Below are 114,840 nucleotides of genomic sequence, written 5' to 3' on the forward strand. Positions count from 1 at the left end.
GAATCGGACGGCCTGCAGAAGCTGGTGGTCCATTGCGCCAACCCCGACAAGGCGCGCGCTGCCTACGCGCACTATGCGGCGCTGGCCAACGGCATCGTGACTGCGCGCGATCTTGTCAACGAACCCGCCAACGCGCTGGGTCCGGTTGAATTCGCCGATCGCGTCAAGGCGCTTGAAGCTTCCGGCCTTGAAGTTGAGATTCTCGATAACGATCAGATTACCGAGCTGAAGATGGGCGCGCTGCTTGCGGTGGCGCAGGGCAGTGTGCGTCCGGCACGCGTCGCCATCATGCAATGGAACGGCGCCAAGTCGAAGCGCACCAAGCCGGTTTGCTTCGTCGGCAAGGGCGTTGTGTTCGACACCGGTGGCATTTCCATCAAGCCGGCCGGCGGCATGGAAGACATGAAGGGCGACATGGGCGGCGCTGCTGCCGTTGTCGGCACCATGCAGGCGCTGGCCGAACGCAAGGCCAACGTGAACGCCATCGGCATCATCGGCCTGGTCGAAAACATGCCATCGGGCACGGCGACGCGCCCCGGTGACATCGTGCGCGCGCATTCGGGCCACACGGTTGAAGTGCTCAACACCGACGCCGAGGGCCGTCTCGTGCTGGCCGATCTCATCTCGTATGTGCAGGAGCGCTACAAGCCGCGCCTGATGATCGACCTCGCAACGCTGACCGGCGCCATCATGGTTGCGCTGGGCAAGGAATACGCGGGCCTCTTCGCTTCCGACGACAAGCTGGCCGCCGACCTGCTCGAAGCTTCAGCCGAAACGGGCGAGAAGCTGTGGCGCATGCCGCTCGATAAAGCGTACGACAAGATGCTTGAATCGAAGAATTGCGACATCAAGAACATCGGCGGCCGTTATGCCGGTTCGTGCACCGCCGCCGCGTTCATCAAGTACTTCGTCGACAAGGACATCCCCTGGGCCCACATCGATCTCGCGGGCACCGCCATGGATGCGCCGAAGAACGAAATCAGCCCGAGCTGGGGCGCTGGCTGGGGCGTGCGTCTGCTCGACCGGTTCGTCGCTGACAACTACGAAAAGAACGAGAAGTAATCACGGGGCCGTCTGGCCCGCGTGAGCATTGTGCGCGCTGTGCAGTGACCTTGAGGGTGCTGCACGGCGCGTTTTTGTTTCAGGGCCGTGCTTATATCAGCGCGTCTGTGTGGGCTTGCTTGTTCGCTGTGCGCCGTTACAACTTCTGCGCCCACGCGAGTGCCTGCTCAAGACGGTCGTCGCCCCAGAACAGCTCGCCATCCTCGGTGGTAAAACTTGGCGCGCCAAAGATGCCACGCGCCTGTGCTTCTTCCGTCGTCAATCGAAGCTGATCCTTCGCAGCATGCAGACCGGCGGCGGCGAAGGCTGCTTCGCGGTCGACGCCAACATTCGCCAGCAACGACGCCAATACATCGGCATCCGATATATCCTTGCCATCGGCGAACTGCGCCTGAAACACGGCTTTGGTGAATGGTGCGCACCAGCCATCAGCGCGCCCTGCCGTCGCGATGCGGGCAGCATGCAGACCATTGGCGGGGAAGGGATCGGGCATCTGAAACCGCAAGCCCCGCGTCGTGGCGATGCGCTCGACATCGCGCACCATGTAACGCCCCTTGGCCGGGAACAGGTTGAACGGCGATGACGTCCACCCTTGTGCTTTGAAAACCGGCCCGAGCAGGAACGGCTTCCATTCAACCTCGACGTCTGCGCGCTGAGCCGCCTCATCGATACGCATCGCCGTGAGATACGAATAGGTGGATGCAAACTCGTACCAGAATGCGATCTTGCCCATTGGTCTCCCGATCCAGCAGCGCGAAGGCGATCGGTCTCGCCAGCGCGATCTGTAATGGTTTGCGCCTGATTAACCGCAGCTCACACCCGGAATGCAGGCCGACATCAGCATGGGCCATGCAGCAGCTTTAGGCCCCGCGTCACGTCATCGCCATCGCCAACCGTTTCTTGCAATTGCCCGGTCTGCGTGCCATATGGCAGCCATCGTAGGGGATGCTCCCCTGCGGCCATCGGTGCTCCAGCCGCGTGAACGGACGATTCTTCAAGGCCCTCGGCGCAACTGCCGTCGGCGGTACTTTCGTCTTCCTGTAGAGCGCCTCTGACTTCTCCTGAAATTCGATAGCCCAGGCCACGCGGGGCTTTCTTGGTACCGCTGCATTTGCGCGGCCGAAGCCCGTGCGCGTTCATTCGCGCACCGGGGAACCCGCGCGTTGGCCTCCTATGAAAGATAATATTTTGACTACGCAAAACACTGAAACAACGACGCCTGCTTTCTCGGAGCTTGGCCTCAATCCCGTGCTGCTGAAGGCACTGGATGCTGAAGGCTATGTGCGTCCCACACCAATTCAATCGCAGGCGATTCCCGGCGTGATGGCCGGGCGCGACCTGATGGGCATTGCCCAGACCGGCACCGGCAAGACGGCGGCATTCGCGCTGCCCATCCTGCACCGTTTGCTGGAACAGCCCCGCGCGCCTCAGCGTGGCGGTGCCCGTGCGCTCATCCTGTCGCCGACGCGCGAACTGGCTACGCAGATCGCCGACAGCTTCCGCGCCTACGGCAAGCATACCGGTCTCACCGTTACGGTGATGTTCGGCGGCATGCCGATCCGTCCGCAGGTCTCGGCGATGTCCAAGGGTGTCGACATTCTCGTCGCCACGCCTGGCCGTCTGCTGGACCATGTCGATCAGCGCACCGTCAACCTTTCCGGCACCGAGATTCTCGTGCTGGACGAGGCCGACCAGATGCTCGACATGGGCTTCATCGCGCCGATCCGTAAGATCCTGTCGAAGCTTTCGCAGCGCCGCCAGAGCCTGTTCTTCTCGGCCACCATGCCGCGTGAGATCAACGCGCTGGCCAGCGAGATGCTGACCGATCCGCTGCGCGTCGCTGTGGCAGCCGTTTCCAAAACGGCCGATCGCGTTGCGCAGAGCGTCATCCACGTTGAACAGCAGAAGAAGCAGTCGCTGCTTGCCGAGCTGTTCCGCGACGAGAACATGAAGCGCACGATCGTGTTCACCCGCACCAAGCGCGGCGCTGACCGGGTGGCGCGCCATCTGGAAACAGCCGGCGTTCAGGTTGCTGCCATTCATGGCAACAAGAGCCAGCGTCAGCGTGAAGTTGCACTGGAGCAGTTCCGCAAGGGCCGCATCCGGGCGCTGATCGCAACCGACATCGCCGCTCGCGGTATCGACATCGACGAAGTTTCTCACGTCGTGAACTATGAGCTGCCGAACATCCCGGAAAGCTACGTGCACCGCATCGGCCGCACGGCGCGCGCCGGAGCGGAAGGCATCGCCATTTCGCTGTGTGCCGGCGACGAGCGCGCATATCTGCGTGACATCGAAAAGCTGACGCGGCAGCAGATTCCGGCGAGCGACCGCACGGGCGATACAACGCTTGAAGCCGTCAGCGTTTCGGCCGCGGCGCGCCGTGGTGGCGATCGCAATCAACCGCGTAACGGTGGCCGCCGTGGCGATGGTGACCGCAACGGTAGCCGCGATGGTTCGGGTGCGCGGAAGCCCCAGCGCCATGGCGCCAGCGGAACAGCAACCGGCAATGGTTCGCCAGCGCGTCCGCAGAAGCCGAGAGGCGAAGCTGTCGCTGCCCGTGGCGAGCGCCAGGGTGACGATCGCCGCCAGGCTTCAAACGGTGGCAATAACGGTGCTGGCGGCGCAGGCCGTCACCAGGAAAATCGCGGCTCCGGCAACGGTCGTCGTGCGGAAGGCTTCGGCAATCCGGATGCAAGACCGGCCCGTAACGATGGCGGTCCGTCGCGCCGTAGCGGAGCGGCACGCCCGTCTGGCAACCGTCAGGGCGGCCGTGGTCAGAACGGCCGCAGCATGGAAGGCCGTGGTTCCGACCGCAGCGGATCAAGCGCACGCCATTGATCGCTTAGATCACTGATCGCAAGATCGGGCGCGTTCGCCATCGGCTAACCGGGTTTCCGACAAGAAGATTGAAGCGCCGCTCTCCATCAGGGGAGCGGCGCTTCTGCGTTTCTGTACACGTGCGGGTTGCCTCACTGCTGCCCAGCGTTCAAACTTCCCCGTGCAGATCGGGGAGGGCGTATGCAACAGAACCAGGCCAACACGGATCAGCCGCAACAGGCTTCATCGGGCAAATCCGAGGAGCCCTCGCTCGTCCGCGTGATGGGGCCATGGCTGCTGTTGCTGTTCATTGTCGGCGATGTGCTGGGCACCGGCATCTATGCGCTCACCGGCAAGGTTGCGAACCATGTTGGCGGAGCAGTGTGGCTGCCGTTCCTGACCGCCTTCGTCGTCGCGCTGCTGACGGCGTTCAGCTATCTCGAACTCGTCACCAAGTATCCGCGCGCTGCGGGCGCTGCGCTCTATGTGCACCGTGCATTCGGCGTGCACTTCCTCACCTTCATCGTCACGTTTGCCGTCATGAGTTCCGGCATCACGTCGGCAGCTACGGCGTCGCGCGCGTTTGCGGCCAACCTTGTCGATTCTGTAGGGCTCAGTTTCGGCGATGGCGCGGGCATCACGCTGATCGGTCTGGCATTCATGGCGTTGATCGCCATCGTGAACTTTCGCGGTGTCGGCGAAAGCGTGAAAATCAATGTGCTGCTGACGTGCATCGAACTCACCGGCCTCCTGATCATCATCACTATCGGGTTTTGGGCGATTGCCGGCGGCACGGGCGACATCTCACGCGCATTCACGTTCAAGACGGACATTGACGGTGGCATCATGTGGGCGGTGATCGGCGGCACGACGCTGGCATTCTTCGCGATGGTCGGCTTCGAAGATTCCGTCAACATGGCCGAGGAAACCAAGGACCCCAGCCGCATCTTTCCGAAAGTGCTGCTGGCCGGTCTGGCAATCACCGGCGTAATTTACGTGCTCGTTTCCATATCTGCCGTCGCCATCGTGCCGCCCAACGAACTGGGTGAGGGCGAGACGCCATTGCTGAAGGTGGTGGAACGCGGCGCGCCCGGCTTCCCGGTCGGCGTGTTCGGCTTCATCACCATGTTTGCCGTCGCCAACAGCGCCCTGATCAACATGCTGATGGCGAGCCGGCTGATCTACGGCATGAGCCGCGAGCATGTGCTGCCGCCGCTGTTGGGCCGCGTCCACGCTGGCCGACGCACGCCCTACATCGCGATCCTTTTTACTACGCTGCTGGCTTTCGGACTGATCACGTTCGTCGGCGAAGTGCCCGCGCTTGGTGGCACTACGGCGCTGCTACTGCTCGCTGTGTTTGCGATAGTCAATGTCGCGGTGCTGGTGTTGCGTTCCGATACCGTCGAGCACAAGCACTTCCGCACGCCCACCTTCGTTGCGGTGTTGGGCGTCCTGAGCTGCGGTTTTCTTGTCGGTCCGTGGACAGGCCGCGATCCGCAGCAATACGTGATCGCGGCTGTGCTGCTGGCGATCGGCGCGGCGCTGTGGGTAGTGACGATGCTCATCAATCGCGCAACGGGTGAGCACGTGCAGGGGCCTGATCTCAGCGGCGAGGAATCCCGCTCGGACGGCTGAACTGCCCCTGCGTGAGTCCCATACAACTCGCGTCGACCGTTGACGCACACAAGCGCTGCCAACGACCCGGTGGCGCGGTGGCACACTGTGCTGGCGGGATCGCAGCTGCCTTAATCGGCCTTGGCTGACGCCGCCTTTTCCGCTGCCTTCGCTGCGTTCCAGAGTTTATCCATCTCAGCGAGCGTCGAGTCCGCAGGCGCGGAGCCGCGCTTTGCCAACTCGTCCTCGATGAAACGGAAGCGGCGCGTGAACTTATCGTTGGCGGCGCGCAATGCCGTTTCGGGATCGATCTTCAGGTGACGCGCAACATTCGCCATCACGAACATCAGGTCGCCGAATTCCTCTTCAACGTGCGGGTCGGCGGTCTTGCAGTCGTCGCGGCGCTGATCGGCTGCGCCATCGGATGACGCCGCAGCCATCGCCGCTTCAAGCTCCGCGATCTCCTCGTGCACCTTGGCGAACACCGGCTCCAGCGACGGCCAGTCGAAGCCGACGCGGGCGGCCTTGTTCTGCAGCTTGATGGCGCGGGTGAGGGCAGGCAGGCCGAGCGGCACGTTGTCGAGCGTGCGCTTTGGCGCTGCGCCTTTCTCCTTCGCCTTCATCTGTTCCCAGAAACCCGACTGCACGCCCGCTGCACGTTCCGCCTCGGTGCCGAACACATGCGGGTGGCGGCGGATCATCTTCTCGGTGCTGGCTTGTACGACATCGCCGAACGCGAAAGCGCCTCGCTCCTCCGCCATGCGGGAATGATAGACAACCTGAAACAGCAGGTCGCCGAGCTCATCCTTGAGGTCGTTGAGGTCAGCGCGCGCGATGGCATCGGCCACCTCGTAGCCTTCCTCGATGGTGTACGGCGCGATGGTCTCGAAGGTCTGCTCCTGGTCCCAGGGGCAGCCGGTGACGGGATCGCGCAAGGCCGCCATGATCTCGATCAGGCGCGTGATATCTTTGGATGGCTTCATGGCGTTTGCAGATCTGATGGTGTTGGCTGGAGTGGGCCATAGAACGACCGCATCGCCGCGCGCATGTCAAATCGCCAAAGTGTGACGCTTCTGCGAGAGGCGGCAGCGCGTGAAAGCGGTTTCCTGTTCGGGTGAAGGCAACTAGCATCCGGATTGAAGCCAGCCGAGCCGCCTGTCGGCCGGGCGAGAACGTCGGACAGTTCGTGAATGGTCATTCTGCGCATTCTCACCAACGCCGTCATCATGGTCGCCGAGGCGGCTGCCGTTGTCGGCATCGCCGCATTCGCCATCCGGTATCCGTTCATTTTCGCGGGCGTCACCGCCGCCATCAGCCTGCTGTTCGGCATGTGGCTGGAAGTTTCGCGGCTGCGCTATGAATACGGCTTCTATTTCGGTTCGACAGTGCCGCGCAGCGCATTCCTTACTGCCGGGGTTGGCTTCATCGAGGCAGCGTTCAAGGCGCTGCTGACGGGCGTCGCCTGCCTGCTGACGTTCTCCGGCACAGACAATGAGCGCCTGTTCTGGGTCGCAGTGGTTTTCGGCGCCTGCATCTATGTCGGCGCCAGCGTGCTGCGGCTCATATCCATCAGGGCCGATGGCAACACGCTGCGGTGGGGCTATTTCCGTCTCGCCACCGTTCTCGGGCTGTTGTTCTCGATGGGGGTTACGGCGGCCAGCGTGCTCGACTTGCTGCCGCACGTTGATGTCTCGAAACTCGGCTGGCAGATCCTGGTGGAGACGCCGGAACGCCCCAGCGTGGCGCAGATCAGCGAGCTGCTATTTCAGATCAAGGCAACGTTCGATCAGTTCGTGCTGCACAGCCTCAGTCAGGTGATGTCGGTGGACTGGGCGCGGGTTGTCGCCATCGTCATCAGCGTCAACATGCTGTCCGGCTTCGTCAGCGCGCTTTATGCGGCGCTCGTCGCCACGGCGGTGCGCAAGGCCGAAGACACCCTCCTTTGATGGGAGCCAGGACGGCCGGCTATGCAACGCATACTTGTCATCGGTAGTCCGGGAGCAGGGAAGTCCACCGCCTCGCGACGCGTTGCCAGGATGCTTGATCTGCCGCTGGTGCATCTCGACCGGCATTACTGGCAGGCGGATTGGGAGCCGACATCGCCGGAGCAGTGGCGCGAGAAGGTCCGCCAGCTTGTCGCCGCGCCACGCTGGGTCATCGACGGCAACTACACCAGCACCCTCGACCTGCGGCTGGCGTCGGCCGATACGGTGATCTATCTCGATTTCTCGACGGCGCTCTGCCTCACTCGCGTGCTGCGCCGAACGCTGCGCAACCTGGGGCGGGAACGGCCAGATGAACTGCCGCCCGGTTGTCCGGAACGGCTTGACCCGGCATTCCTGCGCTACGTCATCCGGTTCCGGCGCGACGTCAGAATGAAAATCATCGATCATCTGGCTGGGTTCAGCGGCAGGACATATCGCTTTGCGTCACCCGGTGAGCTGGAGCGGTTTCTGACAGCCTTGCAACGGGAGAACCGGCCAGCGCGCTGACGTTGGCCCATCAAGCGTCGCGCAAAACCCGACAGCCAACCGATCCGCTAACTCACACCCATCGTTCGCATAATATATATTATGGAAAATAACGACATGTTGATGGCCAATTAACAGGCCGTTATGAACCCGATGCCAGTTGCGATTAACGCTCTCTAAACCTGATTGCTGACCCGCCGCACATCCACAGCCTCAACGCCAGAGCGTCGCGCATTGGCCAGCAGCCGTTCCTTCTTCTCAGCCGCCACACGCACCCGGACGCGAACTCCGCCGCTATCCAGCGTCTCGCGCGCGAGCACCTCGGCTTCTTCATAGAGCCAGTTGAGCAAGCGCCCACCCTCCGGCGGAATGTCAAGTTGCAGCTCAGCATCGCCGCTGCCAAGCCGCGCATCGATCGCACCGAGAAGAGCGTCGATGCCGTCGCCGGTGACAGCCGACACCAACACCGGCGGCCGCTCCGACGACCAGCGCGCCTGACTTTCGATTTCCTCACGCTTCGGCTGCTCCAGCAGATCGGTCTTGTTCCAGACCTCAATGATCGGCGCATCAACGGCCAGCGTATCGATGCCGAGATCACGCAGCACCGCTTCAACGTCCTGCGCCTGGCTCTCAGTCTCGTCATGCGAGATATCGCGCACATGCAAGATGAGATCGGCCTCGATCACTTCTTCCAGCGTGGCGCGGAATGCAGCGACCAGCATCGTTGGCAGATCGGAAATGAAACCGACCGTGTCGGAGAGGATGATGCGGCGGCCACTTTGCAGCCGCACCTCGCGCATCGTCGGATCGAGCGTGGCAAACAGCTGATGCTTGGCGAACACCGACGCGCCGGTGATGCGGTTGAACAACGTGGACTTGCCCGCGTTCGTATAGCCGACGATCGCCACGACCGGATACGGCACGCGCCGACGGCCCTGCCGGTGCAGGTCGCGCGTGCGCACGACAACTTCAAGCTCCTTGCGGATGGCCATGATCCGCTCATCGATCATGCGCCGGTCGAGTTCTATCTGCGCCTCACCGGGACCGCCAAGGAAGCCATAACCGCCGCGCTGGCGCTCAAGGTGGGTCCAGGTGCGAACAAGCCGGCTCTTCTGATACGACAGATGCGCAAGCTCGACCTGCAAGCGTCCCTCACGGGTGCGCGCACGGCGGCCGAAGATTTCAAGAATGAGCCCGGTGCGATCCAGCACCTTGGTTTTCCAGGCGCGCTCCAGGTTGCGCTGCTGGATCGGCGACACCGGATGATCGATGATCACCAGCCCGATTTCATCCGCCTCGATATGCGCGCCAAGGCTCTCGACCTTGCCGGATCCAAACAGCGTTGATGGCCTGGGACTGGATACCGGCACCAGCATGGCATCACGCACGTCGAGATCTATGGCCTCGGAAAGCCCACGGGCTTCCTCGAGGCGATCATGCGGCGAATGCAGCGGAGCAGTGCGACCGGCGCCGGTGGCGGCATCGGAAAGCGGGCGAGCGGAGCGTTTGAGGTCGGGCACAAGAACGAGGGCGCGCGTCGGAACCCGGCGCCGCTCGTTGTCCCCTGCCCTTTGCCCGGCCTTGTCGTTATTGTCGTCTATGTTAGCCGTCCGGGAAATTAGGCGTCGGTCTCGGTCTCCATCAGGTGGACCGGTTGACCGGGCATGATTGTTGATATCGCGTGCTTATATACGAGCTGCGAGTGGCCGTCGCGCCGCAACAGCACGCAGAAGTTATCGAACCAGCTCACGATCCCCTGCAGTTTGACGCCATTGATCAGAAATATGGTCAAGGGCGTTTTGTTTTTCCGCACATGATTGAGGAATGTGTCCTGAAGGTTCTGGACTCTTTCAGCGCCCATTTTTTATCCGCCTGTTCTAGGTCTACTGGGTTATATGCGGCCGCCTACGTTAGATTACCCCGGCCTTAATATAGTTACATTATTTCGCAGTGCAGTATAAAAGGTATAACAAGTTCGGCACCAAAAAGAAGCTGACTCACGTGCCTGAAATAGCGGCAAACTGGTGAAATTTATTGCGCAGACGCTGTGCAATTGGCCCAGGTCTGCCATCGCCGACAGTATTTCCGTCAATGCGAACAACTGGCATCACGGTCTGAGTCGCAGACGTGATGAACGCTTCGCGCGCCGCATAAGCTTCGCTCAACCGGAACGGGCGCTCAACAGGCACCATACCCTCTTCGTGCAACACGTCGAGTAGCGTTGTGCGCGTAACCCCCGGGAGAATCGCGGAGCTAAGCTGACGGGTGACCAGCGTGCCGTCCTCCGCCACGATCCAGGCGTTGCTGGAGGCGCCTTCGGTCACGAAGCCATCACCGTCGACGAACCATGCTTCCTTGGCGCCATCGGCGCGCGCGGCTTCCTTGGCCAGACACGCGGGCAGCAGCATCACCGTTTTGATATCGCACCGCTGCCAACGGATATCGGGCATCGATTTGATGGCGATGCCCTTCAGCGCATTGGCGGCCGGCACAGCGCGTGACATCGGGCGCGCCAGACAGACTACCGTCGGCAGCACATCGGGTCCCGGGAAATAGAAATCTCGCGGCGCGGCGCCGCGGCTGACTTGCAGATAAACCAGACCATCGCGCACGCGATTGCGCTTGATGACCTGGCGCATCACATGGGCCAGTGCCAGTTGCGACATCGGCTGCGGGATCTGCAGCTCATTCAACGAGCGTTCGAGACGGGCCATGTGGCGTGGCTCATCGATCAGTCGCCCGTCGATGACTTCGCACACCTCGTAGATGGCGTCGCCGAACTGGAACCCCCTGTCCTCGACATGCACCGCCGCCTCTCCGTAGGGAAGATACCGGCCGTTGACGTAGACAATGCGGGTCATTTGGGTGCTCGCTTGGATGCGATGTTTTTGTCGGGATGGAATCCCGACGCGAACGGCGCGCGGGCGTTCAGTTTCGTATCAGAATGCCACGGACAGCGGCACGTGCAAAAGCGCCGCTGGATTTATGAAGCTTCGATGACAAATCGCCCCTGTACCCTGCTCCGCTGTAACTCGTGACTATCGGGGCAATGAATAAATTGCCGCCGAATGATCAGATCGGCCGCGTATCCAGCCCGCGATGCTCCGACGAAACACCCAGCGCGCGCAGCTTGCGATGCAGTGCCGAGCGTTCCATGCCGACAAATTCGGCGGTGCGCGAAATGTTGCCGCCGAAACGGTTGATCTGCGCCAGCAGATACTCGCGCTCGAAGATTTCGCGCGCCTCGCGCAGCGGCAGGCTCATCAGATGCTCCGCGCCGCCATTGACCGGCAGCGGCACGTTCGAGCCGATTTCCTCCGGCAGCATCTCAGCGGTGATGATGGTTGCTGCATCGCCACCGGCCAAAATCATCAGGCGCTCGATGTTATTGCGCAGCTCGCGCACGTTGCCTGGCCAGTCGTGGGCCTGCAGCACGGCAATCGCATCCTCGCCAATCCGGCGCGGCGCCAGACCCGACGCACTCGCCAGCTGCGAAACGAAGAACTGGATCAGCTCGGGAATGTCCTCGCGCCGCTCGGCCAGACCGGGCACGCGCAGCGGCACCACGTTGAGGCGGTGATAGAGATCTTCGCGGAAACGGCCCTCGGCGATCTCACGCTCCAGATCGCGGCTGGTTGACGAAATGATGCGTACATCCACGGCCACCTTCTGGTTGCCGCCGATACGCAGAAACTTCTGCTCCACCAGCACCCGCAGAATTTTGCCCTGGGTCTCGACCGGCATGTCCGCCACTTCGTCGATATACAGCGTGCCACCGTGCGACTCTTCAAGAGCGCCGACCTTACGCGGACCACCGCCGGTGCGATCCTCAGTGCCGAACAGCTCCTCCTCGACCCGATCAGGCGCCATGGAGGCGGCGTTCAACACCACGAACGGCGCTTCGGCACGGGCGGATTTCATATGGATGACGCGCGCCGCCAGCTCCTTGCCTGCGCCGGAGGCACCGCGGATGAGAATGCGGCTGTTGGTCGGCGCCACGCGGTCGATGGCATTGCGGAGCTGATTGATGGCGGGCGACTTGCCAACCATGTCAGCGGAGAATGTCGAGCGTTCGCGCAGCTCCTTCACCTCACGCTTCAACTGCGAAGCTTCAAGCGCGCGCAGCGTGACGAGGATGAGGCGATCCGCCTTGAACGGTTTTTCGATGTAGTCGTAGGCACCGCGCTTGATAGCCGTGACCGCCGTTTCGATGTTGCCGTGGCCGGAGATAATGACCACCGGCAGATCGGGATAGGTGCGCTTGATATATGAGAGCACCTCAAGACCATCGAGCCGGCTGCCCTGCAGCCAGATATCGAGCACGACCAGATGCGGCCGCCGCTCCTCGATGGCCTTCAAAGCCTCGTCGCTGTCTCGCGCCAGACGCGCGCTATGCCCCTCGTCTTCGAGGATGCCGGCGACGAGATCGCGGATGTCAGCCTCGTCATCGACGATCAGGATGTCTGCAGCCATCAGTCAAAGCTCCTACGTCAAAAATCTGGCCTAGTGGGCCGCGGCCCGTGCGGCGGGCGTGATGGATTGTTCGGATTGCGTATCGGTGGCGCCCTGCCCTTCGGGCAACGGCAACGTGATGCGTACAAGCGCGCCCTGCGGGCGTCCGGGTGCGGGCGGCGCGTCTTCCATGGAAAGCGTGCCACCGTGCTGCTCGGTAATCTTCTGCACCATGGCGAGCCCGAGCCCGGTGCCTTTGTGTCCCTTGGTCGTCACGTAGGGCTCGATCAGGCGCCCGCGGTTCTGCTTCGGCAGGCCGGTGCCATTGTCGATCACCTCGATGGTGACGCGATCAGGCAGCACGCTGAGGATGGTTTCAACGCGGCCCTTCCATTCGGGATCTTCCTTGAGTGCCGTCTCGCGCTGTGAATCCACCGCCTCGCTGGCGTTCTTCACCAGGTTCGTGACCGCACGTGTGATCAGCCGCCGATCGATCGACATGTGCAGCGGCTTTTCCGGCAGCACCAGCACATACTCGATGTCGCGATGCGCCTCGCGGAACAGCACGACCGGCTCCTGCACCGACTGGCGCATATCGCTGGACGCCATTTCGGGCTTCGGCATGCGGGCGAATTCGGCGAACTCATCAACCATAGTCTTGAGGTCGGCGACCTGCCGTTCGATCGTCATCGTCAGACGATCGAAGGTTTCGCGATCATTCTCGATGGTCTTGGAATATTTGCGGCGCAGCCGCTCGGCCGCGAGTTGTATCGGCGTGAGCGGATTCTTGATTTCGTGCGCGATGCGCCGCGCAACATCGGCCCAGGCGGCGGTGCGCTGCGCCACCACAAGGTCGGTAACATCGTCAAACGTGACCACCGATCCGACATCGCCATCGCTGGCGCGCTCGCGCGTGACCATCACCGCAAAGGTGCGCTCATCGCCGTCGACCATGTGGCGAACTTCTTCCTGCGAGCGCTGCCGCAGCGTGTCCTGCTTGTCGAGGATTTCACCGAACACCGGCAAGGCGTCGCGCAGTTTCTGCCCCACCAGCTCGGAGCCGTCGCCCGCGCCCAGCAACTCGCACGCCGCACGGCTGACCAGCGTAATGCGATCCTGACTGTCGAGACCGATGACGCCCGCAGATACGCCTGAAAGCACCGCCTCCATGAAGTGACGGCGCTCCACCAACTGCTCGTTGGCGGTGACCAGCGCATCGCGTTGTGTTTTCAACTCACGCGTCATGGTGTTGAAGGTCTGCGACAGGCGTCGCAGATCGCCCTCGCCGCGCTTCTCCGGTAGCTCCACATTGAGGTTGCCGGTCGAAACCTCCTGCGCAGCGCCGATCAGGCGTCTGATGGGGGCAACAAACCGGCCCGCGAACCACAGGCCGGCCCATATCGCCGCCAGCATCGCCGTCATCGAAATCGTCAGATACATCAACCCGTGGGCGATCTTCAGTCCGCCGCGCGCCTTGCGCAGTCGATTGAACTGATCGGCATTCTGCGCGGTCAGCTTCAGATGTTCGATGACCTGCGGATTCACGCCCCGCATCACGTAGAGATAGTTGCCGGGATAGCGCTCCAGCCGCGTGACGGCGCCAACGCGATAGCTGCGCGCGCTCGGCATCAGCAGCGCCACCTGCCCTTCATAGGCCTGCTCCATCGCGCTTTGCGGTGGGCTGACATACGGCAAGCGGCTGTCGACGGCCGTCTCAACCACGGGCCGGCCATTACCATCGATGATGTAAGCCGCCGGCAGATCGCGCAAACCGGCCTGCACCATCACCAGCCGCTGCAGCCGCACGGGATCGCCCGCGACCGAAGCGGCCGCCATATCCAGATCTCGCGCCATGTTGACGATGTCGGTGCGGATCACCTGACCGTGCTCGTCCAGATAGGCGTTGGCCACATCGGCCGAACTCGCCACGATGGCGCGCGTGCTGGAGGCGAACCAGCCATCCAGCGAACGCGAGAAGGTGATCGTTGCGCCCAGCGCCAGCAACAGCGTCGGCAGCGCGGCGATGACTGAGAACAGCGCCACGATGCGGATGTGCAGGCGCGCACCGGGTATGCGCCGCTTCCAAGCTTTTGCCAGCCCCGCCACCTGCCAGGTCAGCAGCCCGATCATCAAAATGATCAGCAGGACGTTGATCGCCAGCACGACCAGCACAACGTCGTTGCGCGGCCTGATCGGCGTCAGATCGGTGAGGATGAGATAGGTTGCGAGCGCGGACACGAGCGACAGCAGAACGATGCTGAACCCGATCCAAAAGGCACGGTTTCCCGGATTGAGAGACGATGGTCCCTCTTCCAGACTCTGGCCTCGCTGTGACGCAACCTCTGCGGCCGACATCAGCGTGCTTTCATGTGAACGGCCCGGGGGAGAGCCTGTTGCATTTATCCGTCGCGGAAACAGCCACCGGATGCGAGACCACAGGGAAACAACAGACTGTGACATTTTCGCGACGTGGCGAATAGGTAACGCCAGGCGTGCGAGAACGCAAGGCGAAGGGGCCATTCCGCCTTAATATTCAAGGGGACACGGATGATCCGGGGGTGGTGTCGCCCGATTTAGCTCTGCGGATGGCGGAAAATCGGGATGTCCAGCGCCCGGATGCGAGACCGCAGCGTGTTCCGATTGAGCCCAAGCAGTTCCGCGGCGCGGATCTGGTTGCCGCGGGTTGCGGCCAGCGCCGCCGTCAGCAGCGGCAGTTCGACCTGCCGGATGATTCGGTCGTAGAGACCGGGCGGCGGCAGATCCTTGCCGAAGCCGGCGAAGTAGCGGTTGAGGTAGCGCTCCACCTGCTCGGACAAATCCTTCGGGTCGGCCTCGTCGCGTGCGGAGGGCTTGGCCGCCAGCGCTTCTGCCAGCTCGGTTTCAATGATCTGCCGGGTGAGCGTGTCCTGCGGATAGAGCGCTGCCAGCCGCCGAACGAAGTTTTCCAGCTCGCGGACGTTGCCCGGCCACGGGTGCGCCTTCAGGCGGTCGATTGCAGCGGTTTCGATCGACTTCTGGCCTAGCCCCTCGCGGGCCGCCTGACGCAGGAAGTGACGCACAAGGTCGCCCACATCTTCCATGCGTTCGCGCAGCGGCGGGATGCGGATGGGCACGACATTGAGGCGGTAATAGAGATCCTCACGGAACAGACCCTGCGTGATCTGCGCTTTCAGATCGCGGTGGGTGGCGGCGATGATGCGCACGTTGGTCTTGATCGGCGTGCGGCCGCCAACAGTTGTATACTCGCCTTCCTGCAGCACGCGCAGCAAACGCGTCTGCGCCTCAAGCGGCATGTCGCCGATCTCGTCGAGGAACAGCGTGCCACCCTCGGCCTGCTCGAAGCGGCCCTGAGTGCGGGTCTGCGCACCGGTGAACGCGCCCTTCTCGTGGCCGAACAGTTCGCTCTCGATCAGCTCGCGCGGGATAGCCGCCATGTTGATCGGCACGAACGGCCCCTGACGGCGACGGCCATGGTCGTGCAGCACGCGCGCGACCAGTTCCTTGCCGGTGCCGCTCTCGCCGTTGATCATCACGGTCAGGTCGGTCTGCGTCAGCCGCGCCAGCACGCGGTAGATTTCCTGCATCGCCGGCGAGCGCCCGATCAGCGGCAGCTCTTCGGTGTCCATGTCAGGGGAGGAACGCTGCAGCGGCCGACCCGGCTGGGTCAGAGCGCGACCGACAACCGCAACCACCTCGTTGAGGTCAAACGGCTTGGGCAGATATTCGTAGGCGCCTTTTTCCGCCGCGGTCAGCGCCGTCATCAGCGTGTTCTGCGCGCTCATCACAATGATCGGCAGATCGGGGCGCATCTTCTTGATGCGTGGAATGAGATCGAACGCGTTTTCGTCCGGCATCACCACATCGGTGAGCACAACGTCACCTTCGCCTTGCGACACCCAGCGCCACAGCGTTGTCGCGTTGCTGGTTGCGCGAGGCGCATAGCCCGCACGCGCCAACGCCTGATTCAACACCGTGCGTATTGCGGTGTCATCGTCGGCTATGAGAACGGTCCCGCGGGCCATGGATTACCTCTCACTTGGGTGTGTCGCCGGAACGATCGCGCGCCTGCATCGGCAGCAGCACGCGGAAGATGGTGCGGTTCGGCTCGTTGTCGAGCTCGATCACACCGCCGTGGTCGTTGATGATCTTCGCAACCAGTGCCAGACCCAGTCCGGTTCCGTTGAGTTTGGTGGTCACGAACGGATCGAACAGATGTTCCTTGATGTCGTCAGGCACGCCGCCGCCGTTATCTTCGATCTGGATCATCAGCGGCAGACTAATGCGCATATCGGAGCCGGGCACAGAAAGGCGCACGCCAGGACGGAACGACGTCTGGATGATGATGCGGCCCTGGGTGCGGTTGTCGCCAATCGCTTCAACCGCATTCTTCACCAGGTTGAGCATCGCCTGCACGAGCTTGTCGCGGTTGCCGGGAACGGGCGGCAGCGAAGGATCGTAATCGGCCACAAAGCGAACGCCGCGACCGAAGCCGGATTCGCACAGCCTGCGGACGTGATCGAGAACGTCATGGATGTTCACCGGGTCCTTGGCGAGCGGGCGTTCGTCGCCGAACACCTCCATGCGATCGACCAGGTTGCGGATGCGATCCGTTTCCGAGCAGATGAGCTGTGACAGCGCGCGATCTTCATCGCTCAGCCCTTGCTCAAGCAACTGGGCGGCACCACGAATGCCGGAAAGGGGGTTCTTGATTTCATGTGCCAGCACCGATGCCAGCCCGGAAACCGAACGGGCCGCTGCACGGTGCGTCAGCTGCCGTTCAATCATCTGTGCCATGTTGCGTTGCTGGAACATCAGCACGACGTAGCCGGGGCTCTCCGGCATCGGGCCGCCATACACGTCCACTAGCTTCGGGATCTGAAATTTCGGGCTGGCAACCTCGACGCCATACTCATTCAGCGTGACGCCCGACGTGCGCACCTGATCCACCAACTGCAGCAGCGGACAACCGAACGCCACCACTTCGTCCAGCTTCGCGCGCTTCAGCAACGCAACGCCAATCGACAGAAATGCTTCGGCGGCGGCATTGGCGAACACAATGCGATTGTCGTCCGCCAGCACAAGGATGGGATGCGGCAGTGCGCTGAGCAGCAGATCGTGCTCAATCGGGCGGCGGGTATTCACGTTGGCGGCAACGCGCGTCGCCGCAGTCGTGGCACGTCGGCTCATGCTGCAGCCTCCTGCGCGCTGGCGTAGAAGTCAGCAAGCCCGCTCAAAATCTGCGACGGGTTTTCTTCCGTGCATAGCTTGCGTCGCCACGCCTTCACCTGCTCGGGCGAGCTTCCGCTCTGTTCCAGATACCAACCGATGTGCTTGCGGGCGTTGCGCAGTCCAAGGTCGGCGCCGTAATGGCTCAGCATCGCTTCGACGTGCTCGCGCGCGATTGCTGATTGCTCGGCCAGCGATGGCGCCGATTGCGATTGCTGCGAACCGTCATCGAGAAACGCCGCAACACGGCCCGGCAACCACGGCGCACCATAAGCGCCGCGCCCGATCATTACGCCGTCGGCACCTGATGCTTCGAGCGCCTGCGCTGCATCGCCGGCACTGGTGATGTCGCCATTGACGATGACCGGAACAGATACAGCCTCGCTCACTTCGCGGACCGCGTGCCAGTTGGCCTCGCCTTTGAAAAACTGATTGCGCGTGCGGCCGTGCACCGTGATCATCCGCACGCCTGCTTCAACCGCGCGCTTTGCAAGCGCGGGTGCGTTGCGTGTCTTCTCACACCAGCCAAGACGCATCTTCAGCGTAACGGGAACGCGCACCGCGCCGACAACAGCTTCGATCAGCGACAGCGCGTGATCGAGGTCGCGCATCAGGGCGCTGCCGGAAAGTTTGCCGGTCACTTCACGCGCCGGGCAGCCCATATTGATGTCGATGATGTCGGCGCCGAGATCCTCGACGACGCGCGCGCCCTCGGCCATCCAGTTTGCCTCGCGGCCGACAAGTTGTATCGAACGCAGCGCGATGTCGGAGCCTTCGGCGCGGCGCAGCACATCGGCGCGCTGGCGCACGACTTCCTCGCTTGCAACCATCTCCGATACGACCAGCCCCGCGCCTAACTTATTGGCCAGCCTGCGAAAAGGCAGGTCAGTGACCCCGGACATGGGTGCCAGCACAACCCGGTTTGCCGTGCGGACATCGCCGATGGCGAGAACCTTGGCGTCCGGCTTCGTGTCGGCGTCCTGCATGCTCATGAATTGGGCATTCATTTGTTTTGCTGTTGATTTGGGCACGATATGCGGCTGCTGCGCTGTGTGCAAGCGCGAAAAACGCACATGCAGGCGCGCCCGGCCGCGGTTTTATGGCTAATCGGGCGTGGTACAACGCGCCCAGAGGCGGCAGCACGGGCAATTGGCAAGATGAAAGGCAACGTCAGTTTTGCCTGTTTTTCAGCCTCGTTTAGAGCCTGACGTTTATCCGGGCAGCCAGTTAACCAATCCAACGCGATTTGCCCTCGCCCGGGGATATGGCTAAGGAGGGCGCGCAACGAGGCGGCGGGTGCGACAATGACAACAACGGCGGTAGTGGTCGTGGCGGCGGGCCGGGGGACGCGGGTCGAAGCCAGCACCGGCGGCAGCGCAAGCGCGCGCCCGAAGCAGTATCGCCTGCTGGCTGGCCGCCCGGTGCTGAGCCATTCGCTGGCGGTGCTGTCGCGCCATCCCGCAATTACAGCGGTGGTGGTGGTGCGCCACCCCGATGACCATGCGCTCTATGAGGAAGCTGCGGCACCCTACGCCGGCAAGTTGGTGGCGCCCGTCGCTGGTGGCGCAACGCGACAGGCGTCGGTGCTGGCGGGCCTTGAGGCGCTGAGCGCCCTGCCCGGTGGCGCCCCCGACCGCGTGCTGATCCACGATGCCGCCCGTCCGCTTCTCTCGGCCGCGCTGATCGATGACCTGATCGCGGCGCTGGATGCTTCGCCCGGTGCGATCGCCGCCGAACCGGTGGCCGACACGCTCAAGCGCGCCGACGCCAATGGGCGCATCGCGGCGACGGTTGATCGCTCAGCGTTGTGGCGCGCGCAGACACCGCAAGGCTTCCATTTCGACGCAATCCGCGACGCCCACCGCAAGGCGGCCGATGCGAACCGCCATGACTTCACCGACGACGCTGCGCTGGCCGAGTGGATCGGACTGCCGGTGCAGCTTGTCGCCTCCTCCGGAACCAACATGAAGCTGACAACCGCCGCCGACATGGATCTTGCCGAACGCATTCTCGGCTCCGCCAATTCCAGCGCCGCTACCGCGTGGGAAACGCGCGTTGGATCGGGCTTCGATGTGCACAGGGTGGCTGAGGGCGATCATGTCTGGTTATGCGGCGTGAAAATCCCGCACACCCATCGCCTCGATGGACATTCCGATGCCGATGTCGGGTTGCATGCGCTAACCGACGCGCTGCTCGGCGCGATTGGCGACGGTGACATCGGCTACCACTTCCCGCCCAGCGATGAGCAGTGGCGCGGCGCGGCGTCGCGTATTTTTCTGGCGCATGCCGTCGATCTGGTGCGCCGCCGCGGCGGACGCATCACAAACGTGGACGTGACGCTGCTGTGCGAGGCGCCGAAGGTTGGCCCGCATCGCCCGGCGATGAGCGCCACAATCGCGGAAATACTGGGCATTGGCGCCGATCGCGTGGGCATCAAGGCGACAACGATGGAGCGCCTTGGCTTCATCGGCCGCGGCGAAGGAATTGCCGCCATGGCGAGCGCTACGGTGCAGCTACCAACGGCGGCGAGCTGACGCGCCATAAAAATGCCTTTGGTCATTTGACCCCTGCGACAGAATCGCGGCATCAACACCTCAAGGTGGTTGTATGACCACGAACTCGGGGGCCGACATGAACGTGATGACCAACACGCTGGAACGCAAGCCGGTCGAAACCGCCAGCATTGCCGACATCGCCGAGACCACTGCGAACGCATGTCTTGCGACGCGGGTGCGTCAGCTTTCTCGCATCGTGACGCGCGTCTACGACGACGCAATGCGTCCGCTGGGGATCACTGCAAGCCAGTACACTCTGCTGGCGCAGCTTGCCGCGCGTGATGCCATCACGGCGGTGGAGATCGGACACGAACTCGATATCGAGAAGTCGACGCTGTCTCGTAACCTCAAGCGCCTTCTGGCGCTGGGCCACATCAACATGGATCCGCCCGCCGGACGCCGTGGTCGTGGTCTGCACCTGACGCCGAAAGGCCAGGCAGTGCTGAAGGAAGCATTCCCCATCTGGCAGGACGCACAAAAGCGCGCCTACTCGGTGATGGGTGCTGAGAGCCGCAACGTGCTCGATAATCTTCTGGATCAGGCCGAGAAGCTTGCGCCCGTGTGAGCGCAATCGCAGGCACTTGACTGATCGTTGCGAAATCGACGGGCGGCGCCACTGGTGTCGCCCGTTTTTCGTGCTGGTGTTAGCCTGCATCGATGCAGCATTGCGGGAACGCAGACCGTCAGCGCATCATTGTGCCGGTACATTGCCGGTTTCACTGTGAGGTCACCCATGGGTTCGCTGTTTCCGTCCGATCTTTATGAGACCGCGCGCGCCATGCTTGCGGCCTATGAAAAGCGCGGCCTGCGCATCGTTACGGCGGAGAGTTGCACCGGCGGCCTGATTGCCGGATTGCTGACGGAAGTGCCCGGCAGTTCCGCGGCTGTCGAGCGCGGCTATGTCACCTACTCGAATGTTGCCAAGAGCGACGTGCTGGGCGTGCCGGAAGAGATGCTGGAGCGCGTCGGCGCGGTGAGCGAGGAAGTTGCGCGCGCGATGGCGGAAGGCGCGCTGAATCACTCCCGCGCGCATGTTGCAGTTTCCGTCACCGGCATTGCCGGACCGGACGGCGGCTCGGCCGACAAACCGGTGGGCCTCGTTTATTTTGGTCTGGCAGTGCGCGACCAGCCGACGAGAACGCGCGAATGCCGGTTCGGCAATCCGGGGCGACAGGAGGTGCGGATTGCCAGTGTGCGCACGGCTGTCGAGTTGCTGAGCGAAGCGTTGCAGGACAGCGACTGACACGCAGGCGCACGCGACATGCCCGTGAGGCATGAACAGTAGTGGTTCATCGACTCGTCGATGTCAGCGATGTTTCGATCCACGCGCCCGCGAGGGCGCGACTGGGCTTACGGCCACGCGCTCGCCGTAGACGCCGGTTTCCATCCACGCGCCTGTCAGGGCGCGCCTGAGTCAGTGGCCGGGTGCGCAGATAACAGGGGTGTTTCAACCCGCACGCCCGCGAGGGCGCGACGCCAGCCCATGAGTTCTGCGCCCGTGAGAAAACGTTTCGATCCACGCGCCCGTTGGGGCGCGACCGCGTTGCGTTCCTGTCGCGCCGCCAGCGCATCGTTTCCATCCGCACGCCCGTGAGGGCGCGACAGACGCAGCAGACGAGATCGACCGTCTCACACGTGTTTCAATCCGCACGCCCGCGAGGGCGCGACACGCAGGCAGCTGTCGGCGCGTTGATCTCACGCATGTTTCGATCCACGCGCCCGTGAGGCGCGACTCCAGGCGATGCACGCGTTGACGCGATCATCGTCGTTTCGATCCGCACGCCCGTGAGGGCGCGACACGGCAGCATCGTCCCGCGTTGGCCGGCAGAGAGTTTCGATCCACGCGCCCTGAGGGCGCGACATCCCGCAACCTGCTGACGGGACTATCCGGCGGCGTGTTTCGATCCGCATGCCCGTGAGGGCGCGACAACGATAGCTAGTCCGACCGACACCGCTGGCATTCAGTTTCGATCCGCACGCCCGCGAGGGCGCGACGCGTCCTCGGCATCGGTGTTCGCCACCATCATAGTGTTTGGCGTGGCGGGATAAAGCGTGCGTGCCCGCGCCTCGAACGCATCGGTATATTTGCGCACCGCCTTATCGAACACCGCCCCCATCAGCAGCGACAGCATTTTGGATGCGAACGCGTAGTCGATGAAGAAGTGCACTTCGCAGCCGCCCGGAACATCGCGAAACCGCCAGCGATTGGTGAGACGCTGAAACGGGCCGTCGATCTTGACGACATCGATCTCGCGCGCGTCGGGGCGCAGCGTCACGCGGCTGGTAAACTTCTCGCTGATCTTTTGATAGCCCACCGCCATGATCGCGGTGATGACCTGCTCGGCACCGTTGTCCTGCCGCGCAGTTATCTCCAGCCGTTCGCACAGCGGCACGAACAGCGGATAGTGCTGCACGTCGGCGACGACAGCGAACATCTGATCGGCCGTGAACGGCATGCGCCGGGTGGTCTCGAACGTGGGCAAGAGAGGTCAGCTCCTTGAACTTAACTTCGCCGCCGCTTCAAAGGCGTGCCGTTGCTGCCCGGCGCGCCGCCTGCAACTTCGCGAAATCATCGCCCGCATGATACGACGAGCGCGTGAACGGGCTGGACGCCACCAGCGCAAATCCCTTGGCCATGCCGATCTGGCGCAACGACTGGAATTCAGCCGGCGGCACGAAGCGCACGACCGGTGCGTGGCGCGGACTGGGTTGCAGATACTGACCGATTGTCAGGAAGTCTACCCCGGCCGAGCGCATGTCATCCATGACCTGCATGATTTCTTCGCGCGTTTCGCCCAGCCCAACCATGATGCCGGACTTGGTGAAGACGTTGGGATCGATCTCCTTGGCCCGCTGCAGCAGCCGCAGCGAATGGAAATAACGCGCGCCGGGCCGTATCGAAAGATACAGACGCGGCACCGTCTCAAGGTTGTGATTGAAGACATCCGGTGCTGAGGCCAGCACGGTCTCCAGCGCACGATCCTTGCGCAGAAAATCCGGCGTCAGAATTTCAACGGTGGTTTGTGGTGAAGACACGCGCAGCGCCGAGATGACCCTGGCGAAATGCGCCGCGCCGCCATCGGCAAGGTCGTCGCGATCAACCGAGGTGATGACAATGTGGGTGAGGCCGAGATCCCCTGCCGCCTTCGCCACCCGCTCCGGTTCGAGCGGATCGAGCGGGCGCGGCATGCCGGTGCGCACGTTGCAGAAGGCGCAGGCGCGCGTGCAGGTGTCGCCCAGGATCATGAAGGTGGCGTGGCGCTTGGACCAGCATTCGCCGATGTTGGGACAGCCCGCCTCCTCGCACACGGTGGTGAGGCCATGGCGGCGCACGATATCGACGGTTTCGGCGTGGGCCCCCGGCCCCGGTGCGCGCACACGAATCCAGTCCGGCTTCGGAAGGCGCGCTCGCACCACACCGCCGCTGTCGGCGCTGGGCCGCGCGGGTGACATCTGCTCCGTGTTGGCGGTGGCGCTCAATGGACGATGCTCCGGCCTCAATCAACCCATGTTAGATTGGCACGGCGGCGATGCAAACCAACCCTCGATGCCTCAGCGGCCGATGATACGGGCCAGAACGATGATGAGAAGAGCGCCGATAGTCGATATCGCGATGAGATGCAGCCACGGGCTGTCGGTGAAATAGGGCAGGTTGAGCCATCCGGCCTGCACCAGTGCGCCGCCCACGAACGAACCCAGGATGCCGACGAATACATCGCGGATGATGCCGCCACGGCCGCCAAGCAGCAACGAGGCGATGAAGCCAGCGACAAAGCCGTTCAGCACCATCATGATCCATGGCGCATAGGCTGCGTATTGATCCATCACCTGTTCCCTCGCCCGTGCGTTGGGCCGTTGCTGATGCCGTAGCACTCAGGCCAGTCTAGAGCACAATCGTCCAGAGCGATCATGGGCCTTTTGGTGGTGCCGATGATTCACGCTTCGGACTGATAAGGTCCGAAACGATCATGGTCTAGGCAATAAGCCGCGCCAGCAGCACCACGATGACGGCACCGGCCGTGGCTGTCACGACCTCGGACAGAAACCGATTGTCGATGCCGAGATTGATTTTCAACGCATCGAACAGATAGCCGCCAACAAACGCGCCGACGATGCCGGTGATGAGATAGCGCAGGATGCCGCCGCCGCCACCCAGCAGAATGGAGGCGAGAAAGCCGGCGATGATGCCGACGATGGCAAAGACGATCAGCGCTCGTGTGTCGACGTTCATGTGTTTCTCCCTATTCCGGTTCGGCGGCGCAGGTGGTTGCGGACGGTGCCTCTACTTTTCCGGTGCTGGTCGGCCCGATGCAGGCCGCGATGGCGGAAGATGCAGCGCATGGCCATAGGCGTCCAGCACGCTCTCGCCCATCATCTCCGAAAGGGTCGGATGCGGGAAGACGGTGCGCATCAGATCTTCTTCGGTGGCTTCGAGCTGCATGGCAATGACGAAACCCTGGATGAGTTCCGTCACTTCATCGCCAACCATGTGCGCGCCGATAAGTTCTCCGGTTTCAGCATCGAAGATGGTTTTGACCAACCCCTCGCGGGCGCCCATTGCCAGCGCCTTGCCGTTGGCCCTAAACGGAAAGCGGCCGATCTTCAGCTTGCGGCCTGACGCTTGCGCTTTGGCCTCAGACATCCCGACGGATGCGATCTGCGGATGGCTGTAGGTGCAGCCGGGAATGCGCGCGCGGTCGAGCGGCTCGACCTTCAGCCCAGCGATTGCCTCGACGCAGATGACGCCTTCGTGCTCGGCCTTGTGGGCCAGCATAGGAGCGCCGGCGACGTCGCCGATGGCGTAGACGCCTTCGACATCGGTGCGGCTCAACGCGTCGGTGACGATGTGGCCGCGCTCCAGCTTTACGCCCAGCGCTTCAAGGCCCAGCCCTTCGACATTGCCGACAACACCGACGGCGGAGATAAGGCGGTCGGCGGTGATGTCCTCACGCTTGCCGTCACCGTGTTCGATGGTGGCGGTGATAGCGTCCTTGCCCTTGGCAACGGCTGCAACCTTCGCGCCAGTGATGATGCGGATGCCGGCCTTCTCGAACGCCTTGCGGGCGATTGCGGCGATCTCGGCATCCTCGGCGGGCAGGATCTGATCCAGCACCTCGACCACCGTCACGTCGCAGCCCAGCGCGCGATAGAACGATGCGAACTCGATGCCGATAGCACCCGATCCGGCGATCAGCAGCGAGCGCGGCACCTCGCGCGGCAGCATGGCCTCGAAGTAGCTCCAGATGCGGTCGCCATCCGGCTCCAGCCCCGGCAGCGCGCGCGGGCGGGCGCCGGTGGCGATGATGATGTTGCGAGCCTTGTAGGTGCCGGCGCCGAGCACGTCCTTGGGTGGCGGCGTTTCCGGCCGCCCCGTGGCGCTGGGGGGCGAAACTTCGATGCGGCCTGAGCCCAGCAGTTTGGCGTTGCCCCAGATGACATCGACGCCGTTCTTTTTCAGCAGAAAGCCGACGCCGGTATTCAACTCGCGCGAGACCTGACGCGACCGCTCAACCATGGCGGCGATGTCGATGCGCGGCTTGGCGTCGATGACGATGCCGAAAGCCTCAGCCTCGCGCACATCATGCAGGATGCCAGCGGAGCGGAGCAACGCCTTGGTGGGAATGCAGCCCCAGTTGAGGCAGATGCCGCCCAGGTGTGCCCGTTCTATGACAGCGGTGCGAAGGCCAAGCTGCGCAGCGCGGATGGCAGCCACATAGCCGCCGGGACCGGCCCCGATGACGATGACGTCATAGGTTGCGCCATCACCCGCTGCCTTATGCTCAGTGCTGCTCTGGCTGCTGCTGGCCATGGGGCGGGCGCCTTTCGCTATGTCGTCGAGCTACGGTACCGCAGTGTATGGCCACGGTCCGTTGCTGAAAACATTACGCCGCCGTGGGCAAGCCATGTGCGCGAGACAAACCGGCCGCGCGTGTCATCAAACGTGGCAGCGCGCGCCGAGGTATTTGTTGAGCAGACGGTTGTAGAGATCCGCCTTGTCTTTCTGGGCGCCAGACAGCTTCTGACCCGAGCTCTGACGCTCAACGAGGGCAGGCACGCCCTCCTTATCCAGCCGATTGAGATCGGCCCGGACGGACTGGCACGTATCGCCACCGCTCAATGCTTGAGGCCCTGGGTCTCCACCGGTTCCGGTATTACCCGCACAACCGGCCAGAACAACAAAGAGAATGCCCGCAGAGGCTCTCTTACAGGACCGCGCGCGCCGACCGTTACCTGACACCATGCCCTCCATCCCAAGGTTGGGAAGCTTCGGCGTTTTCACCACAGCCCAAACCCGCGTGCAAGCCCCCTGATTGCTGCCAGCATAAACAACCGTTGCGCCGTCTGCCATGCGACAGGACCGGCGCCCGGAAGTTAATCAGATGCAAATCATTACGGCGTTGAAGCAGCGGCGCTTTCACCCGGAACCTGTGTCCCGGTAGCCGCAGCCGTGCGCGCTGGCGATGCATCCGCCGATGCACTCTTGTCAGCTTGTGCATCCGACTTCTGCGTCGGCAGCGGCGGCGTTGCAGCGGCCTTTGTCGTGGCAGCCGCATCGGCCTTGGGCTCGATCTCCGCTACGTTGCGCGGCGGATAGCTGGAGCACTTAGCCTGGAATTCGGTATTGGCCTTGTTGAGTTCGTCGGCCTTGGCGAGGTCGCCGGACTTCAATTTGTATTTCTTGGCCGCCGCCTTGGAGACCTTCTCAGAGATGCCTTCGCTGTTCAGCGCCTCGATCTGGGAGGTCAGCGTAAGACAGAGGGCTTCTTTCGAGCGCGCCTCGGCCTGCTTGGTCTCATTGGCGGGGTTGATTGATCCGGTTGTGAAGCCGGAACCTAGGCTGCCGTCAGCGCAGCCAGATAGAAGACAGGCGAGCGCCGTCGCGACTAGGGCAGTTGAGCGCGCCATCATTTTGGGTTCACTCCAAAGGCTAGAGCCATCACCAAGGTACGCCCACACTGGTTTTTCGCTTCTAGTCCTCGCCTCGTACAGCGGCAAGCAACTGCCTTATTCTTATCGCGAATGACCGTTCACGGAATGGTCTTAGCTGGGGAAAGTCGCCAATGCGTGCTCTGGCGGCCACAGGTTGTAGCGCCCGCGATGGTGTCATCGGCGATCTGTGGCGTGTGTTTTGGCCGACTCACCCTAGCCGCCCGTCATGATTAGGACTGGCGTGGATCCCGACCGTCGGCGGGATGACGTGCAGAGGCGAATAGCCGGCTGTGCTCCGCAACGGCGCTGCGGACAGGTGATGGCACGGCGATAGTGCTGGCAGTGGCGCTAGACCAGCATGCGCACCGGGTCTTCCACGAAGGCCTTGAATGCCCGCAGCAGCTCCGCCCCGATTGCTCCATCGACGGCGCGATGATCGCACGACAGCGTGACATCCATCACCGTCGCCACTTCAACCGAATCACCCACGACGACCGGACGGCGATCGGCAGCACCCACCGCCAGGATGGTGGCGTGGGGTGGGTTGATGACGGCATCGAAGTTCTTGATGCCATACATGCCAAGGTTTGAGATCGACGTGGTGCCGCCCTGATATTCATGCGGCGCCAGCCGGCGCTTGCGCGCCCGCTCCGCCAGATCACGCATCTCGTTGGAGATCTCGGACAGCGACTTCATCTCGGCATGGCGGATGACGGGCGTGAACAGACCGCCCTCAACGGCGACGGCCACGCCGATGTCAGAATACTTGTGGCGCAGCATGCCCTCCTCCGTCCACGTGACGTTGGCATCGGGCACATGCTGCAGCGCGAGCGCCAGCGCCTTGATGAGGAAGTCGTTCACCGACAGCTTGTAGGCGCGCGGCCCTTCCGGCGGCGAGGATGCATTCATGCGCTCGCGGGCACGCATCAGTTCGTCGATGCGGCAGTCGATGGAAAGATAGAAATGCGGGATGGTGCGCTTGGCAAGCGTCAGCCGCTCGGCGATCACGCGCCGCATCTTGTCGTGCGGCTGGACTTCGTAGCTGCCCTTGTCATACAGCGCGAGCACGCTTTCATCGGGCATGCCCGATGGCGATGGCGGCTGTGGTTTCAGCTCTGCGGCCGTTGCGGATGGCGTCATCGCGCGGCTGGCAGTTGTATCAGGCGCCTGCTGTGCGGCCTGCGACTGCGATGCAGATGTCTGCGCCCCGCCCGCAAGCGCCTTCTCGATGTCGCGCTTGATGATGCGACCATGCGGCCCTGAACCGGCGATGGCATCCAGCGACAACGCGGCATCCTTGGCCAGCCGGCGCGCGAGCGGAGAAATTCTGCGGCGCGGTGCAGCGCTGTCGTTCGTTGTCGTGTTCGCAGCAGCGCCCATTGGCTTCTCCCTGCATGCGCCCTGCGCGCGTTAAAGATAAAGCACCGACTTGACCGCGGCGACCACCTGCTCCGCCGTCGGCAGCGCAAGCTTTTCAAGGTTGGCTGCATACGGCATCGGCACATCGGCACCGGACACCTTCGCCGGCGGCGCGTCGAGATCATCAAACGCCTGCATCGCAACCTGCGCGCAGATCTCCGATCCGATCGAACACACCGGCCAGGCTTCCTCGACCGTGACGATGCGATTGGTTTTGCGCACCGAGGCCAGCACCGTTTCCATATCGAGCGGGCGCAGCGTGCGCAGGTCGATGACCTCCACGTCGATGCCGTCCTTGGCCAGCATGTCGGCGGCGGCGAGCGCGTAAGTCATGCCACGTGCGAACGAGACGACGGTTGCATCCTTGCCGGCGCGGGCGATGCGCGCCTTGCCGATGGGCAGCACGAAGTCATCGCCCTTCGGCACATCGCCATGGGTGCCGTAGAGCATTTCGTTTTCAAGGAACACAATCGGATTGGGATCGCGGATGGCCGCTTTCAGCAGCCCCTTCGCATCGGCGGGCGTTGATGGCGCGATGACCTTGAGGCCGGGCACATGCGCATACCACGCCGAAAAGCACTGGCTGTGCTGGGCCGCAACACGGGCCGCCGCGCCATTGGGGCCGCGGAACACAATCGGTGAGCGCACCGTGCCACCCGACATGTAATGCGTCTTGGCGGCTGAATTGATGATGTGGTCAATCGCCTGCATGGCGAAGTTCCACGTCATGAATTCGACAATGGGTTTGAGGCCGGTGAACGCCGCGCCGACGCCGACGCCGGTGAAGCCATATTCAGTGATCGGCGTATCGATCACCCGGCGTTCGCCAAACTCTTCCAGCAGGCCCTGACTGATCTTGTAGGCGCCCTGATACTGGCCGACTTCCTCGCCCATCAGAAACACATCCGGGTCGCGGCGCATTTCCTCGGCCATGGCATCGCGCAGCGCTTCGCGCATCGTCTGCGAAACCATTTCAGTGCCGGGCGCGATTTCGGACGCATTCTGCGGCTCTGGGGCATGGGTCGCAGGGGCTTCGTCACGCGCAGGCGCTGTATTCTGCTGTGGCGCCTCCGTCGATGCGGATTGCTCTGGCTTTGACTGTGGTGGTTCCTGCGGCTGCTGTACGGACGGCGCGGCTTTAGCTGTGGGCTGAGCGCTGTCCGTTGCTGCTTCGTCCTCGCCTTCGATCAGCGCGATCGGCGTGTTGACCTTCACGCCTTCGGTGCCAGCGGGCACAAGGATCTTCGCCAGCCGACCGTCGTCGATCGCCTCCACTTCCATGGTGGCCTTGTCGGTCTCGATCTCCGCGATCACATCGCCGGACTTAACGCTCGCACCCTCGCTCACCAGCCACTTGGCCAGCGTGCCCTCCTCCATGGTGGGCGACAGGGCAGGCATCAGAACTTCAATCGGCATAGTGCGAGGCCCTGGGATCTGACGAAATCTGAAAAGCGGAACGGATGGTCATGCGCTCAGATGAGCACTTCGGTGGTCAACTGTGATGCGTCGGGTTCAGGATCGGACAGCGCGAAATCGGCCGCAGCGTTCACCTCATCGCGCACCTTGCGGTCGATTGCCTTCAGGTCGTCCTCGCTGACGCCATCGCCAAGCAGGCGCGCGCGGATCATCTCGATCGGATCGTGGGTTTCGCGCATGTGCTGCACTTCCTCACGCGTGCGATACTTGGCCGGATCGGACATGGAGTGGCCGCGATAACGGTAGGTCATCATCTCAAGGATGGTCGGGCCTTTGCCCTCGCGCGCGAACTGGATGGCGCGTGATCCGGCGGCCCGCACCTGCTCGACATCCATGCCGTCGACATGCTCGCCGGGAATGGCGAACGACAGGCCGCGCTGGGAAAGATTGGTGGTGGAAGAAGCACGCTCAATCGAGGTGCCCATCGCGTACTTGTTGTTCTCGACGATGAACACGACCGGCAGCTTCCACAGCTCCGCCATGTTGAACGCTTCGTACACCTGGCCCTGATTGGCGGCACCATCGCCAAAGTAGGCGACGCAGACGCGGTCGTTGCCGCGATACTTGTTGGCGAACGCAATGCCAGCACCGAGCGGCGCCGTGGCGCCGACGATGCCGTGGCCGCCGTAAAAGCCTTTGTCGGGCGCGAACATGTGCATCGATCCGCCCTTGCCCTGTGAGCAGCCGTTGCGCCGTCCGGTAAGCTCCGCCATCACGGACTTCAGCTCCATGCCGGTTGCGATGGTGTGGCCGTGGTCACGATAGGCGGTGATGACCTGATCGCCCGGCTGCTGCGCCATCTGCATGCCGACGACGACAGCTTCCTGACCGATGTAGAGATGACAGAAACCGCCGATGTGGCCCATGCCGTAAAGCTGGCCGGCTTTTTCCTCAAAGCGGCGGATCAGCAGCATCTGGCGATAGGCATCGAGGCGCTCATCGCGGGTGAAAGCTGCGGCAACGCCAGTAGCGGCGGCAGGCTGAGCAGCATCGCCGCCCTTCGCGGGCTTGGCGGATCGGGAGCGGGTGGCTTTTTCAGCGGCCATTTTGCAAGCAGCCCGTTGTTCAGCAGCCGGAGGTGGACCGGAATGGCCCATATGTTTGCGTTCGGATTCGGAGCCTACTAGAGGCACAGCGCAAACGCCAGAAGCGGCGCATCGCACCGCATCGATCCATGCAAAATCCGGATGATCGAATTGTATGCATCGCGCTGCATGCGATGCAGCAAGCATCAGCGCTGCGTTACGACCTGATCGTCCGGGCGCACGAAACCAAGCACCTCGCGGGCGATTTCTTCAACCAGATCGGGATCGGGTTTTTTAGCGCCCAGCAGAGCGACATCGCGCTCAAGGCGGGCTCGCACAGCTTCGAGGCTTTTGATCTCAAACTCCAACAAAGCTGATCGTTCAATCAGCCGAGATCGCGCCTCGAAGCCGTGCCTGCCATTGATCGCATGATGGGCGAAGTAGGCCGTTAAACCCAAGCAGAGAAGCAACACCGTCGCCTGCCGTGGCCTAGACCGTCGATCATGTTTTTTTGGCTGACGCAGCACTGGATTTTTTACGCTGCACTGAAATTGTGGACACCGCTGTTATGCCATGTGGTGCTTAATGGCTGGTAAAGCGCTGTGTCGATCGCGATGGCATTTGCTGATTTTTTCGTCGCCCGCAAAACAGCGCGCGAAAGTGCAGCGCTGCACACCGCATTTTTGAAGCGGCAAATCACTGCTCAAGCAGGCAAAATAAAACGCCGCTCCGGATGGTCTCCGAAGCGGCGCTGATGTTGTGAAGTGAAATGCGTCGCCCGATCAGGCGCCGGTGTAACCGCGAATGACGCTGCGGCCAGCGTACTTTGCGGTGTCGCCCAATTCACCCTCGATGCGGATGAGCTGATTGTACTTCGCCAGACGGTCCGAACGGCACAGCGAGCCGGTCTTGATCTGGCCAGCGTTGGTGGCGACGGCGAGGTCGGCGATGGTGGAATCTTCGGTCTCGCCCGAACGGTGCGAGATGACAGCGGTATAGGCGGCGCGCTGCGCCATCGACACGGCGTCAAGCGTTTCCGAAAGCGAACCGATCTGGTTGACCTTCACCAGGATCGAGTTGGCGACGCCAGCCTTGATGCCCTGCTCCAGACGCTCGGTGTTGGTGACGAACAGATCGTCGCCCACCAGCTGGCAGCGATCGCCGATGGCTTCGGTCAGTGCCTTCCAGCCGTCCCAGTCGTCCTCAGCCATGCCGTCTTCGATCGAGATGATCGGGAAGCGCGACACGAGGCTTTCCAGATACTGCACCATGGCGCCGGCATCGAGCGTCTTGCCCTCGCCTTCCAGCACGTACTTGCCGTTCTTGTAGTATTCGGTCGAAGCGCAATCGAGCGCCAGCATCACATCCTCGCCCGGTCGATAGCCGGCGGCTTCAATCGACTTCATGATGAAGCCCAGCGCGTCGTCGGCCGACTTGAGGTTCGGCGCGAAGCCGCCTTCGTCGCCGACCGAAGTCGAGTGACCGGCTTCCTGCAGCTTCTTCTTCAGGGTGTGGAACACTTCCGCGCCCACCCGCACAGCGTCGGCGATCGAATCCGCCGCCACAGGCATGATCATGAATTCCTGGATGTCGATCGGGTTGTTGGCGTGCGCGCCACCGTTGACGATGTTCATCATCGGCACCGGCAGCACATGTGCGCCAGCGCCGCCCAGATAACGGTACAGCGACAGACCGCGTGCAAGCGAGGCGGCACGGGCAGCGGCCAGCGACACACCAAGGATTGCGTTGGCGCCAAGGCGGCTCTTGTTGCTGGTGCCATCGAGATCGATCAACGCGGCGTCAATACCGCGCTGGTCCTCGGCGTCCATGCCGGCGAGCGCGTCATAAATCTCGGAGTTGACCGCAGCGACCGCGTTCTCAACGCCCTTGCCCTGATAGCGGGCAGGATCGCCGTCACGCAGCTCAACCGCCTCGTGCGCGCCCGTCGATGCACCGGACGGAACAGCGGCACGGCCCAGCGAGCCGTCTTCCAGCACAACATCCACCTCAACCGTGGGATTGCCGCGGCTGTCGAGAATTTCACGGCCGATGATATCGATAATGGCGGTCATGGTCGTTACCTTATTAGTTGCAGGCCGCAGTCGGGCATGGTGAGGTTCCGGCGCCTTTTAGCCCCTCTTTGGTAGATGCGCAAAGACCCGTTGCTGCCGCTTTGTTAAAGGGCGGCCTGCGGCGGGTTAGCCCAGGGAGCCGTCCACGCATGTCCGACACGAAAACCTACGCCGGAAGCTGCCATTGCGGCCAGGTTGCCTATGAGGTTGAAGCCGACCTCAGCCGGGTGATCTCGTGCAACTGTTCTATTTGCCGCAAGCGGGGGCTGCTGCTGGCCTTTGTTCCGGAAGGAAATTTCCACCTCGCGCAAGGCGCCGATGCCTTGACCGACTACACCTTCAACAAAGGCGTGGTGCATCACCTGTTTTGCAGCCGCTGTGGCGTCGGCGCATTTGGACGCGGCACGCGGCCCGACGGTGTGACAACCGTTGCCATCAATGTGCGCTGCCTCGACGGCGTCGACCTCGATGCACTCAACCTGCGCAAATTTGACGGCGCGAGCCTTTGATCCGGTGCAAGTCGAGGTTTCCATGACCGATCGCGATAACGCCGCACTGGTGCTGTTCTCCGGCGGGCAGGATTCAGCCGTCTGCCTTGCATGGGCACTGGAGCGGTACGACCGCGTCGAAACGCTTGGCTTCAATTACGGACAGCGGCATGTGGCGGAGTTGGCCCAGCGCGAAACGCTGCGCCTCGCGATGGCGGCTCTGAAACCTGCATGGCGCAAACGGCTTGGCGAAGACCACATGCTGGCGTTGCCGGAGCTGGGCCGCCTGAGCGACACCGCACTGACACGCGAGGCGGAAATAGAGATTTCAGCAGCTGGTCTGCCATCGACGTTCGTGCCGGGCCGCAACCTGATGTTCTTCACCTATGCCGCCGCCCTCGCCTATCGGCGTGGCATCCGCACGCTGGTGGGCGGCATGTGCGAGACGGACTTCTCCGGCTATCCCGACTGCCGCAACGACACGCTGCAGACTTTAGCCCAGGCACTCGCGCTGGGCATGGACGCGCCGTTCGTGATCGAGACGCCGCTGATGTGGATCGACAAGGCTGAGACCTGGGCGCTTACCGAAACCCTCGGCGGACAGCCGCTGATCGATCTGATCGTCGAGGAAAGCCACACCTGCTATCTCGGCGTGCGCACCCGACGTTACGAATGGGGATATGGCTGCAACCACTGCCCGGCTTGCGCCCTGCGCCGCAAGGGCTGGGAAGAATGGCGCAATCGGTAAAGCGCTTTCCGACGAGTGGCCCTTTGATGAGACCGATGATTCACGCTTCGGACGGATAGGGTCCGAAGCGATCATGGTCTAAAATCGCAGACGTCAGGTTGTCTGTCCTTTAATCGAAATAGGCATAAGTGAATGGGATATCCTGATCAGGAATACGCCCATGCAGCTCAGCTTCAATTTTCGCTCCGTCACGCCGCTCGCCCTCGCCGCGTTTGCCGCTCTGGCTCCCGTTGGCACGCTATCGGCGGAAGATCACGCCCACTGGTCCTATGAGGGCCACGGCGGACCAACGCACTGGGGTGAACTCAGCCACGAGTTCGCCGCCTGCGCCAAGGGCGCGCAACAGTCTCCCATCGACATCAAGACCGCCGAGCCTTCCAGCGCCCACGCGCCGACAGTGAACTGGAAGCCGTTCGTGCCGGGCGTCGTCAACAACGGACATACCATTCAGGCGAACGCTGCGGGCGATCAGACAACGACGCTTGGCGATGAGACGTTCAAGCTTGTGCAGATGCACTTCCACCATGACAGCGAGCACACGTTCGACGGCCATCACACCCCGCTGGAGGCGCATTTCGTCAATCGCAGCGCGAACGGCAAACTGCTGGTGCTGGGCGTGATGATCAATGAAGGCGCCGCCAACAGTGAGATCGAAAAAGTCTGGCAGGTGATGCCGAAGGCTGAAGGCGAAGCGAACGCCAGAGAGGCGATTGATTTCGCGCAGCTGATCCCCGCTGGCGGCAAGTTCTATCGCTATGCCGGATCGCTGACGACGCCGCCATGCAGCGAGATCGTGGAATGGGTTGTGTATGCCGACCCGATCGAGGCATCGGCGGAGCAGATCAAGGCCTTCGCCGCGCTTTATCCGCACAACAACCGGCCGGTGCAGGCGCTGGGCGATCGCACGGTCGTGCTGGGGCGGTAGAGTCTTTGTTTGGCACCGGCGACACCGCTGCGGGCCGCCGGCCGCCGGTGCTGAAAGCGCAGTCGCCAGCGCCAAGTAAGAAACACCGACGGCCGTCTCCCCGGAGGGGTTCCGCCGGTGCAAAATTAAAGCTTTTTGCATCAATGCGATCGCGCAAAGGCCGCATGTCAACACTCCGTTAGGCGGGTCGTAAGGCTGCCGCGGTATTCCCATATGCGAAGCGCGTATTATTTCCCTCGCATCACGGCCAAGGAGATTTTCCATGGGTACGGTGACCAAGAAGACAGCCGAGCGTCGCAAGGCTCCGCTGCAGACTCCAAGCGTCTATAATTCGAATGCCATCCGCGATCTTTCGGGCGCGCTCAACGCCCTGCTCGCCGATACGTTCGCGCTCTATCTCAAGACAAAGAATTTCCACTGGCATGTCAGCGGTCCGCACTTCCGCGACTATCACCTGCTGTTCGATGAGCACGCCGACCAGATCTTCGCGATGACCGACCCAATCGCCGAGCGCGTGCGCAAGATCGGCGGCACGACGCTACGCTCCATCGGCCAGGTTTCGCGCCAGCAGCGCATCGAAGACAACGACGCGGAATTCGTAACGCCGGAAGACATGCTGGCCGAGCTGCGCGAAGACAACAAGGACATGGTGGAGCGGCTGCGCGAAGTGCACGACCTGTGCGATGAGCACGGCGACGTTGCCACCGCGAGCCTGATCGAGAACTGGATCGACGAAACCGAACGCCGCGTCTGGTTCCTGTTTGAATCGACCCGTTCGGCACACGCGCCATAACCGGTACGCGGAATCTTCTCGCGAACTGTCGGCGGCGAACGCAAATCGCCGCCGATCATTCCTAGCCTCGCAGCCTTGTCGCCATTAGCCAGCAGCAGCCAAGGATTCAGCCATGAGCATCAAAGCCCCCCTACCAAGGCATCGGCTTGGCCGCACGGACATGTTCATCACGCCGGTTGGATTGGGCGCCTGGGCCATCGGCGGCGGCGACTGGGCTGTCGGTTGGGGCAAGCAGGATGATCGTCAGTCGGTGGAAGCCATTCGCCATGCTGTCGCCTGCGGCATCAACTGGATCGACACCGCAGCGATTTATGGCCTGGGGCATTCGGAAGAGATTGTGCGCGAAGCACTGAGCAACATTCCGAAGTCGACGCGGCCTTACGTTTTTACGAAGTGTGGCCTGCGCTGGGATGAGGCCGACCGCATGGCGCCGCCGCAGCAGGTGGGCGACCCGGCCAGCATCCGCTTTGAGCTTGAAGCTTCGCTCCGCCGTCTGGGCGTCGAGCGCATCGACCTTTATCAGATGCACTGGCCGTCCAAGGACGGTACGCCGATCGAGGAGTATTGGCAGACGCTGCTGGACCTGAAAAAGGAAGGCAAGGTGCGCGCCGTCGGCCTATCGAACCACAATCTGGCGCAACTGGAAGCGGCCGAGCGGCTTGGCCATGTCGATACGCTGCAGCCGCCGTTCTCCGCCATCCGGCGCGACTTCGCCGCCACCGAACTGCCGTGGTGCATCACGCACGACACCGGTGTGATCGTGTACAGCCCGATGCAGGCGGGTTTGCTGTCGGGCGCGTTCACCGGCGAGCGAGCGGCAAAGCTCAACGCCGATGACTGGCGTTCGCGCAATGCCGAGTTCTCCGGCGTCAAGCTGAAGGCCAATCTCGAACTGGCCGAAACCATGCGCAAGATCGGCGAGAAGCGCTGTGTCACGGCCGGCGCGGTGGCGATTGCGTGGACGCTGGCCTGGCCGGGCGTGACGGGTGCCATCGTTGGCGCGCGCGCTCCTGAGCAGGTGGATGGCTGGCTGGCGGCCGCGAACCTCATTCTTTCCGGTGCCGAACGCCAGCAGATTGCCGACACCATCGAACGCACCGGCGCTGGGTCCGGCCCCGCCCTGCCCTACGATGCGGTGGCCTGATTCAGTGCCGGATTTTTGGGCCGGATTTTGGGCCGGATTTTCGGGCGTTGCGACGTCGCGGCAGCATCAACCGGCAGCGGCAGCCTTGAACGCACCCGTGCGGAGCTTTACGGATCGCCCGCATGTACGCGGTGAAAGAGATTTTCTATACGTTGCAGGGCGAAGGCGCGAACGCCGGTCGCCCCGCCGTCTTTTGCCGTTTTGCGGGCTGCAACCTGTGGTCCGGGCGCGAACGGGACCGGCATAAGGCCGACTGCCAGTTCTGCGACACCGATTTCGTCGGCACCGATGGCCCCGGTGGCGGCAAGTTCGCCACCGCTGAGGCGCTGGCGGATGCCTGTGTTGCATCAACAGGCGATGCGGGCGCCAGCTTCATAGTGCTGACCGGCGGCGAGCCGATGCTGCAGGTTGATACCGCGCTGATCGACGCCCTGCACGGGGCCGGATTTACCATCGCCATCGAGACCAACGGCACCCTGCCGGTGCCGCGCGCCATTGACTGGATCTGCGTCAGCCCCAAGGCTGGCACCGACCTCCGCCAGCGGACGGGCGACGAATTGAAGCTTGTCTACCCGCAGGCGGGACTCGATCCCGCTACCCTCAATGGGGTAGATTTCAGCCACTGCTATTTGCAGCCAATGGATGGGCCGCAGCAGGCAGCAAATACCGCGCGTGCCATTGCCTATTGCAAGGCGAACCCGCGCTGGCGGCTTTCGGTCCAGACCCACAAGCTGCTCGGTATTCCGTAACAGTCGCCCGCAGCCCCACCGAGGGACGGACGGCGTGGGATGCTCCCTCGGCGGAGAGCATTTGCGCAAGGCGACTGGAATTAAACGAGAAAATCCCTTAGAGACGCCCCATGCGCATCTACAAAGAATTTCTGTTCGAAGCCGCCCACTACCTGCCGACCGCTCCGCCAGGGCACCCCAACTCGCGCGTGCACGGACATTCGTTCCGCGCGCGGATCACGGTTGAGGGCGCGCCGGGGTCCGACACCGGCTACGTGTTCCACTTCGATGAGCTGTCGCAAATGATGGCCGAGGCGCAGGACGCGCTCGACCATCGGCTGCTGAACGAGATCGAAGGGCTGGAGGCGCCGACGCTGGAGCGCATAGCCATCTGGCTGTGGAACCGGCTGCAGAACCGCGTGCCCGGCCTCTCTCAGATCGAGATCGCCCGCGATAGCTGCCGCGAAGGCGCAATCTATTGCGGACCGGCACCGCAAACCCGGATCGCGGCGGAGTAAGCCAGATGGCCGACGAGAAAATTGCCGTTACGCAACTGGGGCAAATGACTGCCCTGCCGGAAAGTCCGGAAACCGCCGTGCTGGAGCGGGTGCCGAACCCGCATCCCGATGCCCGCTATGTCGCCCGCTTCACCGCGCCGGAGTTCACCTCGCTGTGTCCGGTGACCGGCCAGCCGGATTTCGCGCATATCGTGATCGACTACGTGCCCGGCGACTGGCTGGTGGAATCGAAGTCGCTGAAGCTTTATCTCGGCGCGTTCCGCAATCACGGCGCGTTCCATGAGGATTGCACGGTGGCGATTGCCAAGCGGCTGGTGGAGCTGCTGGAGCCGCATTACCTGCGCATCGGCGGCTACTGGTATCCGCGCGGCGGCATCCCCATCGATGTGTTCTGGCAGACGGGAACGGTACCGGAGGGCGTCTGGCTGCCGGATCAGGGCGTACCGCCCTATCGCGGTCGCGGCTGAGACGCCGCGCTTACCACGCCTGCCTCCCCTTCTCCCGCGCCGCCTCGCGCACCCGCAACGTTCAATCGTCCTCGTGGCAGCCTTCGGCAGCGCTCCACACCTGACCGCGCGGACATCCCTTGTTCAGCGCCTTGCGCTGCTCACCCGATAGCGAGGATTTTGCCTGCTGTGGCGGGGGCTTGTAGCCCTGAACACACCTGCCACCCTCAGGCCGGAAGCCAGGGCCGCAATAGCCTGCGGCCGCGCTTTTCTTCATGCATTTGCCATCTATGCGCACCTGCCCGCTGGAGCATTTGGCGCGCGCCTGTCCCGCTGCGGCGGCAGCCCGTGGCGCTGACTGCTTGACCGTGCAGGTTTTGAAGATGTCCGGCCGCTCTGCGCCAGTCGAACAAAGAATGCCGCCCCACTGGTAACCCGTCTTGCCGCCCGAGTTGTAGGCAATCTTGAACCAGGGAAAGCCGTTTTCGATCACCGCGGTGCGCGCCATCAATATAACGGGCTCGCCCTCGTTCAGGCTGGCAACCTTGCCGTAGTTCTGTCCCGGTCCGTCGCGCACGATGCCACCCCAGCTTGCGGCGGGGATGGGCAGATCATCCAGCGGCGGTGCGGCGGTTGTCGCTTCCGACACGGGCGCTTCCGTTACGGGCGCTTCCGCTGCCGGTTGGGCCGCGTCGGAAAGATTCTTGATGTAGGCGCGGGCGAGATCGGCATGGAAGCCAGTCGGGAAATTGGCGAGAAAAGCGCTCCAGGCGTCGGCGGTGCCCAGTTCTTTGGCGGCAGCAAAGGCATCCTTTTCAGCGCTGCTCTCCGACTGGGCAAAGGCTGGACTGCTCAACGGAACGGGAGGAAAGGCCGCTGACAGGACAAAAACTGCGGCCCCGAGAGCCGCGATGACTGACCACGACAGCGCTATTTTCACCGGAATGCCCTCAAACCCGACGCCAAAGCTTTGCGCGGAAGTCCGCTGACCGGCAAGCCTGTTTGTCAGTTCGCTGACTTATTTCATGCCAACTGCCGCTCGCCAGCAACGTTGGGCAGTGTCCACCGCAGGTGTCGTCCGGGGCTTGCCAACGGCAGGTCGTAAGCCCGTGACCAGACTGCCCATAACCTTGTTCTGACATAGAATTGACCCTGCCCCACGCTAGCCAGATTGCCATGTCTCGGTTAGCCTCCAGCGGTGTGGAGGGGGAATGATTCGCTTAGCTTTTCTCATGCTTGCCGCAGGCTCGGCGCTGCTTGCCGCCGCCCCTATGGCCATCGCCGCGCCCTCGATGTCCGAGGAAGCCATCGCCACCGATCCGGCGATTACCCCGCCGATGCTGCCGCCCACCGACACCAATCCCGTGGCCAGCGCGGTACGTTCAAAGCTGAACGCGCTGCCGGTTGAAGGTTCAGCGGAGGAGCTGAAAGAGCGCAGCGTCCTTTCTGACGTCTATGCCGCGCGCAGAGACGTGCCGATCTGGCTGACCGAAGGCGGGCTGACCGACCGTGGCGCCGCGCTGGGCGCCGAAATTCTGAAGGCTGCCGACTGGGGCCTGAACCCCGCCGATTTCCATCTGCCAGTGATCCCGCCGCCATCGAAGCTCGACGCTGCGACGCTGGGCAAGGCCGATGTCGAAATCTCCAAGGCGCTGCTGAAGTACGCCCGCTATGCCCGTGGCGGCCGCATCACCGCGCCGTCGATCCTGCTCAATTCCAATCTTGATCGCCGTCCGCAGTTTCTGGACGCCGAGACTGTTTTCCGCGACGCCATCGCGACGCCCGATCCAGCTGAATACCTGCGCAGCCTGCACCCGCAGCACCCCCAGTTCCAGAAGCTGCGCGAGCTTTATGTTGCCAACCGCACCAAGCCGCTGGGCAAGCGCATTCTGGCCAACATGGAGCAGTGGCGCTGGATGCCCGCAGATCTGGGCCAGATGCATGTGATGGCTAACGTGCCCGAGTTCATCATTCGCGTGTTCAAGGATGGCGATACGGTTCACACCGAACGCATCGTGGTTGGCGAAACCGACAAGCAGACCACCATCTACACCCGCCCGCTGAGGGCCGTTGTTTTCAAGCCGATGTGGCGCGTGCCGGAATCCATCAAGGTGAAGGAGCTGCAGCCGGACCTGCGCCGCAACGCCAGCCTGTTCCGTCAGCACGGCCTGCAGCTGGAAACGAAGGACGGCGCGCCGATCGATTATCGCTCGATCGACTGGCACACCGCTGACATCCGCAAATATGAGGTGGTGCAGCCCCCCGGCCCCAAGAACGTGATGGGTGTGGTGAAGTTCACCTTCCCGAGCCAGCACACCATCTTCATGCACGACACGCTGGACAAATGGATGTTTGCCCAGAAGGTGCGCACGCTGAGCCACGGCTGCCTGCGGCTGCGCAACCCGATGAAGATGGCCGAGGTCATCCTGGCCGAAGACAAGGGCTGGGACGCTGACACCGTGCAATCCAAAATGAAGACCGGACCGCGCGATCAGGAAATCATGCTGGAAAAGCGCATCCCGATGCACATGGTCTATTTCACCACCTGGGTGGATAGCGACGGCAAGCTGCAAACATTCGGCGATATTTACGGCCACGAGAAGCGGATATCGCTGGCGCTTGACGGCAAGTGGGACGAGATCGACGTCGGCCGCGATCATCTGGCGCCGGTAGGTGCGGCCCCGGCCAGCAGCGACGGCTTCTCGACGTCGTCGAATCGTCCGACAACGCAGCAGCGGCAGAAGAAGCAGTCGACGACCATTGTCGATATGGTCGGCAATGCGCTGGGCGGCGGCTTCTGATGCAGCGCGCGGCGCGCTGCCAACTCAGGTGGTGGCGCGCTCTTCTGGCATCTGTCTGGGTGGCGGTGGCACTCATACCAACGTCGGCGGACGCTGGCGAAGCGGTGGCCGAATTAGGCGCGGCCCGCGTGCGCTACGACGATGCCCGCTGGCAAGCGAGCGTGCGGCCGGATCGGATCAACTTCACGCCGCTTGATACCGCCAAACCGCGCTTGGACCCGGTAGAACTGCGTGTTCTGGAAGATGCCGCGACGTGCTCCGATCTGGCACGACAGGCGTTTGAAGTTGGCTATTATGAAACCCGTTCGCTTGAACCCAAACCGGTAAGCATCGGCGGCAAAACCGGTGAGCGCTTCGATGCGCACACGGGCTGCCGTAACGCGACGCCGCGTGGCGTCGTCATCTGCGTGAAGGTGGCGGGCCATGCCTATCTGTTGCAGGCGCTGAACGCCGGCTGCGAAGGCCGCAACCTCTTTTCCCGCATCGATCCGCTCCTAGCAATCCACGCTACGACCGATCCATCCGAACAGAGCGCACGAAAAGGCCGTAACGCTGCAAAAATGCAGGTGACAGCTCTTCTTCAGTGAAAACGGTACCGTCGGAGCATCGCAGTTCTATTTTGTCGTCCGCGTTTAAACTAACCCGGAAATTTCCGCAGCATCGCCGGAGCTGCGCACGGGCGATTGGCATACCGGTCGACCACCCGTGTTCGCGTATGAGGGCGGCTGATCGATTGCTGCAGGTCGGCGAAAAGAGACACTGCTGCCCGAGCAGTGGCGACAGCAGCACCTGATAAACACCGATAACACGCAGCATGATCTGCGCTGCAATCGCATCAAACCGCTTACTGACCTTGATTGAGGCCACGCGATTGAATGCACCAACTAGCGTACGCCGCAGACTGGATGCCATCAAACCCATCAAACGAGCGCCGCCGTACCCAAGGTTTCAAATTTCCAGCGCAGCCTAAGTGTCAACTTGCCCGTGTCAATCGCGCGCACAACGTCGTGATCCGTTGGCTTTATGCAGCGGGCGGGGTGCGGGCGCCGCGGATGGCAGCAAAGCGCGGCCACAGCACATTGAGGCAGAGCCCCGCCATGACCAGCGCCGCCGCGCCGAGCTTCCAATCCTGTAACGGCTCGGCCAGCCACAGCGCCGACGCGGCAATGCCGAACACCGGCACCAGCAGCGACATCGGCGCGATGGTTGCCGCCGGATAACGCGACAGCAGCCAGCCCCAGATTGCGTAGCCGAACAGCGAATTGCCGATGGCCTGATAGGCAATGACGGCAGCGGTATTGATATCGGCGTTCGCCAGCCCTTCGCGGATCGCGGGCACCCCTTCGAATATCAATGACATCAGATAAAGCGGCGGCGCGGAGAAGATGCTGCCCCACACCACGTAGGCCAGCATGTTCACGCCCGGCGTCGCGCGCACGACGATGTTGCCGATGGCCCAGCTCAGCGCCGCGCTCAGCACCAGCGCCAGGCCGAGCGGCGTGGTCGATCCATCGGTATGCGATAGAATGATGCCGATGCCGGAGGCCGCCAGCAGCAGCGCCGCGATCTGGAACGGGCGCACCTTCTCGCCGGTCATGGCGGCCGCGATGCCGATGGTGAAGAACGCCTGCAACTGGATGACCAGCGATGCGAGCCCCGGCGTGATGCTGCCGCGCATGGCGAGGAACAGCAGCCCGAACTGCCCGGCGCCGATGAACAGGCCATAGGCGGCAAGGTTCCGCCACGGCACCGGCGGGCGCTTCAGGAACAGGATGGCGGGGAACACTACGAAGGTGAAACGCAGCGCCGCAAACAGCAGCGGCGGCAGATCATCCAGCCCCATCCGGATGACGACGAAATTCGAACCCCACACCGCCATCACGGCGAGCGCAAGCAATCCGTCACGCAGGGAAAGCGGCTTTGCGGGCATGGGCTGTTCTTTGCGCCGAAGTGGGGTCTGGTCCGAAGCGGAGCGCTATAAAGCGGCGGCGGCGCAGGGCTTCAAAGCAGATGCGGGCGGAATGTTGCACAGCCCGAATAAAAAAGCGCGGCGCCATAGTTGCCACCGCGCCTGATCTTTAGTCGATGTGCTAACGAACATGTTCTCGGCGCGCGGCCTCAATCCGAAACTTGATCTGCTCTATGAAAGCCCGTTCCAGCTCAGGTGCAGCAAACGCATTGCGCGGAATGAGAATGCCGGATCCAGGATCAGTCCAAATCACGATGATCTTTGCATAGGATTGAACATCTTCCATCATCGTCCAATCGTACTCGGATCGGGTGTGCCTGCCCTCGCTTATCACCCCAACGTCGCCTACGGTGACACGACTGGGGCCTAAAAGAACGCCGTCACGCTTTAACCAATGTGATGCAATGAAAAAACATGCCAACGTTTGATAGAGCCACCAAACTCCCAATCCAAAGATGAGCCCGAGCAGCAAGCTCTCGAAGTCATAGCCGAACCGCTCGCTCAGCAGAAAGGGCAGCGAGAAAAACACGGCGGTGACGAAAATACCGACTGCTGCCGTCTGCTTCCACACGCGCCGTTTCACCCGCTCATTGGCCCGGCGTACCAACTCGCGCCAATGCTCGGTGCTGACGACCCCATTCGCTTCAAGCGTTGCCATGCTCACGCTCAGCTTTCGTCGCGAAGGTCCGGGGGCGTTGCTTCGGCCTTCAGGGCGGCAAGGGCTTCCTCAAGCGTCATCACCTGCTGCGCCTGCGATCCGAGACGACGGATGGACACCTTGCCCTCCTCGGCCTCGCGTTTGCCAACCACCAGCATCACCGGCACCTTCGCCAGCGAATGCTCGCGCACCTTGTAGTTGATCTTCTCATTGCGCAGATCGATCTCGGTGCGGATGCCAGCGGCACGCAGCTTCTCGACCACTTCCACCGCATAATCATCGGCATCCGATACAATCGTCGCGACGACGACCTGCAACGGCGATAGCCACAGCGGGAAGTGACCGGCGAAGTTCTCGATCAGGATACCGGTGAAGCGTTCCAGCGAGCCGAACATGGCGCGATGGATCATCACTGGAACCTTCTTGTCCGACGTTTCGTCGATATAGAAGGCGCCGAGGCGGTTGGCGAGGTTGAAATCCACCTGCGTGGTACCGCACTGCCATTCGCGGCCGATGGCGTCCTTCAGCACATACTCAAGCTTGGGGCCGTAGAACGCGCCCTCACCCGGCTGCAACGCGGTCTTCACGCGGCCGTTGGAACGCTTGGTCACCTCGTCCAGCACGTCCTGCAGTGCCTGCTCGGCCTTGTCCCACAGCTCATCTGAGCCGACGCGCTTTTCAGGCCGCGTCGACAGCTTGATGAAGATGTCCTCGAAGCCGAAGTCCTTGTAGATCGACAACATCAGGTCGTTGATCTTCAGGCACTCCTGCATCAACTGGTCTTCGGTGCAGAAGATGTGCGCGTCGTCCTGCGTGAAGTGGCGCACGCGCAGCATGCCGTGCAGCGCGCCGGATGGCTCGTAGCGGTGCACCTTGCCGAACTCGGCAATCTTCAGCGGCAGGTCGCGATAGCTCTTCAGGCCGTGCTTGAAAATCTGCACGTGGCCAGGGCAGTTCATCGGCTTGCAGCAGAACACGCGCTCATCGGGCAGCGTGGTCGTGAACATGTTCTCGCCGTAGTTTTCCCAGTGACCGGAAAGCTCCCAGAAGTGCTTCTCCATCATGTCGGGAGAGTTCACTTCCTGATAGCCATCCTTGTCGAGGCGACGGCGCATGTAGGCGATGAGGCTCTGGAACAACGTCCAGCCCTTCGGATGCCAGAACACGCTGCCCGGCGCTTCCTCCTGGAAGTGGAACAGGTCCATCTCGCGGCCGAGCTTGCGGTGATCGCGCTTCTCGGCTTCCTCAAGGCGATGCAGATATTCCTTCAGCTCAGGCTCGGTTGCGAACGCCGTGCCGTAGATGCGCTGCAGCTGCGGATTGTTCGCGTCGCCGCGCCAGTAAGCGCCGGCGAACTTCATCAGCTTGAACGCTTTGCCAATCTGGCCCGTGGACGTCATGTGCGGGCCACGGCACAGGTCGAGCCAGTCGCCCTGCTTGTAGATTTTCAGATCCTGATCGGCAGGGATCGCATCGACGAGCTCGATCTTGAAGTTCTCGCCCTTGTCGCGGAAGAACTTCTTCGCTTCATCGCGCGACCAGAATTCCTTCGTGAACGGCGCATTGCGGGCGATGATCTCGCCCATCTTCTGCTCGATCTTCGGGATGTCGTCGGGCTCGAACGGCTGCTGCTTGGCGAAGTCGTAGAAGAAGCCGTTCTCGATCACCGGGCCGATCGTCACCTGCGTGCCGGGCCACAGCTCCTGTACGGCTTCGGCCATCACGTGCGCGGCGTCATGCCGGATCAGCTCCAGCGCTTCCGGGTCGGTGCGCGAGATGAACTTGATTTCGGCGTCGGCCGTGATCGGATCGGCAAGGTCGGACAGCGTGCCGTTGAGGCTCATGGCCACGGTACGCTTGGCGAGCGACGGCGCGATGGACTTCGCCACCTCAAAGCCGGTCGTGCCGCTGTCGATCTTGCGGTTGGCGCCGTCGGGGAATGTCAGGGTGATCTGGGGCGCCGCAGAAGAATTGGGCGCGGAATCGTGAGCCGTGTCGGCCATAACCTCTCTCCTCTCAATCGCTGCATACCAAGCAGGTAAGATGCGGGCGGTATGTGCGCGCGCCCCGCCGCGATGTCAAGGAGTCTTGCTTTGAGACTTGCCTTGCACGCGGCGACTCCCCTGCCGGGAGCCGGCCGCCGCGTGCCGAAAATCGCTTCCGTGGCGGCCAGCGTCGCGAAGCGAAGTCGCCGCGCGCCGGATCAAGACCTGCCAAGTGCAAACTTCAAAAGGCGCGATTGATCGATATTGCGACGGATTGTGTTGTCAGCCGATCGCTGACGTAAAGGTTGGCTCCACCTTCGGTCGTGATTGTCGAGCCAGACTGAACAAAGGAACTTGTGAACTGATCCGAATAGCCATTTGAAGGCTGCGACGTGCGTGCCCACGTGTAGTTGATATCGATAAACCATAAATCCGAGAGGAAGTACGCGACGCCCAGCTGAAAGCCCCCGCCCCAAACCCAATCGTTGCTCGAAAAGTTCAGGGGTGCACCGGTAATGTCGGTGTGCTGGCCGTTGATGTCGGCGAAGCCAATCGCATTCCGGATATCCGTTTCCACGTTGAGCAGCATCGGGCCGCCGCCACCATAGACAAACCCCTGGCCAAAACTCTGGCCGATGAAGGGGAACAACGTGAGCTGGTGTGTCACTCGTGTTTTCGATGAGCCGATGATCACGTTGCCGGTGAAGCTGTCCGGACTGCCACCAACCGGCGTAAACTGGCCGGCCTGAGGAATGAGCTCGGGCCGCTCCAAAGCCGCGTCATCGTACTGATAGGTGAGCTTGATACCCCACAACAGGCCGCTCCCTGGAAAGTGGGCAAAGTAGCCAACCTGGCCTTGGGGCGCGAAATTGGCTTCGCTCAGCCCGAACGGAACAACGGGGCCGCCTGCCGTGCCGGTGGCCACCAACACACCATCCTTGTAGACGCTCGTAGGATCTGAAACGCCGATCATCGACTGCTTGAGATCGACGTGACTGTAGGCTCCGCCAAGCCCGCCGAACCAGGCCGCATTTGGCAGACGTTGAACCGGATCAGCAGCAGCTGCGCTAACGGCAAGATTCAAAGCTACAGCTAAACTTCCAGCGACGCCGAATACCCCCGTTGCGCGCATGCCAGCCACCCCGAAGCAGATACTCCCAGTACTGAGCTATCCGATTCGGGGCTGTCATCGCACCGCTACAATTACTTCTTGGGCAGTTCGAGGCCCATTTCGCGGTAGCGCTCGGGGTCGTCCTGCCAGTTCTCGCGCACCTTCACGAACAGGAACAGGTGCACCGGGCGCTCCAGGATCTCCTGCAGCTCACGGCGTGAATCCATCGACACCTGCTTGATGGTCGCCCCGCCCTTGCCCAGCATGATCGCCTTCTGACCGTCGCGAGCGACGAAGATCGTCTGCTCGATGCGCACCGAACCATCCTTGCGCTCGGTCCACTGAGATGTTTCCACCGTCGAAGAATACGGCACCTCATCGTGCAGGCGATGGAAGATCTTCTCGCGCGTGATCTCGGCCGCCAGCATGCGCAGCGGCGCGTCCGTCAGATCGTCTTCCGGATAATGCCACGGCCCGGCGGGCATCTTGTCGGCGAGATAGCGCTTCAGATCCTCGACGCCGTCGCCATCGGTGGCGGACAGCATGAACACATGCTCGAACGCCGCCTTCTCCTGCACCGCGGTCGCCAGTTCAAGCAGCTTGCTCTTGTCGGTGAGCTTGTCGACCTTGTTCAGCACCGCAATGCGCGGCAGCTTCACGTCCTGCAGCTTGTTGAGGATGCTTTCCACTTCGGCGTCGATGCCACGCGCAGCGTCAATCACCAGCACCACGAAATCGGCATCGCGCGCGCCACCCCATGCCGCTTCCACCATCGCGGTATCGAGCCGCTTCTTGGGCGAGAACAGGCCCGGCGTGTCGATGAAAACAAGCTGGCTGTTGCCGACATTGGCGATGCCGCGCACGGGTACACGCGTCGTCTGCACCTTGTGCGAGACGATGGAAACCTTGGCGCCAACCATGGCGTTCACCAGCGTCGACTTGCCCGCGTTGGGGGCGCCGATCACCGCAATGAAACCGCAGCGCTGACCATCGCCGTCAGCATGGACGGCCCCGACTTCGTCTCCGTCACTCATCGCTTTCCGCTCCTGCCACAACGCCTTCGCGTTTCAATAATGTCTGCGCCGCTGCCTGCTCGGCCGCGCGTTTGGAAGCCCCGGTGCCTTGCGCCGGCGCACATCCGTTGATGCGCACCTCGGACGTAAAGCTGGGGGCATGGTCCGGCCCGGTGCGGCCAATCTCGGTATACTCCGGCAGCGGCAAGCCCCTGCCCTGCGCCCATTCCTGCAGCGCCGACTTGGCATCAGGCCGCGCGGCCGCCGGACGGACGTCGTCCTGATCCTGCCAGAGATGCAGCACCACCGACCGCGCCGCGGGAAATCCGGAATCGAGAAACACTGCGCCCAGCAGCGCTTCCATCGCGTCGGCCAGGATCGTGCCCTTCTCGCGCCCGCCGCTCGACGCTTCGCTTTCCGACAGGATGAGATGCTGCCCCACGCCGATGGCACGCGCGACGTGGGCACAGGCCTCGCCGCGCACCATGCGATTGAAGCGACGCGCCAGCTCGCCCTCGTTGGCGGTCGGGAACTGCGCGATCAGCTTGTCAGCGATCACCAGCCCGAGGACGCGATCGCCGATAAACTCAAGCCGCTCGTTATCGCTGCGGTGCACTTTGCCGCCGCGCATGCTGGCGTGGGTCAGCGCAACTTCGACAAGCTGCTGATCGCGGAACCGGTGCCCCAGCGCCTTTTCAAGATCTTTGAATTTTCTCGGGCGCAGGATCACGACACGCTGCACGTCCTGAAAGCCATATGGCTGAAAGCATTTTGGCCGCCGCGCAGAGCATTTGCGCGGCGGTCGGCTGGATTGGCTGAACGCAGACTATCGAACCAGCTTGAAGAAACGGTTCCAGCGGATATCCGCCGGCCAGGTCCACGGCTGCCACAGGCTGAACGCGCCCGGCTCGTCGACAGCAGCGGAGAAGAAAATGATCTCCGCGCGGCCGATCAGGTTGTCATAGGGCACATAACCGACGCCCCAGGTGGCGCGGCTGTCGGTAGAGTTGTCCCGGTTGTCGCCCATCATGAAGTAGTGGCCCTCGGGAACCTTGTAGGGGCCGACATTGTCGAACGGGCCGTTGGGCTCAGCATCCAGCACGGTATACTTCACGCCGTTGGGCAGCGTTTCCTCATAGGCCGGAATGGGACGCGCCGGGCCACCATCCTCGTGGGTGACGAAATCACCGATACGGCGCCGCGGAACTTCCTCGCCGTTGATGAACAGCAGTCCGCCGCGCACGTCGATTTCATCGCCCGGCAGGCCGATCACGCGCTTGATGTAATCGGTGGAATTATCGCGCGGCAGCTTGAAAACGGCGACATCGCCTCGCTTGGGCTCGGCGCCGAAGATGCGGCCCTCAAACGGGATCAGGTTGTAGAACGAATAGCGCGAGTAGCCGTACGACAGCTTCGACACGAAGAGATAATCGCCGACCAGCAGCGTTTCCTTCATCGAGCCGGAAGGAATATTGAAGGGCTGATACAGGAAGGTGCGCACCACCATGGCAATGGCCAGCGCTTCGATGACGATCGTGGCCGTTTCCAGCCAGCCCCCGCCCTTTTTCGTGTTTGCCGATACGGCCATTCAAAGCTCCCAACACGGGCAGACCCGCCTGTACCCCGAGGGCCGCTATAGCCATTTTGGGGCTTTGGCGCAATTCGTGCCAGCTGGACAAAGACGCCGGGTGCACCGGACAACCGGTCCCCCACATCGGTCAGAACGGGAAAGCCGGCCCCAACCCGACGTTTTTGGTGGGGGACCCCCGGACTAAAAAACGCGCTTGAAAGGTGATCACGGCGGTGGCCTGCAGCCGGCCCTGGCTTCACCCGGCTCACCTGCCCGCCGTTGCCAATCTGCCGACGCAGATTGCTGCGACTTTTGCGCGCGGAATGGCGTTTGTCACATGGCCGTCACCTGCTGCCCCGTCCCGCTGGCAACGACCCAACATGCCTACCTGACGAGCGATAAGCCCAAAATTCAGCCTTTGCTGCGCCGCCGCATCGGCCTCGCGGTGCCCGTTAACTACTCATATCGCACGAAATAACAGCAGAAATAGATTGCGAAGGGGACAGTGGCGGGCCATTAGCTAGCCGTTCGCACACCGATACTGCCTCGCCGAGCCAGTCGACCCCGCACGATCAATCCGGCCCTGAGTGTCGCCACTGTCCGCGGACGTCACCCGGCGGCCGGACCCTTCCGGCTGCCATTGAGAATGTCAGTTAGGCTGGGACAAGAACAATGCTCGATGAGAAACTTGAGCCGATTTACGCCGACGTGCTGCGCCGCAATCCCGGCGAGGGGGAATTCCATCAGGCCGTCCGCGAAGTGCTGGACAGCCTTGGTCGCGTCGTCGCCAAGCATCCGCACTATGCACAGGGCGCTCTGATCGAGCGCATCTGCGAGCCCGAGCGCCAGATCATCTTCCGCGTGCCGTGGGTGGATGACAAAGGCCAGGTACACATCAACCGCGGCTTCCGTGTGCAGTTCAACTCGGCCCTCGGCCCCTACAAGGGCGGCATCCGCTTCCACCCCAGCGTGATGCTCGGAACGATCAAGTTCCTGGGCTTCGAGCAGATCTTCAAGAACGCGCTGACCGGCATGCCGATCGGCGGCGGCAAGGGCGGTTCGGACTTCGACCCCAAGGGCCGCAGCGACAACGAGATCATGCGCTTCTGCCAGTCGTTCATGACTGAGCTGGGCCGTCACCTCGGCGAATACACCGACGTGCCTGCGGGCGACATCGGCGTCGGCCAGCGCGAAATCGGCTACATGTTCGGCCAGTACAAGCGCATGACCAACCGTTATGAGTCCGGCGTGCTGACGGGCAAGGGCCTCATCTGGGGCGGCTCGCGCGTACGCACCGAGGCAACCGGTTATGGCTGCACCTACTTCGTCCAGCGCATGCTGCAGACGCGTGGCCAGGATTTCGACGGTCGCACGGTTTCCGTTTCCGGTGCCGGCAATGTCGCGGTCTACACCATCGAGAAGGTTGCCTCGCTCGGCGGTCGTGTCATCGCCTGCTCGGATTCCGATGGCTACGTGGTCGAGAAGGACCGCATCGACCTGGCTCTCCTGAAGGAGATCAAGGAAGTGCGCCGCGGCCGTATTGCCGACTATGCCGCCGCGCGCGGTTCGGAAGCGACGTACGTTCAAGGCGGATCGATCTGGGATGTTCCGGTTGATGTTGCGATGCCATCGGCGACGCAGAACGAGCTGAACGGCCAGAACGCTGCAACCCTGATCCGCAACGGCGTCATCGCCGTCGGTGAAGGCGCGAACATGCCTTCCACGCCGGAAGCCATCCGCGCATTCGTCGAGGGCAAGGTGCTGTTCGGACCGGGCAAGGCCGCCAACGCCGGTGGTGTTGCCACCAGCGCGCTCGAAATGCAGCAGAACGCCTCGCGCGATTCCTGGAGCTTTGAAGCCACCGAAGCGCGTCTCGCGAAGATCATGCACGACATCCACGACACCTGCGCCAACACGGCGAAGGAGTATGGCGACGAGGGTAACTACGTGCTCGGTGCCAACGTGGCGGGCTTCACGCGCGTTGCCGAAGCCATGCGTGCTTTCGGCGTGATCTGATCGCGCTGCAACGGCGATAAGCTGTTGGTTGCAAAATTTCACGCGTCCGCTTCGGCGGGCGCGTTTTTTATTGCGAGGCAGCTAGCGCGCCGATGCATCGCATTGCGATGTGTCTTCACCGCGTCCGGCGCAGCACCATATTTTTATCAGATGCTGATGCGTCGCTCGCTGCCGGTGGCTACATCGCCCAACGAGCAACCGGTGGTGACGCAAAACCGTCACGCGGCGGCGCAGCAAAGTGCTGAACAGGTCGCCGCTTCTCCCGAAAGTAAACGCACCGGCACAAATGCCGTGCATTCCGTCAATGCAGCCAAAATGGTGCGGCGGTCGCAGCCACTAGCCTTGGCGCGCAAAATGGTGAAACTAGCCGTGCCCCTTGTTCAAGCCGCCCCGCCCGCGACCCATCGCAAAGAGTACTCCCCTCACATGACCCAGAACCTTATTGCACCACCGATACTCGCCCATGCCGGTGCGTTGCTGAGCAACTATGACGTGATCTTCTGCGATGTCTGGGGTGTGCTGCACGATGGGCTGAAGGCCTTCCCCACCACGTGCGACGCGCTGCAGCGGTTCCGCAACAACGGCGGCACCGTTGTGCTGGTCTCAAACGCGCCGGTTCCCGGTCCGCGCGTCTCCGCCATGCTGGAAAGCCGCGCCGTGCCGGATGACACTTGGGACGACATCGTTTCCTCTGGTGAACTTGCGCTTCAGCACGCCGACGCGATGGGCTATCGCACCATCTATTGTATCGGCCCAACGCAGCGGGACGCGGCGACGTTTCTGCGCGTTAAGGCGGCCCGCACCGATTTTGACGACGCCGAAGCCATTCTGTGCACGGGCCTCAACGACGACATGACGGAAACGGCCGACGATTACCGGCCGCTGCTGGAAAAGGCACTCGCACGCAAGCTGCCTTTTATCTGCGCCAATCCCGACCTTGTTGTCGATGTTGGCGGCAAACAGTTTCTGTGCGCCGGCGCCATCGCCGATCTCTATGAGCGTATGGGCGGCGAGGTATTCTGGGCCGGCAAGCCATTCGCCAACGCTTATGAAGCGGCGCATGCCAGCGCCAACAAACTTCGCGGCGCCGAAGTGCCGAAGTCGCGCATCATCGCTGTGGGTGACAGCCTGCGCACCGACCTGAAAGGCGCGGAAGCCTACGGCATCGACGCCATCTTCGTGGCATCGGGCATCCACCGCGAAGAAACGATGGGCGCAACGTCACTGTCGGAAGCAAAACTGCAGAGCCTGTTCGCTCCGCCCGCACCGCAACCCATCGCGGTGATGGAAAAGCTTGTCTGGTGACAACCGTACGGCGATCATAATTTGCGTTTGGCGCGAACAAAACAGGGCGCCCGATCAGACGTTTACCGGTCGGTTACCTTAACGGTTCATCTTTGTATGTAGACGCCTGAGACGTCTACCGCCCCCACGGCACGATCGCTTTTGCCGGTTTCGGCTTCATCCGGTTTGCCGGACTGCAGCCGCAGCCCGATCAGCGACTATCCATGGCGGCGCGTGCAACGATGAAAGAGAACACGCATGATGTTCGCTCGCCCCTCCTCACGCCTCCGTCTTCACGCCAGCCGCGCAGCATTGGTTGCAGCAGTTGCCATTGTTGCTTCCGTCACTCTCACGGTTTCGGCGCAGGCCGTAAGCCCGCAAGTCCGCAGCGCGTGCGCCAACGACTACTTCACCCATTGCAGCAGCAATCCGCCGAACAGCCGTGAGACCAACCGGTGCATGCGCGCCGTAGGTGCACGCCTGTCCAAGGGTTGCATCGCCGCCCTCGCCGACGCTGGATACGTGCCGAAGTCGCGCCTTTCGCGTCGTTCCGCCAGCCGCTGAGCGCAGACCCCAGAGGGCAGCCGGACGACGTCCGATGCCCTCTGACAGTCTGAACTCTGTGTTTGACCGCGCTATCATTACGGCTATTGTCGAGAATACGGGCGCACGCCCTCTGGCCAGTCTCGGCAGCTCATTTGCGGCAGCCTAGTCGCCGACCGCACAGTATTTTGAGTAAACAAATGGCCCGTTTCCTGTACGCGATTGAAGATCGGCTCGAAGATGCTGTCGCCGACCAGCGCCTGCCCCGCTGGATGCGCCAGATCACCCGAGCGGCCAGCCGCACAATTGGCGAAATGGGAGATATGATCTCCCGGCATCGCGGCCACGCCTGATCGAAGCGTGAATCGGGCCGTCGACAGCCTTAATTTCCGGCCGGGAAAAATCGCGCTCAATGTCGCTGCCGGCAGGGTAGCAGTCGGGCGATTGACCTGCTAATGAGCGCTTCCGAACTCGAACCTTTCTGGAGCTGCCATGAGCGACGCCGACAGCACGGCGCGGAACGAAACCGCCGCCCTCATCCGCCGCTATTACGAAGCCTTCAACGGCGGCAATAGTGAAGGCATGATCGCATGCCTCGCCGATGACATCATTCATGATGTCAATCAGGGCGAGCGCCGCGTCGGCCTCGACAAGTTCAAGGCGTTCAACGCCCGCATGGACCATCACTATCAGGAGAAGCTTGAGAACATCTCCGTGATGGTGAACGAGGACGGCACCCGCGCCGCCGCTGAATTCAACGTGCACGGCGTTTACAAGGCCACGGACAGTGGTCTTCCCGACGCCAACGGCCAGACCTATATTCTGCCGGCCGGTACGTTCTTCGCCATTCGCGACGGCAAGATCGCCCGCGTCACCACCTATTACAACCTGACCGACTGGATCGCGCAGGTTTCCGGCTGACCTTCGTTCGCGACAGGACCAACGCCCCATGCTCGTCACTATGCTGAGGTGCAAGCTGCACCGGGCCACCGTTACGGAATGCGACCTGCATTATCAGGGTTCGCTGAAGATCGACGCTGATCTCATTGCTGCCGCCGGCTTGCTGCTGAACGAACGCATTGAGGTCTACAACATCGACAACGGCCAGCGCTTCTCGACCTACGTGATCGAGGGGCCAGCCGGCAGCGGTGTCATCGGTCTCAACGGCGCGGCGGCGCGTATGGCGTGCAACGGCGACAAGATCATCATCTGCGCCTATGGGCAGCTTGATCTTGAGCAGGCGAAAAACCATCACCCGCAGATTGTCCTGCTGGGCGAAGGCAACAAGATCACCGGTGTGACGGACAGCCCGTCGGCCGATTAGGCTGCTCCACCGCACCGCATGAAGCTGATGCCAAATCGCTCCGGGCTGATAAAGTCCGGGGCGATTTGTCTTTCACCCGTCAGAGCACGATGGCTTTGCTCACAATCGCAATGCGGCTCTGGCCAATGATTTGGACCGATCATTCACGCTGCCGATCGATAGGCCGCATAGCGATCATCGTCCGGAGAACCTGTAATGGCTCTTGAAGTGAAATCCCTCACCGGCCAACAGCTGCATGATGTGCTGCCGGCTTTGGCCCGTTTGCGCATCATCGTGTTTCGTGACTGGCCGTATCTGTATGACGGCACGCTCGAATACGAAGAGAAGTATTTGGCCCAGTTCGCCGCTGCGCCTGGCGCCGTGTGCATCATCGCGCAGGATGGCGATGAGATCGTTGGTGCCTCAACGGCTGCGCCGATGATCGAGCACGCCGATGAATTCGCCGAGCCGTTCGAGAAAGCCGGCTTCGACCTCAACAAGATCTTTTACTGCGGCGAATCCGTGCTGCTAAAATCGCATCGCGGTCATGGGCTCGGCCACGCGTTCTTCGATGGTCGCGAGGCGCACGCGCGCAAGCTCGGCGGCTTCACGCACTCCACGTTCTGCCGCGTGGTGCGCCCGGACGATCATCCGCTGAAGCCCGCCGATTATCTGCCGCTCGATGGCTTCTGGAAGAAGCGCGGCTATGCGCCGGTCGATGGTCTGGTTGCGACCTACGACTGGAAGGACATCGACCAGAGCGAAGAGACAACACACCAGATGCAGTTCTGGATGAAACCGCTGTGATGCATGATGCAGCGCGCCGATCCGGTTGCGTGCGCGCGATCATCTCCCCGTTGCAACGCCTGAAATTTTGAGAATGTCATGAGCCTTCGCACCACCCTCAAGGCTGCCAGCGCGCAGTACCCGATCGGGCAGCCCGCCAATCTTGACGAATGGCGCCACAAGATCGCCGGCTGGGTTGCCAATGGCGCGGCGACCGGCGCGGAAATTCTGGTGTTCCCGGAATATGCCGCCATCGAACAGGCTGCTGCGCTTGGCGAGCACGTCTACAGCGATCTGGCCGCTACGCTGCATGCGGTTGCGGAGCTTGAGCAGTCGCGCATCGACTTCCATCGCGAACTGGCGATGCGCCACAACGTTTTCATCCTCGTCGGCAGTGGCCCGTCGCGCAAACCGGATGGCCGCTATGTCAACGCTGCTCCGCTGGTGACGCCGAAGGGCAATGTCGGCGTGCAGGAAAAGCTGATCATGACACCGTTCGAGGTTGATTGGGGCATCACCGCCAGCGCCGACGCGCGCGTGTTCGACACCGAGCTCGGCCGCATCGGCATCAACATCTGCTACGACAGCGAGTTCCCGCTGCTGGCACGCGCGATGGTGGAAGCAGGCGCGGAAATCCTGCTGGTGCCATCGTGCACCGAGCGTATCTCCGGCTATCACCGTGTGCGTACAGGTTCGCGGGCGCGCGCGCTGGAAAACCAGATTGCGGCTATTGTCAGTCCTACAGTGGGTGAAGCGCCGTGGTCGCCGGCTGTCGATTTCAATTCCGGATCGGCGGGCATTTATGTGCCGGCGGAGCAGACGGTTTCCGACACCGGCGTATTGGTGCAGGGCACGATGAACGCACCGGAATGGGTTGTTGGCGAGATCGACCTTGCGCGGCTGCGGCACCTCAGAACCTCAGGCGAAATGCGCAACTTCTCGGATTGGTCAAACCAGGCTGGCGCTGCATCGCTCGCCGACAGGGTTGAGGTTGTTGAGCTGACGTAACGGCTGCCGCCAAAACTAAATAAGAATGCGCCGGGAGATGAGTATCTCCCGGCGCATTTTGTTTTCGCACCAGTGCGTGGCGACTACTTCAGCGCCCACGTGATGGTCACGCTGGCCTCGAGCGTCTCGGTGCCGCGCTCGATGGGTGCAGCATCGGCCTTCATCGCGCGCGCCGACATAAACACCGGCCGCGGGCCCTCGCCGCCGCCTTCGGTGATGGTCAGCACCTCACCCACGGAAGCACCGGCCGCAGCCGCAAACAATTCAGCCCGCCGGCGTGCATTGGCGACGGCTTCCTTGCGTGCATCGTCCAGCAGTGTTTCTGCCTTGCTGACTTCGAAGTTCAGCCCTGCACTGCGGTTTGCACCCGCAGTAACCAGCCGGTCAAAAATATCGCCGAGCTTGTCGAGGTCGCGCACCAGCACCTGCACCTCGTTGCTCACCGAGTAGCCGTCGATGGCGGGGGCTTGCCCTTCCATCGGCCGCGTGTAGCGGGGCTCGACACGAAACTGCGAAGTCTGGATGTCCTTGGCGTCGATGCCGGCGCCCTTCAATTCATCGATCACCTTGCGCATCGCCGCCGAATTGACGGTCAGCGCCTCGCGCGCGGTCTTACCTTCGGCGGTGACACCGGACGAGATTCGGGCGCGATCGGGCTCCACGGTGACGCTGCCGCTCGCCGTTACGGTGACCGTGCGGCGCGATTTATCGTCGTCCGCCTGGGCGCCGGAAGCAAAGCCCAGCAGCGCGAGGCCAGCCATCGCGGGCCGGAAGTGTGCTGTGAAAAAGCGCATAGTTTCGAACCTTGAGTGATTACGGGGGGTATTTGCGTTGCCGAAGCCGTGTCGACTAACCGAACATATGGGACGTTTCACGACATATGGGACGTTTTGGTGCGCAAATCGTCATCTTGGGATTTTGTCGCGAATTCTGCTATGAGGAGCGCGCGCTTCGACTGGCGGCCACTCCTTTGGCTGACGCCCCCAGTTCGGGCCCGTAGCTCAATGGTTAGAGCTGACGGCTCATAACCGTCTGGTTCCAGGTTCGAATCCTGGCGGGCCCACCATTTTTATTTGCGCGCAGCAGCCGCACCAATCCTGCGGGCGTTGGTTTGGTTCATGCGCCTGAGGGCGGGTCCAGATGGCGACGGACGATCTGCGGGGTTTGCCGCACCGGTTTGCCTTAGCCACTCGCAAAAACAATGAGGCAATCTCGGTTCCGTGAGCGAGACAAAATCCAGAAGCTACGATGCGATTGTGATCGGCGCCGGCGCCGCCGGGATGATGTGCGCGTCCACCGCAGGTCAACGCGGGCGCTCCGTTCTGCTGATCGACCATGCCAATGAGGCCGGCAAGAAAATCCTCATTTCTGGCGGCGGCCGCTGCAATTTCACCAATCTGCACACGTCGCCGGAGCGCTTCATTTCCGCCAACCCGCACTTTGCAAAGTCGGCGCTGCGCCGCTATCGCCCCGAAGATTTTGTCGAGCTGGTCGAGCGCCATCACATCGCCTGGCACGAGAAGACACTGGGTCAGCTGTTTTGCGACGGCTCTGCCAAACAGATCGTCGCTATGCTGCTGCACGAATGCGCAAAAGGGCACGTGGAGCTGGGGTTTGGGCGCCAAGTAAGCAAGCTCGAACACGCCGATGGCGTTTACCGCGTTAGCTACGGCAATGAGACGGTGACCGCGCCAGCGCTCGTGATCGCTACAGGCGGTCCCTCCATTCCGAAAATGGGCGCGACTGGATTTGCCTATGACATCGCCCGCAGGTTCGGCCTCGCGGTCGTCGACCCAAGACCGGCGCTCGTGCCATTGACGCTCGGCAGCGAGGAAGCCCTGTTCAAATCGCTGTCCGGCGTCGCCACCGATGTCGTTGCACGCTGCGGCAAGGTCGAGTTTCGCGAAGCTGCGCTGTTCACTCACCGAGGCCTGTCTGGCCCAGCAATCCTGCAAATATCTTCGTATTGGAAGCAAGGCGAGGAGATCGGAATAGACTTTCTGCCGCCCGGATCAGCTCGGCTCGTCGACGCAAAGCGCAGCCACCCGCGCTCCGCGTTGCGCTCAGTGCTCGCGCATACTTTGCCGGCGCGTCTTGCCGAAGCTCTGGACGAGCGCATCGGACTTAGTGGAGATCTCGCGAACAGCCCCGACCGGGTTCTTGAAGGTATTCAGCGGCAGCTTTCTGACTGGCGGTTTCGTCCCAACGGCACAGAAGGCTTTGCCAAAGCCGAGGTTACGGCCGGTGGGATCAGCACCGATGAGCTTTCTTCCCAGACCATGCAAGCCAAGAATGTCAGGGGGCTGTACGCAATCGGCGAAGCCGTGGACGTGACGGGTTGGCTCGGTGGCTACAATTTTCAATGGGCGTGGGCCAGCGGCACGGCAGCCGGGATTGCTCTCTAGGTTTTCACAGTCAGTCGACTGACCACGTAGCCATTGCCACGCAGATAGCCATGAGACAGTTGCCGCCGTCGGATGGTGTTGGAAGGCGGCAACTGCTTTTGGAGATTAGAAGCCGACCTTCAGCCGCGTACCGTCGGCAAAACCGCTCGCCTTCTCCAGCGTTCCGGGCGCGTTGGCGCCGCGATACGTAACGCTGTAATCGTCCATGTTGTAGGAGGCGCCGTAAAAGAGCTTGAGCCCCAGCGCAACGCTTCTGTCGTGCGCCCACGATAGCTGCTGCTGGTGCTGTTCGGCTCGTACAGCAGGTTGGTCTGATTGTAGTAGAGGTTAACCCGCGCTTCGACGAGATTGTTGCCCGGCGTCAGCGCGTAATTCATGTAGTAGGTGTTGTTGTCGATCAGCCAATCGTAATACGAGTTTGTGAACTCGTTCTCGTACTTCAGAAAGCCAAAGTTGAAGTTGTGGGTGTCGTTCGGCCTGATTTGCAGCTTTGCAAGCCGTGAGCCCGGGCTGTTCTGCGCCGGCGCGCGGGCACCATCGACATTCACCCGCATGAAATCGCCGTCAGCGTTGCGATAGTTTTCGGTTTCGGTCATCGCCCATGCAGTGATGAAGCTTATTTCGCCGCCGCGCACAGCCGCAGCAGCCGACGTGACCTGAAATCCGGATTGCCGACGGAACGCGTTGAGCGCCGAAGCTAGCGGTTGCTTGCAGCGGTTTGCGGTTGCACCCAGTATGCGCATCCGCCTGAACATGCTTCTGCTCGATCTGTCGCCGCCGGATCAGATCAAACGAGAGATTGCGCACGAGTTCCAAAGACAGACGCGGTCGCAGCTGTCGCACAACCCGCTGGCGTTTTGTCAGCTACGTGAGGCGGCTGCATCCATGCGCGCAAGCGTGTTTGTGGCTGCGCGCTGAACCGTGACTGAGCCGTCCGGAACCCACCACCTCGGCTGGGTCCCGGACGACGCCATGATCAATAGGCCAGTTCGGCGCTTTCTTTCGGGTTGAGCTTGGCACGCACCACCGGCTCGGTCAGTTCCGGCGAGCACAATTCGATGAACTTGTAGGCGAACCCGCGCAGGTAGCGGCCACGGCGCACGGCGATGCGCGAGGTGTTGCGGGCGAACAAACCGTCGGCCGACAACAGCTCCACGGAATCGCGCGCCTTGTCGTGGGCCATGGAAGCAATGATCCCGACGCCCAGCTCCAGCTCGACGTAGGTCTTGATCACGTCAGCGTCGAGCGCGGTCATCACGATGTCGGGCTCAAGGCCAGCGGCATCGAACGCGGCGTCGATGTGCGAACGACCGGTAAAGCCGGCATCGTAGGTGATGATCGGCCACTCAGCGATGGTTGCCAGCGTCAATGATTTGGCCTGCGTCAGGGGATGGCCGCGAGGTACGATAACCGCATGCTCCCACGAATAGTATGGGAAGGCCGCGATCTCGGGTTTGTCCTCAAGCGCTTCAGTTGCAACGCCGATGTCAGCGCTGCCGTCCATCAGCATCGACAGGATTTCCTTCGGGCTGGCCTGATGCAAGATCAGGCGCACGTTCGGAAACGCTTTTTTGAACTGCACCACAACCGGCGGCAAGGCATAACGCGCCTGCGTATGCGTGGTGGCGATCGTCAGATCGCCGCTGTCGGTTTTCGAGAACTGGTCCGCGAGTCGCTTGATGTTCTTGGTGTCAAGCAGCAGCCGTTCAACGATCGGCACCAGTTCCTGACCCGGCCCGGTCAGTCCGATCAGCCGCTTGCCACGTCTGACGAACAGCTCGACCCCGAGCTCGTCCTCAAGATCCTTGATGTGACGACTGACACCGGACTGCGACGTGTAGAGCGCGTTGGCCACCTCAGTAAGATTGAAGTTGCGTCGTACCGCTTCGCGAATGATGCGTAGCTGCTGAAAGTTCACTTCACTGATCCTTGATCGAATAGGCGCAAGCGGCTGCTCAAAAGGCGTACGGCCTGTCCGGTTGTTAACTGAAGTTCGGCCAGGCGCTGTGCCGGCAGTTGAACTTCGAACTGTTGCTCAGTCGTCTCCCCACCGCCGTTCAGCCTGGACAACTCGATACGTGCGACCGGGCCGAAGCTAAGAATACGGTTCACGCGTGCAGGCACACCGACGTTGGTGTTCGCGTGATCGACCACAATATCCAGCTCGTGCGGACGCGCAAAGCCGACGACCTGCTGGCCGTTGCCGTAGCCGCGCCCAACCTGGGGAATGACGTCGGTGCCGACCTGGAGCCCTTCGCCCACGACGTTGCCGCGGAACTCGTTTACCGCGCCCAGGAACTCGTAGACAAACGGCGTTGCCGGGTTCGAATAAACGTCCTCGGCAGCTCCAACCTGCTCGACCTTGCCTCGGTTCATCACCACAACCCTGTCAGCGAGCTCCAGTGCTTCTTCCTGATCATGCGTCACAAAGATTGAAGTGATGTGCAGTTCATCATGCAAGCGCCGCAGCCAGCGCCGCAGTTCCTTGCGAACCTTTGCGTCGAGCGCTCCGAATGGCTCGTCCAACAGCAGCACGCTCGGACCAACGGCCAGTGCGCGCGCCAGCGCAATGCGCTGACGTTGGCCGCCCGACAACTGCGCCGGATAGCGGTCCGCCAGCCAGTCGAGTTGCACAAGCTTCAAAAGCTCCGTCACCTTGGCACGGATGACCTTATCAAGCGGCCGCCCCTTGCGCTTTACCCGCAGACCGAAGGCGACATTCTCGAACACAGTCATGTGCCGGAATAGCGCATAGTGCTGGAACACAAACCCGACCTTACGTTCGCGCACGTGCGTTGACGAGGCGTCTTCGCCGTCGAGCAGAATGCGCCCGCTATCGGCAAAATCGAGGCCGGCAATGATGCGCAGCAGCGTGGTTTTTCCGCAACCTGACGGGCCCAGCAAAGCGACGAGTTCGCCGGTGGGAAAATCGAGCGTTACACCGTCCAGCGCCTTGAATGCACCGAATGACCGCTGGATGTTTTCAACTCTGATGCTCATGGTGCCCCAATCGGATGTGGTTCGCGTCCAAGTCGCCACTCAATCACGGTCTTGATGACCAGCGTCACCAGCGCCAGCAAAGCCAGAAGAGACGCAACCGCGAAAGCCGCAGCAAAGTTATATTCATTGTAGAGAATTTCTACCTGTAGCGGCATGGTATTCGTCTGTCCGCGGATGTGCCCCGAAACAACCGATACTGCACCGAATTCACCCATCGCGCGCGCATTACACAGAATGACGCCATACAGCAGGCCCCATTTGATGTTCGGCAACGTCACACGGAAGAACGTCTGCCAGCCAGTGGCGCCAAGCACCAATGCGGCCTCTTCCTCTTCGCGGCCCTGCGCCTCCATCAACGGGATGAGTTCGCGCGCAACGAATGGAACCGTGACGAAGATCGTCGCCAGGATGATGCCAGGCACGGCGAACACGATCTTGATGTCGTGCTCCGACAGCCACGGGCCGAACCAGCCCTGCGCGCCGAACACGAGAATATAAACGAGGCCCGCGATGACCGGTGACACCGAGAAGGGCAGGTCAATCAGCGTTACAAGCACGTGCTTGCCGCGAAAATCGTGTTTCGCGATTGCCCAGGCTGCGGCGATGCCAAACACCAGATTGAGCGGCACCGCTATCGCCGCCGCAAGCAGCGTCAAACGCATCGATGCTACCGCATCCGGTTCGACCAGCGCCTCCCAATACGCCTGCCAACCCTTGCGCAACGCTTCCGAGAACACGGCGTACAACGGCAGCAGCAGGAACGATGCGAAGAACAGCATCGAGACCGTTATGATGATCCACTTGACGGCCGCAGGCTCGCGGGCCGCCGGATTCCTCTCGAACCGCGCAGCGTGCGCGCGGGAACCGAAAGCGTGTGAAGCAACCCCTGCCATCAACGTCCACTCCGATTATTGCGGGCTGTCCAGGCCTGCAAACCATTGATGATCAGCAACAGTGCGAACGACACGATCAGCATGACCGCAGCAACAGCGGTGGCTCCGACATAGTCGTACTGCTCAAGCTTGGTGATGATGATGAGCGGGGTGATTTCCGAAACCATCGGCATGTTGCCGGCGATAAAGATCACCGATCCGTACTCGCCGACGGCGCGCGCGAATGCCATGGCGAAGCCGGTCAGAAGCGCTGGCGCCAACATGGGAAGAACAACGCGGCGTACCGTCTGCCAACGTGTGGCGCCCAGTGATGCGGCGGCCTCTTCGAATTCAACGTCCAGATCTTCAAGCACCGGCTGCACCGTGCGCACCACGAACGGTACGCCGATAAAAATCAGCGCCACAACCACGCCCAGCGGCGTATAGGCGACCTTGATGCCAAGCGGCTCAAGGTATTGCCCGACAATGCCGTTGCCGGCGTAGATGGCGGTCAATGCGATGCCGGCAACCGCCGTCGGCAGCGCAAACGGCAGATCGATCAATGCATCGACGATGCGCTTGCCGGGAAAGCTGTAGCGCACCAGCGACCACGCCAGCAGCAAGCCGAACACGACATTGATCGCAGCGGCAAGCAAAGACGCGCCGAAGCTAAGCCGGTATGACGCCATCACGCGCGGCGCCGTAACCACCGACCAGAACTCGGCCGGGCTCAATTCAGCGCTTTTGATAAACACCGCGCTAAGTGGCACCAGAACGATCAGCGATAGGTAGAAAACCGTAAAGCCAACTGATAGGCCGAAGCCGGGCAGCACTCTAGGAGATCGGACGCCAGGCATTTCACCCTCAGTCTACGTTGCCTAAGCGGAACAGGTTGCGCCGTTGAAAATGCACCTCCAGCGCGGCAAGCCGCTTTGGAAAAGCAGCCCCGACGAGGAGGTTTCCAATCCGTTGCCCCCGCTCCCATCTCAACAACTAGCCAGCCGGCGTCCGGCAACGAACAATCAATTTCCGATTTCCTTTTCACATTTGCGCATATAGCGAACACCGCACGATAACGTGCTGCCGATAGCGAACCGGCTCGCCCATAAAAAAAGAGAGCCCGGAAAGGCTCTCTTTCGTTTTATGACACTGCTGGCGCCTTAGAACTTGATGATGCCACCGGCAAACACCAGGTTCAGATCTTCCAGTGGCACGCCCGATGCGGCCCCGGCTACTGCCCTGCCCGCGCCGTCCGTGTTGACCACGCCGAGTTCACCTTCGACATGGCGATATGAAAGATAAAGCGTCAGGGCTGCTGCATCGATGCCCTGCGCCAGACCGAAGCCATAGGATTCAACGCCGGTCTCCACCACGGCCGCAGCATTTGCAGTGCCGGCAAACGCACCGGCAATGCGCCGGCTGCTGCCGCCACCCTCGTAGTGATAATACTGACCGTAGACGGTTGTCTTACCCAGCGAGTTCCACTTCCGTTCAATGCCGACTTCCGCCGCCCAGAACGTCTGTTCGTCATTGGCATTGCGCAACGAGAACAGATTTGTCTGGTTGATCAGATCGTCTTTCTTGATGCCAGCTGCGAAGTTGGCATAAAGGCCGGTTTCGCTGTGCAGAACGCTGAGCGATCCGCCGAACTGACTGCACTTCGCATCGGCGTTGCTGCCGACAACAACACCGCCGATGGAGGCGCAAGCGGTTTGGGTCTGGGTGCCATCGGTAATTTCACCGTAGCCGAGGCCGGCTTCAATCTTGAAGCCAGCATGCTCACCCGAATATGCCAGCGACACATCCCAGTAATCGTCCTGGCCCCAGAACGCTGAAGCGGTGAAGCCGGAAATTTCCGGCGTCGTATACCTCACGCCATTGAAGCGCTTTTCGCCATCACCCGGCTGATCGCCATAGCCGCCCAGCAACGTATAATAAGAATACGCGCTGGCACCGCCCGCGGTAGATGTCGCCAAGGCGCCATCTCTGCGACGCAGATTGAGCCCCAATCCGGTATCTTCGATATCGGAATACTTGGCGAAATCGCGCGTCTGTGCCTGATTGATTTCGGTGATGCCATCGGTTGCCGTGCTCTGCAGACCAACCGCGACAGTGCCGTAAGTCTTGCTCTTCACGTACCAATGAGAGTCGCGCAGATCGAAGGCCGCGGCCACCGTTCCGCTCTGGGTGAAGCGCTTCGAGTTGCTCGACCGCACACCGATTTCAAGGCGATAACCTGCCTCCCAATCGCTGTTGATCTTGGCTTTGCCGCGGAAGCGGAAACGGGAGCGCGAGTTGTCGTTGGTGACAACATAGGCGTTGCTCTCCCAACCGTCGTCCCAGAACAACACGCCTTCATTGATGTGTCCGGAGACTTCGAGCGAAACCTTGCGGTTGCCCTTGCGTGCCGTCGTCGCTTCCAGCTCGGCCACGCGTTCTTCGAGATCCGAGCAGCAATTCCCCCCTAGATCGGCTGACCATGCCGGGACTGCCGCCGCTAATAAACCCACCGAGACCAGGATAGCCCGCAAGCTACCCCCGCCTGATACTCCCCCATACATTACGCTTACTCCTAAGCTACGCTACGCAACTAAAAAACCGTATGGCGGCGCAAAACACGCCGCCGAAAATCAACTCACTCCCCTAACTGACCTTCGCCCCCTTTCCTCAGACAGTCCCACCTCGATTGTCAACGATGCTCCGTTCACTGCCCGATTGCGCAGGCGACAGCATCGTGACGAACAGATCTGCTTGGCGGCAAAACGCGATTGCGCAGGTCGGCCAGAATTTCGAGCCCACGCGGCCAGGCACCAAAACCGGCGGCAGGGTTTATGTGGCCTGCAGCACCAAGATTGATCAGCTCGGCGCCCCACGCCGAAGCCCAATGCGCCGCGCCATCAAACGACATCCAGGGATCATTGGTGCTGGCGACAACAACCGAAGGCACCCGCAGCCGCCCATCTTGAATGAAAACGCCGACATCGAACCGCTCTGGATCCGCCGGTGCGACCAGCATCAGGGCGCCGACACGGCCCGGCCGTTGCGCTGCGGCCTCGACGGAAGCGAGGCAGCCGAAACTATGCGCCACCAGAACAACCGGACCGTCAGCGCGGTCGATGGCAGCGCGTACCCGGGCGGACCACAATTCCAGATTTGGCGTGCTCCAGTCCGCCTGCTCTACGCGCTCAACATTCGGCAAACGTGCTTCAAGCCAGGTCTGCCAATGGTCCGCGCCACTGCCGTGAAGACCTGGAACGATGAGATGCGTGGTCATGACCTGCTCCACTATCTGCGTCTACTGACGAATAGCTGGCGTGCGTGCGTTCTATTCACGGACTTCTGCGGAGCGGCGCATGCGCACCGCTCCGCAGATGGAGTGATCTCGTCAGCTCCGACCGTAAATCTGGTCGAACAGACCGCCGTCGTTGAAGTGATCTTTCTGCGCCTTCTGCCAGCCGCCGAACACGTCATCGATGGTGATGAGATTCACTTCCGGAAAACGCTTGATGTCCTCAGGGTCGGCCAGTTCCGGCTTTGACGGACGGTAGTAGTTCTTTGCTGCCAGCTTCTGCCCCACCGGCGAGTACAGGAAGTTGAGATATTCCTGCGCCAGCTCCGTCGTGCCGTGCTTCTTCGCGTTCTCATCGACCAGCGTCACAGGCGGCTCGGCGAGAATGGAAAGGGAGGGAACCACAATCTCGAACTTGTCTGGGCCAAGCTCGTTGATGGCGAGGAATGCTTCGTTTTCCCAGGCCAGAAGCACGTCGCCGATGTTGCGCTCAACGAAGGTGGTGGTCGAACCACGGGCGCCGGAGTCGAGCACCGGAACATTTTTGAATACAGCGGTGACGAACTCTTTCGCCTTCTCTTCATTGCCGCCGGGCTGCTGCAGAGCGAAGGCCCAAGCTGCGAGGTAATTCCAACGAGCACCACCCGAAGTTTTCGGATTTGGCGTGATGACACCGATGCCTGGCTTCGCCAGATCATCCCAGTTCTTGATGTCCTTGGGATTGCCCTTGCGCACGAGGAACACGATAGTCGAAGTGTAGGGCGAAGAATTGTTCGGCAAACGCGTCTGCCAGTCCTTGGGGAACTTGCCGGTCTTCTCGGCGATCGCATCGATGTCATAGGCAAGAGCCAGCGTGACGACATCCGCTTCCAGGCCGTCGATCACAGCGCGCGCCTGCTTTCCAGCGCCGCCATGTGACTGGTTGATCTTGACCGTCTCGCCGGTCTTTTCCTTCCAGTGCTTGACGAACTCCGCATTGAACTGCTGATAAAGTTCCCGCGTCGGATCATAGGAAACGTTGAGCAGCGACTTCTCCGCCGCATTGGCCACAGCCGCACCGCTTGCCAGCCCCGCTGCAACTGCCAGCGCAATTATCTGCCGGCGCGTGATCGTCAACTTCATCGCTCTATCCTCTGCTTGCCTGACCCCAAGTCGGGAAGCTGAGAATTAGTCAGTGGTTGGATCAAACCGAACCAACAAGAAATGCAGAGCTTATGAAAAATCCGGCGGCGAGCGCTTTTGTTCTGTTATTTCCGGGCGTTCACTATGGTGAACGGCCTTTCTCCGACGCGAAACCGTTCAGGCTGTGTTGCAAACTCCACATTTGAAGCAGCGCGCGTTGAACCCGTTCCATCGGAACGCCCGCCACCAATCAAAAGTTGACCTTGGCACCCATCACCACTTCCTGAAACGCATCTATCTTTGAAACGCCCGCCGGTGCGCCGCGCGCCGCCGTCGCCGCGTTGCCGGTCACTTCGCCGTCGGTGTGCTGATAGAGTGCGTACAGCGTCGTATCCGCGTTATCGATTTTCTGCACAATGCCAAACTGCCAGAAAACGATTTTGGCCGACACGGTCCGGCCCGGATTAGAGCCCGGGGTGTCCTGTCGATACTCAAAGAACAGATTGGTTTTGCCGAGGTCCAGCCACTTGCGCTCAATGCCTGGCTGCAAAAACCACATATCGCTCGTCGGCAGCAGAGCCGTGCCCGCAGGAAAAACGTGGTCGGTATGCACGTGCTGGCGGCCCCAGCCACCGTAGAGAAACAGCCCGGTCGGATTATGCATCAAGGTGGCGGCGGCACCGCCCCACTGACACCTGAACCCCGGTTCGGACAGCGCTACGTTGCTGCCGGACAGGCACGGCGTTCCACCGACGACATACGTCGATCCATCGGCGTTGGTACGGAGCGTGCCCGGATCATTGCTGATGCCGTAGCCTGCCTTAGCGAGCAGGCTGAAGTCGCCCATGTCACCCTTGTAGGTAACGGCGCCGTCGGCGAAATCGTCTGGGCCCCACGCGGCAGTGATGTAGAATCCACCCCAGGTCGGCGTATCGTATCGCACGATGTCGCGCCGTCCGCTCTGGCCCGGCGTGAGATTGTTAAAGCCGCGCAGGATGTCCGCGAACCGCAATCCGTTGACGAACTGACCATTGATGCGCACCTGAAAGCCGGCAAGAAACACGGCAGCGCCTTCAGCGTCGTTCACATTCCGCGTCAGCGTTGCATCGGCGTCGTCGGTGAGATGGTAGGTTGCTGGAGAATTCAAACCAACTGCCACGCGGCCATAGTCGGTATTCTTCACAAACCAATTGCTCTTGCGCTGGAGCAGATAGAATTCTCGGTTTGCGGGGTTGGCACTGGGAGAGTTAGGGCCGCTTTGGTTCCATTGGTTGCCCGGGTGGCCAACGACCCCCACTTCAAATTCAAAGCCCGCCGACCAATGCTTATTGATCTTCGCTTCGCCTGCGAAACGGAAGCGTGACTGCTCAACTGTGTTGGTGCCGATGTAGATGTTGTCTTCGACGCCATCGTCCCAGGCGAAGATCGCCTCGTTGACCCAACCGGAGACCGTAACGGAGACCTTTTTATTGCCCTTGCGCGCCGCGGTATCCTCAAGTTCGGCAATGCGCGCTTCGAGATCGGAACAGCAAGCGTCGAAATCCGCAGCAATTCCCTTTGCTGGAATCACGCTCGTCGCAACTACGGCCAACGCCGCGCCCGAGTTTCTCAGCCACCGCAACCACACCGATCCCATGCCCGCTCTGTCTCAATGCCTTCACGTTTGGCGCATTCGACCTGATTCTTGGGCGGTATGGCTGTCCCGACGGGCAGGTTTGCCGAGTTCCTCCATTTTAACTGCGGAAATGATGCAATAACGCCGCCCTTTGTCGGGCTGCGCCAGGAGAAAGGCTATTCCGAATCGGCAAGCTGCTCGCGGAAGCGATTGATGATTGGATAGCGGCGGTCGCGGCCAAAGTTGCGCGATGAGATTTTCACGCCCGGGGCCGACTGCCGCCGCTTGTATTCCGCCAGATACACCAGCCGCTCGATGCGCTGCACGGTTTCCGGTGCGTGGCCGCGCGCAATAATGTCGGCCAGCGGCATTTCGTTTTCGACCAGGCAATTGAGAATGTCGTCCAGCACATCATAGGGCGGCAGCGAATCCTGGTCGGTCTGATTCGGCCGCAGCTCCGCGCTTGGCACCTTGGTGATGATTGCCTCGGGGATCACCTCACCCGCCGGCCCCAATGCGCCTATCGGCAGGTTTTCATTGCGCCAGCGCGACAGGCGATAGACCTCTGTCTTGTAGAGATCCTTGATCGGATTGAAGCCGCCGTTCATGTCGCCGTACAGCGTCGCGTAACCGACCGCCATCTCAGACTTGTTGCCGGTGGTGACGACCATGCTGCCGAACTTGTTCGACAGCGCCATCAGCATCGTACCGCGCACCCGCGATTGCAGGTTCTCTTCGGTGACATCGGCGTTGGTGCCCGCAAGCAGCGGCGCAAGGCTTGCCGTAACACCCGCAACGCCATCCTCGATCGGCAGCACCGTGTAATCGATGCCCAGCGCCTTCGCGCACGCTTCGGCATCGCGCAGACTTTCCTGCGAGGTGTAACGGTAGGGCAGCATCACAGCGCGCACACGCGCAGGCCCCAGCGCATCAACGGCCATTGCCGCCACCAGCGCGCTGTCGATGCCACCGGAAAGGCCGAGCAACACACCGGGAAAGCCGCTCTTGTCGACGTAATCGCGCAAGCCCAGCACGCACGCGCGGTAAGCGGCGCCTGCATCGGTTTCCAGCGCTACACACTCGCCTGCTGCGCAGCGCCAGCCATCATCTTCACGGTGCCACGTTGTCAGCACCAGCGCCTCTTCCCACGCAGGCAACTGCACACCGAGCGATTTGTCGGCGTTGAGAACGAACGAGCCACCGTCAAACACAAGCTCGTCCTGACCGCCGACAAGATTGACATACGCAATAGGCAATCCGCTCTCGACGACACGACTGACGACGATGTTCATGCGCACGTCGGGCTTCTTCCAGTCGAACGGCGAACCGTTCGGCGAGATGAGAATTTCCGCGCCGGTTTCCGCCAGACATTCGACAACGTCCGGCCCCCAGATGTCCTCGCAGATCGGCACACCGATGCGTACGCCACGCACGTTGACAGGGCCCGGCATCGGTCCAGCGGCAAACACGCGCTTTTCATCGAACACACCGTAGTTCGGCAGATCGACCTTGAAACGCACCGCTTCCACGGCACCGTTATCGATCAGAACGACGGCGTTGTAGACCTTGCCGTCATGCGGCCAGACGGTGCCCGTGAGAACCGCAGGGCCATCGCCCATACTGGCGGCGAACTGCTCGACGCTGCGCTTGGCGGCCGCAACGAAGGCGGGCTTCAAAACCAGATCTTCCGGCGGATATCCGGTGACGAACAGCTCGGGAAACACCACGACATCGGCGCCCATATCAGCGGCGCGATCCCGCATCGTGCGCATGACATCGATGTTGCCATCGATATCGCCGACGGTTGCGTTCGCCTGGGCGAGGGCAATCTTGAGGGTGGATGGCACAGGTTCTGCTCGCGCTTGCTGCAAGGGTGTCGTGAGAGGCTATAAAGCCGGATGATTTAGGACCGCTTGCGATGCGGGTCCAGCGACGACATGGCGTTGACCCGCAAAACCCGCCTGCCACATCGTATCGGTGCGGCCAACCGTCCGCTGCGTCAAGCTTCTGGCAGCCTAGACCGGCAGGGACACTAAGCCTAATGCTAGCCCTGCGGTCTGGCTCCATGGCGAGCGAAGTTGCTGCATTCGGTGCCATCATCGGCCTCCGCAATTTCGCTATTGACGCTGCGCTGGATGGCGCATTGGTCCTTACCCTCAGGCCGTCTTAAAATCCTATCGAACCGCCATCACGCACCCGGACATCGCCTTGCTATCCCTGCTCGCAATCGTCGCCCCTATCTTCGCGCTCATCCTGTGCGGGTTCATCGCGCGGCGCGGCGGTTCCATCGGCGCGGCGGCCGTGTCCGAGATCAACAAGTTCGTCGTCTATCTGGCCCTGCCCGCTCTGCTGTTTGACGTCATGGCGCACGCAAGCTGGCAGCAGCTGTATCAGCCGGGGTTCGTGCTCGCGTTTGGTCTCTCATGCGGCATTGTCTTCTATGCCAGCGTCGGCATCAGCCTGCTGTTGCGTCGGCCGCTGGCCGATGGCGGCATCGACGGCCTTCTCGGCTCCTATTCCAACACCGCCTACATGGGGTTTCCGCTGTTTCTCATGGTCTACGGACCGGACAGTCTGGTGCCCGTCACCATTGCATCGATCATCACGGTCTGCGTGCTGTTCGCTTCCTCGATCGTGCTGATCGAGATCGGCAGCCAGCGCGAGCCTCATCCATTCCGGCTGGCGATGAAGGTGGGCGGTGCGCTGGTGCGCAACCCGCTGTTGATCGCGCCGGTCGCCGGAGCGCTTTACAACGCCACCGGACTTGCGGTGCCGCAGCCTGCCGAAACGTTCCTGAAGCTGCTGGGTGGGGCGGCGAGCCCGGCCGCGCTCGTTGTCATCGGGTTGTTTCTGGCCGGCCCGCGTCCCGTTACGCGCGGTGAAGCCGGTGCTGCCGTTGCACTCAGCGCGGTGAAGCTGATCCTGCACCCGGCGCTGACATTCTTCATCGCCATGCTGCTGGGTGTGCCAACCCAGCTCGCCGTGATGGCGACGCTGCTGGCCGCGCTGCCGACCGGCACCGGCCCGTTCATGCTGGCGGAGCTTTACCGGCGTCCGGCCGCCATCACATCGGCAGTGATCCTGATTTCAACGCTGGCCGCGCTGATCACGTTGCCGATCGCGATGGCGGTACTGGGTGTGGAAGTGCTGCCCGGACGCTGAGGTTAAGTCAGTCAGCATCTTTATGGCTGGCGCGAGCATCTATGGCTCGTGCGCTCAGCCCTTCTGTTTACGCCGTGCCTGCTCGGCCATCTCGCGCAGTTTGGCCTGCGATTCCGGCGTCACCATGCCTGCGGAGATGATGACCTTGGCCGCGTCCTCGATGTTCATGTCCAGGAACAGCACATTGCGCCGGGGCAGGAAGCAGACAAATCCGGTCGGCGGCACGATACCGGTAGGCATGAAAACGGTGAGCAGGTCTTCCTCGCCGCCGGGCATCACAGCGCCCACCTCGCCCGTCGTTTCACCGGTGACGAACACAATCGACCACAGGCCCTTGGACGGGAACTCGATCAAGCCGACTTTCTGAAACGCCTGATTGGGACCGGTGGCGCTGACCACAGATTCAAAGATCTGCTTCAGCGCGCTATAAACGTTGCGCACGATCGGCATGCGGCCGACCATCTGCTCGCCGAATGAAATCAGCGTGCGGCCTAACAGATTGGCGGCCAGCGCGCCAATGAGCGTCAGCACCACGAAGCCGACGATCAGACCGAAGCCGGGAACGGCAAACGGTAGATAGGTGTCCGGCAGATAAGGCGCCGGCACGAACGGCTTGATCCAGGCGTCGGTGACGTTGATGAACCACCACGCGATGTAAAGCGTGATTGTCACCGGGCCGACGATGACAAGACCGGTCAGGAAGTAGTTGCGCAGCCGCGTGCCGATTTGCCAGCCGCCGCTCTTGGGCTTCTCGCGCACCAGCTTGCGAAGACCGGCGCGCAGGTTTGCCGTCGCATCAGGAGAACCGTTTGGGGGACCGGCTGGTTCGCTCATGGTCTTCCGCTTGGAAACCTCGCCCCGTTCATTGCGCCCGCTTCAGCCTGGGCACCGTCTGGCTGACCCCATAGGATCGTGACCTGGCCCACCATTACAACGCTAACGCTACTGGATCATCAGCATGCAATCGAAGCCATCCGCCTGCAGTGCTGAGCAAAGACGCTCCGGCTCGCCCGTATCGGAATAGGGGCCGACCTGAACGCGATAGAAGGTGCCCATGCTGCCGATGACGGCTTCATCCACCACCGGTTTGCGGCCACCCAAGCTTGCGCCGTGCCGACCGGACAGCAGCCCGGCGAGCGCATCGGCCTCTGACCGGGTGCGCACGGATGCCACCTGGAGACGATATTTCTCAGCACCGCGCGCGGCAGGCTGACCGGCGGGCGATCCGCCACTGACGGTGGCAACCTGCGTAACGAACGGCGTGCCGACTTCAGCCGGGCGTGAGGGCTGCTGGGCAACCACCTCGGTCCCCGTACTCCAGCCCGATGCGGCCGGGGCCGGTGCGGGCGCAGGCTCTGGGGCGCTGCTCGACGATCCGCCGCCGAAGAGATTGGAGAAGAAGCCGGTTATTCCGCCGCTGGAGCTGGATGACGATGGTGTCGGCGCGGCCGGCGCACTGGACATGCCAGCGGCTCCGGCACCCGAAGCCGCGCCGGTGGCCGCGGCCGCTACCTGCGTTGCCGGTGAAGTGCCGAGCGTCGGCGGGGCCGCGTGTGGCGACTGCGGAACCGGGGGCACATTGGCGACGCCGGCCTCGTTGTAGGCCAGCTCGCGCGTTTTGATGGCGTCGGCCCGTTCGGCGTCGGAAAGGCCGTTCTTGATCCAGAGCGCGCTGGTCAGATCCGAAATTGCAAAACCCGGCTTGCCCTGTTTGCGGAATGTGAGCCCGCGATAATACAGCAAGCTGGGCATCTGGCTGCTGGGCAGGCCACCGCGAATCGCAGCCTCGAAGGCGCGCATCGCATCGTCAAATTTGCCAGCCGCATATGCCTTTTTGCCGGCCGCGAATACCTGCTGTGCCTGCTCCGAAGCCGATGGTCCGGGGCCCTCTTGCTGGGCAACTGCGGGCGTGATGACAGCAAAAGACGCCGCAAATGCCGCCGCAGCCAGCATGCATGCCGTTCCGGTGAACATACGCGCGCGGATGCGCATAATGTCCTGCATTGTCAGCATAACTCCCTGTCCCGGCATCTGACCCGACTTGACCCTAAGCCAAGCATATTATCGAGGCAAATCCGGGGCTGGAATCGGAACCATTTTTCCGACCACTAGATCCAGCATCAATTCAGAGTCGGTAGCACCCAGGCAACGGCAAACTATTCGACAGTAACGGATTTTGCCAGATTACGGGGCTGATCGACGTCGGTGCCCATCGCCACGGCGGTGTAATAAGCCAATAGTTGCACCGGCACGGCATAGAGCAGCGGGCTGGTGAACTCGGTGGCCTTGGGCATCGCAATATGCGCCGCCACCTTGCAGCCGACCTCCTCGGGATCGGCATCCGAGATCAGGATGATCTGGCCGCCCCGCGATGCAACTTCCTGCATGTTGGAGACGGTTTTTTCGAACAGCGCATCCTTCGGCGCCACGACGATGACCGGCACGTTCTCATCGATCAGGGCGATGGGGCCGTGCTTCAGCTCGCCCGCCGCATAACCCTCGGCGTGGATGTAGGAAATTTCCTTCAACTTCAGCGCGCCTTCAAGCGCCAACGGATAGCTGGTGCCGCGGCCCAGATAGAGCACGTCGCGCGCCTTCGAAAGCATGCTGGCAATCGCCTCATACTGGCTCTCGTTGCGCAGGATATTGGAGATGTGGCGCGGCACCTCGACCAGCGACTGCACCAGCGCGCGCTCCTGCTCGCGGTCGATCACACCGCGCGCGCGGCCAAGGCCGATCGCAAGGCATGCGAGCACTGAAAGCTGACAGGTGAATGCTTTCGTTGAAGCGACACCGATCTCCGGACCGGCGAGGGTTGGCAGGGCGACATCGGATTCGCGCGCAATCGTCGAGGTGCGCACGTTCACCACCGAGGCGACGCGCTGGCCCTCCGCGCGCGCGTGGCGCAACACCGCAAGCGTGTCGGCGGTTTCGCCCGACTGCGAAACAAACAGCGCCAGCCCACCAGCGGTCATCGGCGGCTCGCGATAACGCATCTCCGAGGCGACGTCGATTTCGACCGGCAGCCGCGCATAGCGCTCAATCCAATATTTGCCGACGAGACCGGCGTAATAGGCCGTGCCGCAGGCAGAAATGGTCGCCCGCGAAAGCGTGCCTGCATCGACGCCGAAGTCCGGCACCGCAACGGTTGCCTCGCCCATGTCGATGTAATTCGCCAGCGTGTGGCTGATGACTTCCGGCTGCTCGTGAATTTCCTTCGCCATGAAGTGGCGGTGATTGCCCTTGTCGACCAGCAGCGACGACGCAACCGACTTGATCAGCGGACGTTCCACCGCCTTGTCATCGCGGTTGAAGATCTCGACGCCGGTGCGACGCAGCACCGCCCAGTCGCCCTCTTCCAGATATGTGATCGCATCGGTGAATGGCGCCAGCGCAATGGCATCGGAGCCAAGATACATTTCGCCGGTGCCGTGCCCGATGGCGAGCGGGCTGCCCTGCCGGGCCGCGATCATCAGATCGTCATGGCCCGCAAAAATGATGGCCAGCGCGAAGGCGCCTTCGAGGCGCTTCAGCGCCCGGCCGACAGCTTCTTCCGGCCCCGCGCCCGCGGCCATTTCGTCGGCCAGCACATGGACGATCACCTCAGTGTCAGTGTCGCTCTCGAACACGTGGCCCTTGGCGGCCAGCTCATTTTTCAGATCACGGAAGTTCTCGATGATGCCGTTATGGACCACCGACACCTTGCCGTTCATGTGCGGATGCGCGTTGCGCTCGGTCGGGCGACCGTGGGTGGCCCAGCGCGTATGACCGATGCCGGTGTGCCCGCTCAGGGGCTCCTGCAGCAACCGGCCTTCCAGGTTGCGCAGCTTGCCTTCAGCGCGCCGACGCTCAAGGTGGCCGTTCTCGACGGTGGCGATACCGGCGGAATCATATCCGCGATATTCCAGCCGTCTCAGCGCGTCCACGAGATCGGTTGCAACCGGTTTCTGCCCGATAATGCCGACGATGCCGCACATGCTGAAGAATCCCTCCCGATAGCGCCCAAACACATTGCTAGGCGGCGCTTAATATCTCTCTCAAATCACAGTGTGTTTCTGTAATTAATTGCGCCCCGAAGCCGCAGGTAGCCACTGCAGCCGCGCTGCAAATGCTACCCAGCCTTTGATTGTCTCAACATCATGGTCCGAAACTTCTCGGCCCAGCCGGGACGCTCCTCCTGGCCGGAGCGCTCCAGAGCCAGCGAACCCGATGCAACATCCTTCGTAATAACGCTACCGGAGCCAATATACGCCCCGTCGCCAATCTTCACCGGTGCAACCAGCGATGTATTCGAACCGACAAATGCCTTCGCGCCGATTTCGGTCTTGTGTTTGAAAAAGCCGTCATAATTACAGAAAATGGTGCCGGCGCCGATATTGGCCCCTGCGCCCACTGTCCCATCACCTAAATACGACAAATGATTGGCCTTGGCGCCGGCACCGAGCGTCACGTTCTTGACCTCGACGAAATTGCCGATGTGCGCATCCTCGCCCACCACCGCACCGGGGCGCAGGCGGGAAAACGGGCCAATTTTCACCGCTTTGCCTATATGAGCCTGCTCAAAATGGCAGTTGGCCTTGATCTCGACGCCATCCTCAACCTTGACACCGGGGCCGAAAAAGACGTTCGGCTCGATGATGACATCGCGGCCGATCTGGGTGTCATAGGACAGCCAGACCGTTTCGGGCGCAATCAGCGTAGCGCCGTCGCGCATGGCCTGCGTGCGGGCCCGGCGCTGGAAAATCGCCTCAGCGGCAGCAAGCTGCTCACGCGAGTTGACGCCCAGAACCTCGTCCTCCTCGCACACGACAACACCGGCGGACAGCCCCTGCTGGCGGCCCAGCTCGATGGCGTCGGTGAGATAGAATTCGCCTTTCGCATTGGTGTTGCCGATGCGGCCCAGCAGTCCGGCGAGGTCATCGACGCGGAAGCCCATCACGCCTGAATTGCACATGCGGATGGCGCGCTCGGCTTCCGATGCCTCACGCTCCTCCCGGATCGCGGCAACGATTTCGCCCGGCTCCAGGATCAGGCGGCCATAGCCGGTTGGATCGACGGCCTCGAAGCCAAGAACGGCAACGGCAGTGCCGTCCAGACGCTCCAGCAACCGCGCCAGCGTCTGCGACGGGATCAGAGGCGTATCGGCATAGAGCACGACCACGTCGCCCCGATGGGCAGCGATGGCCTCGCGCGCTGCCAGCACCGCATCCGCCGTGCCGCGACGCTCCTGCTGCACGAAAATCTGAGCTGACGGAACAAGCTTCAGCGCCTCGGACCGCACCGCGTCCATATCGGCATCCGGACCGATGACCACCGCGATCGATTGCGGATCAACACTTTCCGCCAGCGCCAGCACGTGACCGAGCATCGAACGCCCGGCAACCTTGTGCAGCACCTTCGGCAGTGCCGACTTCATGCGCGTGCCTTGACCGGCCGCAAGGACGACGACGAGCAATGGGGGGCGGCTCATTTTGGAATCCGTCAGAATTAATGTGCAGCACAGGTCTATCAATAATGGAAAACAGAACAACAGCGGCGATTGGAAAAACCAGAACGGAACGGCAAAGGTCATAGCATCGGGTGAGACAGCGCCCCTGTAAATATCGGGCCTGGAAACCCTTCTCCGCCTGTTCGGCATACGGCCGGGCAATCGCCCGAACCGGCTGCGCACCGGTCTTGCCTGTGGCGGTCCCCAATGTTTCCGCTGTGGCCCGCCAAGCACACGCTTAGATTCAGGGCCTAACATTTCAATGACTTACGCAGCCATAGTTCTCCGTCCACAGGCACCAGTGCGATTCGACGCCCACTGCGTTGCCGCGCAAGCCCGACTCACCCGAATCTCCGCTCATCTTTCAAAGGCTGGCCTATCGGAGCGCGCTTCAAAGACGCCCCGCCCGCCGTCAGTTCAGACCATGTGCCGCGTCCGAACCCGTGGATCAGAAGAATGTCCGTCCAATCGTCCTTCGGCCCAGAAGCGCCGCGCCGCACGTTTACACCGTACGTGCTGCTTTACGTGTTGGCGGCCGTGTTAGCCGGCGGCTATCTCGTTTTTATCGGCATGAAGCCTGACCTTGTGGCGGCTTGGAAGGCAGGCGCACCCGCCGGTGGCGATAATGCCGCCATCGCCGAAACCCAGCGCCACGTTGAACGCGCGCTGGCCGACATCGAGCCCGTCAAGGAGAGCCTGGGGCAGATGCAGATGGAGGTCGCAACGATCAAAGCCAGCGTCGACGAGGGCGCCCAGCGTGATCGCGCGATCATGGAAAAGATGGAAGCGATTGAGCGCACCGCCGTCGAGGCCCATGAGCGCGCAACCGCAGTCGCCGCGCCGAAGGTCTCCGCAGCTGAACCGGCGAAGCAGAAGTCGATTGAGACTGGCAGCATCGACAAGCAGGCCGAAGCGCCTAAAGCCGCGCCGCCGCCCGTTGGCGTGCTGCTGGCCACCGGGCCATCGCTCGACTCCCTGCGTCTCAGCTGGACCATCCTCAACGATCGCCAGCCTGAAGCAGTCCGCTCGCTCAACGCTCGTTATGTTGTGAGCGGCAGCGGCGCCAAGCGCACGTATGGCCTTGTTGCCGGCCCGCTCAACACGGTGGCCGATGCCAAGGCCATCTGTAAGGATATCACCGCACAGGGCATGGCCTGCGAAGTCAGCCAGTTCCGCGGCAATACATTCTGACCGCGGGCACGACAGCGTTCGCGATTTAACAGCAAACGGCGCGGCTTGATTGAAGCCGCGCCGTTTGCTGTTTCAAACTCAATGCACCGCGCTCGAGCCCATCCACCCGCAGCTCACGGCGAGATAATCACCTTTAGCGCGTGCGTCTTCGCGGCCTGCCCGAACGTGTCGTAGGCCGCAAGAATGTCGTCCAGCTTGAAGCGATGGGTGATGAGCTTCTTCGGATCGATTTTGCGTGACATCACCGTTTTCAACAGCATCGGCGTCGATACCGTGTCCACCAGCCGCGTCGTGATGGCGATGTTCTGCGACCACAGCCGCTCAAGGTGCAGATCAACCTTGTGACCATGCACGCCGACGTTGGCGATCACACCACCCGGCGCGACGATGTTCTCGCACAGCTCGAATGTTGCCGGGATGCCGACAGCCTCGATGGCCGTATCGACGCCACCGCGATTGCCCGTCAATGCCATCACAGCTTCTGCGGCCTTGCCATCGGAACTGTTGATGGTGTGCGTGGCGCCAAACTGACGCGCAAGCCCAAGCCGATTGTCGTCGAGATCAATCATGATGATTTGCGACGGCGAGTAAAACTGCGCCGTCAGCAACGCAGCCAGCCCTATCGGACCAGCGCCGACAATCGCCACCGTTGAACCCGGCGCAACCTTGCCGTTCAGCACCCCACACTCGAAACCCGTTGGCAGGATGTCGCTCAGCATCACCAGCGCTTCTTCATCCACGCCATCGGGCAGCGGATAAAGACTGGTGTCGGCGTGGGGCGTGCGGACATATTCCGCCTGCGTGCCGTCGATCTCGTTGCCGAGAATCCATCCACCGGTGCGGCAGTGAGAATACATCCCACGCCGGCAATAATCGCACTTGCCGCACGAGGAGATGCACGAGATCAAAACCTTGTCGCCCGGCTTGAACTGCGTCACCGCTTCGCCGACGCTGTCGACAACGCCGACGCCTTCATGGCCGAGTATGCGGCCCGGCTTGCAGGTCGGCACATCGCCTTTCAGGATGTGAAGATCCGTGCCGCAGATCGTCGTCTTGGTCATTTTGACGATGGCGTCGCCGGGCTCCTGGATCTTCGGCTTAGGGCGATCTTCAACCGCCTTTGCACCCGGACCTTGATAAACGAGAGCTTTCATGGCTGGCATCCTTCCGGAACCCCAGCCTCCAGCATGGTTCGAATACCTTGCCGCTTAAGCCAGCGCCAACCCTGCTATTTGCGTTTCATTTGTAGCGTTTTCTTGCAGCTTACGCGCCGATTGGCCGCACACAGAGATCGCTGCAAGAATAACGGGCGTCAGAAAGAACTGAAGACTCAGGCGAGTTTCGCTTCGGTGGCCTGCTCAGCAGACAGGAACACAACGCCATCTTCATCCGCGACAACCCAATCGCCCTCGCTCACCGGCGTTCCCGCAAAGCTGATGTCGATATGCGCGCTGCCCTCTCCCCGCCGCGTAGAGCGACGCGGATTAGCCGCCAGCGCCTTGATGCCGATGTCGAGCGTTGCCAGAATACCGGTGTCGCGCACACAGCCTTCGATCAGCACACCGGCCCAACCGTTCGTAACCGCATCCGCCGCGATCATGTCGCCCATGAGCGCGCAGCGCAGGCTGCCGCCGCCATCAACCACCAGCACGCGCCCTTCACCCGCCGTCGCCAGCAGTTCCTTTATGCGCGAGTTGTCTTCGAAACATTTCACGGTAACCGCACGACCGGAAAAGGCGCGGCGGCCGCCAAAATCGCGAAATACCGGCGCTGCCACGCGCGCATCGGGAAAACGATCGGAAAGATCACAGGTGCCGGGCATAAGCATTCTCCGCCTTATTCAACCGGATAGGGATTGAAGCGCCGCTCCGATTCATCAACCACCGTCCGCCGCCCGATAGGCGGAAACGCACGTTGCGCGCAATTAGGCCGCTCACACACCTTGCAGCCAACGCCGATCGGCACAGCGGCGTCGGGCGTCTTGAGGTCGAGTCCCTTGGCGTACACAAGCCGATGCGCGTGACTGAGATCGCAGCCAAGACCAATGGCGAACGTTTTCGCCGGAGTGCCGTAACCGCCGATCGCGCGCGACACCGTCCGCGCAATCCAAAGATAAGTCCGTCCATCCGGCATGCGGGCAAGCTGCGTCACGATACGTCCGGGCACTGAAAACGCCTCGTATACGTTCCACAGCGGGCATGTGCCGCCGACGCGCGAAAAGTGGAAGTCCGTCGCTGACTGGCGCTTGGAAATATTGCCGGCGCGATCGACACGCACAAAGAAAAACGGCACGCCACGTGTATCGGGACGCTGCAACGTGCTCAGGCGATGACACACCGTCTCGAAGCCAACACCGAAGCGCTGCTCCAGACGCTCGATATCGTAGCGCATACGCTCCGCCGCATCGAGAAATGGCTTGTATGGCATCAGCAATGCACCGGCGAAATGATGCGCCAATCCGATGCGCGCCAGGCGATAGGTTTCATCGCTGCCCGCAGCAGCTTCGTTCGCCAGATCGTCAAGCTCGTCGCTGTGTTCCAGATAGGCCAGCAGCGTTGCCATCTCAAACGCCTGCTGCCCCGGATTGAGCGCCGATGACAACTGCAGCGTTCCCGCATTGCGATCATAACGGCGCTGCGTCGTGGGAATTTCCGCACTCGCCTCAACGAACACCCGCACGCTGTGCTTCTTGCGCAAATATTCTTTCAGGCCGGTTGCGACATCGCCCACCTGTAGGCCGGCGCGCATGAACAGCTTTTCGGCTGCTGAATCCAGCTCATGAATGTAGTTGTGGCGCGAATAAAAGAAGTCGCGCACCTGCTCATACGGCATGAGTTGCAGCGGCGCACCGCCTTCTTCCGCCGTCAAACCAAATCGCTGCGCCAACGCATCGGAACGCTCAATCGAAGCGCGGTAGCGCCGATGCAGGCCGACGATCGCGCGGCCCACGGCCGGCATGTTGGCGGCGATCTCGCGGATTTCGGTTATGGCGATCTTCTCGTCGATCGGCGGTTCGGTCAGCACATCGCGCAGGTCGGCGATGAGACGGGCCTCCTCGTCCTCGGAGAACATCTGCACATCGACGCCGAACACCGCGTTGATTTTCAGCAGGATCGGGACGGTCAGCGGACGCTGGTTTTTCTCCAGCTGATTGACGTAGCTGGGTGACAGTTCCAGCGCCTTCGAAAGCGCAAGCTGAGTGAGGCCCCGCTCTTCTCGCAGGCGACGCAAATGGACCCCGATGAAGGCCTTCTTCATTGGCTTGGCTCCCGATTTGCAAACTTCGCAAACACTCAGTCGAAGCTTTACAAACATCCACAATTTCAGGCGTTTCGTGTGTTTGTTAGTTGCGCATAATGCGAATATCAGATTTTGACAAGAGGGATCGCGACGATGGCAAGTGCCGACTTCAATGACCTAGTACCCCACGCTCCGAAGGGGCGATTTGACGGCATTGAGCGTCCATATTCCGTCGCAGATGTGCAGCGGTTGCGTGGCTCCTTACCCGTCCGCCACTCGATCGCAGAGCACGGCGCCGAGCGCCTGTGGCAGCTGCTCCAGTCGGAGCCATATGTCCATGCGCTCGGCGCCGTTACTGGCAACCAGGCGATGCAGATGGTGCGCGCTGGCCTGAAGGCCATTTACCTTTCCGGCTGGCAGGTCGCCGCTGACGCCAACACCGCTTCGGCAATGTACCCGGACCAGAGCCTCTATCCGGCCAACGCCGGCCCGGAGCTCGCCCGCCGCATTAACCGCACGCTGCAGCGCGCCGACCAGATCGAGCACTCGGAAGGCAAGAAGAGCGTCGACACCTGGTTCGCGCCAATCGTTGCTGACGCTGAAGCTGGCTTCGGCGGTCCGCTGAACTCCTTCGAGATCATGAAGGCCTACATCGAAGCTGGCGCCGCTGGCGTTCACTTCGAAGACCAGCTTGCCTCGGAGAAGAAGTGCGGCCACCTCGGCGGCAAGGTTCTCATCCCGACCCAGGCACACATCCGCAACCTCGTTGCAGCTCGTCTTGCTGCTGACGTCATGGGCGTTGCAACGCTCATCGTCGCCCGCACAGACGCTGAATCCGCCAAGCTGATCACGTCGGACATCGACGAGCGCGACCGCGAGTTCATCGTTTCGGGTGAGCGCACGCCGGAAGGCTTCTACACGCTGCGCAACGGCGTTGATGCCTGCATCGCCCGTGGCCTTGCCTACGCGCCGTACGCCGACCTGCTGTGGTGGGAAACGTCGACGCCGAACCTTGATGATGCCCGCCGCTTCGCTGAAGCCGTGCATGCCAAGTATCCGGGCAAGATGCTGGCCTACAACTGCTCGCCGTCGTTCAACTGGAAGTCCAAGCTGGACGAAGCGTCCATCGCCCGCTTCCAGCGTGAAATCGGGGCCATGGGCTACAAGTTCCAGTTCGTCACGCTGGCTGGCTTCCACCAGCTCAACTACGGCATGTTCGAGCTGGCCAGCGGCTACCGCGATCGCGGCATGGCTGCCTACTCAGAGCTGCAGCAGGCTGAGTTCGCAAGCGAAGCGAAGGGCTACACCGCAACGCGCCACCAGCGCGAAGTCGGTACCGGCTACTTCGACGCCGTATCGATTGCGATCACGGGCGGCGCTTCATCGACCACGGCAATGTCCGAGTCGACCGAGACTGCCCAGTTCAAACCGGCTGCCGAATGAGCAAACCGAACGACACAGCACCAGGAGTGCAACCGATGGCTACAGCGGAAGTCATACCGATGAGCGAACCTTTTGGCGGTCCCGGCAAGCGTCAGGAAGTCGAAACCCTCATCCGCCGCGTGGCCGACACGTTGCATCGCCTGAACGAGCAGATCGAGGCGGCGGTGAAAGCCGGCGCCACGGTCGAACTGATGCGACGCTCGCGCATCCACAACGGCTCCGGACAGTGGGGTGATCAGATGATCCCCATCATCCGGATGGCTGAGCAAAACGACCGGAAGGATTGATCACATGAACGCCGCCGATCCCAACGAGACGCGGTTTACTGAGATCATCTTCCCGGCGCAGGCCAACCACTACGGCACCCTGTTCGGCGGGACGGCTCTCAATCTGATGGGCAAAGCGGCCGTTATTGCGGCTGCCCGCCGCGCAGGTGCCAACGTGGTCATGGCCGCAGCCGACCACGTTGATTTCTACAAACCGGTTGCCGTCGGACAACTGGTCGAGCTGTGTGCTCGCGTCGAGCGCATCGGCCGCACATCGATGACCGTAAGCGTTGATGTCATCGCGGAGCATATCAAGGGCGGCGAGCGGCAGCTCGCCATGCGAGGCACGTTTGAGATGGTATCCGTCGACGATGACGGACGTCCCATCCCGGTCAATCGCATGGCGCCGGAACCGGCCTGAGCTGCATTCAGCATCCATTTTTGACAACCGCACGTCGCCGTGAAAAGCGGCGAAAGGAGATGTTATGTCTGTAACCGTAACGAACCTTGGCTTTCCCCGCATCGGCCCCAGGCGCGAGCTGAAGCAGGCGCTGGAAAGCTATTGGGCCGGTAAGTCGGACGAAAAGACATTGCTGGAAAGCGCAGCCGCGCTGCGTGCCACCAACTGGACCAAGCAGCGCGCCGCTGGCATCGACCACATTCCAAGCAACGACTTCTCGCTTTACGATCACGTGCTCGATATCTGCGCGATGGTTGGCGCGATCCCTAGCGTCTATGGCCCGGTGCAGAGCAAGACATCGGTTGATACATATTTCGCGATGGCGCGCGGCAGCCAGGAATACGGCACCGTTGAACATCCATACCTGAGCTGCGGCCATCAGCACGGCCTTGGCGTTCCAGCGATGGAAATGACCAAGTGGTTCGACACCAACTATCATTACATGGTGCCCGAGCTATCCAGCGACCAGTCATTCGCGCTCACATCCCCCAAGCCGGTAGATGAGTTCAAGGAGGCGCAGGCGCTTGGCATCAAGACGCGCCCGGTTCTGCTCGGTCCGGTGACGTTCCTGACGATGGCAAAATCGAAGACCGAAGGCTTCGATACGCTTAAGCTGCTGTCAGCGCTCATCCCGGTTTACGTTGAAATTCTCCGTCAGCTCGCTGAGGCCGGCGCGGAATGGGTGCAGATCGACGAGCCCTGCCTCGCGACCGACCTCGGCGATGGCGTGGCACTGGCGCTGCAGACCGCCTATGGCCGCTTTGCCGAAGCGGTGCCGCAGCTGAAACTGCTGCTCACCAGCTATTTTGGCGCTTACGGCGATAACCTCGATGCGGCCCTTTCGCTGCCGGTTGCTGGCCTTCACCTCGATCTGGCGCGTGCGCCCGAACAGCTCGAAACCGTGCTCGCCAAGGCGCCGAAGTCGCTCACGCTGTCGCTCGGCGTCATCGATGGCCGCAATGTGTGGCGCGCCAATCTGCCTGCGCTGCTGGACAAACTTGAGCCTGTTGTCGCCCAGCGTGGCGCCGACAAGATCTTCATCGCGCCGTCGTGCTCCATGTTGCACGTGCCGATCGATCTCGACGCGGAAACGACTCTTGATCCGGAAGTGAAGAACTGGATGGCGTTCGCGACCCAGAAGCTCGGCGAACTGAAAACGCTTGGCCGCGCGCTCAATGAAGGCCGCGACAGCGTCAAGGCGGAGCTGACGGAATCGATGCGCGCCGCAGCTTCGCGCAAATCTTCGCAGAAGATTCACAACCCGGCCGTGGCCGCCCGCATGGCCGCAGTCACCAAGGAAATGGCAAGCCGCAAGTCCCCGTTTGCAGCCCGTCAGAAGGCTCAGCGCGACCGACTGCAACTCGTCGCCTATCCCACCACCACAATCGGCTCGTTCCCGCAGACGCCTGAAGTTCGCAAGGCCCGCGCCGCCAACGCGAAGGGCGCTCTGGGACACGCTGAATATAACGACTTCCTGCGCAAGGAAACTGAAGCGGCCGTGCGCTGGCAGGAAGAAATCGGCATCGACGTACTCGTTCACGGCGAGTTCGAACGCAACGACATGGTGCAGTATTTCGGTGAGCAGCTTGATGGCTTCACCTTCACCAAGAACGGCTGGGTGCAGAGCTATGGCTCGCGCTATGTCCGTCCGCCGATCATTTTCGGCGACGTGACCCGCCCCAAGCCAATGACCGTCGAATGGTGGCAGTACGCGCAGTCGCTGACCAAGAAGCCGATGAAAGGCATGCTCACCGGCCCGGTCACCATCCTGAACTGGTCGTTCGTGCGTGACGACATTCCGCGCAGCGAGACCTGCCGCCAGATCGCATTGGCCATTCGTGACGAGGTCACCGACCTTGAAAAGGCTGGTGCAGCGATGATCCAGATCGACGAAGCTGCTCTGCGTGAAGGCCTGCCGCTGCGCCGCAGCGAATGGCCGCATTATCTCGACTGGGCCGTTGACGCATTCCGCATTACAGCCTCCGGCGTGGATGACGCTACGCAGATCCACACCCACATGTGCTACTCGGAGTTCAACGATATCATTGCCGCGATCGGTGCCATGGACGCGGATGTGATCTCAATTGAGACATCGCGCTCGAAGATGGAACTGCTCGACGCGTTCGTTGACTATCGCTACCCGAACGAGATCGGCCCCGGTGTTTACGACATTCACTCGCCGCGCGTTCCGGACGTGAGCGAAATGGTCGATCTGCTCCAGAAAGCGCGCAAGCATCTGTCGCCGGATCAAATCTGGGTCAACCCCGATTGCGGCCTGAAGACACGCAAGTGGGACGAAGTGCGCCCCGCGCTCGTCAACATGGTTGCGGCCGCTGAGCAGGCGCGCGCCAAGTTGCACTGACGCGCAGTACCAGCGACATAGATGACATGACAAAGGGCGGAATTGCTCCCGCCCTTTGTCATAGCCGCCGTTAGTGTTGGGAAATATCTCGCGAGGTTGCGCCGGAGATCACGACCGGAAACTTTCAGCCGTCAGCACCGGCTATGACGCGGTGCGCAGTGTCCGAAGTTGCGTGGCATTTACATGGATTTGAGCCGCGCGCTCGGATCCCGGCGTCAACTCAACGGGCGAACGCGTGTACGATTACCGCGTCATCAGCACCGTCGGCATAATCAAATATGCCGCGCGGGCTGTGTGTGCCCAGCGCGCACGGTTCTGCCGTCAGCGTCAGGCCGCTGACACCTTGCCGGGTCAAAGTCGGCAGTTGCTGCGCCAGATCCAGAAAGCGCTCCTGCTCGCCTGCGCGCACATGGCCATCACAAAGCGCACGGAATTTTTCGATGTAGCGTTTGCGATGAAATGGTGATGCCCCCAGTGGATGCGCATTGGACATCGCAAGCTCATCGCTCAGGAACGAACCATCCTGAAGCTTCACCACCACCAATCCGCCGAACGCTTTGTCCGTCGGGTCGGTACTGAGATAGCGGCGCGTCCAGTGCGCATCTTCAAGGGTTTCAATCTTGCGCCACAGTTCAACCGTCGTGGGGCGACAAGCGCGCTCCGGCGCATACGAACGTTCGTGATGCCACGAGCCGTCCTCCAGCGCGACGGCAAAGATGTACATCACAGAATGGGCCAGTGTTTCGCGGCTGGCGTCGGGATCGTATTTCTGCGGATCGTTAGCGCCGGAACCGGCAATCACATGCGTATGCTGACTGGTTTCAATCGTGATCCGTTCGATCTGCGTCAGATCCGGTATTCGGCGCCGCAGCCGGAACGCAAGATCGATCATGGCCTGGCCCTGATACCCGGCGGAATGTTCCTTGGCGTAAGTGTCAAGGATGGCGCGCTTGGGCTCGCCCGGCTCCGGTAGCGGCACGTGATAGGCTGCGTCCGGACCTTCCAGCATCCACGCGATCAGTCCATCCTCGCCTTCCCAAGCGGGCGATGGCGCGCGCTCCCCCCGCATAGCGCGATCAACGGCTTCGACCGCCTGTTTGCCAGCCAGCGCGGGCGCATAGGCCCGCCAGCTCGATATCTCACCCTTGCGGGCCTGGCGCGTCGCAGTGGAAACGTGCAGCGCCTGCTGCACCGCCTGATAGATCACTTCGACTGGCAAATTGAGCGCCGCACCGATGCCGGCCGCCGCAGCGGGCGCCAGATGAGCAACATGGTCGATCCGGTGACTGTGCAGGCAAATACCCTTGGTGAGCGCGACGTGGATCTGATAGGCGGCCGCTAGGCCCCGCACCAGTGCAGCGCCATCAAGGCCGCAGTGCTGCGCCACCGCAAGCACGGGCGGAATATTGTCAGCGGGATGCGCATAGTCGGCGGCGAAGAAGGTGTCGTGAAAATCCAGCTCCGCAATCGCGACGCCGTTCGCCCAGGCGGCCCATTCCGGCGACACCGGCCGCTGAGCGGAAAGCCCGAACACCATCGCCCCGCGCACAGCCGTATGGCACATGGCCTGAGTCCGGGCCGCCGCCACCGCCCTTTGCCCCAGCGCCGCGACCGCCACGCCGGCGCCATCTATCACCCGATTGCCGATCATCTCGGCGACCAACGGCTCGACGGCAACGGGATCGGCCGCGACCTCGGCAATTTTCCATGCGAGTTGCTGCTCCCGTGGAAGCCGGTCGGCGGATCTGTAGGTGCGTACCCGGTGCTGCTTCACGGCGGCTTCCATTGCGGCTGGAAACGGAGCGAACTCCCCCATTTGCAATATCGGCAAAGCCCATGACGGCATAAACCGCTGAAATTGTGTGCGTTTGCGAACGGCGTGGAAGCGATTTGCGGCCATTGCGAATATCGCCGGTCCGGCTATCGGTGCTGGCCTTCCTAGGCGCACTACCTTGAGGTGGTAGCGGGGCTAGCCGTTCAATGCGGGCCTGCGCGATCACAGCTCCTCTGCCCGCTCCAGCCACGCACCTCTTCCCATTGGATTAGCTACCCGCATTTTTATCGCCGGTAGTGACCCGACGGCCACCCCCTTAACTTTACGCCTGCTCCGTCCCGACACGACGAAAGATCAGGCGCATAATTGGCAATAGACAGCGTTTTTCGGGTTGCTGATGGGCGGTGCCTGCCGGGATCGACCAGCGGCTAACGCCCAACTTTTGCCGGGGGGCTAAGGTAGCGCGAGGGGGTCCACCCGCGACCGTGCCTTGTCTCGAAGTCAACGCGCGTCAAAAATGTTTGCTAAGCGCCAGCGGCCGGCTCCCAGCAAGGGAGTCGCTGGTGCCAATAAATAGAGTTTTTGCCTTGGGGGCAGCGGTGAAGTCTCGCGATATCGGTATTTGGCCGCGTATATTTGTATTCGTAGTTTTTCTCGCGCTGAGCGTGTCCTTCACGGCAACCACCGCCGTCCTTGGCTATGAGTTCTGGGATACCGGATGGTTTGATCTGGTGTCGATGGACAGCCACCTGTTCCTGTTCTTCCCGACGCTCGGCATCGTGGCCCTGTTTGCCTTCTTCGTGCCGGCAGCCGCTCTCACCGACTTCTACTGGCGATATGTCCGTTTCGGCCGCCTGAGATACGCCATTGGCTTCCTCGTTCTGGCAGGTCTGTCATACGCGATCGCTGCCAGCCTACTGGCTAGCCCCAAGCGTTCGATGTGGGAAATCACGCCCGCAGTCCTCAAGGCCGATCAGGGCGAAGCCTGCACCGAGGATGGCGTGTGCGAACGCCTGCCCGTGCTCAACGCACTGCACGGCCTGCGCACTGTCAGCCAGTCCCGTTGGGGCCTCAACGACTTCATCCGCAAATGCGACCGCGATGTATTTCTGGAGCCGGAAGCAGCGCCGGAGCGCAAGCGCTTCTGCTTTGCGTCCACCGCCCTCACCCCATCCCCGCATCTGCAGAGCGACACCGAGTGTTGTGTTGCGCAACAGCGCCTCAGCGCTGCGGTCAGCGAAACCTATACGCAGGACGATCGGCGCTCGCTGACAGCGCAGGTCCACGCTGCAACGCTGCCGATGAAAGTGTTCTTTCTGCTGGTGCTGCTGACGCTCTCCGTCCTGCTGGTGGCACGCTATCGCGGCATCGAAACCAATTATCGCGCCAGCGCCAGACGCATCGAGTTCTCGGTGATCATCGGCACAGCGGCGGTGCTGTTTTTCCCGTTCATGTCGCAGGCGTTCGTTGAATCCGTCGGCGCGCTGTATGGCCTGACGGGGCGTGGCACCTTCAGTCTCATCACGCCGATACTCAGCCTCGCGTTCGGCATCTGGACCCTGCTGATGGTGTTTTTCTTCTATCGGCGCCGCGACAAGGATCTGGAAGCCATTGGCAAGATGGGCAGCGCCATCGCGGCCGCTCTCGCCGTATTGAAATACGGTATCGTTGCTTCCGTTTTTACACGTCTGGTGGGTTCGGGCGCAGACGTCGCCAGCATCGCCGGTCTGGTGCTTGTCTGCCTCGCGGCGATCGCTGCGCTGCTGTGGGTGCCGCGCAAGTGGGACGCTACGAATGCGGAGAGCAGCGCCGGAAGCGCCGTGACGACGACACCTGCAGCCGGTCAACCAAGTCAGGCTGCGCAGGAGCCGCCGCTACCAGAGCCCATGCACTATCGGATGCCCTGAAGCCTAAGCGATCCGCGCCCCCCAAACGAAAGTCCGGGGACGCGGACCGTCAGATGCTTTCGGCGCTAAAGGCCGGTACAGCTGAATATCGGCAGCGTCGTCACGCAACCTTCAGAACCTTGCCCACCTCATCGACGGTGGCCTTTTCATTGTCAGTCACCTGCGTGCCGCCAAATCCCATCACGCCACCTTCCGACGCAGCTTCAGCCACCTGATCGGCCACGTACTTCAGCCAGCTCTTGAACGCGGGCGCATCCTGCGGTGCCTTTGCATCCAGGATCTGCCCAACCTTGCCGAGCTTGGCGATCACTTCTTGCTTGATCTCAGCCGGCGATTTCCCGCTCAGGTCAATCTTGATTTCCTCACGCGCAATCGTACGCCCTTCCGATGTTTCCATGTCGGCCAGAATGGCCTTCATCAACGTTGACGCGGACGGATTTTTGCCCGCAGTCATCAGAGCGTTTGCGCTCGCCATGCTCTCTTTCAACATGCCCCAAAGACCGCTTGGCTCAGCGAGCGTTACTGCAAGGCCTGCAAGCATCGGACTGGCGAGAACGGCTTTCCATTCATCAGGGGTGAAACTCGACTTATCCGCCATGAAACTTTCCTCCGGCACCTGACGCAACCACGGAACAACATCCGCTGAGACGCAAGGCGTGGCCCTTTTCCCGGATGCTCCGTCGGAGGCGATTTACGGCCAATATCTATGCCAGCGATAAAACGCCTGCCCGGCAATTCGCACTAACTTGTAGGTGCCTTTGTAGAAATTGTCGGGTGCCGCAACGCGATGTTCAAGTGGGACGCGATAGCCGCACTGAAAGCATCGACAAACGATGTAGCGCGCCAATGCCCTTGCGCCAGTCCGTTCAATACCTAACTTGCGTGCATCTCACCCTGCCCAACAGCGCACGCCTCAGGAGCTTCGCCAATGTCGACAGCCAACGCCGCCAAGTCCGGAATCTTCAAGATAGGCGGCGACCTTGAAGTTCATCGCCTCGGCTTCGGCGCCATGCGCATTACCGGCAGCGGCGTGTGGGGCGAAAGCGATGACCCCGCCGAAGCATTACGCACCTTGAAGCGCGTGCCCGAACTCGGCATCAATCTGATCGATACCGCCGACAGCTATGGCCCTGAGATCAGCGAGCGCATGATTCATGAGGCGCTGTATCCCTATAATGGGCTGGTGATCGCGACCAAGGGCGGTCTTATCCGTCCGGCGCCGAACGTGTGGAACCCGTGCGGGCGGCCCGATTATCTGCGTCAGCAGGTGTTTGTCAGCATGCGCCGGCTGGGCGTTGAACGGATCGATCTGTGGCAGCTTCATCGCGTCGACCCGGATGTTCCGCGCGATGAACAGTTCGATGCCATTCGCGAATTGCAACGCGAAGGTCTGATCCGTCATGTCGGCTTGAGCGAAGTGCAGGTCGACGACATCGAGGCTGCGCAGAAGTATTTCTCTGTCGCCACGGTGCAGAACCTGTTCAATCTCACCAACCGCCAGAGCAACGATGTTCTGAACCACTGCGAAGCTCACAACATCGGCTTCATTCCGTGGTTCCCCCTTGCAGCCGGCGAACTGGCACGGCCCGGTTCGCCGCTCGACGCCATCGCCAAGGCGCACAACGCCAGCCCCAGTCAGATCGCGCTGGCGTGGTTGCTGCGTCGCAGCCCTGTGATGCTGCCCATCCCCGGCACTGGCAAGGTGAAGCACCTTGAGGAGAACGTGGCTGCGGTCGACATCAGCTTGAGCGACACCGAATTCGAGCACCTGACCGCACTGGCATAGCCCCGCGGCAGCCTTGCTCGCACAGGAACCGCACCGGGCATCCGGCGCAAAATTTCCCGCCTTTCGATGGCGAAAGTTGTCATGGCGGCCCGCGCATTTTTCCGTCAGGAGTGCTCGGGCCGCCAGCAGCGTCACCTTTTCAACCGGCGTGGCGGCAATAGTGCCCTGGAGGGGACATGGCCGCCAATTTTGCAGCGCGCATTATCGCGCAACTGATATTTTCGATTGCCTTCCTTGCTTCCGCCGCCGCTGCCGATCGCCCGTTTGATCGCGACTGGCGCACCGGCGTGCCCGTTGCTCCGGGTGCTGAAACGTGGACGGACAAAAACCTAACTGCCAAGCAGGCGTTGATGGCTCAAGTGGCGGAAACGCAGAGCGGCCGCATATGCACGCACTATGCGTTTCTGCACTGGCCCGCGAACGCTGAGGCCAGCGAAGCGATACAAGCGCAAACGAAGCGCAACTATGAAGCCGCCGGCTACACCATAACGGCAGGGACGGGCGATATCCCCGCCGACAAGACCCTTTGGATCGCGCACAAGGCCGACCGCGAAGCTGTGATCCTGTGGGGTGCGGAAGCCGGTTCGCCCGCTTACATGTCGTGCCTGACGCAAGGCGCGCCGGCCGCAGATCCCGACCGTTGGGTATTTCTCATTGGCCTGTTTGGGTTCGGTCTCGCTGGCGCCGTCATCGGCGGCTGGCTCGTTCAACGCACCCGCGCATTGGGGAAAGCCTCGCTCACATGGCCCAGCGCACAGGGCCGCGTCACCTCTGCCGTCGTCGACTCCTATCGCACCAAGGGCGGCAGGCAGTACATCGCCAATATTGCCTACAGTTACGATGTCGATGGCAAAGCCTTCGCGGGCAACCGCGTCCGATTTGGCAATTATGCCGGCGCCAAGGAAAAAGCCGATGCAGACGTTGCGCGCTTCGCCAGCGGCACGCCCGTCGATGTTTTCTACAACCCACTCAAACCGGAAGCAGCGACATTGGAGCCCGGCACCTCGGGCCACAGCGTCGCCGGTCTCGTCGTTGCAATCACCGGTGCTATCCTTGTCGTCGTTGGCCTGATCGTGGCGTTCATCAGCTGAGTTGCAGCAACCAGGACGGCGGCATCCGCTCCGTCAGGTCGTCGCAACGGGTGGCGCAAAGCTGCTTCAGACCCCACATTAGGGCCGGTATTTCAATCGGCCCTAATGGGAGACGCGCATGGCCGCCGGAGCGGTGGAGCAGTGGCTCTACCCGACCGACCGCGGGCTCTACTGCGAGCCCGGCCAGTTCTTCATCGATCCGCCCCGCGCCGTTGACCGCGCGGTGATCACGCATGGCCATAGCGATCACGCGCGGCCCGGTCATGGCGCTGTTTTGGCCACCGAAGCCACAGTGAACATCATGAGGCTGCGCATGGGTGAGACCTGCGCTGGCTCGTTTCAATGCATGTCCTATGGCGAACGTCAGTCAGTCAACGGCGTATCGGTCCACCTCGTTCCCGCCGGGCACATACTCGGCTCGGCGCAGGTGGTGCTGGAATGGCAGGGGCAGCGCGCGGTTGTTTCGGGCGACTACAAACGCGCCGCCGATCCCACCTGTGCCGCCTTCGAGCTTGTACCGTGCGATGTCTTCGTCACCGAGGCGACGTTCGCGCTGCCGGTATTTCAGCACGAACCGGCCCACGCTGAAGTGGGGCGTCTGTTATCGTCACTGGCGCGGCAGCCAGAGCGCGCGCATCTGGTCGGCGCCTATGGGTTGGGCAAGACACAACGCGTGATCAAGCTTGCACGCGAAGCCGGATACGATGCGCCGATCTATCTGCATGGCGCGCTGATCGGCCTGTGCGACCTCTATCGGCGGCACGGTGTGGATCTGGGTGATCTGCGCCCTGCAACGTTGGACAACAACCACGATTTTGCGGGGGCGCTGGTTCTGTGTCCTCCATCGGCCGTTGACGACCGATGGTCACGCCGCTTCCCCGATCCGGTAACAGGGTTTGCATCCGGCTGGATGCGCATCAAAGGCCGCATCCGCCAGACCGGCGTCGAGCTGCCGCTCGTCATCTCCGATCATGCGGACTGGCCGGAGCTGCTAACAACCATCACCGAAACCAACGCCGGCGATGTCTGGGTCACGCACGGCCGTGACGATGCCCTCGTCTATCAGCTCGGTTTGATGGGGCGCAAAGCGCGCGCGCTGTCGCTGGTCGGCTTTGAAGACGAGGATGACTAGCGGTGCAGTTGTTCGCCAACCTGCTCGACAGCCTCACAACGACGCCATCGCGCAACGGCAAGCTGGCGTTGCTGGCGGAGTATTTTCGCGTCGCGCCTGATCCCGATCGTGGTTTCGCGCTGGCGGCGTTGACCGATGGGCTGTTCCCGCGCCTGCCGCTCCGCCGGGCTCTTGCCGAGCTGATGTCCGACAAGATCGATCCGGTGCTGTATCAGCTCTCGCGCGACTATGTCGGTGACACTGCGGAGACGGTTGCGCTGCTGTGGTCTTCACGCGGCAATGGTGATGGCGCGGAACGACATCCGCCCCGTCTGGCGGATGTCGTTGCCGCGCTGGAACTGGCCGATCGCAACACGGTAGCACCATTGCTCGGCAGCCTGCTTGACCGGCTTGATGTGCGTGGCCGCTGGGCGTTGCTGAAACTGATCGGCGGAGCGCCGCGCGTCGGCGTTTCAGCGCGTCTCGCAAAAACAGCGCTGGCGCAAATGAGCGGCCACGATCTCAGCGAGATCGAGGAAATCTGGCACGCGCTGTCGCCGCCCTATGCGGATCTTTTTGCCTGGCTCGATGGACGCGCGCCGCGACCGACCGCGGAGGGAAAACCGGTTTTCCGTCCGATGATGCTTGCCCACCCGATCGAGGAAGGCGACTGGGCGAACCTTGCGCCGGAAGCAATCGCCGCTGAATGGAAGTGGGACGGCATACGCATCCAGACCGTTGCGATGAATGGCGATGTGCGGTTGTTCTCGCGCACGGGCGACGACATCTCGCGCAGTTTCCCGGAAATCGTCGCAGCGTTTGCGCCTTACAATGTCGTGCTGGATGGCGAGTTGCTGGTTATGCGCGATGACACGGTGGCGCCTTTCAACGATCTGCAGCAACGGCTCAACCGCAAAGCAGTGACACCACGCATGCTGCGCGAGTATCCAGCCTTCGTGCGCCTATACGATATTCTGCTGGATGAAGCCGACGACCTGCGCGCCCTGCCCTTCGATCAGCGCCGGATGCGCCTAGAGCAATGGCACCGGATGCACACCCCGCACCGCACCGATGTGAGCCCGCTGGTCGAATTCGACACCTTCGAAACTCTGAACGGCATCTGGGCCAACACACGCGAAGCCGGCATCGAAGGACTGATGCTGAAGCACCGCGACAGCCCTTACCTTTCCGGGCGCCCGAAAGGCCATTGGTGGAAATGGAAGCGCGCCGCGCTGACGCTGGATTGCGTGCTGATGTATGCCCAGCGCGGCTCCGGCAAGCGGTCGTCCTATTATTCAGATTACACGTTCGGCGTCTGGCGCAAGAGCGATGCAACAACTGCCGAAGCCACCGACAGCCGTGAACTGGTGCCGGTCGGCAAGGCGTATTCCGGCTTCACCGACGAGGAACTGGTGCGGCTCGACCGCTTCATCCGCACCAACACGGTCGATCAATACGGGCCGGTGCGCGCGGTCGAGCAAAGCCTGGTGCTGGAAATAGCCTTCGACGCCGTCTTTCCCTCAACGCGGCATAAGTCCGGGTTGGCGATGCGCTTCCCGCGCGTTCACCGCATCCGCTGGGATAAACCCGCAACGGAAGCCGACACGCTCGAAACCGCGCAGAAACTGATTGTAGCCCCCTGACCGAACTACGCACGCCCGATCATTCTCGCTGGCGGAGCGGCTGCGGGTTGCTTATCGATGGTGGTGACAGATGCTGCTCACCGCCGGAGACCTGCACCGATGTGGCCGATCCTGAAAACCGCGCTGATGAACTGGTCCCAGCACCGCAGCACCACCGTGGGAGCCGCCCTCGCCTATTACTCCGTATTCTCACTTGGGCCGCTGCTGCTGATCGTGATCGCCATTGCCGGGTTCGCGTTCGGAGAGGACGCCGTGCGCGGCACGCTCAGCACCGAGTCCCGCGATCTGCTGGGCGCAGAAGGCGCAGCCATCATTGAAACGATGCTGGACGGTGCCGCCTCGCGCGAAGCCAGCAGCTTCACGGCGGCGGTCGGCGTCGCGCTGTTGCTGGTGACGGCGTTGACGGTCGTGGTGCAACTCAAGGAGGCGATGAACACCGTGTGGGATGTCAGCCAGCCCACCGGCGGAACCGTGATCTGGTATCTGCGCACCTATTTCATGTCGCTGCTAGGCGTCATGGCGCTTGGCTTTCTGGTGATCGCATCGCTGGTCATCAGCACCACGCTGACAGCGCTCTCGTCCTGGGCCAGCGACATCCCGATCGACACACGTTTCTGGGAGCTTCTGAACACGGGCGTCACCGTGCTCATCCTCTCCGGACTGTTCGCGATGCTCTACAAGTGGTTCCCCGACGCCAAGGTGCGTTGGTCGGACGCCTGGCCCGGCGCCGTTGCGGCTGCCCTGATGTTTGCCGGAGGCAAGCTGGCCATCGCCTGGTACATCGGCCGTCAGGGACTGCAGTCGACGTACGGCGCCGCCGCCTCACTCGTCATTCTGCTGCTGTGGGTTTATTTCACGGCGCTCATCGTGCTGCTGGGGGCGGAGATATCCCGCGCCTATGCGCTGAGCCGCGAGGCCGATGGTTCTGCTCCGGCGCCTACCCCTGAAAAGGGATAGGCCGCCCGCAGCAGTCATCAGTGCTCGACCGGAACGGCCTTGGCGTTGCGCAGAAAATAGAGTGCGAAGATTGCCGCCAGCACAGCGAAACTGGCCGACACCGCTGAAGCAACTTCAAACGCATAGACGAACGCGCCGCGCGCCGTATCCAGCAGCGCTGAAGCTTCCGCATTTGGCAGCGTCTTTGCTACCTCTATCGCGCCGCTCAGCGTACCGCGTGCGATCGGCACGCTTTCCGCCGCCACAACGCTCGGCAAGTGGGCAGCATCCATCGTCCGCCCATAGACGAACGTGAACAGGCTTCCCAACACTGCAATGCCCGTGGCGCCGCCCAGCTCAAAGCTGGTTTCCGAAATGGCGGACGCAGCTCCCGCCCGCTCAGGCGGCGCCGCACTCATGACGATGTCGGTGGTGATCGCACCCATAGGCGACATCCCCGTGCAGAAGATCATCATGCCGGCAAACAGCAACCACGGTTTGTCGAGGCCGGCTATCTGCGTCAGCAGCGCAAAGCCAACCGAAGCCAGCAGCAGTCCGCATGCGATGACGTGCGCGGGACGGAACCGACGCACCAGATATGGCGCCACCAGCGCTCCAAGCGCGAACACGATGCCCGAGGGGGCCATCCATAGCCCCGCTTCAAGCGGGTTCATGCGCAACACAAGTTGCAGGTACTGGGTGATAAAGAAGAACGCGCCCAGCATCATGAACAGACCCAGCATGTTGGTGGCCAGCGCGGCGCTGAACGCGGGCGTTTTGAACAGCCGCACATCGATCAGCGGATCGGGATGCTGCTCCTCCCGGCGAAAGAAGACATAGCCCAGCACAACGCCGATCAGCATCACTGCCGCCGCGATCGGGTCCCAGCCCACCTCGGCCATGTGCTTGATGCCGTAGATGACACAAAGAACTGCGGCGACCGAAAGTGCGGCGCTGGCGATATCAAGTTGGCCTGCGTTTTCGTCCTTGAACTCCGGCAGCACGATCGGCGCCACGACCAGCAGCATCGCCATCAGCGGCACGTTGATGAGGAACACCGCGCCCCACGAATAGTTGGCCAGGATGATGCCACCGAACACCGGCCCCACCGCTGCGCCGGCCGAGAACGCCGCAACCCACACGCCGATGGCGAACGCGCGCTCGCGGCCATCGAGAAACATGTTGCGGATCAGCGATAGCGTCGACGGTGCCAACGATGCCGCCGCCAGCCCCTGCAGGGCTCGCGCGACAATCAGCATTTCCGAACTGGTCGAATAGGCTGCCAGCAGCGATGTCAATCCGAACGCGGTGGCGCCGTACATCAGCACCTTGCGGCGCCCGATGCGGTCGCCCAGCGTGCCCATCGTCACCAGCGCGCCCGCAACCATGAAGCCGTAGATATCGACGATCCATAGCAGCTCGGCGGCGCTAGGCTTCAGGTCCGCGACGATCTCCGGCACGGCCAGATAAAGCACCGTGAGATCCATCGAATAGAGCAGGCAAGGAATTGCCAACACGGCAAGCCCGATCCAATCGCGGCGGGTGGCCTTGCCGTCAGCCGTAACCGCGTCCGATGCGCGGCCGATATTCTGCGTCATAGATGACAGTTCCTTGCAGACGGCCAGCGGGCGGGCCGCCATCGGCGCGTTGCTCACGCTTCGAGTTGTGCTGCTGTCATCTAAGGTGGCGGATCGGCCTTGTCACGGGGCCGCCCCGCGTCAATTTTCCGGCGCGTTGCTGGAAGCCCGCCAATCCGCGCTGTAGAGCGGCAAAGTGCCTTCGTTAAACGCCCGGGCGTCATAATTCAGCAGCGAACGCTCGAAGCTTACCGCCGGACGGGCGTTGTTTTCGGCCAGATCGAGCTTCACCTCGAACTGATAGGGGCCAATGGCCCGAATAAGCTCATCGGGCCTCTGATCGGCGCCGCGCGTGTAGAACAGCACCTGCTCGGTGCGGCTGGTACGCCCCGCAAGCGAGATCGGCGCAAACGGCTCATAGGCGCCTGTGCGTGTTTTCTCCATCGTCCAGCGACCGAAGTCAGCAGCATAGAACTTTTTCTCGGCGCCGCTGCGCGGGTCAGTGGCGGTCAACTCGATTGAAAGCACCGTCGCCGTCCGCGCGCCCTCGTTCGTTATCGTCACCGGCACCGCGATAACTTCGAAATTTGAGTTTTGATAAGGCGCCGCGAAATGAATGACCGGCGGCACAAACACGCGCACGTCGGCTTCCTTCAGCGACGTCTCCCACAGGCTGTAGGCTGAAAAGATCAGCGCGACCGCCGAAAGCACGGCCGCGATGCTGCCGCCCTCCATCGCCGAAACGCCGTGGACTGCCGCTGCTGCCGGATCGCCAGTTCTGTTCCGCTTGCCGAATAACGCCATTCAACTTCCCCCCAAAGCACGCCCCATTCTCGCAAGCCGATACAGCTTACATCAACGGCACGAAGCAGCAGATTTTGACACTGCTATGGCGGGAACTCGTGCGCTTCCATAAGCATTCCAATTGCAACAATACCGAAGCGTTTTTTCGACGTGTTTATTGGGCGTGAGAACGTTGCAAGCAGTTGCGTGCAAAGTTTCACGATGCTGCCCACCCGCCATTAACTAGCGGCCACGGAACCCGCAGCGAACGGCGTTAGATCAGACAAAATCCGATGTGCGCGCCTTGCGAACAACGATGAAGCCGCCGAACTTTGGTCAGCGCAGTGACGGGGGCCTGCGTCTCAACAGGGAGAATTCCATGTCCAGCACGCCAAACCTCGTTACCCTTATCAGTCAGTTCATCACGCCGGAAATGCTCAACCGTTCTGCGTCCGCCATGGGCGTGGATCTATCTTCCATGCAAAAGGGCGTCAGTGCTGGCATCCCGGGCATCCTGTCGGCCTTGACCTCTTCGGTCATGAAGCCGGGTGGCATTGCAAAGATCGAGAACGCGATTGATCAGCAGCAGCCGGGCGTTCTTGCCGACGCCGCAAGAATGATGGGCACCCCACAACAGGCACGTGTTGCCGAGGAAGGGCTCAGCTCACTTTCCTCAGTTCTGGGTGGCGGCACGACATCCGCGCTCGCTAACGCCGTTGGCCGTTACTCCGGTGCCGGTGAAACCGGCGCCAAGGGAATGCTCGGCCTGCTCGCCCCGGTCGTAATGGGCGTGCTTGGCCAGCAGCAGAACGCTGGCGCCGGCGGCGTCGCTCAATTGCTCGCATCGCAGAAAGACAACGTGATGCGCGCCATGCCGTCGGAGTTCGCAAACTACCTTGGCAGTTCCGGCATTCTCGACAAGGCGCAGGCCGCAACCAGCACGCAGCAGCGTTCCTCGTATCAGTCCGCAAACTATACGACCGACAAGGGCACATCGCAGGGTAGCTGGTTGCTTCCTGCACTGGCCGCGCTCTGTCTGCTCGGTCTCGGCTGGTACTTGTTCTCGCGCCCGTCCGACACAACGCTAGCAACGGCGCCGACTGAAATTCGGACACCGGGCGTAGCGCCGGAAAGCACGCACGTCACCGACACAACCCGCTTTGGCGGTGCGCCCTTCGTGGTGGCGTGGAACGACATGGAAAAATGGCTGCACAAGTCGGTCTACAGCAGCGACAACAAGAAGGTTGGTGAGATCGCCGAGTTGATCCGCAATCCGGAAGACCGCGTCACCAACGTTTACATGGATGCCGAAACCACGCTTGGCCTGGGTGGTCAGCGCTATGACATCTCCGCCGACAAGATCAGCGAAGTGAAGCCGGACGGCATCATTCTTTCAATGACGGAAGCGGAAATCAAAGCCATGCCGCCCGCTGATGGCGCAAAGGCCGACGTCAAAAAGTAAGGCCCCTCAGCCGTCAAATTACGACAGCCAAGACACGGCGCTCTGCACTGAGCGCCGTGTTTTTAATTTGCATGTTCGAGAACGCAGTCGGCCAGCCCGCCAATAAGAAAGGCGACGATCTTATGGATCATCGCCTCATCCAGAGTTGCTCTGTTGAACCTCAGCCGCCTGGCGTTTCGGCTATGCACTTGCCTGCAGCGGCATCCCAATCGTAGCCCTCGGCCTTGTCACAGGCCTCTTTCGTCGTCGGCGGTGCAGGATCGGCAAAGGCTGGCGCCGCAAACACGACTGCGGATCCAAGTACCATCAATGAAAGAATTGCTTTCATGCTTCATACTCCTGTCTAAACAGGGATATGATTGCTCAGTAGGCTGCTTAACGCCAACATCGATGCATCACGTGGCAAAGGCGCGAAAAAATACCGTCCCACAAAGGTGCAGCAGTAAAAGACCAAACAAACACGCTTCAAAATCGTTATTTGCGCGCCGGCGGCTTTGCTGCGCAGAGCCAGCCGCCGGTGCCTGTTAGTTGCGCTGGCGACTTCCCTACGGGGAGCCGGCCGCCAGCGATTGTTTGTCTGCGCTGGCGACTCCCCTGCGCGGAGCCGGCCGCCAGCGCGTTTGTCTTTTATCTCTCGAAGCGCTTGAACTTGATCCGATGCGGTTCAACAGCGGCATCGCCCAGACGGCGCTTTTTGTCTTCCTCATAGGCTTCGAAGTTACCTTCAAACCATTCGACGTGGCTGTCGCCTTCGAAGGCCAGAATGTGCGTGGCGAGACGATCAAGGAAGAAGCGATCGTGCGAGATCACCACGGCGCAACCGGGGAAGTCTTCCAGCGCCGATTCCAGCGCACCAAGCGTTTCAGTGTCGAGATCGTTGGTCGGCTCGTCGAGCAGCAGCAGGTTGCCGCCCTCCTTCAACATCTTGGCCAGATGCACGCGGTTGCGCTCACCGCCCGACAGCAAGCCCACCTTCTTCTGCTGATCTGCGCCCTTGAAGTTGAACCAGCCGCAATAGGCTCGCGATGACATCTCGCGCTTGTCGCCAAACTTCATGATGTCGAGACCGCCGGAGATTTCCTCCCAGACGGTTTTCTTGTCATCAAGGTGATCGCGGTTCTGATCGACGTACGACAGCTTGACCGTCGGACCGATCTTGATCGAACCGTCGTCCGGCTGCTCCTGTCCCGTCAGCATCTTGAACAACGTCGTCTTACCGGCGCCGTTCGGACCGATCACGCCGACAATGCCACCGGGCGGAAGCTTGAACGACAGCCCGTCGATCAGCAGCCGGTCGCCGAATGCCTTCGTCAGCCCATCGGCCTCAATCACCATGTCGCCCAGACGCGGGCCAGCGGCGATCGAGAACGACGCCTTGCCCACATCCTCGCGGCCGGACTGTTCGACCAACTTGTCGAACGCGGTAATACGCGCCTTCGACTTGGCCTGCCGTGCCTTGGGCGATGAGCGGATCCATTCCAGCTCGCGGCTGATGTGCTTCTGGCGATTGTCTTCAGCCGACTTCTCGCTTTCGGCGCGCTTGGCCTTCTGCTCCAGCCAGCTCGAATAATTGCCCTTCCACGGCACGCCCTGGCCGCGATCCAGTTCCAGCGTCCATTCGGTGATGTTGTCGAGGAAGTAGCGATCGTGGGTGACCAGGATCACGCAACCCTCGTACTCCTTCAGATACCGCTCCAGCCACGCAACGCTTTCAGCGTCGAGATGGTTGGTCGGCTCGTCGAGCAGCAGAATGTCCGGCTTGGACAGCAGCAGACGCGTCAGCGCCACACGACGCTTTTCACCGCCCGAAAGCTTGGTGACGTCGCCATCGCCCGGCGGACAGCGCAGCGCATCGAGCGCCTGCTCCACCTGCGTATCGAGATCCCAAAGGTTGAGCGCGTCGATCTTGTCCTGCAGCGCAGTCATCTCGTCGGCGGTTTCTTCAGAATAGTTGGCCGCGATCTCGTTGTAACGGTCGAGGATCGCCTTCTTCTCGCCAACGCCTTCCATCGCGTTGCCCAGCACGTCCTTGGTCGGATCGAGCTCAGGCTCCTGCGGCAGGTAGCCGACGCGAATGCCATCGGCAGGACGCGCTTCACCCAGGAAGTCGTCGACCGTGCCAGCCATGATCTTCAGCAGCGTCGACTTACCTGCGCCGTTGAGGCCCACGACGCCGATCTTGGCGCCGGGCAGGAACGACAGCGAGATATCTTTCAGAACCTGCTTGCCCCCCGGATAGGTCTTGGAGAGCTTGTGCATGTGATAGACGTATTGCGGGTTCGCCACGGGGGCGGCCTCCTCGATCGTAGGTGCGGGAAAATCTGACCGCCTTCTAGCCGATTGCGGGCCGCGCCTCAAATGCGGCGGCTTGGCCCCCGCGATTTAGCGCTTAGCCCCTTGACGGCAGCGCTATTCGCCAGATCGCTGGATAATCGGGCACGAAGCCTGATGCAGCCAGCCCGATGCCGCGTTACGGAGGCGGAGTTCCCGGCTAGAGCCCCATGCCGGCGCCTGATACGGGTTTCCGTGTTTGCAGCCAATGGCCTGCAGGCTGGTTGATGCGCTGCATCATCGGAAGCTAACAACACATGGCATATGTGGCTCTTTTGTCGCGCGCGATCTCGAAACCGTACGCACACAGACTTTGCCGTTGCAGCAGCAGCCTATCCCGCTAGCGTCTGCCCCAACGGCGCGCCTCGGGGGGAGCAGCGCTGCCGTGGCAACGCTCACCAATTCATTGCCGGCACGCGCCGCGATGTCCCCCACCGGCGCGCGGAAGGATGATGTTGTAATGCGTAAGCTTTTCGCTGTCGTCGGGGCAGCGGCGCTGCTTGCCCTCGGCACCCAGGCCGCCGATGCCGGCCACAAGATCAAGAAGGTTGTAGCCAAGACGTACATCTGCTGGGGATCGGTCGAAGGCCATACCGACTGCGCCGCGCTGCCCAAGCGTTATTTCGTTCCGGGGGTAAAGCGCCCGACCTGCTGCAACGTGCGCGGCGACACTGACCGCGCCGAGTTCATTCTCACCCGCAAACGCATCGCCGCCCTCGCCGCGCAGGGCATCAAAACCGACACCATGGCGCCGGGCGCCGCCGCGGGCCTGCAGGCCGTGTGCAAGAAGGTGAAGGTCAAACGCTGAAACTGATCGCGGCCCAGAAGACTATTGCAAATAGCAGTCGCGTTGACGGCCTCGCAGCATCGCTGGTGAGGCCGTCCTTTTTTACGCTGGCGGAGAACGGACTCGTTCTCTCCTACGCATTAGCGCCAGGTGAGAATGCCGACGCCGGTGAAGAAATAGCGCCCGAGCCCAACCGTAAACACCAGCCAGCCCCACAGCGTGTGCTCGATGAATACCGCCCAGAATGAACGCGTCATCGCATAGCGCCACGCAAACAGCATGCCCGCAGCCATGGTGCCGTAAATCGCCAGCGGCGTGCCGATTACAATGTGTCCGATGCCGAACAGCACACCGTTGAGCAGGATCGCTGCCCACCACGCGCGCCCGAACAACACGCCGTAACGGTGAAAATAAAACGTGCGATAAAGCATCTCCTGCGCCAGCACCGACATCAGCGGATACAGCAGCATGATGCGCTCCCAGACCTCAGGACGGTTGCGCGGCAACTCCAGAAACTGCCCCGGAAGATATTGGTGCACATAGGCGGCAACCAAGCCCCCGCCGAGCGCAAATACCGCCAGAATTGACGTCAACTGACCAAGGCTGAAGCCTCGCGAAAGTTCGCGCCGGAATGTGAATGTGCGGTCCAGCACAAGAAACACGACGACCAGTAACAGCACCGGCAGCAACGCAATGAACACCGGCACGCGCTCGGTATGCACGGCATAGTCGACGGCAAGCGGCGCCAACAGAAACAGCAGCGCCATCTCAATCCAGCGCCACGCGCGCATCACAGGTGTCAGCTCGGGAAGCGATATGGTGCCGCCTGCGCGCAGCGCGTTTGCATCCGGCTGTACGCTCGCCGCTTCCGACATCAGCGGCTTGCCCGCGACACCAGCCAGCCGCGTTCGACCTCACGCGCAATGGTGTCGGCGGAATAGAGCGGTTCGTAACTCCAGTCAGGCAGCGCATCCAGCCGATCAGGCAGTGGACGCGTAGCGCCGTGCGCACGCAAAACCTCATGGAAGCGGCGGAACTTGTCCGAGCCGCCGCCGGGTGTATGCACCAGCACCGGCCGGCCGGTTGCCGCTGCCTCGCCGGTCATGTTCACGCTGTCAGCGGTGACAACGAACGCATCGGCGTGCGCCAGAAAATCGGGATAGGGATTAGCGCCGGCTCCATCCCACAGGATGCGCGGATACGGCCGCGTTGCTGCGTCGGTCACTTCAAGCAGGCGCGCATGGGTCCGACGCGACGGCGTAATCATGAAACTCGCGCCCAAAGCGCCAATCGATCGCAGCGCGCCAGCAAACCGCTCATCGTCCTCCGGTCGAAAATCATAGACGGCGTTCTTGCCGCCGAGAATGACGGCAACGCGCGGAGCCGTTAGCGCCGCGATATTTTCCGGCATGGCAGCGCGCAGACTTACAATGCGTGTTGGCGAATAGCTGTGCGGCGCCGTCAGCGTCGTGACGACATTTGGCCCACGCAGACGATCATGCTGCGGCACCCAGATCAAATCAGCGACGCCAAGCCCGGCGCGCGTATCCAGCATCATCAGCGTGAACGTCGCAGGCGAACGGCGGCGCAGTGCCTTGAGATACGGTACGGCGGAACGGCCCAGCGCGATCGCAATATCCGGCCACGGCGGCGCGAACGCACTGCTCAGCTGGCCAAAGCGCTCTGACGGCGCCACCGGCCCCCACGGCGCCAGCAGTTTGAAAACACCGCGCGGCGCGATGGGCTTCATCGCATAGTCCAGCCCCAGCGCATCGGCGACACCGCGCGTCTGTGCGTCCATACCGGCGGCACCGGTGGTAAAAATCCACGCGGTTTTGCCCGCCAGCGGCCGGTTCGTTTCAGTGGCTGCATCCATGTCCGATACCGTGCACGCCTCTGTTGTTCCGACACGCGGTTTAGCGCGCTGAACGCAGCGCGCCAATTCTCAATGCTACCACCCAGCGGCGTGAGCCGCATTGCGGATCGCGCGCCGGGCAGCTTGCGCGTCACCAATTCGGCAGAACGTGGCCAGGCTCTAGCCAAACCGGGGCGCATCGTGCAACTTCGCGGCACGCACCGGCGCGGCTCCCGTTCCGGTCTTCGCGGAGATTTCACCCGATGGCGTTGCGCCTCGACCCTGTAGACTGGCGCATTCTGAAGGAATTGCAGGCCGACGGCAGCATCACCAACGTCGCGCTTGCCTCCCGCGTCGGCCTTTCACCCCCGCCCTGTCTGCGCCGCGTGCGCGCGCTTGAACAGGCCGGGTTGATTGCCGGCTATACCGTGCTGCTGGATGAGGCCGCATTGGGGTTCGGGCTTACAGCATTCGCCATGGTCGGGTTGCATAATCAGGCCGAAGCAGAACTGCATGCGTTCGAAAACCGCGTGCTTGGTTGGCCCATCGTGCGCGAAGCTTACATGCTTTCTGGCGAGAGCGACTTCATGCTGAAATGCGTCGCCAAGGATCTGCCTGCGTTTCAGGATTTCGTGCTGGAAGATCTCACCGCCGCGCCCAATGTCGCCAGCGTCAAAACCTTCCTGACCATCCGCCGCGCCAAGCGCGAACCCGGTGTTCCCATCGGCAGCGCGCAGGCAAAAAGCTAGCAGCGGGGCGAAAACCCATACGGCCACCTCTATACGCTGACGGCGCCAAGGTTGCCCATGGCGCCGTCAAATGCATTGAAACGTTCTCGCTAAAGATCCGTCCGGATCATGCAATGGAAAACATGAAGCGAACCCGTGCGCGGCTCAGCTCGCGCGGCCGCATCGCTCCGTTCTCACTTCCACTCGATCTTCACGACCTCATAGGAGCGCGCTCCGCGCGGCGTCGTGACCTCGGCGGTTTCGCCCTTGGACTTGCCGATCAGCGCCCGCGCGATGGGCGAGGAAATCGAGATCTTGCCGTCCTTCACGCTGGCTTCCATGTCGCCGACGATTTTGTATTTGACCTTCTCGTCGGTGTCCTCGTCGATCAACGTCACCGTTGCGCCGAATTTCACCGTGTCGCCCGACAGCTTGGAGGTATCGATCACTTCGGCGCGTCCGAGCCGGTCTTCCAGATCCGCGACGCGAGCCTCGTTTAGGCCCTGCGCCTCCTTGGCCGCGTGATACTCGGCGTTCTCCGACAGGTCGCCATGGGCGCGCGCTTCGGCGATAGCCTGGATGATCCGGGGACGCTCTTCCGACTTGAGGCGCTGCAGCTCAACTTCAAGCGTGTTGAAGCCCTCAACGGTCATCGGGACACGTTCCATGCTCATTACCTAATATCTCCCTTCGGCCTGGCAGGCGTCTGCCAGGACCACCGACGGTCGTTGCCGATCAACATGTGTGTGCAGTTACGCGTGAAATGGACCGCTCCACCCAAACGGCTGGAACGGCCCACAACGGCTTAGGATGGGTCCGCCACGAAGCTTTGCAAAGGGGCAACTTGCAACGTACCTGCCTTCAGAGCCTTAATTGCTCTGGTAACCGCTACCGCTCCGGCAACAGTTGTATAGTAAGGAATATGGTTCAGCAAGGCGGACCGGCGGATATCTTTACTATCTGCCAATGCCTTAGCGCCTGCCGTGGTATTGAACACAAGCGCAACGTCGCCGTTTTTCATCGCGTCAACGATGTGCGGGCGGCCTTCCAATACCTTGTTGATAGCTTCGCACTGGATGCCGTTGGCCTCCAGGTGACGCTTGGTTCCGCGCGTGGCGATGATCTTGAAGCCCATCGCTTCGAGATCGCGGATCGGCGCCACCATGCGGTCCTTGTCGGTGTCCTTGACAGAAATGAACACCGTTCCCTGCATCGGCAGCTTGAGGCCCGAGCCGAGCTGGCTCTTGTAGAACGCCATCGCGAAATCGGTGTCGATGCCCATGACCTCGCCGGTCGAGCGCATCTCCGGTCCGAGGATCGGATCGACGCCAGGGAAGCGGGCAAACGGGAACACTGCTTCCTTCACCGCGACATGCTTCAGGCTGGGCGTGGTGAGCTTGAAGTCGGCCAGCGGCGTGCCGGCCATCACCTGCGCGGCGATAGCGGCAATCGGCTTGCCGATAACCTTGGCGACGAACGGCACCGTGCGCGAAGCGCGCGGGTTCACCTCAAGCACAAACACAACGCCATCCTTGATCGCGAACTGCACGTTCATCAGACCAACGACCTTCAGTGCCAGCGCCAGCTCGCGCGTCTGCCGGTCGAGTTCGGCCAGCATGTCCGGACCAAGCGTATACGGCGGCAACGAACAGGCGCTGTCACCGGAATGGATGCCCGCCTCTTCGATGTGCTCCATGATGCCGGCAACGAACGTGTCCTTGCCATCGGCCAGACAGTCGACATCCACCTCAACCGCATCGGTCAGATAACGGTCGATCAGCAGCGGACGCTTGTCGGAAACGACCAGCTCGGACGGGCGGTCCAGCGTTGCCGAAAGACGTGCAACGTAGCGATCGACTTCCGCGCCGTCGTGCACGATTTCCATCGCGCGGCCACCCAGTACGTACGAAGGACGGATCACCACCGGATAGCCGACACCATCGGCAATGGCGCGTGCTTCCGAAGGCGAACGCGCGATACCGCTGTTCGGCTGACGCAGCCCAAGGTTCTCGATCAGCTCCTTGAAGCGATCGCGATCCTCGGCCAGATCGATGGCATCGGGCGACGTGCCGAGAATGGGCACACCCGCCTCTTCCAGCGCAGCGGCAAGCTTCAGCGGCGTCTGCCCACCGAACTGCACGATCACGCCCTTCAGCGTACCGTTGGACTGTTCTTTGTTGACGATTTCCAACACGTCTTCAGCAGTCAGCGGCTCGAAATAAAGACGGTCGGAGGTATCGTAATCGGTCGAGACCGTTTCCGGGTTGCAGTTGATCATGATCGTTTCGAAACCGGCCGCCGTCAGCGCGAAACACGCATGGCAGCAGCAGTAGTCGAACTCGATACCCTGACCGATGCGGTTCGGACCGCCGCCCAGAATGATGATCTTCTGCTTGTTGGAAGGCTTGGCCTCGCACGTCGGCGCGCCATCAAGGCCACGCTCATACGTGGAATACATGTAAGCGGTCGGAGCAGCGAATTCCGCTGCGCAGGTGTCGATGCGCTTGAACGCCGGACGGACCTCCAGCGCGGCACGGTGCGCGCGCACTTCCTTCTCGGTAATGCCCGCCAGCGCTGCCAGCCGTGCATCCGCAAAGCCCATCGCCTTCAGATTGCGAAGCTGCTCGGCACTGTTCGGCAAACCGTGCGCCTTCACGCGCGCTTCCTGATCGACGATCTCCTTGATCTGCTCAAGGAACCACGGATCGATGCGGCACGATTCAAACACCTGCTCGACGTCGAAGCCAAGACGCAGCGCCTGCGCCACCTTCAGCAAGCGGTCGGGTGTCGGCTTGGAAACGGCTGCGCGGATGACGTTCTTGTCGTCGCCCGAACCAAGGCCCTCAAGCTGGATGTCGTCGAAGCCGGAAAGACCGGTCTCCATCGAGCGCAGCGCCTTCTGCACGCTTTCCGCGAACGTCCGGCCGATGGCCATCACCTCGCCCACCGACTTCATCGCCGTTGTGAGCGTGGCATCGGAGCCTGCGAACTTCTCAAACGCAAAGCGCGGAATCTTCGTGACGACATAGTCGATCGTCGGCTCGAACGAAGCCGGCGTTGCACCATCGGTGATGTCGTTGGCCAGTTCGTCCAGCGTATAACCAACGGCCAGCTTGGCCGCGACCTTCGCAATCGGGAAGCCCGTGGCTTTCGACGCCAGCGCCGACGAACGCGACACGCGCGGGTTCATCTCGATGACGACCAGACGGCCGTCGTCCGGGTTGACGGCGAACTGCACGTTCGAGCCGCCGGTCTCCACGCCGATCTCACGCAGCACCGCCAGCGAGGCGTTGCGCATGATCTGGTATTCTTTATCGGTGAGCGTCAGCGCAGGCGCGACGGTGATCGAGTCGCCGGTGTGCACGCCCATCGGATCGACGTTCTCGATCGAGCAGATGATGATGCAGTTATCCGCCTTATCGCGGACGACCTCCATCTCGTACTCTTTCCAACCGAGCAGGCTTTCGTCGATCAGGATCTGGCCGACCGGCGAGGCATCGATGCCCGAGCGCGCGATCACTTCGAACTCTTCGCGGTTGTAAGCGACGCCGCCGCCCGTACCACCCAGCGTGAACGCCGGACGGATGATTGCCGGCAGACCGATCTGGTCAAGCAATCGCATCGCTTCGGCAAAGCCGGTAGCGGTGTCGTAGCGCACGATATGGCCGTTCTCGTCGCGGATCGGCGGCGAGGAAGCAATTGCCGCGCGCGGGCTCTCAAGCCCGATGCGATCCATCGCCTCGCGGAACAGCTTGCGATCTTCAGCCTTGTCGATGGCCTCAGCGCGCGCGCCGATCATCTCGACGCCGAACTTCTCCAGCACACCCATACGCTCAAGCGCCAGTGCGGTGTTGAGCGCCGTCTGGCCACCCATGGTTGGAAGCAGCGCATCGGGGCGCTCCTTCTCGATGATCTTGGCGACAACGTCGGGCGTAATCGGCTCGATGTAGGTCGCGTCCGCCAGATCCGGATCCGTCATGATGGTGGCCGGATTCGAATTGACGAGAATGATGCGATACCCCTCGGCCTTCAGCGCCTTGCAGGCCTGGGTGCCGGAGTAATCGAATTCGCAGGCCTGTCCGATGACGATCGGTCCGGCCCCGATGATGAGAATGGACTTGATATCAGTGCGTTTGGGCATGAGCCGGCCTTTTATTCATGATCGGGGAGTTTGGCTATAGCCCCATTTCCGCACACGTATGCCACCGCCTGATCGATACGGCGGTGGCGCGATCAAAAAAGCTTGGGGAAAGCGCGTTTGCGCCATCCACCTACTTCTGCTCAGCGGGCTTTTCAACCGGCGCTGCAGCGGCAGCAGGCGCATCCGCCGCGGCCTTCACCTCGGGCTGCTGCACCTTCAAGTCCACTGGGTACGAGTAGTTAGCCTGAAAGAACGGATTTTCCAGAGCGTTGGCGCGCGTGAAAACGCTGCGCATCGGCAGGCCCGTAATCGAATCCACATAAATCACGCGCACCGGCCGATCGGCAGCCTTGGCTTCACCCGCGTTGGGAAGCTGGTCCGGGTTCTCAGCCTGATAGGCGAGATAGTTCTTGCCCGAAACAGTTTTGCGACCGAGGCACTCGTAGTCGCCCATCTTGTCCTTTTCGAGGTCCTTCAGCGTTTCCTGCATCTGCTCGGCCATCGCGACGGCGATTTCCTTGTCGAGCACTTCCCAGTTGCCGCCGTCCATGCGCGTCCAGCCGTCGTTGCCGATCACGATGGTTTCGACGGGGCGCGGCTCAGTGCTGGAGGTCACATGCTGGCGCAAGCGGTTCGGCAGCACATAATCGACGGTCATGTCGACGAGACCGTCCTCGGTGAACATCTTGGTTTCCATGCGGAAGCCGCTGCTGTTGCGCTGCCGGTCCAACGCCGTCGCCACCTCGTCCTTGCAGGCGGCATGGGCCAGCGGTGCGGCCAACATCATAAGGGCTAGGGCCGTCACAACCCGGACCATGTTCTGCTTTTCCATTCTTGCGCTTCCTCGCTTATGCTTTTGCACGCGCTTATATCGGTTTTTTGTGCGCATGCCCGCCTTCCGGGCCGATAGAGTTGATACGGGCCTTTCAGTCGCGTGGAAGTGACCCTACAGCAGCCATCACCGAGCCGGAATGCCAGCCGTGATTAATGTTCCGTAGGGTCCCGTGCTGTTTAGCGGCGCCCCAGGCGTCGCCTCGGGGCACTCGATTTTCGTTCATCCGGGCGGAAATCAACCGGCCTTCTGGCTGCGCATCAGGTCCACGAAGCGCTTGAACAGATAGTGGCTGTCCTGAGGACCGGGCGAAGCCTCGGGGTGATACTGCACCGAGAACACCGGCTTGCCCTTGAGCTCCAATCCGCAATTGGTGCCATCGAACAGCGAAACGTGGGTTTCCTCAACGCCGGCCGGCAGCGTGTCGCGATCCACCGTGAAGCCGTGATTCATCGACGTGATCTCCACCTTCTGGGTGGCGTGATCCTTCACCGGATGATTGGCGCCGTGGTGGCCCTGCGGCATCTTTTTGGTCTTGGCGCCCAGCGCCAGCGCCAGCATCTGGTGGCCGAGGCAGATGCCGAACACCGGCAAACCGGATGCCACCACCTTCTGGATCGCAGGCACGGCATACTCACCCGTCGCAGCCGGATCGCCCGGACCGTTCGACAGGAACACGCCATCGGGCTTGCGCTCCAGGATGTCATCGGCCGTGGCGTTGGCGGGCAGCACCGTGACGCGGCATCCGGCCGAAGCCAGGCAACGCAGGATGTTGAGCTTCAGGCCATAGTCGATAGCGACGACGTGAAACTCGGGGTTTTCGTTGCGCCCATAGCCCTGGTTCCAGACCCACGCAGTCTGATCCCAGTTGTAGCTCTGGCCGCTGGTGACTTCCGGCACCAGATCCATGCCCTCAAGACCCGGCCACGCCTTGGCTTCCGCCTTCAGCTTGTCGATGTCGAAATTGCCGGAGGGATCGTGCGCAATGACGCCGTTGGGATTGCCCAACTCGCGGATGCGGGCCGTCAGTGCGCGCGTATCGACGTTGGCGATGCCGACGATGCCGCGCGCCTTCAGCCACTCATCCAGATGCTGCGCCGAACGATAGTTCGACGGACCGGTGATCGGCGCACGCAGTATCGCGCCACGCACACCGGAACGGGCGGCGAGGCTGGCGCTCTCGGTGTCCTCGGTGTTCACACCGACGTTGCCGATGTGCGGGAACGTGAAGGTGATGATCTGGCCCGCATAGGATGGGTCAGTCAGGATCTCCTGATAGCCCGTCATGGCGGTGTTGAAGCACACTTCGCCAACCGCCGTTCCGGTGGCACCGATGCCGGTACCGGAAATAACGGTGCCGTCGGCGAGAACAATGCGTGCTGTTGGCAGGGTATCTGCCCACGGTGGCGGCGGCGTTGAGGATGGCTGCGTCGTCACTGGCGGCTCCGGCGTTCGCGCGTATGGGCGGCGCAGCGGGCATGTGCCGGTACGCCGCGCGGACGCGATGCTTAAGGGGCGGAATTTCGGCGGAACCTATGGGAACCACGGGTTCCGGTCAACAGCCCACCTACGCACACCCCTCAAGCATTTTCGCGCAATGCTATGCGGGGGCTTAATACGGTGCGGTGAGCCATGCCCTAACATGGCGAAATAACCCGCTTGTGTGACGGGTGCTCGGTGCCCGGATCGGTCAAAACCGACAAAAATTGCGGGCGATGATCGCAGCCCGCCCTTGCGGCGGACCGGCATGAACGCCTAAACAGCCCTTTGAAAAGCGAAGGAGGCGAATATGCGCGACAAGATCAACGACGACCTGAAGGCGGCCATGAAGGGCGGCAACAAGGAGCGCGTCGCCACCCTGCGCCTCATCAACGCGGCCATCAAGGCAGCCGATATCGATGCCCGTCCGTCCGGCAAGGACAAGATCGACGACGCCGATATCCTGACGGTGCTGGCAAAAATGGTGAAGCAGCGCCGCGATTCGATCGAGCAGTTCACCTCCGGCGGTCGCCCCGACCTTGCCGAGAAAGAGCAGGCCGAGGTCGTCATCATCGAGGACTACCTGCCCCAGCAGATGACTGAGGACGAGATCAAGGCCGCCATCACCGCCGCGATCGCCGAGACCGGCGCCGCTGGCGCCAAGGACATGGGCAAGGTGATGGGCGTGCTGAAGGGCAAATATGCCGGCCAGATGGATTTCGGCAAAGCCAGCGCTCTGGCCAAGTCTCTGCTCAGCTAAGCTGAGCCGTTTTTAGCTCACGCGCCTTCGGCGCTCCGCATGGGCGGCGCTCGCGCCGGGGCGCCTTGCGCCCTGAGTCCTGCGGGCTAAGCCAAGCCGGTTTTAGCGTACGCACCGTCGACTCAAGCATGGGCGGCGCACTGGCGCCGGGGAGCCTTGCTCCCTGAGCCCTGCGCGCTTGCCCCCCTGGGTACTCACACGCGAAGGGTGAGCACCCCATCGCCGTCCCCTCCACCCCTGTGGATTACGGCGACAACCGGTTGCATCCGCATCGCTGTTAGCAACCACACCACCGAATCATCCTACGACATCGAAGTGCCCAAAAATGCGCACACCCTCTTCGCGTAACCTGGCTGGCGTCGAAATGCGTTATCCGCCAAATTTCCTGGATGAAATCCGCGCCCGTATCAGCGTCAGTTCCGTTGTTGGGCGCAAGGTCGCGTTGAAGCGCGCTGGACGCGAGTTCAAAGGGCTTTCGCCTTTCAAGGTCGAGAAGACCCCTTCCTTCACGGTCAACGACCAGAAGGGCTTCTACCATTGTTTCGCCACCGGCGAGCATGGCGACATTTTCACGTTTCTGATGAAGGCCGAGGGCCTATCGTTTCCCGAAGCGGTCGAGCAGCTGGCCGAGCAGGCCGGCGTGCCGATGCCGAAGATTTCGGCGCGCGACGAAGCGCGTGAGGATGCACGCGAGCGGCTGTTGAAGCTGGTCGAAATGTCTGCCGCCTTTTTCCAGAACGCGCTGACAAGCGGTGCGGGCACTGAAGCCCGCCGCTACATTGAAAAGCGCGGGTTGAGCCGGCCAACCGTGGCCACGTTCCGTCTCGGCTATGCGCCCAACAGCAAGTCTGCGCTGCGCGAGCATCTGGCGCAGGCCGGGTTCACGGTCGAGGAGATGATCTCCTCCGGCATGCTGATCGGCGGCGATGACATCCCGGTCGCCTACGACCGCTTCCGGAACCGCCTGATGTTCCCGATCCAGG

General features: G+C 61.9%; 104 protein-coding genes, 1 tRNA gene and 1 pseudogene (2 of these 106 only partly in view). 46 read left to right on the forward strand and 60 right to left on the reverse strand.

The annotated features are described in order from the left end of the window. Positions 1-1,062, forward strand: the 3' portion of a protein-coding gene (locus C6Y62_RS09895; protein ID WP_173953779.1) for a leucyl aminopeptidase. The gene continues 492 nt to the left of window position 1, outside the view; only the last 1,062 of its 1,554 coding nucleotides appear in the window; its start codon lies beyond the left edge, outside the window; its stop codon occupies positions 1,060-1,062. Positions 1,063-1,198: 136 nt separating this feature from the next. On the opposite strand, the gene C6Y62_RS09900 is transcribed toward C6Y62_RS09895, so the two are convergent. Beyond that, positions 1,199-1,795 (reverse strand): 2-hydroxychromene-2-carboxylate isomerase, encoded by a 597-nt coding sequence (locus C6Y62_RS09900; RefSeq protein WP_173953780.1) that lies wholly within the window; start codon positions 1,793-1,795, stop codon positions 1,199-1,201. A gap of 440 nt (positions 1,796-2,235) precedes the next feature. On the opposite strand from C6Y62_RS09900, the gene C6Y62_RS09905 reads away from it, so the two are divergent. Together C6Y62_RS09905 and C6Y62_RS09910 are read left to right on the forward strand one after the other, a co-directional pair. Then, positions 2,236-3,903 carry a DEAD/DEAH box helicase gene (locus tag C6Y62_RS09905; RefSeq protein ID WP_173953781.1) on the forward strand — a complete coding sequence of 556 codons (1,668 nt, stop codon included), beginning with the start codon at positions 2,236-2,238 and terminating at the stop codon, positions 3,901-3,903. A 180-nt stretch (positions 3,904-4,083) separates the two neighbouring features. Further along, a complete protein-coding gene (locus tag C6Y62_RS09910) occupies positions 4,084-5,517 on the forward strand; it encodes an APC family permease (protein ID WP_246274557.1) in 1,434 nt (477 codons plus the stop codon). 110 nt (positions 5,518-5,627) lie between these two features. On the opposite strand, the gene mazG is transcribed toward C6Y62_RS09910, so the two are convergent. Next, positions 5,628-6,479, reverse strand: a complete 852-nt coding sequence (gene mazG, locus C6Y62_RS09915; RefSeq protein WP_173953782.1) for a nucleoside triphosphate pyrophosphohydrolase — start codon at positions 6,477-6,479, stop codon at positions 5,628-5,630. Positions 6,480-6,686: 207 nt separating this feature from the next. On the opposite strand from mazG, the gene C6Y62_RS09920 reads away from it, so the two are divergent. After that, entirely contained in the window at positions 6,687-7,442 is a 756-nt protein-coding gene (locus C6Y62_RS09920) for a hypothetical protein (protein ID WP_173953783.1), read from the forward strand. Positions 7,443-7,463: 21 nt separating this feature from the next. Further along, positions 7,464-7,988, forward strand: coding sequence for a P-loop NTPase family protein (locus tag C6Y62_RS09925; protein WP_173953784.1), 525 nt, complete (start codon positions 7,464-7,466; stop codon positions 7,986-7,988). A 155-nt stretch (positions 7,989-8,143) separates the two neighbouring features. Here C6Y62_RS09925 and hflX read toward each other — a convergent pair whose 3' ends face one another. The 8 genes from hflX to dusB form a co-directional block, all read right to left on the reverse strand. Next, the gene (gene hflX / locus C6Y62_RS09930; RefSeq protein WP_420844158.1) at positions 8,144-9,586 is read right to left on the reverse strand and encodes a GTPase HflX; all 1,443 of its coding nucleotides are present in this window, start codon (positions 9,584-9,586) and stop codon (positions 8,144-8,146) included. After that, positions 9,586-9,828 (reverse strand): RNA chaperone Hfq, encoded by a 243-nt coding sequence (gene hfq, locus C6Y62_RS09935; RefSeq protein WP_068459263.1) that lies wholly within the window; start codon positions 9,826-9,828, stop codon positions 9,586-9,588. Before hfq ends, hflX begins: the two co-directional genes overlap by 1 nt. A gap of 136 nt (positions 9,829-9,964) precedes the next feature. Beyond that, positions 9,965-10,828 (reverse strand): D-amino-acid transaminase, encoded by an 864-nt coding sequence (locus C6Y62_RS09940; RefSeq protein ID WP_173953785.1) that lies wholly within the window; start codon positions 10,826-10,828, stop codon positions 9,965-9,967. Between the two features lie 211 nt (positions 10,829-11,039). Continuing rightward, positions 11,040-12,440: a nitrogen assimilation response regulator NtrX gene (ntrX, locus tag C6Y62_RS09945; protein WP_068459259.1), complete on the reverse strand. Its 1,401-nt coding sequence runs from the start codon at positions 12,438-12,440 to the stop codon at positions 11,040-11,042. A gap of 30 nt (positions 12,441-12,470) precedes the next feature. Beyond that, positions 12,471-14,774, reverse strand: coding sequence for a sensor histidine kinase NtrY-like (locus C6Y62_RS09950; RefSeq protein ID WP_246274558.1), 2,304 nt, complete (start codon positions 14,772-14,774; stop codon positions 12,471-12,473). Between the two features lie 218 nt (positions 14,775-14,992). Further along, the gene (ntrC, locus tag C6Y62_RS09955) at positions 14,993-16,441 is read right to left on the reverse strand and encodes a nitrogen regulation protein NR(I) (RefSeq protein ID WP_068459255.1); all 1,449 of its coding nucleotides are present in this window, start codon (positions 16,439-16,441) and stop codon (positions 14,993-14,995) included. A gap of 10 nt (positions 16,442-16,451) precedes the next feature. After that, positions 16,452-17,606: a two-component system sensor histidine kinase NtrB gene (locus tag C6Y62_RS09960; protein ID WP_173953787.1), complete on the reverse strand. Its 1,155-nt coding sequence runs from the start codon at positions 17,604-17,606 to the stop codon at positions 16,452-16,454. After that, positions 17,603-18,637, reverse strand: a complete 1,035-nt coding sequence (gene dusB, locus C6Y62_RS09965; protein WP_276510008.1) for a tRNA dihydrouridine synthase DusB — start codon at positions 18,635-18,637, stop codon at positions 17,603-17,605. The genes C6Y62_RS09960 and dusB overlap by 4 nt, the downstream gene beginning before the upstream one ends. Before the next feature lie 312 nt (positions 18,638-18,949). On the opposite strand from dusB, the gene C6Y62_RS09970 reads away from it, so the two are divergent. The 3 genes from C6Y62_RS09970 (at position 18,950) to C6Y62_RS09980 (ending at position 21,443) form a co-directional block, all read left to right on the forward strand. After that, a complete protein-coding gene (locus C6Y62_RS09970; protein ID WP_173953788.1) occupies positions 18,950-20,179 on the forward strand; it encodes a bifunctional 2-C-methyl-D-erythritol 4-phosphate cytidylyltransferase/2-C-methyl-D-erythritol 2,4-cyclodiphosphate synthase in 1,230 nt (409 codons plus the stop codon). Between the two features lie 73 nt (positions 20,180-20,252). Further along, the gene (locus C6Y62_RS09975; protein ID WP_245281781.1) at positions 20,253-20,765 is read left to right on the forward strand and encodes a MarR family winged helix-turn-helix transcriptional regulator; all 513 of its coding nucleotides are present in this window, start codon (positions 20,253-20,255) and stop codon (positions 20,763-20,765) included. Between the two features lie 168 nt (positions 20,766-20,933). After that, positions 20,934-21,443 (forward strand): CinA family protein, encoded by a 510-nt coding sequence (locus C6Y62_RS09980; protein ID WP_173953789.1) that lies wholly within the window; start codon positions 20,934-20,936, stop codon positions 21,441-21,443. A gap of 718 nt (positions 21,444-22,161) precedes the next feature. Here the strand turns inward: C6Y62_RS09980 and C6Y62_RS09985 are convergent. From C6Y62_RS09985 to C6Y62_RS10035, 10 genes and pseudogenes are all read right to left on the reverse strand, one after another. Beyond that, positions 22,162-22,683, reverse strand: a complete 522-nt coding sequence (locus C6Y62_RS09985) for a type II toxin-antitoxin system RatA family toxin (protein ID WP_173953790.1) — start codon at positions 22,681-22,683, stop codon at positions 22,162-22,164. A 37-nt stretch (positions 22,684-22,720) separates the two neighbouring features. Further along, the gene (lipA, locus tag C6Y62_RS09990; RefSeq protein ID WP_173954013.1) at positions 22,721-23,653 is read right to left on the reverse strand and encodes a lipoyl synthase; all 933 of its coding nucleotides are present in this window, start codon (positions 23,651-23,653) and stop codon (positions 22,721-22,723) included. Between the two features lie 99 nt (positions 23,654-23,752). Next, complete coding sequence (locus tag C6Y62_RS09995; protein ID WP_068459248.1) at positions 23,753-24,025, reverse strand: GlsB/YeaQ/YmgE family stress response membrane protein; 273 nt, start codon at positions 24,023-24,025, stop codon at positions 23,753-23,755. A gap of 148 nt (positions 24,026-24,173) precedes the next feature. Beyond that, positions 24,174-24,431, reverse strand: coding sequence for a GlsB/YeaQ/YmgE family stress response membrane protein (locus C6Y62_RS10000; RefSeq protein ID WP_068463177.1), 258 nt, complete (start codon positions 24,429-24,431; stop codon positions 24,174-24,176). 51 nt (positions 24,432-24,482) lie between these two features. Further along, positions 24,483-26,009: a dihydrolipoyl dehydrogenase gene (gene lpdA, locus C6Y62_RS10005; protein ID WP_173953791.1), complete on the reverse strand. Its 1,527-nt coding sequence runs from the start codon at positions 26,007-26,009 to the stop codon at positions 24,483-24,485. Between the two features lie 581 nt (positions 26,010-26,590). Then, positions 26,591-27,109: a hypothetical protein gene (locus C6Y62_RS10015; RefSeq protein WP_068463172.1), complete on the reverse strand. Its 519-nt coding sequence runs from the start codon at positions 27,107-27,109 to the stop codon at positions 26,591-26,593. A gap of 369 nt (positions 27,110-27,478) precedes the next feature. After that, a pseudogene (locus C6Y62_RS10020) lies at positions 27,479-28,453 on the reverse strand (2-oxo acid dehydrogenase subunit E2); the annotation flags it as partial. 87 nt (positions 28,454-28,540) lie between these two features. Next, entirely contained in the window at positions 28,541-29,965 is a 1,425-nt protein-coding gene (locus C6Y62_RS10025; protein ID WP_173953793.1) for a pyruvate dehydrogenase complex E1 component subunit beta, read from the reverse strand. Between the two features lie 56 nt (positions 29,966-30,021). After that, on the reverse strand, positions 30,022-31,071 hold the full coding sequence (gene pdhA, locus C6Y62_RS10030; RefSeq protein ID WP_173953794.1) for a pyruvate dehydrogenase (acetyl-transferring) E1 component subunit alpha: 1,050 nt from the start codon (positions 31,069-31,071) through the stop codon (positions 30,022-30,024). Positions 31,072-31,256: 185 nt separating this feature from the next. Beyond that, positions 31,257-31,577, reverse strand: coding sequence for an FtsB family cell division protein (locus C6Y62_RS10035; RefSeq protein WP_338074475.1), 321 nt, complete (start codon positions 31,575-31,577; stop codon positions 31,257-31,259). 75 nt (positions 31,578-31,652) lie between these two features. Between C6Y62_RS10035 and C6Y62_RS10040 the strand changes: the two genes are divergently transcribed. Continuing rightward, the gene (locus C6Y62_RS10040) at positions 31,653-31,805 is read left to right on the forward strand and encodes a hypothetical protein (protein ID WP_173953795.1); all 153 of its coding nucleotides are present in this window, start codon (positions 31,653-31,655) and stop codon (positions 31,803-31,805) included. A 27-nt stretch (positions 31,806-31,832) separates the two neighbouring features. On the opposite strand, the gene eno is transcribed toward C6Y62_RS10040, so the two are convergent. Continuing rightward, entirely contained in the window at positions 31,833-33,122 is a 1,290-nt protein-coding gene (gene eno / locus C6Y62_RS10045) for a phosphopyruvate hydratase (protein ID WP_068463162.1), read from the reverse strand. A 149-nt stretch (positions 33,123-33,271) separates the two neighbouring features. Here eno and C6Y62_RS10050 point away from each other — a divergent pair, with 149 nt between their 5' ends. The 8 genes from C6Y62_RS10050 to queF all read left to right on the forward strand — a co-directional run bounded on the left by C6Y62_RS10050 (position 33,272) and on the right by queF (position 38,933). Continuing rightward, complete coding sequence (locus tag C6Y62_RS10050; RefSeq protein WP_173953796.1) at positions 33,272-33,631, forward strand: GFA family protein; 360 nt, start codon at positions 33,272-33,274, stop codon at positions 33,629-33,631. A 22-nt stretch (positions 33,632-33,653) separates the two neighbouring features. Beyond that, a complete protein-coding gene (gene queC, locus C6Y62_RS10055) occupies positions 33,654-34,358 on the forward strand; it encodes a 7-cyano-7-deazaguanine synthase QueC (protein ID WP_173953797.1) in 705 nt (234 codons plus the stop codon). Positions 34,359-34,518: 160 nt separating this feature from the next. Then, on the forward strand, positions 34,519-35,283 hold the full coding sequence (locus C6Y62_RS10060) for a carbonic anhydrase (RefSeq protein ID WP_173953798.1): 765 nt from the start codon (positions 34,519-34,521) through the stop codon (positions 35,281-35,283). A 262-nt stretch (positions 35,284-35,545) separates the two neighbouring features. Then, on the forward strand, positions 35,546-36,076 hold the full coding sequence (locus tag C6Y62_RS10065) for a Dps family protein (RefSeq protein ID WP_210258034.1): 531 nt from the start codon (positions 35,546-35,548) through the stop codon (positions 36,074-36,076). 112 nt (positions 36,077-36,188) lie between these two features. After that, complete coding sequence (locus C6Y62_RS10070; RefSeq protein WP_198491384.1) at positions 36,189-37,220, forward strand: aldo/keto reductase; 1,032 nt, start codon at positions 36,189-36,191, stop codon at positions 37,218-37,220. A 122-nt stretch (positions 37,221-37,342) separates the two neighbouring features. Continuing rightward, entirely contained in the window at positions 37,343-37,969 is a 627-nt protein-coding gene (gene queE / locus C6Y62_RS10075) for a 7-carboxy-7-deazaguanine synthase (RefSeq protein ID WP_173953799.1), read from the forward strand. Between the two features lie 110 nt (positions 37,970-38,079). Further along, on the forward strand, positions 38,080-38,466 hold the full coding sequence (locus C6Y62_RS10080) for a 6-pyruvoyl trahydropterin synthase family protein (RefSeq protein ID WP_173953800.1): 387 nt from the start codon (positions 38,080-38,082) through the stop codon (positions 38,464-38,466). 5 nt (positions 38,467-38,471) lie between these two features. After that, positions 38,472-38,933, forward strand: a complete 462-nt coding sequence (gene queF / locus C6Y62_RS10085; protein WP_173953801.1) for a preQ(1) synthase — start codon at positions 38,472-38,474, stop codon at positions 38,931-38,933. 61 nt (positions 38,934-38,994) lie between these two features. Here queF and C6Y62_RS10090 read toward each other — a convergent pair whose 3' ends face one another. Further along, positions 38,995-39,852 (reverse strand): SH3 domain-containing protein, encoded by an 858-nt coding sequence (locus C6Y62_RS10090; RefSeq protein WP_210258035.1) that lies wholly within the window; start codon positions 39,850-39,852, stop codon positions 38,995-38,997. Between the two features lie 271 nt (positions 39,853-40,123). On the opposite strand from C6Y62_RS10090, the gene C6Y62_RS10095 reads away from it, so the two are divergent. Next, entirely contained in the window at positions 40,124-41,713 is a 1,590-nt protein-coding gene (locus C6Y62_RS10095; protein WP_173953803.1) for a L,D-transpeptidase scaffold domain-containing protein, read from the forward strand. A 65-nt stretch (positions 41,714-41,778) separates the two neighbouring features. After that, entirely contained in the window at positions 41,779-42,300 is a 522-nt protein-coding gene (locus C6Y62_RS10100; RefSeq protein WP_173953804.1) for a hypothetical protein, read from the forward strand. Here the strand turns inward: C6Y62_RS10100 and yidD are convergent. The 8 genes from yidD to lepB form a co-directional block, all read right to left on the reverse strand. Next, positions 42,221-42,634: a membrane protein insertion efficiency factor YidD gene (yidD, locus tag C6Y62_RS16830; RefSeq protein ID WP_173953805.1), complete on the reverse strand. Its 414-nt coding sequence runs from the start codon at positions 42,632-42,634 to the stop codon at positions 42,221-42,223. The genes C6Y62_RS10100 and yidD overlap by 80 nt on opposite strands. A 100-nt stretch (positions 42,635-42,734) precedes the next feature. Then, positions 42,735-43,643: an EamA family transporter gene (locus C6Y62_RS10110; protein WP_173953806.1), complete on the reverse strand. Its 909-nt coding sequence runs from the start codon at positions 43,641-43,643 to the stop codon at positions 42,735-42,737. Positions 43,644-43,803: 160 nt separating this feature from the next. Next, entirely contained in the window at positions 43,804-44,340 is a 537-nt protein-coding gene (locus C6Y62_RS10115; RefSeq protein ID WP_173953807.1) for a YcxB family protein, read from the reverse strand. Positions 44,341-44,348: 8 nt separating this feature from the next. Then, positions 44,349-46,343 carry a threonine--tRNA ligase gene (gene thrS / locus C6Y62_RS10120; RefSeq protein ID WP_173953808.1) on the reverse strand — a complete coding sequence of 665 codons (1,995 nt, stop codon included), beginning with the start codon at positions 46,341-46,343 and terminating at the stop codon, positions 44,349-44,351. Positions 46,344-46,566: 223 nt separating this feature from the next. Next, positions 46,567-47,250, reverse strand: coding sequence for a hypothetical protein (locus C6Y62_RS10125; RefSeq protein ID WP_173953809.1), 684 nt, complete (start codon positions 47,248-47,250; stop codon positions 46,567-46,569). Positions 47,251-47,528: 278 nt separating this feature from the next. Then, entirely contained in the window at positions 47,529-48,470 is a 942-nt protein-coding gene (gene era / locus C6Y62_RS10130) for a GTPase Era (RefSeq protein ID WP_068463140.1), read from the reverse strand. After that, positions 48,463-49,191, reverse strand: coding sequence for a ribonuclease III (rnc, locus tag C6Y62_RS10135; RefSeq protein WP_245281933.1), 729 nt, complete (start codon positions 49,189-49,191; stop codon positions 48,463-48,465). The genes era and rnc overlap by 8 nt, the downstream gene beginning before the upstream one ends. A gap of 84 nt (positions 49,192-49,275) precedes the next feature. Beyond that, positions 49,276-50,037 (reverse strand): signal peptidase I, encoded by a 762-nt coding sequence (lepB, locus tag C6Y62_RS10140; RefSeq protein WP_068463138.1) that lies wholly within the window; start codon positions 50,035-50,037, stop codon positions 49,276-49,278. A 654-nt stretch (positions 50,038-50,691) separates the two neighbouring features. Here lepB and gdhA point away from each other — a divergent pair. The 8 genes from gdhA (at position 50,692) to C6Y62_RS10180 (ending at position 56,959) form a co-directional block, all read left to right on the forward strand. Beyond that, the gene (gdhA, locus tag C6Y62_RS10145; protein ID WP_173953810.1) at positions 50,692-52,035 is read left to right on the forward strand and encodes an NADP-specific glutamate dehydrogenase; all 1,344 of its coding nucleotides are present in this window, start codon (positions 50,692-50,694) and stop codon (positions 52,033-52,035) included. Between the two features lie 426 nt (positions 52,036-52,461). Continuing rightward, positions 52,462-53,340 (forward strand): TIGR01459 family HAD-type hydrolase, encoded by an 879-nt coding sequence (locus C6Y62_RS10150; protein ID WP_173953811.1) that lies wholly within the window; start codon positions 52,462-52,464, stop codon positions 53,338-53,340. A gap of 237 nt (positions 53,341-53,577) precedes the next feature. Continuing rightward, positions 53,578-53,883, forward strand: coding sequence for a hypothetical protein (locus tag C6Y62_RS10155; RefSeq protein ID WP_157066783.1), 306 nt, complete (start codon positions 53,578-53,580; stop codon positions 53,881-53,883). Positions 53,884-54,062: 179 nt separating this feature from the next. Further along, positions 54,063-54,215 (forward strand): hypothetical protein, encoded by a 153-nt coding sequence (locus C6Y62_RS10160; RefSeq protein ID WP_173953812.1) that lies wholly within the window; start codon positions 54,063-54,065, stop codon positions 54,213-54,215. A gap of 139 nt (positions 54,216-54,354) precedes the next feature. Next, positions 54,355-54,783 (forward strand): ketosteroid isomerase-related protein, encoded by a 429-nt coding sequence (locus C6Y62_RS10165; RefSeq protein ID WP_173953813.1) that lies wholly within the window; start codon positions 54,355-54,357, stop codon positions 54,781-54,783. Between the two features lie 28 nt (positions 54,784-54,811). Further along, positions 54,812-55,186 carry an aspartate 1-decarboxylase gene (gene panD / locus C6Y62_RS10170; protein ID WP_068463133.1) on the forward strand — a complete coding sequence of 125 codons (375 nt, stop codon included), beginning with the start codon at positions 54,812-54,814 and terminating at the stop codon, positions 55,184-55,186. 195 nt (positions 55,187-55,381) lie between these two features. Then, positions 55,382-55,972, forward strand: coding sequence for a GNAT family N-acetyltransferase (locus tag C6Y62_RS10175; protein WP_173953814.1), 591 nt, complete (start codon positions 55,382-55,384; stop codon positions 55,970-55,972). A 78-nt stretch (positions 55,973-56,050) separates the two neighbouring features. Further along, positions 56,051-56,959: a carbon-nitrogen hydrolase family protein gene (locus C6Y62_RS10180; RefSeq protein WP_173953815.1), complete on the forward strand. Its 909-nt coding sequence runs from the start codon at positions 56,051-56,053 to the stop codon at positions 56,957-56,959. Between the two features lie 83 nt (positions 56,960-57,042). Here C6Y62_RS10180 and C6Y62_RS10185 read toward each other — a convergent pair whose 3' ends face one another. Further along, the gene (locus C6Y62_RS10185) at positions 57,043-57,753 is read right to left on the reverse strand and encodes an SIMPL domain-containing protein (protein WP_173953816.1); all 711 of its coding nucleotides are present in this window, start codon (positions 57,751-57,753) and stop codon (positions 57,043-57,045) included. A 196-nt stretch (positions 57,754-57,949) separates the two neighbouring features. On the opposite strand from C6Y62_RS10185, the gene C6Y62_RS10190 reads away from it, so the two are divergent. Next, positions 57,950-58,025: transfer RNA gene (locus C6Y62_RS10190), tRNA-Ile, on the forward strand. A 214-nt stretch (positions 58,026-58,239) separates the two neighbouring features. Next, a complete protein-coding gene (locus C6Y62_RS10195; protein ID WP_173954017.1) occupies positions 58,240-59,364 on the forward strand; it encodes a BaiN/RdsA family NAD(P)/FAD-dependent oxidoreductase in 1,125 nt (374 codons plus the stop codon). A gap of 119 nt (positions 59,365-59,483) precedes the next feature. On the opposite strand, the gene C6Y62_RS10200 is transcribed toward C6Y62_RS10195, so the two are convergent. The 10 genes from C6Y62_RS10200 to C6Y62_RS10245 all read right to left on the reverse strand — a co-directional run bounded on the left by C6Y62_RS10200 (position 59,484) and on the right by C6Y62_RS10245 (position 71,109). Further along, positions 59,484-60,119, reverse strand: a complete 636-nt coding sequence (locus C6Y62_RS10200) for a hypothetical protein (RefSeq protein ID WP_173953817.1) — start codon at positions 60,117-60,119, stop codon at positions 59,484-59,486. 221 nt (positions 60,120-60,340) lie between these two features. After that, positions 60,341-61,282 carry a CysB family HTH-type transcriptional regulator gene (locus C6Y62_RS10205; protein WP_173953818.1) on the reverse strand — a complete coding sequence of 314 codons (942 nt, stop codon included), beginning with the start codon at positions 61,280-61,282 and terminating at the stop codon, positions 60,341-60,343. Further along, positions 61,279-62,364 carry a sulfate/molybdate ABC transporter ATP-binding protein gene (locus C6Y62_RS10210; RefSeq protein WP_173953819.1) on the reverse strand — a complete coding sequence of 362 codons (1,086 nt, stop codon included), beginning with the start codon at positions 62,362-62,364 and terminating at the stop codon, positions 61,279-61,281. Before C6Y62_RS10210 ends, C6Y62_RS10205 begins: the two co-directional genes overlap by 4 nt. Then, the gene (gene cysW, locus C6Y62_RS10215; protein ID WP_173953820.1) at positions 62,361-63,257 is read right to left on the reverse strand and encodes a sulfate ABC transporter permease subunit CysW; all 897 of its coding nucleotides are present in this window, start codon (positions 63,255-63,257) and stop codon (positions 62,361-62,363) included. Before cysW ends, C6Y62_RS10210 begins: the two co-directional genes overlap by 4 nt. Next, positions 63,257-64,093, reverse strand: coding sequence for a sulfate ABC transporter permease subunit CysT (cysT, locus tag C6Y62_RS10220; RefSeq protein WP_173953821.1), 837 nt, complete (start codon positions 64,091-64,093; stop codon positions 63,257-63,259). The genes cysW and cysT overlap by 1 nt, the downstream gene beginning before the upstream one ends. A 303-nt stretch (positions 64,094-64,396) precedes the next feature. Continuing rightward, positions 64,397-65,668: a porin gene (locus tag C6Y62_RS10225; RefSeq protein WP_068463110.1), complete on the reverse strand. Its 1,272-nt coding sequence runs from the start codon at positions 65,666-65,668 to the stop codon at positions 64,397-64,399. Positions 65,669-65,940: 272 nt separating this feature from the next. Continuing rightward, positions 65,941-66,510: an RBBP9/YdeN family alpha/beta hydrolase gene (locus C6Y62_RS10230; protein WP_173953822.1), complete on the reverse strand. Its 570-nt coding sequence runs from the start codon at positions 66,508-66,510 to the stop codon at positions 65,941-65,943. A gap of 111 nt (positions 66,511-66,621) precedes the next feature. Next, positions 66,622-67,647 carry a sulfate ABC transporter substrate-binding protein gene (locus tag C6Y62_RS10235; protein ID WP_173953823.1) on the reverse strand — a complete coding sequence of 342 codons (1,026 nt, stop codon included), beginning with the start codon at positions 67,645-67,647 and terminating at the stop codon, positions 66,622-66,624. A 250-nt stretch (positions 67,648-67,897) separates the two neighbouring features. Beyond that, the gene (locus C6Y62_RS10240; protein WP_173953824.1) at positions 67,898-69,283 is read right to left on the reverse strand and encodes a porin; all 1,386 of its coding nucleotides are present in this window, start codon (positions 69,281-69,283) and stop codon (positions 67,898-67,900) included. Between the two features lie 155 nt (positions 69,284-69,438). Next, a complete protein-coding gene (locus C6Y62_RS10245) occupies positions 69,439-71,109 on the reverse strand; it encodes an NAD+ synthase (protein WP_173953825.1) in 1,671 nt (556 codons plus the stop codon). A 361-nt stretch (positions 71,110-71,470) separates the two neighbouring features. On the opposite strand from C6Y62_RS10245, the gene C6Y62_RS10250 reads away from it, so the two are divergent. Further along, positions 71,471-72,424, forward strand: a complete 954-nt coding sequence (locus tag C6Y62_RS10250) for an AEC family transporter (RefSeq protein WP_173953826.1) — start codon at positions 71,471-71,473, stop codon at positions 72,422-72,424. 54 nt (positions 72,425-72,478) lie between these two features. On the opposite strand, the gene C6Y62_RS10255 is transcribed toward C6Y62_RS10250, so the two are convergent. From C6Y62_RS10255 to glmU, 4 genes are all read right to left on the reverse strand, one after another. After that, positions 72,479-73,258: a DUF502 domain-containing protein gene (locus C6Y62_RS10255; protein ID WP_083509846.1), complete on the reverse strand. Its 780-nt coding sequence runs from the start codon at positions 73,256-73,258 to the stop codon at positions 72,479-72,481. 108 nt (positions 73,259-73,366) lie between these two features. Next, the gene (locus tag C6Y62_RS10260; RefSeq protein WP_173953827.1) at positions 73,367-74,428 is read right to left on the reverse strand and encodes an SPOR domain-containing protein; all 1,062 of its coding nucleotides are present in this window, start codon (positions 74,426-74,428) and stop codon (positions 73,367-73,369) included. A gap of 152 nt (positions 74,429-74,580) precedes the next feature. After that, complete coding sequence (glmS, locus tag C6Y62_RS10265) at positions 74,581-76,401, reverse strand: glutamine--fructose-6-phosphate transaminase (isomerizing) (protein ID WP_173953828.1); 1,821 nt, start codon at positions 76,399-76,401, stop codon at positions 74,581-74,583. Between the two features lie 134 nt (positions 76,402-76,535). Beyond that, entirely contained in the window at positions 76,536-77,894 is a 1,359-nt protein-coding gene (gene glmU, locus C6Y62_RS10270) for a bifunctional UDP-N-acetylglucosamine diphosphorylase/glucosamine-1-phosphate N-acetyltransferase GlmU (protein WP_173953829.1), read from the reverse strand. Between the two features lie 474 nt (positions 77,895-78,368). Here glmU and C6Y62_RS10275 point away from each other — a divergent pair, with 474 nt between their 5' ends. Then, positions 78,369-79,103 carry a hypothetical protein gene (locus tag C6Y62_RS10275; RefSeq protein ID WP_173953830.1) on the forward strand — a complete coding sequence of 245 codons (735 nt, stop codon included), beginning with the start codon at positions 78,369-78,371 and terminating at the stop codon, positions 79,101-79,103. Between the two features lie 113 nt (positions 79,104-79,216). Here C6Y62_RS10275 and C6Y62_RS10280 read toward each other — a convergent pair whose 3' ends face one another. The 3 genes from C6Y62_RS10280 to C6Y62_RS10290 form a co-directional block, all read right to left on the reverse strand. Beyond that, positions 79,217-80,257 (reverse strand): zinc-dependent alcohol dehydrogenase family protein, encoded by a 1,041-nt coding sequence (locus C6Y62_RS10280; protein WP_068464468.1) that lies wholly within the window; start codon positions 80,255-80,257, stop codon positions 79,217-79,219. A gap of 176 nt (positions 80,258-80,433) precedes the next feature. Beyond that, complete coding sequence (gene rraA, locus C6Y62_RS10285) at positions 80,434-80,925, reverse strand: ribonuclease E activity regulator RraA (protein WP_246274559.1); 492 nt, start codon at positions 80,923-80,925, stop codon at positions 80,434-80,436. Positions 80,926-80,939: 14 nt separating this feature from the next. Further along, positions 80,940-82,361, reverse strand: coding sequence for a short-chain fatty acyl-CoA regulator family protein (locus C6Y62_RS10290; protein ID WP_173953832.1), 1,422 nt, complete (start codon positions 82,359-82,361; stop codon positions 80,940-80,942). A gap of 135 nt (positions 82,362-82,496) precedes the next feature. Here C6Y62_RS10290 and aceA point away from each other — a divergent pair, with 135 nt between their 5' ends. The 4 genes from aceA to metE all read left to right on the forward strand — a co-directional run bounded on the left by aceA (position 82,497) and on the right by metE (position 86,874). Continuing rightward, a complete protein-coding gene (aceA, locus tag C6Y62_RS10295) occupies positions 82,497-83,786 on the forward strand; it encodes an isocitrate lyase (RefSeq protein ID WP_173953833.1) in 1,290 nt (429 codons plus the stop codon). A gap of 59 nt (positions 83,787-83,845) precedes the next feature. Continuing rightward, positions 83,846-84,073, forward strand: a complete 228-nt coding sequence (locus C6Y62_RS10300) for a hypothetical protein (protein WP_173954018.1) — start codon at positions 83,846-83,848, stop codon at positions 84,071-84,073. Positions 84,074-84,077: 4 nt separating this feature from the next. Continuing rightward, positions 84,078-84,473: an acyl-CoA thioesterase gene (locus tag C6Y62_RS10305; protein WP_173953834.1), complete on the forward strand. Its 396-nt coding sequence runs from the start codon at positions 84,078-84,080 to the stop codon at positions 84,471-84,473. A 64-nt stretch (positions 84,474-84,537) separates the two neighbouring features. Next, positions 84,538-86,874 carry a 5-methyltetrahydropteroyltriglutamate--homocysteine S-methyltransferase gene (gene metE / locus C6Y62_RS10310; RefSeq protein ID WP_173953835.1) on the forward strand — a complete coding sequence of 779 codons (2,337 nt, stop codon included), beginning with the start codon at positions 84,538-84,540 and terminating at the stop codon, positions 86,872-86,874. Between the two features lie 220 nt (positions 86,875-87,094). Here metE and C6Y62_RS10315 read toward each other — a convergent pair whose 3' ends face one another. Beyond that, entirely contained in the window at positions 87,095-88,648 is a 1,554-nt protein-coding gene (locus C6Y62_RS10315) for an MmgE/PrpD family protein (protein ID WP_173954019.1), read from the reverse strand. 665 nt (positions 88,649-89,313) lie between these two features. Here C6Y62_RS10315 and C6Y62_RS10320 point away from each other — a divergent pair. Beyond that, positions 89,314-90,555: a hypothetical protein gene (locus C6Y62_RS10320; RefSeq protein WP_173953836.1), complete on the forward strand. Its 1,242-nt coding sequence runs from the start codon at positions 89,314-89,316 to the stop codon at positions 90,553-90,555. A gap of 100 nt (positions 90,556-90,655) precedes the next feature. Here the strand turns inward: C6Y62_RS10320 and C6Y62_RS10325 are convergent, their stop codons facing one another. Continuing rightward, positions 90,656-91,153, reverse strand: a complete 498-nt coding sequence (locus C6Y62_RS10325) for a hypothetical protein (protein ID WP_173953837.1) — start codon at positions 91,151-91,153, stop codon at positions 90,656-90,658. A 330-nt stretch (positions 91,154-91,483) separates the two neighbouring features. On the opposite strand from C6Y62_RS10325, the gene C6Y62_RS10330 reads away from it, so the two are divergent. The 5 genes from C6Y62_RS10330 to C6Y62_RS10350 all read left to right on the forward strand — a co-directional run bounded on the left by C6Y62_RS10330 (position 91,484) and on the right by C6Y62_RS10350 (position 97,143). Beyond that, on the forward strand, positions 91,484-92,341 hold the full coding sequence (locus tag C6Y62_RS10330; RefSeq protein ID WP_173953838.1) for an aldo/keto reductase: 858 nt from the start codon (positions 91,484-91,486) through the stop codon (positions 92,339-92,341). A gap of 176 nt (positions 92,342-92,517) precedes the next feature. After that, a complete protein-coding gene (locus C6Y62_RS10335; RefSeq protein ID WP_173953839.1) occupies positions 92,518-93,432 on the forward strand; it encodes a DUF3592 domain-containing protein in 915 nt (304 codons plus the stop codon). Between the two features lie 118 nt (positions 93,433-93,550). Then, positions 93,551-94,564, forward strand: coding sequence for a ligase-associated DNA damage response exonuclease (locus C6Y62_RS10340; RefSeq protein ID WP_173953840.1), 1,014 nt, complete (start codon positions 93,551-93,553; stop codon positions 94,562-94,564). Between the two features lie 2 nt (positions 94,565-94,566). Next, complete coding sequence (locus C6Y62_RS10345; protein ID WP_173953841.1) at positions 94,567-96,186, forward strand: cisplatin damage response ATP-dependent DNA ligase; 1,620 nt, start codon at positions 94,567-94,569, stop codon at positions 96,184-96,186. Between the two features lie 99 nt (positions 96,187-96,285). Beyond that, positions 96,286-97,143 carry a YihY/virulence factor BrkB family protein gene (locus tag C6Y62_RS10350; protein ID WP_173953842.1) on the forward strand — a complete coding sequence of 286 codons (858 nt, stop codon included), beginning with the start codon at positions 96,286-96,288 and terminating at the stop codon, positions 97,141-97,143. Between the two features lie 17 nt (positions 97,144-97,160). Here the strand turns inward: C6Y62_RS10350 and C6Y62_RS10355 are convergent, their stop codons facing one another. Continuing rightward, on the reverse strand, positions 97,161-98,720 hold the full coding sequence (locus C6Y62_RS10355; RefSeq protein WP_173953843.1) for an MFS transporter: 1,560 nt from the start codon (positions 98,718-98,720) through the stop codon (positions 97,161-97,163). 120 nt (positions 98,721-98,840) lie between these two features. After that, positions 98,841-99,503: a hypothetical protein gene (locus C6Y62_RS10360; protein WP_173953844.1), complete on the reverse strand. Its 663-nt coding sequence runs from the start codon at positions 99,501-99,503 to the stop codon at positions 98,841-98,843. A 358-nt stretch (positions 99,504-99,861) separates the two neighbouring features. Here C6Y62_RS10360 and C6Y62_RS10365 point away from each other — a divergent pair, with 358 nt between their 5' ends. Further along, positions 99,862-100,944 (forward strand): DUF937 domain-containing protein, encoded by a 1,083-nt coding sequence (locus C6Y62_RS10365; RefSeq protein WP_173953845.1) that lies wholly within the window; start codon positions 99,862-99,864, stop codon positions 100,942-100,944. A 160-nt stretch (positions 100,945-101,104) separates the two neighbouring features. Here C6Y62_RS10365 and C6Y62_RS10370 read toward each other — a convergent pair whose 3' ends face one another. Together C6Y62_RS10370 and ettA are read right to left on the reverse strand one after the other, a co-directional pair. After that, positions 101,105-101,272: a hypothetical protein gene (locus tag C6Y62_RS10370; RefSeq protein WP_157066862.1), complete on the reverse strand. Its 168-nt coding sequence runs from the start codon at positions 101,270-101,272 to the stop codon at positions 101,105-101,107. 299 nt (positions 101,273-101,571) lie between these two features. Further along, on the reverse strand, positions 101,572-103,230 hold the full coding sequence (gene ettA / locus C6Y62_RS10375) for an energy-dependent translational throttle protein EttA (protein WP_068464522.1): 1,659 nt from the start codon (positions 103,228-103,230) through the stop codon (positions 101,572-101,574). Positions 103,231-103,735: 505 nt separating this feature from the next. On the opposite strand from ettA, the gene C6Y62_RS10380 reads away from it, so the two are divergent. Continuing rightward, positions 103,736-104,083, forward strand: coding sequence for a hypothetical protein (locus tag C6Y62_RS10380; protein ID WP_173953846.1), 348 nt, complete (start codon positions 103,736-103,738; stop codon positions 104,081-104,083). Between the two features lie 119 nt (positions 104,084-104,202). On the opposite strand, the gene C6Y62_RS10385 is transcribed toward C6Y62_RS10380, so the two are convergent. Both C6Y62_RS10385 and C6Y62_RS10390 read right to left on the reverse strand, forming a co-directional pair. After that, positions 104,203-104,937 carry a CPBP family intramembrane glutamic endopeptidase gene (locus C6Y62_RS10385; RefSeq protein WP_173953847.1) on the reverse strand — a complete coding sequence of 245 codons (735 nt, stop codon included), beginning with the start codon at positions 104,935-104,937 and terminating at the stop codon, positions 104,203-104,205. After that, a complete protein-coding gene (locus C6Y62_RS10390; protein WP_173953848.1) occupies positions 104,937-105,938 on the reverse strand; it encodes a mitochondrial fission ELM1 family protein in 1,002 nt (333 codons plus the stop codon). The genes C6Y62_RS10385 and C6Y62_RS10390 overlap by 1 nt, the downstream gene beginning before the upstream one ends. Before the next feature lie 242 nt (positions 105,939-106,180). On the opposite strand from C6Y62_RS10390, the gene C6Y62_RS10395 reads away from it, so the two are divergent. Continuing rightward, entirely contained in the window at positions 106,181-106,666 is a 486-nt protein-coding gene (locus C6Y62_RS10395; protein ID WP_173953849.1) for an Lrp/AsnC family transcriptional regulator, read from the forward strand. A gap of 173 nt (positions 106,667-106,839) precedes the next feature. Here C6Y62_RS10395 and greA read toward each other — a convergent pair whose 3' ends face one another. From greA to carA, 4 genes are all read right to left on the reverse strand, one after another. Beyond that, positions 106,840-107,313 carry a transcription elongation factor GreA gene (gene greA / locus C6Y62_RS10400; protein ID WP_068464643.1) on the reverse strand — a complete coding sequence of 158 codons (474 nt, stop codon included), beginning with the start codon at positions 107,311-107,313 and terminating at the stop codon, positions 106,840-106,842. Between the two features lie 137 nt (positions 107,314-107,450). Next, on the reverse strand, positions 107,451-110,786 hold the full coding sequence (carB, locus tag C6Y62_RS10405; protein WP_173953850.1) for a carbamoyl-phosphate synthase large subunit: 3,336 nt from the start codon (positions 110,784-110,786) through the stop codon (positions 107,451-107,453). A gap of 130 nt (positions 110,787-110,916) precedes the next feature. Then, positions 110,917-111,618: a hypothetical protein gene (locus C6Y62_RS10410; protein WP_173953851.1), complete on the reverse strand. Its 702-nt coding sequence runs from the start codon at positions 111,616-111,618 to the stop codon at positions 110,917-110,919. A 237-nt stretch (positions 111,619-111,855) separates the two neighbouring features. Next, positions 111,856-113,055 (reverse strand): glutamine-hydrolyzing carbamoyl-phosphate synthase small subunit, encoded by a 1,200-nt coding sequence (carA, locus tag C6Y62_RS10415; protein ID WP_068464541.1) that lies wholly within the window; start codon positions 113,053-113,055, stop codon positions 111,856-111,858. 352 nt (positions 113,056-113,407) lie between these two features. Here carA and C6Y62_RS10420 point away from each other — a divergent pair, with 352 nt between their 5' ends. Then, on the forward strand, positions 113,408-113,857 hold the full coding sequence (locus C6Y62_RS10420; RefSeq protein WP_068464544.1) for a GatB/YqeY domain-containing protein: 450 nt from the start codon (positions 113,408-113,410) through the stop codon (positions 113,855-113,857). A 325-nt stretch (positions 113,858-114,182) separates the two neighbouring features. Next, on the forward strand, positions 114,183-114,840 hold the 5' portion of the coding sequence (dnaG, locus tag C6Y62_RS10425) for a DNA primase (protein ID WP_246274563.1). 1,298 nt of this gene lie beyond the right edge of the window; the window shows 658 of its 1,956 coding nt (coding positions 1-658); it begins with the start codon at positions 114,183-114,185; the stop codon falls past the right edge of the window.

This window comes from Hyphomicrobium sulfonivorans, assembly GCF_013306565.1.
Classification (GTDB): Bacteria; Pseudomonadota; Alphaproteobacteria; order Rhizobiales; family Hyphomicrobiaceae; genus Hyphomicrobium_A; species Hyphomicrobium_A sulfonivorans.

What these genes read in the sequence shown, in the direction of transcription:
- C6Y62_RS09900 (WP_173953780.1), bottom strand. Translation starts at nt 1,795, where the DNA reads ATGGGCAAGATCGCATTCTGGTACGAGTTTGCATCCACCTATTCGTAT.
- C6Y62_RS09905 (WP_173953781.1), top strand. Translation starts at nt 2,236, where the DNA reads ATGAAAGATAATATTTTGACTACGCAAAACACTGAAACAACGACGCCT.
- C6Y62_RS09910 (WP_246274557.1), top strand. Translation starts at nt 4,084, where the DNA reads ATGCAACAGAACCAGGCCAACACGGATCAGCCGCAACAGGCTTCATCG.
- mazG (WP_173953782.1), bottom strand. Translation starts at nt 6,479, where the DNA reads ATGAAGCCATCCAAAGATATCACGCGCCTGATCGAGATCATGGCGGCC.
- C6Y62_RS09920 (WP_173953783.1), top strand. Translation starts at nt 6,687, where the DNA reads ATGGTCATTCTGCGCATTCTCACCAACGCCGTCATCATGGTCGCCGAG.
- C6Y62_RS09925 (WP_173953784.1), top strand. Translation starts at nt 7,464, where the DNA reads ATGCAACGCATACTTGTCATCGGTAGTCCGGGAGCAGGGAAGTCCACC.
- hfq (WP_068459263.1), bottom strand. Translation starts at nt 9,828, where the DNA reads ATGGGCGCTGAAAGAGTCCAGAACCTTCAGGACACATTCCTCAATCAT.
- C6Y62_RS09940 (WP_173953785.1), bottom strand. Translation starts at nt 10,828, where the DNA reads ATGACCCGCATTGTCTACGTCAACGGCCGGTATCTTCCCTACGGAGAG.
- ntrX (WP_068459259.1), bottom strand. Translation starts at nt 12,440, where the DNA reads ATGGCTGCAGACATCCTGATCGTCGATGACGAGGCTGACATCCGCGAT.
- C6Y62_RS09950 (WP_246274558.1), bottom strand. Translation starts at nt 14,774, where the DNA reads ATGTCGGCCGCAGAGGTTGCGTCACAGCGAGGCCAGAGTCTGGAAGAG.
- ntrC (WP_068459255.1), bottom strand. Translation starts at nt 16,441, where the DNA reads ATGGCCCGCGGGACCGTTCTCATAGCCGACGATGACACCGCAATACGC.
- C6Y62_RS09960 (WP_173953787.1), bottom strand. Translation starts at nt 17,606, where the DNA reads ATGAGCCGACGTGCCACGACTGCGGCGACGCGCGTTGCCGCCAACGTG.
- dusB (WP_276510008.1), bottom strand. Translation starts at nt 18,637, where the DNA reads ATGAGCATGCAGGACGCCGACACGAAGCCGGACGCCAAGGTTCTCGCC.
- C6Y62_RS09970 (WP_173953788.1), top strand. Translation starts at nt 18,950, where the DNA reads ATGACAACAACGGCGGTAGTGGTCGTGGCGGCGGGCCGGGGGACGCGG.
- C6Y62_RS09975 (WP_245281781.1), top strand. Translation starts at nt 20,253, where the DNA reads ATGACCACGAACTCGGGGGCCGACATGAACGTGATGACCAACACGCTG.
- C6Y62_RS09980 (WP_173953789.1), top strand. Translation starts at nt 20,934, where the DNA reads ATGGGTTCGCTGTTTCCGTCCGATCTTTATGAGACCGCGCGCGCCATG.
- lipA (WP_173954013.1), bottom strand. Translation starts at nt 23,653, where the DNA reads ATGTCACCCGCGCGGCCCAGCGCCGACAGCGGCGGTGTGGTGCGAGCG.
- C6Y62_RS09995 (WP_068459248.1), bottom strand. Translation starts at nt 24,025, where the DNA reads ATGGATCAATACGCAGCCTATGCGCCATGGATCATGATGGTGCTGAAC.
- C6Y62_RS10000 (WP_068463177.1), bottom strand. Translation starts at nt 24,431, where the DNA reads ATGAACGTCGACACACGAGCGCTGATCGTCTTTGCCATCGTCGGCATC.
- lpdA (WP_173953791.1), bottom strand. Translation starts at nt 26,009, where the DNA reads ATGGCCAGCAGCAGCCAGAGCAGCACTGAGCATAAGGCAGCGGGTGAT.
- C6Y62_RS10015 (WP_068463172.1), bottom strand. Translation starts at nt 27,109, where the DNA reads ATGATGGCGCGCTCAACTGCCCTAGTCGCGACGGCGCTCGCCTGTCTT.
- C6Y62_RS10025 (WP_173953793.1), bottom strand. Translation starts at nt 29,965, where the DNA reads ATGCCGATTGAAGTTCTGATGCCTGCCCTGTCGCCCACCATGGAGGAG.
- pdhA (WP_173953794.1), bottom strand. Translation starts at nt 31,071, where the DNA reads ATGGCCGCTGAAAAAGCCACCCGCTCCCGATCCGCCAAGCCCGCGAAG.
- eno (WP_068463162.1), bottom strand. Translation starts at nt 33,122, where the DNA reads ATGACCGCCATTATCGATATCATCGGCCGTGAAATTCTCGACAGCCGC.
- C6Y62_RS10050 (WP_173953796.1), top strand. Translation starts at nt 33,272, where the DNA reads ATGTCCGACACGAAAACCTACGCCGGAAGCTGCCATTGCGGCCAGGTT.
- queC (WP_173953797.1), top strand. Translation starts at nt 33,654, where the DNA reads ATGACCGATCGCGATAACGCCGCACTGGTGCTGTTCTCCGGCGGGCAG.
- C6Y62_RS10060 (WP_173953798.1), top strand. Translation starts at nt 34,519, where the DNA reads ATGCAGCTCAGCTTCAATTTTCGCTCCGTCACGCCGCTCGCCCTCGCC.
- C6Y62_RS10065 (WP_210258034.1), top strand. Translation starts at nt 35,546, where the DNA reads ATGGGTACGGTGACCAAGAAGACAGCCGAGCGTCGCAAGGCTCCGCTG.
- C6Y62_RS10070 (WP_198491384.1), top strand. Translation starts at nt 36,189, where the DNA reads ATGAGCATCAAAGCCCCCCTACCAAGGCATCGGCTTGGCCGCACGGAC.
- queE (WP_173953799.1), top strand. Translation starts at nt 37,343, where the DNA reads ATGTACGCGGTGAAAGAGATTTTCTATACGTTGCAGGGCGAAGGCGCG.
- C6Y62_RS10080 (WP_173953800.1), top strand. Translation starts at nt 38,080, where the DNA reads ATGCGCATCTACAAAGAATTTCTGTTCGAAGCCGCCCACTACCTGCCG.
- queF (WP_173953801.1), top strand. Translation starts at nt 38,472, where the DNA reads ATGGCCGACGAGAAAATTGCCGTTACGCAACTGGGGCAAATGACTGCC.
- C6Y62_RS10095 (WP_173953803.1), top strand. Translation starts at nt 40,124, where the DNA reads ATGATTCGCTTAGCTTTTCTCATGCTTGCCGCAGGCTCGGCGCTGCTT.
- yidD (WP_173953805.1), bottom strand. Translation starts at nt 42,634, where the DNA reads ATGGGTTTGATGGCATCCAGTCTGCGGCGTACGCTAGTTGGTGCATTC.
- C6Y62_RS10110 (WP_173953806.1), bottom strand. Translation starts at nt 43,643, where the DNA reads ATGCCCGCAAAGCCGCTTTCCCTGCGTGACGGATTGCTTGCGCTCGCC.
- C6Y62_RS10115 (WP_173953807.1), bottom strand. Translation starts at nt 44,340, where the DNA reads ATGGCAACGCTTGAAGCGAATGGGGTCGTCAGCACCGAGCATTGGCGC.
- thrS (WP_173953808.1), bottom strand. Translation starts at nt 46,343, where the DNA reads ATGGCCGACACGGCTCACGATTCCGCGCCCAATTCTTCTGCGGCGCCC.
- era (WP_068463140.1), bottom strand. Translation starts at nt 48,470, where the DNA reads ATGAGTGACGGAGACGAAGTCGGGGCCGTCCATGCTGACGGCGATGGT.
- lepB (WP_068463138.1), bottom strand. Translation starts at nt 50,037, where the DNA reads ATGGCCGTATCGGCAAACACGAAAAAGGGCGGGGGCTGGCTGGAAACG.
- gdhA (WP_173953810.1), top strand. Translation starts at nt 50,692, where the DNA reads ATGCTCGATGAGAAACTTGAGCCGATTTACGCCGACGTGCTGCGCCGC.
- C6Y62_RS10150 (WP_173953811.1), top strand. Translation starts at nt 52,462, where the DNA reads ATGACCCAGAACCTTATTGCACCACCGATACTCGCCCATGCCGGTGCG.
- C6Y62_RS10155 (WP_157066783.1), top strand. Translation starts at nt 53,578, where the DNA reads ATGATGTTCGCTCGCCCCTCCTCACGCCTCCGTCTTCACGCCAGCCGC.
- C6Y62_RS10160 (WP_173953812.1), top strand. Translation starts at nt 54,063, where the DNA reads ATGGCCCGTTTCCTGTACGCGATTGAAGATCGGCTCGAAGATGCTGTC.
- C6Y62_RS10165 (WP_173953813.1), top strand. Translation starts at nt 54,355, where the DNA reads ATGAGCGACGCCGACAGCACGGCGCGGAACGAAACCGCCGCCCTCATC.
- panD (WP_068463133.1), top strand. Translation starts at nt 54,812, where the DNA reads ATGCTCGTCACTATGCTGAGGTGCAAGCTGCACCGGGCCACCGTTACG.
- C6Y62_RS10175 (WP_173953814.1), top strand. Translation starts at nt 55,382, where the DNA reads ATGGCTCTTGAAGTGAAATCCCTCACCGGCCAACAGCTGCATGATGTG.
- C6Y62_RS10180 (WP_173953815.1), top strand. Translation starts at nt 56,051, where the DNA reads ATGAGCCTTCGCACCACCCTCAAGGCTGCCAGCGCGCAGTACCCGATC.
- C6Y62_RS10185 (WP_173953816.1), bottom strand. Translation starts at nt 57,753, where the DNA reads ATGCGCTTTTTCACAGCACACTTCCGGCCCGCGATGGCTGGCCTCGCG.
- C6Y62_RS10195 (WP_173954017.1), top strand. Translation starts at nt 58,240, where the DNA reads ATGATGTGCGCGTCCACCGCAGGTCAACGCGGGCGCTCCGTTCTGCTG.
- C6Y62_RS10200 (WP_173953817.1), bottom strand. Translation starts at nt 60,119, where the DNA reads ATGTTCAGGCGGATGCGCATACTGGGTGCAACCGCAAACCGCTGCAAG.
- C6Y62_RS10210 (WP_173953819.1), bottom strand. Translation starts at nt 62,364, where the DNA reads ATGAGCATCAGAGTTGAAAACATCCAGCGGTCATTCGGTGCATTCAAG.
- cysW (WP_173953820.1), bottom strand. Translation starts at nt 63,257, where the DNA reads ATGGCAGGGGTTGCTTCACACGCTTTCGGTTCCCGCGCGCACGCTGCG.
- cysT (WP_173953821.1), bottom strand. Translation starts at nt 64,093, where the DNA reads ATGCCTGGCGTCCGATCTCCTAGAGTGCTGCCCGGCTTCGGCCTATCA.
- C6Y62_RS10230 (WP_173953822.1), bottom strand. Translation starts at nt 66,510, where the DNA reads ATGACCACGCATCTCATCGTTCCAGGTCTTCACGGCAGTGGCGCGGAC.
- C6Y62_RS10235 (WP_173953823.1), bottom strand. Translation starts at nt 67,647, where the DNA reads ATGAAGTTGACGATCACGCGCCGGCAGATAATTGCGCTGGCAGTTGCA.
- C6Y62_RS10240 (WP_173953824.1), bottom strand. Translation starts at nt 69,283, where the DNA reads ATGGGATCGGTGTGGTTGCGGTGGCTGAGAAACTCGGGCGCGGCGTTG.
- C6Y62_RS10255 (WP_083509846.1), bottom strand. Translation starts at nt 73,258, where the DNA reads ATGAGCGAACCAGCCGGTCCCCCAAACGGTTCTCCTGATGCGACGGCA.
- C6Y62_RS10260 (WP_173953827.1), bottom strand. Translation starts at nt 74,428, where the DNA reads ATGCAGGACATTATGCGCATCCGCGCGCGTATGTTCACCGGAACGGCA.
- glmS (WP_173953828.1), bottom strand. Translation starts at nt 76,401, where the DNA reads ATGTGCGGCATCGTCGGCATTATCGGGCAGAAACCGGTTGCAACCGAT.
- glmU (WP_173953829.1), bottom strand. Translation starts at nt 77,894, where the DNA reads ATGAGCCGCCCCCCATTGCTCGTCGTCGTCCTTGCGGCCGGTCAAGGC.
- C6Y62_RS10275 (WP_173953830.1), top strand. Translation starts at nt 78,369, where the DNA reads ATGTCCGTCCAATCGTCCTTCGGCCCAGAAGCGCCGCGCCGCACGTTT.
- C6Y62_RS10280 (WP_068464468.1), bottom strand. Translation starts at nt 80,257, where the DNA reads ATGAAAGCTCTCGTTTATCAAGGTCCGGGTGCAAAGGCGGTTGAAGAT.
- rraA (WP_246274559.1), bottom strand. Translation starts at nt 80,925, where the DNA reads ATGCCCGGCACCTGTGATCTTTCCGATCGTTTTCCCGATGCGCGCGTG.
- C6Y62_RS10290 (WP_173953832.1), bottom strand. Translation starts at nt 82,361, where the DNA reads ATGAAGAAGGCCTTCATCGGGGTCCATTTGCGTCGCCTGCGAGAAGAG.
- aceA (WP_173953833.1), top strand. Translation starts at nt 82,497, where the DNA reads ATGGCAAGTGCCGACTTCAATGACCTAGTACCCCACGCTCCGAAGGGG.
- C6Y62_RS10300 (WP_173954018.1), top strand. Translation starts at nt 83,846, where the DNA reads ATGAGCGAACCTTTTGGCGGTCCCGGCAAGCGTCAGGAAGTCGAAACC.
- C6Y62_RS10305 (WP_173953834.1), top strand. Translation starts at nt 84,078, where the DNA reads ATGAACGCCGCCGATCCCAACGAGACGCGGTTTACTGAGATCATCTTC.
- metE (WP_173953835.1), top strand. Translation starts at nt 84,538, where the DNA reads ATGTCTGTAACCGTAACGAACCTTGGCTTTCCCCGCATCGGCCCCAGG.
- C6Y62_RS10325 (WP_173953837.1), bottom strand. Translation starts at nt 91,153, where the DNA reads ATGGCGGATAAGTCGAGTTTCACCCCTGATGAATGGAAAGCCGTTCTC.
- C6Y62_RS10330 (WP_173953838.1), top strand. Translation starts at nt 91,484, where the DNA reads ATGTCGACAGCCAACGCCGCCAAGTCCGGAATCTTCAAGATAGGCGGC.
- C6Y62_RS10335 (WP_173953839.1), top strand. Translation starts at nt 92,518, where the DNA reads ATGGCCGCCAATTTTGCAGCGCGCATTATCGCGCAACTGATATTTTCG.
- C6Y62_RS10340 (WP_173953840.1), top strand. Translation starts at nt 93,551, where the DNA reads ATGGCCGCCGGAGCGGTGGAGCAGTGGCTCTACCCGACCGACCGCGGG.
- C6Y62_RS10350 (WP_173953842.1), top strand. Translation starts at nt 96,286, where the DNA reads ATGTGGCCGATCCTGAAAACCGCGCTGATGAACTGGTCCCAGCACCGC.
- C6Y62_RS10355 (WP_173953843.1), bottom strand. Translation starts at nt 98,720, where the DNA reads ATGACGCAGAATATCGGCCGCGCATCGGACGCGGTTACGGCTGACGGC.
- C6Y62_RS10360 (WP_173953844.1), bottom strand. Translation starts at nt 99,503, where the DNA reads ATGGCGTTATTCGGCAAGCGGAACAGAACTGGCGATCCGGCAGCAGCG.
- C6Y62_RS10365 (WP_173953845.1), top strand. Translation starts at nt 99,862, where the DNA reads ATGTCCAGCACGCCAAACCTCGTTACCCTTATCAGTCAGTTCATCACG.
- C6Y62_RS10370 (WP_157066862.1), bottom strand. Translation starts at nt 101,272, where the DNA reads ATGAAAGCAATTCTTTCATTGATGGTACTTGGATCCGCAGTCGTGTTT.
- C6Y62_RS10380 (WP_173953846.1), top strand. Translation starts at nt 103,736, where the DNA reads ATGCGTAAGCTTTTCGCTGTCGTCGGGGCAGCGGCGCTGCTTGCCCTC.
- C6Y62_RS10385 (WP_173953847.1), bottom strand. Translation starts at nt 104,937, where the DNA reads ATGTCGGAAGCGGCGAGCGTACAGCCGGATGCAAACGCGCTGCGCGCA.
- C6Y62_RS10390 (WP_173953848.1), bottom strand. Translation starts at nt 105,938, where the DNA reads ATGGATGCAGCCACTGAAACGAACCGGCCGCTGGCGGGCAAAACCGCG.
- C6Y62_RS10395 (WP_173953849.1), top strand. Translation starts at nt 106,181, where the DNA reads ATGGCGTTGCGCCTCGACCCTGTAGACTGGCGCATTCTGAAGGAATTG.
- greA (WP_068464643.1), bottom strand. Translation starts at nt 107,313, where the DNA reads ATGGAACGTGTCCCGATGACCGTTGAGGGCTTCAACACGCTTGAAGTT.
- carB (WP_173953850.1), bottom strand. Translation starts at nt 110,786, where the DNA reads ATGCCCAAACGCACTGATATCAAGTCCATTCTCATCATCGGGGCCGGA.
- C6Y62_RS10410 (WP_173953851.1), bottom strand. Translation starts at nt 111,618, where the DNA reads ATGGAAAAGCAGAACATGGTCCGGGTTGTGACGGCCCTAGCCCTTATG.
- C6Y62_RS10420 (WP_068464544.1), top strand. Translation starts at nt 113,408, where the DNA reads ATGCGCGACAAGATCAACGACGACCTGAAGGCGGCCATGAAGGGCGGC.